General features: G+C 44.2%; 93 protein-coding genes, 1 pseudogene and 1 CRISPR repeat array (2 of these 95 running past the window's edge). Of the genes and pseudogenes, 38 read left to right on the forward strand and 56 right to left on the reverse strand.

The genetic code is table 11. From position 1 onward, the window contains the following. The 6 genes from A3CY_RS0104075 to recN form a co-directional block, all read right to left on the reverse strand. Window positions 1-1,526, reverse strand: partial view of a golvesin C-terminal-like domain-containing protein gene (locus A3CY_RS0104075; RefSeq protein ID WP_018336630.1) — the 5' end (the start) only. It extends 1,723 nt beyond the left edge of the window; only the first 1,526 of its 3,249 coding nucleotides appear in the window; it begins with the start codon at window positions 1,524-1,526; its stop codon lies beyond the left edge, outside the window. A gap of 267 nt (window positions 1,527-1,793) precedes the next feature. Then, window positions 1,794-3,623: an LTA synthase family protein gene (locus A3CY_RS0104080; RefSeq protein ID WP_240388120.1), complete on the reverse strand. Its 1,830-nt coding sequence runs from the start codon at window positions 3,621-3,623 to the stop codon at window positions 1,794-1,796. Window positions 3,624-3,661: 38 nt separating this feature from the next. Beyond that, window positions 3,662-5,197, reverse strand: coding sequence for a replicative DNA helicase (gene dnaB, locus A3CY_RS0104085; protein ID WP_018336632.1), 1,536 nt, complete (start codon window positions 5,195-5,197; stop codon window positions 3,662-3,664). Between the two features lie 19 nt (window positions 5,198-5,216). Continuing rightward, a complete protein-coding gene (locus A3CY_RS0104090; protein WP_018336633.1) occupies window positions 5,217-5,786 on the reverse strand; it encodes a 3'-5' exonuclease in 570 nt (189 codons plus the stop codon). A 65-nt stretch (window positions 5,787-5,851) separates the two neighbouring features. Beyond that, on the reverse strand, window positions 5,852-6,688 hold the full coding sequence (locus tag A3CY_RS0104095) for an enoyl-ACP reductase FabI (protein ID WP_018336634.1): 837 nt from the start codon (window positions 6,686-6,688) through the stop codon (window positions 5,852-5,854). Window positions 6,689-6,757: 69 nt separating this feature from the next. Then, window positions 6,758-8,416 carry a DNA repair protein RecN gene (recN, locus tag A3CY_RS0104100; protein ID WP_026207280.1) on the reverse strand — a complete coding sequence of 553 codons (1,659 nt, stop codon included), beginning with the start codon at window positions 8,414-8,416 and terminating at the stop codon, window positions 6,758-6,760. 119 nt (window positions 8,417-8,535) lie between these two features. Here recN and A3CY_RS0104105 point away from each other — a divergent pair, with 119 nt between their 5' ends. Continuing rightward, on the forward strand, window positions 8,536-9,483 hold the full coding sequence (locus A3CY_RS0104105) for a transcription antitermination protein NusB (protein WP_026207281.1): 948 nt from the start codon (window positions 8,536-8,538) through the stop codon (window positions 9,481-9,483). A gap of 134 nt (window positions 9,484-9,617) precedes the next feature. On the opposite strand, the gene A3CY_RS0104110 is transcribed toward A3CY_RS0104105, so the two are convergent. The 4 genes from A3CY_RS0104110 to A3CY_RS0104125 all read right to left on the reverse strand — a co-directional run bounded on the left by A3CY_RS0104110 (window position 9,618) and on the right by A3CY_RS0104125 (window position 14,627). Continuing rightward, on the reverse strand, window positions 9,618-10,181 hold the full coding sequence (locus tag A3CY_RS0104110) for an LOG family protein (protein ID WP_040371257.1): 564 nt from the start codon (window positions 10,179-10,181) through the stop codon (window positions 9,618-9,620). 95 nt (window positions 10,182-10,276) lie between these two features. Beyond that, window positions 10,277-12,235 carry a DNA topoisomerase (ATP-hydrolyzing) subunit B gene (gene gyrB, locus A3CY_RS0104115; RefSeq protein ID WP_026207283.1) on the reverse strand — a complete coding sequence of 653 codons (1,959 nt, stop codon included), beginning with the start codon at window positions 12,233-12,235 and terminating at the stop codon, window positions 10,277-10,279. Window positions 12,236-12,639: 404 nt separating this feature from the next. Beyond that, window positions 12,640-13,323: an SPRY domain-containing protein gene (locus tag A3CY_RS0104120; RefSeq protein WP_018336639.1), complete on the reverse strand. Its 684-nt coding sequence runs from the start codon at window positions 13,321-13,323 to the stop codon at window positions 12,640-12,642. A 104-nt stretch (window positions 13,324-13,427) separates the two neighbouring features. Continuing rightward, window positions 13,428-14,627, reverse strand: a complete 1,200-nt coding sequence (locus tag A3CY_RS0104125; protein ID WP_018336640.1) for an ATP-grasp domain-containing protein — start codon at window positions 14,625-14,627, stop codon at window positions 13,428-13,430. A gap of 326 nt (window positions 14,628-14,953) precedes the next feature. Between A3CY_RS0104125 and A3CY_RS0104135 the strand changes: the two genes are divergently transcribed. The 4 genes from A3CY_RS0104135 to A3CY_RS0104150 all read left to right on the forward strand — a co-directional run bounded on the left by A3CY_RS0104135 (window position 14,954) and on the right by A3CY_RS0104150 (window position 19,447). Beyond that, a complete protein-coding gene (locus tag A3CY_RS0104135) occupies window positions 14,954-16,264 on the forward strand; it encodes an anaerobic C4-dicarboxylate transporter family protein (protein WP_018336642.1) in 1,311 nt (436 codons plus the stop codon). Window positions 16,265-16,298: 34 nt separating this feature from the next. Continuing rightward, on the forward strand, window positions 16,299-17,360 hold the full coding sequence (ansB, locus tag A3CY_RS0104140; protein WP_018336643.1) for an L-asparaginase 2: 1,062 nt from the start codon (window positions 16,299-16,301) through the stop codon (window positions 17,358-17,360). Between the two features lie 79 nt (window positions 17,361-17,439). Beyond that, complete coding sequence (locus tag A3CY_RS0104145) at window positions 17,440-18,603, forward strand: porin (protein WP_026207284.1); 1,164 nt, start codon at window positions 17,440-17,442, stop codon at window positions 18,601-18,603. Between the two features lie 151 nt (window positions 18,604-18,754). Continuing rightward, window positions 18,755-19,447 (forward strand): OmpA family protein, encoded by a 693-nt coding sequence (locus A3CY_RS0104150; protein WP_018336645.1) that lies wholly within the window; start codon window positions 18,755-18,757, stop codon window positions 19,445-19,447. A 351-nt stretch (window positions 19,448-19,798) separates the two neighbouring features. Here the strand turns inward: A3CY_RS0104150 and A3CY_RS20190 are convergent, their stop codons facing one another. From A3CY_RS20190 to A3CY_RS0104215, 13 genes are all read right to left on the reverse strand, one after another. Then, on the reverse strand, window positions 19,799-20,572 hold the full coding sequence (locus A3CY_RS20190) for a nitrilase-related carbon-nitrogen hydrolase (RefSeq protein ID WP_155828174.1): 774 nt from the start codon (window positions 20,570-20,572) through the stop codon (window positions 19,799-19,801). A 30-nt stretch (window positions 20,573-20,602) separates the two neighbouring features. Further along, the gene (locus tag A3CY_RS0104160) at window positions 20,603-22,366 is read right to left on the reverse strand and encodes an aconitase family protein (protein ID WP_018336647.1); all 1,764 of its coding nucleotides are present in this window, start codon (window positions 22,364-22,366) and stop codon (window positions 20,603-20,605) included. 5 nt (window positions 22,367-22,371) lie between these two features. Beyond that, window positions 22,372-23,121, reverse strand: coding sequence for a copper homeostasis protein CutC (locus tag A3CY_RS0104165; protein WP_018336648.1), 750 nt, complete (start codon window positions 23,119-23,121; stop codon window positions 22,372-22,374). Between the two features lie 122 nt (window positions 23,122-23,243). After that, the gene (lipB, locus tag A3CY_RS0104170) at window positions 23,244-23,921 is read right to left on the reverse strand and encodes a lipoyl(octanoyl) transferase LipB (protein ID WP_018336649.1); all 678 of its coding nucleotides are present in this window, start codon (window positions 23,919-23,921) and stop codon (window positions 23,244-23,246) included. 50 nt (window positions 23,922-23,971) lie between these two features. Then, window positions 23,972-24,826, reverse strand: coding sequence for a lipoyl synthase (gene lipA, locus A3CY_RS0104175; RefSeq protein ID WP_026207287.1), 855 nt, complete (start codon window positions 24,824-24,826; stop codon window positions 23,972-23,974). Between the two features lie 180 nt (window positions 24,827-25,006). Beyond that, window positions 25,007-25,660 (reverse strand): endonuclease III, encoded by a 654-nt coding sequence (gene nth / locus A3CY_RS0104180; RefSeq protein ID WP_018336651.1) that lies wholly within the window; start codon window positions 25,658-25,660, stop codon window positions 25,007-25,009. Window positions 25,661-25,726: 66 nt separating this feature from the next. After that, window positions 25,727-26,590, reverse strand: coding sequence for an SDR family oxidoreductase (locus A3CY_RS0104185; protein WP_018336652.1), 864 nt, complete (start codon window positions 26,588-26,590; stop codon window positions 25,727-25,729). After that, a complete protein-coding gene (locus A3CY_RS0104190) occupies window positions 26,587-27,420 on the reverse strand; it encodes an SDR family NAD(P)-dependent oxidoreductase (RefSeq protein ID WP_018336653.1) in 834 nt (277 codons plus the stop codon). The genes A3CY_RS0104185 and A3CY_RS0104190 overlap by 4 nt, the downstream gene beginning before the upstream one ends. Window positions 27,421-27,443: 23 nt before the next feature. After that, window positions 27,444-28,655: an NADH:flavin oxidoreductase gene (locus tag A3CY_RS0104195; protein WP_018336654.1), complete on the reverse strand. Its 1,212-nt coding sequence runs from the start codon at window positions 28,653-28,655 to the stop codon at window positions 27,444-27,446. 27 nt (window positions 28,656-28,682) lie between these two features. Beyond that, complete coding sequence (locus A3CY_RS0104200; RefSeq protein ID WP_018336655.1) at window positions 28,683-29,444, reverse strand: DUF1295 domain-containing protein; 762 nt, start codon at window positions 29,442-29,444, stop codon at window positions 28,683-28,685. Window positions 29,445-29,648: 204 nt separating this feature from the next. Next, window positions 29,649-30,401 (reverse strand): CDGSH iron-sulfur domain-containing protein, encoded by a 753-nt coding sequence (locus A3CY_RS0104205; protein WP_018336656.1) that lies wholly within the window; start codon window positions 30,399-30,401, stop codon window positions 29,649-29,651. A 77-nt stretch (window positions 30,402-30,478) separates the two neighbouring features. Then, complete coding sequence (locus A3CY_RS0104210) at window positions 30,479-31,249, reverse strand: YaaA family protein (protein ID WP_018336657.1); 771 nt, start codon at window positions 31,247-31,249, stop codon at window positions 30,479-30,481. 5 nt (window positions 31,250-31,254) lie between these two features. Further along, window positions 31,255-31,470, reverse strand: coding sequence for a heavy-metal-associated domain-containing protein (locus A3CY_RS0104215; RefSeq protein WP_018336658.1), 216 nt, complete (start codon window positions 31,468-31,470; stop codon window positions 31,255-31,257). A 356-nt stretch (window positions 31,471-31,826) separates the two neighbouring features. On the opposite strand from A3CY_RS0104215, the gene A3CY_RS0104220 reads away from it, so the two are divergent. Next, window positions 31,827-32,387, forward strand: a complete 561-nt coding sequence (locus A3CY_RS0104220) for a hypothetical protein (protein WP_018336659.1) — start codon at window positions 31,827-31,829, stop codon at window positions 32,385-32,387. Here the strand turns inward: A3CY_RS0104220 and A3CY_RS0104225 are convergent. Further along, window positions 32,382-34,052, reverse strand: coding sequence for a putative transporter (locus A3CY_RS0104225; protein WP_018336660.1), 1,671 nt, complete (start codon window positions 34,050-34,052; stop codon window positions 32,382-32,384). The two genes, A3CY_RS0104220 and A3CY_RS0104225, sit on opposite strands and share 6 nt — an antisense overlap. Window positions 34,053-34,116: 64 nt before the next feature. Between A3CY_RS0104225 and A3CY_RS20195 the strand changes: the two genes are divergently transcribed. Continuing rightward, on the forward strand, window positions 34,117-34,692 hold the full coding sequence (locus tag A3CY_RS20195; protein WP_018336661.1) for an RNA polymerase sigma-70 factor: 576 nt from the start codon (window positions 34,117-34,119) through the stop codon (window positions 34,690-34,692). Between the two features lie 127 nt (window positions 34,693-34,819). Continuing rightward, a complete protein-coding gene (locus A3CY_RS0104235) occupies window positions 34,820-36,274 on the forward strand; it encodes an amino acid permease (RefSeq protein WP_018336662.1) in 1,455 nt (484 codons plus the stop codon). 74 nt (window positions 36,275-36,348) lie between these two features. On the opposite strand, the gene A3CY_RS0104240 is transcribed toward A3CY_RS0104235, so the two are convergent. The 5 genes from A3CY_RS0104240 to A3CY_RS0104260 all read right to left on the reverse strand — a co-directional run bounded on the left by A3CY_RS0104240 (window position 36,349) and on the right by A3CY_RS0104260 (window position 43,621). Next, a complete protein-coding gene (locus A3CY_RS0104240; protein ID WP_018336663.1) occupies window positions 36,349-36,714 on the reverse strand; it encodes a hypothetical protein in 366 nt (121 codons plus the stop codon). Between the two features lie 332 nt (window positions 36,715-37,046). Beyond that, complete coding sequence (gene cas3 / locus A3CY_RS0104245) at window positions 37,047-39,608, reverse strand: CRISPR-associated helicase Cas3' (RefSeq protein WP_169503550.1); 2,562 nt, start codon at window positions 39,606-39,608, stop codon at window positions 37,047-37,049. A gap of 82 nt (window positions 39,609-39,690) precedes the next feature. Beyond that, window positions 39,691-40,485, reverse strand: coding sequence for a hypothetical protein (locus A3CY_RS0104250; RefSeq protein WP_018336665.1), 795 nt, complete (start codon window positions 40,483-40,485; stop codon window positions 39,691-39,693). Between the two features lie 7 nt (window positions 40,486-40,492). Further along, entirely contained in the window at window positions 40,493-41,812 is a 1,320-nt protein-coding gene (locus A3CY_RS21860; protein ID WP_018336666.1) for a type I CRISPR-associated protein Cas7, read from the reverse strand. A gap of 12 nt (window positions 41,813-41,824) precedes the next feature. Continuing rightward, entirely contained in the window at window positions 41,825-43,621 is a 1,797-nt protein-coding gene (locus tag A3CY_RS0104260) for a hypothetical protein (protein ID WP_155828175.1), read from the reverse strand. A 794-nt stretch (window positions 43,622-44,415) separates the two neighbouring features. On the opposite strand from A3CY_RS0104260, the gene A3CY_RS0104270 reads away from it, so the two are divergent. From A3CY_RS0104270 to A3CY_RS20205, 8 genes are all read left to right on the forward strand, one after another. Further along, window positions 44,416-45,645, forward strand: a complete 1,230-nt coding sequence (locus A3CY_RS0104270; RefSeq protein WP_169503552.1) for a FecR family protein — start codon at window positions 44,416-44,418, stop codon at window positions 45,643-45,645. A gap of 140 nt (window positions 45,646-45,785) precedes the next feature. Next, window positions 45,786-49,280, forward strand: coding sequence for a TonB-dependent receptor (locus A3CY_RS0104275; RefSeq protein ID WP_018336670.1), 3,495 nt, complete (start codon window positions 45,786-45,788; stop codon window positions 49,278-49,280). A 3-nt stretch (window positions 49,281-49,283) separates the two neighbouring features. Continuing rightward, complete coding sequence (locus A3CY_RS0104280; protein ID WP_018336671.1) at window positions 49,284-50,864, forward strand: RagB/SusD family nutrient uptake outer membrane protein; 1,581 nt, start codon at window positions 49,284-49,286, stop codon at window positions 50,862-50,864. 28 nt (window positions 50,865-50,892) lie between these two features. Further along, a complete protein-coding gene (locus A3CY_RS0104285) occupies window positions 50,893-51,525 on the forward strand; it encodes a hypothetical protein (protein WP_018336672.1) in 633 nt (210 codons plus the stop codon). A gap of 11 nt (window positions 51,526-51,536) precedes the next feature. Further along, window positions 51,537-51,971 carry a hypothetical protein gene (locus A3CY_RS0104290; RefSeq protein ID WP_018336673.1) on the forward strand — a complete coding sequence of 145 codons (435 nt, stop codon included), beginning with the start codon at window positions 51,537-51,539 and terminating at the stop codon, window positions 51,969-51,971. A gap of 279 nt (window positions 51,972-52,250) precedes the next feature. Continuing rightward, a complete protein-coding gene (locus A3CY_RS0104295; protein ID WP_018336674.1) occupies window positions 52,251-52,880 on the forward strand; it encodes a DUF6266 family protein in 630 nt (209 codons plus the stop codon). Then, window positions 52,877-53,575, forward strand: coding sequence for a hypothetical protein (locus tag A3CY_RS0104300; RefSeq protein ID WP_018336675.1), 699 nt, complete (start codon window positions 52,877-52,879; stop codon window positions 53,573-53,575). Before A3CY_RS0104295 ends, A3CY_RS0104300 begins: the two co-directional genes overlap by 4 nt. Before the next feature lie 37 nt (window positions 53,576-53,612). Continuing rightward, the gene (locus A3CY_RS20205; protein ID WP_018336676.1) at window positions 53,613-53,897 is read left to right on the forward strand and encodes a helix-turn-helix domain-containing protein; all 285 of its coding nucleotides are present in this window, start codon (window positions 53,613-53,615) and stop codon (window positions 53,895-53,897) included. A gap of 174 nt (window positions 53,898-54,071) precedes the next feature. On the opposite strand, the gene A3CY_RS0104310 is transcribed toward A3CY_RS20205, so the two are convergent. Genes A3CY_RS0104310 through A3CY_RS0104330 form a run of 5 tightly spaced genes read right to left on the reverse strand, consistent with a single transcriptional unit; the run spans window position 54,072 to window position 56,219 of the window. Further along, a complete protein-coding gene (locus A3CY_RS0104310) occupies window positions 54,072-54,365 on the reverse strand; it encodes a hypothetical protein (RefSeq protein ID WP_026207293.1) in 294 nt (97 codons plus the stop codon). Further along, window positions 54,358-54,522 (reverse strand): nucleotidyl transferase AbiEii/AbiGii toxin family protein, encoded by a 165-nt coding sequence (locus A3CY_RS23240; RefSeq protein ID WP_231932385.1) that lies wholly within the window; start codon window positions 54,520-54,522, stop codon window positions 54,358-54,360. The genes A3CY_RS0104310 and A3CY_RS23240 overlap by 8 nt, the downstream gene beginning before the upstream one ends. Further along, window positions 54,503-55,015, reverse strand: coding sequence for a HigA family addiction module antitoxin (locus A3CY_RS0104320; protein ID WP_018336677.1), 513 nt, complete (start codon window positions 55,013-55,015; stop codon window positions 54,503-54,505). The genes A3CY_RS23240 and A3CY_RS0104320 overlap by 20 nt, the downstream gene beginning before the upstream one ends. Before the next feature lie 60 nt (window positions 55,016-55,075). After that, window positions 55,076-55,459 (reverse strand): DUF3037 domain-containing protein, encoded by a 384-nt coding sequence (locus A3CY_RS0104325; protein WP_018336678.1) that lies wholly within the window; start codon window positions 55,457-55,459, stop codon window positions 55,076-55,078. Continuing rightward, window positions 55,437-56,219, reverse strand: coding sequence for a HipA family kinase (locus A3CY_RS0104330; protein ID WP_018336679.1), 783 nt, complete (start codon window positions 56,217-56,219; stop codon window positions 55,437-55,439). The genes A3CY_RS0104325 and A3CY_RS0104330 overlap by 23 nt, the downstream gene beginning before the upstream one ends. A 134-nt stretch (window positions 56,220-56,353) precedes the next feature. Between A3CY_RS0104330 and A3CY_RS0104335 the strand changes: the two genes are divergently transcribed. The 5 genes from A3CY_RS0104335 to A3CY_RS22850 are packed head-to-tail and all read left to right on the forward strand — an operon-like array spanning window position 56,354 to window position 58,428. Then, a complete protein-coding gene (locus A3CY_RS0104335; RefSeq protein WP_040371258.1) occupies window positions 56,354-56,638 on the forward strand; it encodes a helix-turn-helix domain-containing protein in 285 nt (94 codons plus the stop codon). Further along, window positions 56,635-57,006: a 3TM-type holin gene (locus tag A3CY_RS0104340; protein ID WP_018336681.1), complete on the forward strand. Its 372-nt coding sequence runs from the start codon at window positions 56,635-56,637 to the stop codon at window positions 57,004-57,006. The genes A3CY_RS0104335 and A3CY_RS0104340 overlap by 4 nt, the downstream gene beginning before the upstream one ends. 2 nt (window positions 57,007-57,008) lie before the next feature. Then, window positions 57,009-57,599 (forward strand): N-acetylmuramoyl-L-alanine amidase, encoded by a 591-nt coding sequence (locus A3CY_RS20210; RefSeq protein ID WP_018336682.1) that lies wholly within the window; start codon window positions 57,009-57,011, stop codon window positions 57,597-57,599. A 12-nt stretch (window positions 57,600-57,611) separates the two neighbouring features. Then, window positions 57,612-58,250 carry a DUF6266 family protein gene (locus A3CY_RS0104350; protein ID WP_018336683.1) on the forward strand — a complete coding sequence of 213 codons (639 nt, stop codon included), beginning with the start codon at window positions 57,612-57,614 and terminating at the stop codon, window positions 58,248-58,250. A gap of 13 nt (window positions 58,251-58,263) precedes the next feature. After that, window positions 58,264-58,428 carry a hypothetical protein gene (locus A3CY_RS22850; protein WP_155828177.1) on the forward strand — a complete coding sequence of 55 codons (165 nt, stop codon included), beginning with the start codon at window positions 58,264-58,266 and terminating at the stop codon, window positions 58,426-58,428. Between the two features lie 379 nt (window positions 58,429-58,807). Continuing rightward, window positions 58,808-59,298: a CRISPR direct-repeat array (repeat unit 30 nt; unit sequence GTAATAGAACAAAGGTGGTTGAATTGAAAT). A gap of 65 nt (window positions 59,299-59,363) precedes the next feature. Here A3CY_RS22850 and A3CY_RS21865 read toward each other — a convergent pair. Then, window positions 59,364-60,146: a DUF1573 domain-containing protein gene (locus A3CY_RS21865; protein WP_018336686.1), complete on the reverse strand. Its 783-nt coding sequence runs from the start codon at window positions 60,144-60,146 to the stop codon at window positions 59,364-59,366. A 238-nt stretch (window positions 60,147-60,384) separates the two neighbouring features. On the opposite strand from A3CY_RS21865, the gene A3CY_RS0104375 reads away from it, so the two are divergent. The 14 genes and pseudogenes from A3CY_RS0104375 (at window position 60,385) to A3CY_RS23250 (ending at window position 78,397) form a co-directional block, all read left to right on the forward strand. Beyond that, on the forward strand, window positions 60,385-61,767 hold the full coding sequence (locus A3CY_RS0104375) for a leucine-rich repeat domain-containing protein (RefSeq protein WP_018336688.1): 1,383 nt from the start codon (window positions 60,385-60,387) through the stop codon (window positions 61,765-61,767). A gap of 7 nt (window positions 61,768-61,774) precedes the next feature. Then, the gene (gene dcuC, locus A3CY_RS0104380) at window positions 61,775-63,148 is read left to right on the forward strand and encodes a C4-dicarboxylate transporter DcuC (protein WP_018336689.1); all 1,374 of its coding nucleotides are present in this window, start codon (window positions 61,775-61,777) and stop codon (window positions 63,146-63,148) included. A 3-nt stretch (window positions 63,149-63,151) separates the two neighbouring features. Beyond that, complete coding sequence (gene iadA / locus A3CY_RS0104385; protein WP_018336690.1) at window positions 63,152-64,303, forward strand: beta-aspartyl-peptidase; 1,152 nt, start codon at window positions 63,152-63,154, stop codon at window positions 64,301-64,303. A gap of 14 nt (window positions 64,304-64,317) precedes the next feature. Then, a complete protein-coding gene (locus A3CY_RS0104390; RefSeq protein WP_018336691.1) occupies window positions 64,318-65,664 on the forward strand; it encodes a porin in 1,347 nt (448 codons plus the stop codon). Between the two features lie 21 nt (window positions 65,665-65,685). Then, window positions 65,686-67,218, forward strand: coding sequence for a M14 family metallopeptidase (locus A3CY_RS0104395; RefSeq protein ID WP_018336692.1), 1,533 nt, complete (start codon window positions 65,686-65,688; stop codon window positions 67,216-67,218). Window positions 67,219-67,233: 15 nt separating this feature from the next. Continuing rightward, window positions 67,234-68,457 carry a porin family protein gene (locus A3CY_RS0104400; protein ID WP_026207296.1) on the forward strand — a complete coding sequence of 408 codons (1,224 nt, stop codon included), beginning with the start codon at window positions 67,234-67,236 and terminating at the stop codon, window positions 68,455-68,457. Window positions 68,458-68,475: 18 nt separating this feature from the next. Then, window positions 68,476-69,372 carry a hypothetical protein gene (locus A3CY_RS20220; protein ID WP_018336694.1) on the forward strand — a complete coding sequence of 299 codons (897 nt, stop codon included), beginning with the start codon at window positions 68,476-68,478 and terminating at the stop codon, window positions 69,370-69,372. A gap of 216 nt (window positions 69,373-69,588) precedes the next feature. Then, a complete protein-coding gene (locus A3CY_RS0104410) occupies window positions 69,589-71,022 on the forward strand; it encodes a hypothetical protein (RefSeq protein WP_155828178.1) in 1,434 nt (477 codons plus the stop codon). Window positions 71,023-71,289: 267 nt separating this feature from the next. Continuing rightward, a complete protein-coding gene (nadB, locus tag A3CY_RS0104415) occupies window positions 71,290-72,852 on the forward strand; it encodes an L-aspartate oxidase (RefSeq protein ID WP_040371457.1) in 1,563 nt (520 codons plus the stop codon). Between the two features lie 47 nt (window positions 72,853-72,899). Continuing rightward, on the forward strand, window positions 72,900-73,736 hold the full coding sequence (gene nadC, locus A3CY_RS0104420) for a carboxylating nicotinate-nucleotide diphosphorylase (RefSeq protein ID WP_018336697.1): 837 nt from the start codon (window positions 72,900-72,902) through the stop codon (window positions 73,734-73,736). Window positions 73,737-73,798: 62 nt separating this feature from the next. Further along, complete coding sequence (gene nadA / locus A3CY_RS0104425; RefSeq protein WP_018336698.1) at window positions 73,799-74,725, forward strand: quinolinate synthase NadA; 927 nt, start codon at window positions 73,799-73,801, stop codon at window positions 74,723-74,725. An 81-nt stretch (window positions 74,726-74,806) separates the two neighbouring features. Continuing rightward, window positions 74,807-77,257, forward strand: coding sequence for a phenylalanine--tRNA ligase subunit beta (gene pheT / locus A3CY_RS0104430; protein WP_018336699.1), 2,451 nt, complete (start codon window positions 74,807-74,809; stop codon window positions 77,255-77,257). 99 nt (window positions 77,258-77,356) lie between these two features. Then, window positions 77,357-77,857 (forward strand): annotated as a pseudogene (locus A3CY_RS23245) (septation protein IspZ); the annotation flags it as partial. After that, window positions 77,852-78,397, forward strand: a complete 546-nt coding sequence (locus A3CY_RS23250; protein WP_051082702.1) for an NUDIX hydrolase — start codon at window positions 77,852-77,854, stop codon at window positions 78,395-78,397. The pseudogene A3CY_RS23245 and the gene A3CY_RS23250, both read left to right, overlap by 6 nt. A 67-nt stretch (window positions 78,398-78,464) precedes the next feature. Here A3CY_RS23250 and A3CY_RS0104440 read toward each other — a convergent pair whose 3' ends face one another. The 8 genes from A3CY_RS0104440 to A3CY_RS0104475 all read right to left on the reverse strand — a co-directional run bounded on the left by A3CY_RS0104440 (window position 78,465) and on the right by A3CY_RS0104475 (window position 89,972). Beyond that, a complete protein-coding gene (locus tag A3CY_RS0104440) occupies window positions 78,465-79,772 on the reverse strand; it encodes a hypothetical protein (protein ID WP_155828179.1) in 1,308 nt (435 codons plus the stop codon). Window positions 79,773-79,800: 28 nt separating this feature from the next. Beyond that, window positions 79,801-80,004, reverse strand: a complete 204-nt coding sequence (locus tag A3CY_RS0104445) for a hypothetical protein (protein WP_040371260.1) — start codon at window positions 80,002-80,004, stop codon at window positions 79,801-79,803. A gap of 16 nt (window positions 80,005-80,020) precedes the next feature. Then, on the reverse strand, window positions 80,021-81,406 hold the full coding sequence (locus A3CY_RS0104450; protein WP_018336703.1) for a RagB/SusD family nutrient uptake outer membrane protein: 1,386 nt from the start codon (window positions 81,404-81,406) through the stop codon (window positions 80,021-80,023). 15 nt (window positions 81,407-81,421) lie between these two features. Then, entirely contained in the window at window positions 81,422-84,808 is a 3,387-nt protein-coding gene (locus A3CY_RS0104455; RefSeq protein WP_155828180.1) for a SusC/RagA family TonB-linked outer membrane protein, read from the reverse strand. Between the two features lie 322 nt (window positions 84,809-85,130). Further along, on the reverse strand, window positions 85,131-85,352 hold the full coding sequence (locus A3CY_RS0104460) for a DUF2795 domain-containing protein (protein WP_009135471.1): 222 nt from the start codon (window positions 85,350-85,352) through the stop codon (window positions 85,131-85,133). A 163-nt stretch (window positions 85,353-85,515) separates the two neighbouring features. After that, on the reverse strand, window positions 85,516-87,303 hold the full coding sequence (locus tag A3CY_RS0104465; RefSeq protein WP_018336705.1) for a chloride channel protein: 1,788 nt from the start codon (window positions 87,301-87,303) through the stop codon (window positions 85,516-85,518). A 24-nt stretch (window positions 87,304-87,327) separates the two neighbouring features. Beyond that, window positions 87,328-88,440: a DUF4831 family protein gene (locus A3CY_RS0104470; protein ID WP_026207299.1), complete on the reverse strand. Its 1,113-nt coding sequence runs from the start codon at window positions 88,438-88,440 to the stop codon at window positions 87,328-87,330. 11 nt (window positions 88,441-88,451) lie between these two features. Further along, complete coding sequence (locus tag A3CY_RS0104475; RefSeq protein WP_026207300.1) at window positions 88,452-89,972, reverse strand: bifunctional ADP-dependent NAD(P)H-hydrate dehydratase/NAD(P)H-hydrate epimerase; 1,521 nt, start codon at window positions 89,970-89,972, stop codon at window positions 88,452-88,454. Window positions 89,973-90,102: 130 nt separating this feature from the next. On the opposite strand from A3CY_RS0104475, the gene A3CY_RS0104480 reads away from it, so the two are divergent. Next, complete coding sequence (locus tag A3CY_RS0104480) at window positions 90,103-91,662, forward strand: peptide MFS transporter (protein ID WP_018336708.1); 1,560 nt, start codon at window positions 90,103-90,105, stop codon at window positions 91,660-91,662. A gap of 210 nt (window positions 91,663-91,872) precedes the next feature. Here the strand turns inward: A3CY_RS0104480 and A3CY_RS0104490 are convergent, their stop codons facing one another. The 3 genes from A3CY_RS0104490 to proS all read right to left on the reverse strand — a co-directional run bounded on the left by A3CY_RS0104490 (window position 91,873) and on the right by proS (window position 95,630). Next, on the reverse strand, window positions 91,873-92,751 hold the full coding sequence (locus A3CY_RS0104490) for a DUF3078 domain-containing protein (RefSeq protein WP_018336709.1): 879 nt from the start codon (window positions 92,749-92,751) through the stop codon (window positions 91,873-91,875). 161 nt (window positions 92,752-92,912) lie between these two features. After that, window positions 92,913-94,136 (reverse strand): peptidase T, encoded by a 1,224-nt coding sequence (gene pepT, locus A3CY_RS0104495; protein WP_018336710.1) that lies wholly within the window; start codon window positions 94,134-94,136, stop codon window positions 92,913-92,915. 18 nt (window positions 94,137-94,154) lie between these two features. After that, a complete protein-coding gene (proS, locus tag A3CY_RS0104500) occupies window positions 94,155-95,630 on the reverse strand; it encodes a proline--tRNA ligase (RefSeq protein WP_018336711.1) in 1,476 nt (491 codons plus the stop codon). Window positions 95,631-95,888: 258 nt separating this feature from the next. Here proS and A3CY_RS0104505 point away from each other — a divergent pair, with 258 nt between their 5' ends. Together A3CY_RS0104505 and A3CY_RS0104515 are read left to right on the forward strand one after the other, a co-directional pair. After that, a complete protein-coding gene (locus A3CY_RS0104505; protein WP_018336712.1) occupies window positions 95,889-97,070 on the forward strand; it encodes a hypothetical protein in 1,182 nt (393 codons plus the stop codon). Window positions 97,071-97,093: 23 nt separating this feature from the next. After that, window positions 97,094-98,596, forward strand: coding sequence for an OmpP1/FadL family transporter (locus A3CY_RS0104515; RefSeq protein WP_018336713.1), 1,503 nt, complete (start codon window positions 97,094-97,096; stop codon window positions 98,594-98,596). A 68-nt stretch (window positions 98,597-98,664) separates the two neighbouring features. Here the strand turns inward: A3CY_RS0104515 and A3CY_RS0104520 are convergent, their stop codons facing one another. The 10 genes from A3CY_RS0104520 to A3CY_RS0104570 all read right to left on the reverse strand — a co-directional run. After that, the gene (locus A3CY_RS0104520; protein WP_018336714.1) at window positions 98,665-100,218 is read right to left on the reverse strand and encodes a PKD-like family lipoprotein; all 1,554 of its coding nucleotides are present in this window, start codon (window positions 100,216-100,218) and stop codon (window positions 98,665-98,667) included. Between the two features lie 23 nt (window positions 100,219-100,241). Continuing rightward, window positions 100,242-100,925, reverse strand: a complete 684-nt coding sequence (locus A3CY_RS21870) for a DUF4843 domain-containing protein (protein ID WP_018336715.1) — start codon at window positions 100,923-100,925, stop codon at window positions 100,242-100,244. 19 nt (window positions 100,926-100,944) lie between these two features. Further along, the gene (locus tag A3CY_RS0104530; protein WP_018336716.1) at window positions 100,945-102,378 is read right to left on the reverse strand and encodes a RagB/SusD family nutrient uptake outer membrane protein; all 1,434 of its coding nucleotides are present in this window, start codon (window positions 102,376-102,378) and stop codon (window positions 100,945-100,947) included. Window positions 102,379-102,395: 17 nt separating this feature from the next. After that, window positions 102,396-105,764 carry a SusC/RagA family TonB-linked outer membrane protein gene (locus tag A3CY_RS0104535; protein WP_081619425.1) on the reverse strand — a complete coding sequence of 1,123 codons (3,369 nt, stop codon included), beginning with the start codon at window positions 105,762-105,764 and terminating at the stop codon, window positions 102,396-102,398. A gap of 78 nt (window positions 105,765-105,842) precedes the next feature. Further along, window positions 105,843-108,422 (reverse strand): zinc-dependent metalloprotease, encoded by a 2,580-nt coding sequence (locus tag A3CY_RS0104540; RefSeq protein ID WP_018336718.1) that lies wholly within the window; start codon window positions 108,420-108,422, stop codon window positions 105,843-105,845. A 15-nt stretch (window positions 108,423-108,437) separates the two neighbouring features. Continuing rightward, a complete protein-coding gene (locus tag A3CY_RS0104545; protein WP_018336719.1) occupies window positions 108,438-111,065 on the reverse strand; it encodes a zinc-dependent metalloprotease in 2,628 nt (875 codons plus the stop codon). Between the two features lie 56 nt (window positions 111,066-111,121). Continuing rightward, entirely contained in the window at window positions 111,122-112,285 is a 1,164-nt protein-coding gene (locus A3CY_RS0104550) for a FecR family protein (RefSeq protein ID WP_018336720.1), read from the reverse strand. 96 nt (window positions 112,286-112,381) lie between these two features. Continuing rightward, window positions 112,382-112,945 (reverse strand): RNA polymerase sigma factor, encoded by a 564-nt coding sequence (locus A3CY_RS0104555; protein WP_026207305.1) that lies wholly within the window; start codon window positions 112,943-112,945, stop codon window positions 112,382-112,384. Window positions 112,946-113,126: 181 nt separating this feature from the next. Further along, a complete protein-coding gene (locus tag A3CY_RS0104565) occupies window positions 113,127-113,738 on the reverse strand; it encodes a porin family protein (RefSeq protein ID WP_018336722.1) in 612 nt (203 codons plus the stop codon). A 90-nt stretch (window positions 113,739-113,828) separates the two neighbouring features. Beyond that, a protein-coding gene (locus A3CY_RS0104570; protein ID WP_018336723.1) for a S41 family peptidase crosses the window boundary here: on the reverse strand, window positions 113,829-115,343 show its 3' portion. 75 nt of this gene lie beyond the right edge of the window; 1,515 of the gene's 1,590 nt are visible here — the last part of the coding sequence; its start codon lies off the right edge, out of view; it ends in the stop codon at window positions 113,829-113,831.

The raw sequence follows: 115,343 nt of genomic DNA on the forward strand, positions 1-115,343 counted from the left end.
ACCACCACCGACCGCTTCACGTAATCACCCATGCACAACGACAAACCGGTTAACGCCTGCAAATTACGGAAAGTCACCTCGTCCTGTCCCTCCTCCGGTACACCTTGCGATAACACAACCTGCCCAGCGGGATTCTTCACACGCAACGTGTAATCCGTGAAATTCGTTTCCCTCGACGGCTGCAAGGCTACCGGTGCCACTGCCGCCGGATACCACAACACCTCCGGGATAAGCAGCGTGTAATCCCCCGACACGAACGCAGAATGCTTCCCGTACCGCTCTAACAAACTAAAATAACGCCCGGCAGAGAAATAACGCTCGGGAGAGAAATAATCCTCGTCATCAATATTCACCTGGAAAATATTTTCATCGATGTCCCCGCCGTACTCCATCTCCAACACCACGCTATCCCCAGGAGCCAACGCCCGCTCGATGATTACCACCTGTCGGTCCCGCTGAAAAGACATTTCCCGTCCCTCGGATTCCAGCCGACAGATGTCCAACCCGGGATTCAAGAACAGAATCAACCGTTCCATGCTTTCCTTTTTCCGGTTCTGCACGGTCATCCGGCTCACTGCCGAGAAACTATCACCACCGGGCATGTACGTGATCTCGTGCGCCGTGATTCTTGCCTTGGGACTCGTTTCGTACCGCTGGAAGGCTTTCCGGTACGCCACCCGGTTGTCCCGCCGGGTCTGGAAACGATCGACATAAACATATCCTGTCACCACAGCCAACGCCAGCAACAGACCTCCCGTCGCCGGGTAAAACACTTTCCCTCCCGCCGCATTAGGCAATCGCTTCGTGAAGGGAATCGACAGGCACAGCAATCCCACTCCCAACAGCAAGAACGTTCCCCGCTGCAACAGACAGGCTCCGGAATCCATAAACCCCGCTATCGAGGAAAAGGCTTCCGGCAACAAGCTTCCCCGGAAATCCAGCATCCCGTGCAGAGGTATTGTCAGGTACACGTACGACACGCAAAGGAATCCCGCCAACACGAGCCAACTCACGAAAGGATGTCGCAACATCCGATTCACCAATAACGATAGCCCCGCCACGAAAGTGAATGTCGGCAACACATCTCTCAAAAAGAAAGACAGGTACACCCCCGGGTTCACCGGCGAATCCGGGATAAATACATTAATTAACAGACAAAACACTATGAAAACAACATCCGCAATTAAAAAAGGGAATGCTATCCCCGCTAACTCCGCACCGAAAATCTGGCTGTTACCCAGCGACCGGACGGAGAGCACCTCCCGGCTATCCGCTTTAACCCGTGCCCTAGCCCTATCGCAAACCAAGAAGACCAAGAGCAGGGACTGGAATAAATTCAAGAAATAGACCGCTCTCACTGGAATCGAGGAAGCAAACACGATGTTGCGCCACTCCTCCTTGTGAATATCCCAGGGAACTAAATACGCCAGAGTGTACCCCAGTACACCCGCAATAAAAAGGCGAAACAACCAGTTTCTCCTAACCAGCTTACTCTCGTAAGTGAAAATAGTTTTCCATTTTTCCATTAGTACACATTTTATAGTGTATAAATTTACAAAAAATGTTGCCGAAATGCAAGAAAAACCACAAAAACTCACATTACATTTTGCTTTATTAACACTGAGGATGTGTCACTCAACATCCTCGGATCTACAAAGTCTTTAAAGTTCGTAAAATAGTAAGGTCTAAACATAACAAAATTATAGATAATTATATTGATAAACAATAAATTGTACGATATTTGACTTTATAAACTTTCAGAACCGAAGGTTCGACTTTACGGAGTTCATGAACTAGGAGGTGTGTTTTGACACATCTCCCCGTTCCTTGAAATCCTGGTCGATGGTTTGCAAATAAGCCTTCAACAATTCTCCATCCCGGGGGGTCGTGTTCGTTCCTATACTCTTTTTGGTTTTCAAGTCAAAAATATAGGCGCCGTTGCTTGTCACCACGGCGGCGGCATTAGAAAAAGCATAGAAGGCGAAAGGCACGGCAGTCGGGTCGAGCAGGTTTTTGCTGTAATGGTAAGCCGAGGCGTCCATTCCCAATTGTGCCAACATCGTAGCTACCATATCGGTTTGGGAGCCTAAAGTATTGACCACGGAATCCCGCACGCTCATCGCTCCCCCGGTAAAGATCATCGGAATGCGGTAAGCCTCCGGCAAATGAGGTTGCAGGTTCCCCACGTGGCGTGTCCCGTGATCGGCAATCAACACGAACAACGTGTTATCCCAAATCCCGGACTTTTTGCATTTCTCGAAAAACTCTCCCAGGCATTGGTCGGTATAGGCTATAGCGTTTTTCAACTTCGAACCGTTATCATCTCCCGGGATCTTTGTTTCCATGGGAACCTCAAAAGGCTCGTGGCTGCTCATCGTGAACGCCATATACATAAAAGGAGTATTCGCCACACGCAAATCTTCATACAGGCGATCCAGCATATAGCCATCATGCACACCCCATTTGAAACGATTTTCAATTGCCTCACCAGAAAAATCATCCTCGGTCACGTTGCTCTGAAAACTCATCGTCACGTAGGAACGGAATCCCCCGAAGTTCAAATCCCCGGCATAATAGAATCGGGTTGTATAACCGTTAGCCTCGAAATCCAAGGGGAAACGGGGATGCAGATAAGTTTTATTCGGGTACTTCAGCATAGACACTTGCGGGTGAGCCGGGAAACCACTGATAACACCCAATATTCCCCGGTCGGAACGATTTCCCGTGGCATATATATTCGAGAAGAAAATACCTTCCTTCGCGATAGACTGCAAATTAGGCATGGCATCCCAAGCGTTCAACGTAAAGGTTTCCAATAAAAGCACCACCACGTTGGGCTTGTTCGTTTTCAAAACCATGGGGAATGTACCCGTTTCCGTGTACACGCTGTCGACCAATTGTTTCGCTTGCTCCTTCGGCATAAAAACGAAGTCGCTTTTTATCTTATTGACATGAGTCACCTCGTACAGGAAATTCCAAACCGGATTGACTGCTGCCTGGTTGGCATACATATTTTTGTTATTGAAGAACACGAAACTCACGTTCATCGGAGCCACATTGAAACCTCCCCTGACGGGAATAATCATCAACCCGCCCAGAAGAATGTAAATCACGCTCCGCCAGGCTGCCTCTTGCACGGGCTTTAAGGATTTTGCCACCCAACGACGGTAGAAGCTATAAAATACTGCAACTATCACGGCACAAAGCAATACCAACAAAAGAATTAGTCCCGTGGGGGTCGATGCCATCGCTTCTCCCGGTGTCTTCAAATAGAACAGCGGGGTGGCATCCATATGGTATCCCCAATTCTTGAACAATTCCAAATCACCCACCATGATCAAGCTGGATACCGCCAAAAGTATCCATGTCAACCATGAATATACACGTTTCAACCATTTGAACGGTAAGAATACCCCTATCGCCATGATCACGCAAGCCAGTATCATCACGTAGCCACCGAACGAAAGATCCATGCGTATCCCCTTCGAGAACAACATCACGTAATCATACCCGGTGAGAGTCGCCGTATCCTTGTACTGGTAAATCAAAAAGATCACCTTTGCCACAATCGAGAACACAAGCCAAAACACGTAATACTTCAATAAAAATAACAACCTGCCCATAATAATTGAAAATTGAAAATAAAAAGACAATCGCTAAATCAGAACGGCGCAGTATTGCTATTGCTTCCACTCTCGAAACTCTTTCCCCCGTCTTGGAAACCCGAATCAAGGGCAGGAACCTGCGCAGATGCGTCCTCGTTCATCCGAGAACCAAAAGTAACGGTCTTCACTGTCGGACTCCCGAAAGGAGAAACATCTTCCAGATCACAGAACTGAGCCAACTCGTTACGGAAGCGCAATTGAATCTCTCCCACGGCACCATTACGATGCTTGGCGATAATAATATCGGCGATCCCTTTCAAGCTGTTTCCCATACTGTCCTCCATGATCCCGTAACGCTCGGGACGATGGATAAAAAGTACCATATCGGCGTCCTGCTCGATGGCACCCGACTCACGCAAGTCGGAAAGCATCGGCTTCTTGGCATCACCGGTACGTTGTTCCACTCCGCGGTTCAACTGCGACAAAGCTATCACGGGAATATTCAATTCTTTGGCGATAATTTTCAACTGCCGGGAAATCATACTTACCTCCTGTTCCCGGTTTCCCCTCATATCGGCACCCGCGGTCATCAACTGCAAGTAGTCGATAATCAACACCTTGATCCCGTACCTCTGTTGCAGGCGGCGACATTTTGCCCGCAACTCGAAAATCGAGAGTGCCGGGGTATCATCCACGTATATCGGAGCTTTAATCAAAGCCTTGATCTTCGAATGCAACTGTTGCCATTCGTCCTCGGACAACTTACCGTTACGAATTTTCTCTGATCCCAACTCGGTTTCACTGGCAATCAAACGATTGACCAACTGCACCGAAGACATCTCCAAAGAGAACAAAGCAATAGGCTGGTTATGATTTACCGCCATATTCCGGGTCATGGACAACACGAAAGCCGTCTTACCCATGGAAGGACGGGCGGCTATAATCACCAGGTCAGAAGGCTGCCAACCGGAAGTTACTTCATCCAACGCCGTGAAGCCGGAAGGCACACCGCTCAATCCGTCCGCCCGTTTTCCGGCAATCTCGATTCCTTTGATCGCTTCATCGATCAAGGCGTTGATGGCAGTCGTTTCCTTTTTGATATTCCCTTCCGCGATCTCGAATACCTGCTTCTGTGCCATATCCACGAGGTCAGCAACGTCCGTGGCGTCATCATAGGCTTTATTCTGAATATCCGTACATACCCGGATCAGCTCCCGCTGGATATATTTCTGCACGATGATGCGGGCATGAAATTCGATATGGGCTGCAGAAGCCACTTTGGAAGTCAGCTGCGCCAGGTAATAATACCCGCCAATCGATTCCAGCTCGCCCAATCGCTTCATCTCCTCGCTCACGGTCAGAATATCCACCGGTTCGTTGTTCAACGACAAATTCTGGATACCCCGGTATATCTTCTGGTGCGCCTCTTTGTAGAAACATTCGGGCTTCAGGAAGTCGCTCACGGTAATAAAAGCATCCTTTTCCAGCATCAGTGACCCCAGTATCGCTTCCTCTAAATCAACCGCTTGCGGCGGCATTTTCCCATAATCCGATTGTAATGATTGATAATTATATTCCGGTTTTTTAGCCATATGTCTTTTTTTATTTTTCTCACATCACCTTGAGTTCTTTCAACTTCCAGAAACATCGTGCGGTAGCCCTCACGTCAGCCAAAGCATCATGGGCGTTTTCGAATCCCTCCCCGAACAACACCTCGTGCAACTCGGACAACTTCGGGGACTTGAAACCCTGCTTCCCCGGTAATTTACAATAGTTCGTGGACGATTTCATCGTGCAATATTTCGGTTTCAAGAACATAGAACTCATGATACGCTTACGCTCGAACTCAGCCCCCACGATACACTCGTCAAAACTGATGTTGTGCCCGATCAAAGCAAATGCCTCATCTATTTTGTCTGAAAAAACTTCCAGAACAGACAACAAATCCTTGCCCTCGGCTTGTGCCTTTGCAGTCGTAATCCCGTGTACCCGGGACGCTTCCGCCGGAATCAAAAAACCTTCCGGCTTCACTATATCACTCCGTTCTTCAATAATATTCCCTTTCTCATCACACATAATCCACGCCAACTGCACCATACGAGGCCAATTATCTAAGTCGGTAATGGGAGCATTCCACCGTTGTGGAAGTCCCGTCGTCTCCGTGTCAAAAAATAAAAACATCTTTTCGATCTATGATTTAAGATTTATGATTTGCGATTCTGGTTCATAGATCGCAAATCTGAAAATTATTTCGAGTTATCGTTCTCAAAACTCTTGTTGTACTGGTGCATCGCCCGGTAACTCATACCCATACTGGAAAATCCCCCGTCGTGGAAAAGATTCTGCATGGTAACCTTACGGGTAAGGTCGGAAAACAAGGTGATACAATAGTTTGCACACTCGTCGGCATCGGCATTTCCCAACGGGGACATACGTTCGGCGAAATCGATCAGGGAATCAAAACCCTTGATACCGCTTCCCGCCGTGGTCATCGTGGGCGATTGCGAGATTGTGTTCACGCGCACCCGTTTCTCCCGCCCGTAAATATACCCGAAACTACGGGCAATAGACTCCAACATCGCTTTGGCATCCGCCATATCATTATACTCGAACATCGTCCGCTGCGCCGCCACGTAAGAAAGCGCTACCACGGACCCCCACTCGTTCATGGCATCTAGCTTCTTCGCCGTCTGCAATACCTTGTGGAACGACACCGCTGAAATATCCAACGTCTTCTGCAAAAAGTCGTAATCTAAATTATCATAAGGACGTTTCTTTCTCACGTTCAAAGACATTGCCACGGAGTGCAGGATAAAATCAATCTTTCCTCCCAACAAATCCATCGACTTTTGGAACAATTGTTCCAAATCCTCTTCACTTGTAGCATCTGCCGGAATCAAAGGAACATTATTCTTTTCTGCAAACTCCTTCACGTTTCCCATACGAATAGACAATTCCGTGTTCGTCAAAACAATTTGCGCCCCCTCTTCCAAACATTTCTCCGCTACTTTCCAAGCAATAGACATCTCGTTCAACGCCCCGAAAATAATTCCTCTTTTCCCTTTCAATAAATTGTAACTCATAGAATATTAAATTAAAATTACGTGATCTTCTTCCGATCACTCGATGTAAATCTTCAAATCAAAGAACCCTTAGAATTGATCTCGCAGTAACCGGGCATTCTCTAAAGCCGCTTCGCTCACGACGCTGCCACTAATCATCCCAGCGATCTCAACCACTCGTTCCTCCTCTGTTAAACGGCGAATACGCGAAATAGTTCCCGCGTGGTCGTCCTCTTTATATACCTTAAAATGGCTATCCCCGGCTGCCGCAATCTGTGGCAAGTGCGAGATACTGATGACCTGCATACGGGTAGCCATCTCCTTCATCATCGCCGCCATCCGGTGAGCGATCTCTCCGGACACCCCCGTGTCTATCTCATCAAAGATAATGACGGGCAATTGCTTCGTGCGGGACAGAATGTACTTCAACGATAACATCAAACGAGAAATCTCTCCGCCGGAAGCCACTTTCGACAACTCTCCCGGTTCCTGGTTTTTATTCGCCGAAAACAGGAAAGTCACCTCGTCCTTACCCGTCGAGGTAAAGTGGTCTAAAGGAACGATCTCCACTTTGAACAAAGCGTGTTTTATACCTAACCCGACCAACAACCCTCTCATCTCTTCCCTCAATTTCCCTTCCGAATCCACCCGGGCGGCATGAATCTTTTGAGCTGACGCCTCCATTTCCACTTCCAGTGCGGCAATCCGTTTCTCCAACTCTTCAATACGTGCCGAGAAGGATTGTATCCCCTTCAACTTCTCCCGCAAGGCATCTTTCAAGGCTATTAAATCTTCTGTCCGTTCCATTTTGTGCTTGTGTAGAAGATCATACATCACACCCAGCCTGCCGTTGATAGCATCCACCCGGGACGGATTGTACTCCACTCGCTCGGCTATCCGTTCTGCCTCATCCGCGATATCCTCCAACTCGATAATCACGGAATGTAATCGCTGGTCGTAATCAGTAGCCTCCTTCACAACATCCTCCAACGCGGCTATTTTATTCCTCACCCCTTTCAGCAATTGAATGACAGGAGCATCCGCCTCCGTCAACACGTAACCCACCTCCGAGAAAGCACCTTTTATCGCCTCGGCGTTATTCAACACGGACAACTCGTCTTCCAATTCCTGTTGCTCCCCCGCCCTTAAATTCGCCTCGTCCAACTGGTTAAACTGGTATTTCAAGTAATCCTCCTCCTGCTCGGCTTCCCGTGCCTGCTGCCGCACCTGTCCCAATTCCGCCAGTAAAGCCTGGCGGGCAGAATACTTCACCCTGTATTCTTTCAGCAAAGACCGGTTGCCACAAAACGCATCCAAAATCTCCAACTGGTATTCCGGCTGCCCGATCAACAAGGACTGGTGTTGTGAATGCACGTCAATCAAAAAACTCCCGAACTCCTTCAATATTTTATTACTCACGGGTGTATCATTGATGAACGAACGGGATTTGCCGTCTGCCGCCAACTCCCGACGCACGACGACCTCATCGTCATAATCGAGATCATTATCCGCAAACCACTGCTGCAAATGATACCCCACTACATTATACGTGATCTCCACCACACATTTCCGCTCCCGATCCATAATAGCAGAAGTATCTCCCCGCTGTCCCAAAGTCAACCCGATAGCTCCCAGCAAAATGGATTTTCCCGCCCCGGTTTCTCCGGTAATAATCGTAAACCCTTTCTCTAACTCCAGATCAGTCTTATCAATCAGAGCGTAATTCACTATATGTATATGTTGTATCATATTTCGTCCCTTTACTGCATAATTCGTGCGAAAGTAAGGAATAATTTTCAATTTTCAATTTTCAATTTTCAATTAAATTCGTACTTTTGTGCCCAGATATAACAATAGTTCTTTATAAAATGACAAGCAGAAGATTAATTAGAATTAAAGTTTTACAGCTTTTATATTCTTACACGAAGAAAGAGGGAGTGACCATCACAGAGGTAGAACGGGATTTGTTCAAGAGTATTACAAAGAGCACCGACTTGTATTACCACGTGTTCCTTCTGATAACAGAGATTCAACGCTACGCGTTTCTGAAAATAGATGCCGCCCGCAATCGGAAGCTTGCTTCACACCAGGATTTAAACCCGAACACCCGGTTTATTGACAACCCGGTTATCAACCAGATCGCCGAGAACCGGAAATTCAAAACATACGTTTCCACTAACCTCGTTTCATTAAACGAGTGTCAAGATGTGGTTACTTCCCTGCATAACAAACTGGTAGAAACCGATTTCTTCAACCAGTACATGAACAAACCGACCGTTACTTATGAAGACCATAAGCAACTCGTGTTAGACATGATCTCGGAATTGATCGCCGTGGATGACGATTTCGACCAAGCGATGGAAGAAAAGAACATTTTCTGGAACGACGATTTCGAGCTGGTACTAAGCATCGTCTACAAGACGGTTAAATACATGAAAGAAAGTTATTCAGAAAATACAGTTTTTTTCATTACCCTGTATAACGAAGATGAAGACCTGGAATTTGCCAAAACACTATTCCGGAAATCTATTCTTGACATGAAGGAAAACCTGGAAATCATCGACCAATTCACCATGAACTGGGAACTGGATCGCATCTCCGAAATGGATAAATTGATCATGGATGCCGCTATCAGCGAACTAAGATATTTCCCTTCCATCCCGATCAAAGTAACTCTGGATGAATACATTGAAATATCTAAAACCTATTGTTCCCCCAAAAGTAGTAGCTTCATCAATGGCGTTCTTGATAAGATAGTACCTATGCTCCAGGAAAAGAACGAAATCAAAAAGATTGGTAGAGGATTAATGGAATAAATAAAGGGTGGCTTTCGTCACCCTTTACATTCTAAACTAAACTAACCAAACTTTTGTATCACTACAATAGTCAACTCATACGCTATATTAGCTCTGTAAATATAGTCCATAATTATTAAAAAAACAACTTTTTCCTAATATTTGCTTGAAAATTCTTTCGCCCTGTATTTTTTAATATAACTCACAGCTTCTCCAACATCATTCACGACTGTATACAATCCATCGTAAGCACTTGATACAAAGCCTTCTTTTCGGATATTATTTATAAAAAGGAAAAAGTACTCGTAGAAATCATTCGTGTTGACAAAAACAATAGGTTTGTTGTGAATCCCTAGTTGCTTGAGAGTGATCACCTCCGTGATTTCTTCCAGAGTGCCCCATCCGCCAGGCAAAGCGACAAACGCATCCGCCTTTTCCCGCATCAAATTTTTCCGCTCCTTCATGTCGGGAGTCACGATCAATTCTGTTATTCCCTGAGCCGACACGCCCCGGTCGACGATACACTGCGGGATAATCCCCGTCACCTTTCCCCCGTCTTTCTTCACGGCATCCGAAACTTCCCGCATCAACCCGCAATTGGTACCTCCATACAACAATTCCCAACCGTTCTTCACGATCTCTTCTCCCAACTCGGCAGCAGCCTCGAAATACACGTTCTCCATTTTCTCGGAAGAAGCACAAAAAACACAGATTTTCATAAAACTACATATTGAAATCAGATAATAAAATTACAGGTTGCAAGGACTGTCACGACCCCGTAACCTGTCAACCTGCAACCTGTAATATAGATGCCTTAGGCGTCTATATTCGCGTACGTGGCATTCTGCTCGATAAATTGTCTACGAGGCGGCACATCATCTCCCATAAGCATAGAGAAGATACGATCTGCTTCCGCGGCATTCTCGATCGTTACCTGACGCAAGATACGTCCGTCAGGCGACATGGTGGTATCCCACAATTGTTCCGCTGTCATTTCACCCAAACCTTTGTATCGCTGAATATGCAAACTGCTTTCTTTTCCGGCACCCATCTCCTGTATCAACTGCAAGCGTTGTTCGTCCGTCCAGCAATAACGCTGTTCTTTTCCTTTCTTCACGGAGAAAAGAGGCGGAGTGGCAATGTACAGGTAACCGTTTTCGATAACAGGTTTCATGTAACGGAAGAACAACGTCATAATCAACGTGGCGATATGCGCCCCGTCGACGTCGGCATCCGCCATAATCACGATCTTGTGGTAACGCAATTTTTCGAGATTCACGGCTTTACTATCCTCTGCCGTACCGATCGTGATACCCAACGCCTGGAATATGATCTTGATCTCGTCACTTTCCCATACGCGGTGAGCCAGCGCTTTCTCCACGTTCAGGATTTTACCGCGTAAAGGCAGAATAGCCTGAAATTTACGGTCACGTCCTTGTTTTGCAGTACCCCCTGCCGAATCTCCCTCCACGAGAAATATCTCGCAATTCTCTGGGTTATTATCTGAACAGTCCGCCAGTTTACCGGGAAGCCCCGAACCGGAAAGTACAGTCTTTCTCTGTACTAATTCACGGGCTTTACGAGCTGCATGACGAGCCTGAGCCGCCAGAATCACCTTGTCGACAATCGCACGGGCATCTTTCGGGTGCTCTTCCAAGTAATTGGCTAAAGCGGTACCCACGGCTTGCGCCACGGCAGTACCCACTTCCGTGTTACCCAACTTCGTCTTCGTCTGACCCTCGAATTGCGGTTCAGCCACCTTCACGGAAATGATAGCCGTCAAACCTTCACGGAAGTCATCCCCGTTAATATCAAATTTCAACTTGCTCAACGCACCGGAATTATCAGCATACGTCTTCAATGTCTGCATTATTCCCCGGCGGAATCCGGCGAGGTGCGTACCTCCCTCCATCGTGTTGATATTATTCACGTAAGAGAACACGTTTTCCTTGAACTCCGTATTGTAATGCATCGCCACTTCGATCGGGATACCGTTTTTCTCGGTCGTGATATGAATCGTTTCGTCTATCAACTTCTCCCGGTTGGCATCCAAGTATTCCACGAACTCGCTCAACCCTCTCTCGGAATAGAAAACCTCGGATTTAAACTCGTTCGTATCCGGGTCGATCGTTCGCCTGTCCGTCAAGGACAAACGGATACCCCGGTTCAGATAAGCCAGCTCCCGCAAACGGGCTGCCAATATATCATATTTATATTCCGTCACGTAAAAAATCGAATCATCCGGTTTGAACTCGATCGTTGTACCGGTACGGTCTGTTTCCCCGATAATCCGGACATCTGCCAAGGGAGCACCTTTGCTATACTCCTGGAACCAAATCTTCCCTTCCCGGTAAATGGTGGCAGTCAATTTAATGGAAAGCGCATTCACGCAGGATACACCCACTCCATGCAATCCCCCGGAAACTTTGTAAGAACCCTTATCAAATTTACCTCCCGCGTGCAAAATAGTCATAACCACCTCGAGTGCCGAACGATTCTCTTTCTGGTTCATTCCTGTCGGAATACCACGACCATCGTCACTCACGGAAACAGAATTATCCTCGTTAATCGTTACGTCTATATTATGACAATAACCGACTAACGCCTCGTCTATCGAGTTGTCAACAACCTCGTACACCAAATGGTGCAATCCTTTCGTGTTCACATCACCAATATACATGGACGGACGCATACGCACAGCTTCCAACCCCTCCAACACCTGAATACTGTCTGCCGAGTACTCGTTATTCGTCGGCTCTAATTCTTCATTCATATTCTGCTCTAATTCTTCACTCATATTTAATCCTTTTCTATATTTTCAAATATCTCTAAATCCCTCTCCATCAAGCTTTATTGTGTATTTTCACAAAACATACAAATATAAGTAAAATATGCCGGAATATCGAACTTTCAGACAGATATTTTTCTTGAGAAAATCGGCAACTTCACTCGTGTCACCTCCCTGCCAGACAACCACCTCCTCATGGTTTCCCTACCACATGAACGAATCATGAACGCAACACGAACGAATCATGGACGCCGGAGAGTGTTCATGATTCGTTCGTGACTCGAGAATGCATGGTTCGTGTCATAGAGTAACGACAGCGCACAGGTGAAGCAAGGAACAGGGTTGTACTAGGGCGGTCGATACGTTATAGTCCGGGATTCACTTGGTTTTTATCCCTGCCGACTTATATTATCCGGTAAATTCTTAAAATACTGTTCCAAACGCACGAACTGGTCTTTTATCATCGAGAAATCCATACCTTCCACTTTTTTCCTGTACATAGAAAAGAGTTCCAGCGTTTTACGCTTATCCTTCGTCTTGATATAATGGAGGCAAATCCCGTGCAGGATACGTTCCCCCGTCCACACGGACAACGCTGGGCAGCCGGACACGTTGTGTATATCCAACACCTTTTCCAACTTCTCGTAATCATTCATTTCCTTGAAAAAAGACAGCCCCACACTCTCGAACTCCACGATCCATTTCTGCACGATGGAATCAATCTTCGCTATTTTCATCTCGAACCACGGTTTATCCTCCAACGGGATACCCAGGTATTTATACGCCCAACCCACGTCGAGGACTCCGCAAGTCGGCATACATTCCGTTTCCATCGTCGCCTTGTGAAATAAATGGCTCACTCTCTTGCTCGTGACAAAATACTCCGTCCGCAATGATACATGATCGTCACCCCAATCCGTGAAACGCAGATTGCACTCGTTCTTCCATTCCCAGTCCTCGTGAACAAACGAGTTCTTTGACCTCAAGAAACGGTAACCGTGCTTTTCCATGGTAGGAAGGATATCTTCTATAAAAATTTCCTTGATACCTTCGATCTTTATTTTCATGTGCATACGCAACCCCCTATTTATTGCCAGATCCGTAATTCATTATCAAGTACAAAGAGAATAAAATTTTCTTTATTTTACCACATAAAAGTTCATAAAGTTTACAAAGTTTATTTTTTCTCTACTTGCAACTCCGCCACGAAACGACTATTCTCGTCCACCGGAGTCAAATGAATATACCCAGAAACTATCGCCCCGTCGTGCCTCTCTAGCGGAAACATTTGACGCTGTTCTTCCACCGAACTCGAAATATCACCCGGTTTGGCAGAAAATCGAACCCGGAAATGTCCCTCGGCACTTTCTGCCAAATGACGCTGCAATTGCAAGGCGACAATACCCATATTATATCGCAAATTAATTTCCACGCAAGGTTGTATCTTATATTGCCCCACGCCATCCCGGTAAATCATCATATCCACACCCAGAAAACCCGTGTATTTTCCCCTGTACCGGTCGAGCAAGGCTTCCATCAAAACATCCCGTACCCGATCCAGCATCTCCCCGCTCACGTAAGCCGTGATTTTCTCCCGCAAAGCATCTTCGGACGTAACGATATTACCCTCGTACTCTCCCCTCTTGCTTGTCTTGAACACGGAAAGCCCCAGGTAACGCAACCGGAAATCGGCATCCATCTCGAATTCCATGGCGAAATCAATCACCCGGTCCAAGCGTTTCTCCACCATCACGTATTCCTGTTTATGCAATATTCCCGATAATATCTCCCCCTCCTTCTTCATCAACACACCCCGGGGCACGAATAAAATTCCCTTCCCGGAAGACGACCACGGGGCTTTAACCACGACATCCTCCCCGTCAGCAATCTCCCTAATTGCCGATAAAGAACGACATACCCGGGGCACGATTTCGGCTTCTATCCCCGGTAATTGCCGACAGATAAATTCCAGACATTCAGCAGCCCTCAGCCTGCTGTACAACTCTCGCCTCTCGTTACTCCACTCTGCCATGACACTTTGGCGAAACAACTCCGCGCAACGACTTTTCAATTCCCCAAACAGATTATGCATCCGAGGACTCCATCCCCACGGCTTTATCGCACGAAAAGACTGCAAACACGCTTTCTCCCAAAGTATCGGCTTACTCGTCAACCCAAAGACCTCCCGCCTCTCTTCCAGAAAATCGGCTTTCGGCAACCGGGGTACCAGAACGTAATCCCCTTCCCCCGCCAAGTATGCCATTAGAAAAGCAAGATTATCCGCCATCAACGTGATATTTGCCTTTGGGGTATAACCATTCGTGCCGTTAGCGACAGAAATCTCATTATCCGGATTAAACAGGTACAAATCTTGCATACATCTCAAAATTTACAACAAAAATAACACTTTCACCGAATCTCTCAAACCTTCGTCCCCAAAAGCCGACAAACTATTGGCAAAAACGAGAAAGAAATAATCCTTTTTCAACAAATATTCAAAATTTGGCACACAAATTGTCATTCTGTTAATTGTAACTTTTAGCCATGAAAGCTGCCTTTCTTGGTTATAAGTTAACAACGATTGATCCCATCATAATAATTTTGTTAGCAGGAAAACGAAACCTTCTTGTTAAGGAAAACGTAAGAAAAAGCGTGTTGAAATTAAAATAATTGCATTATTAAACATTAAAATAAAGAAAAGAGATGATTTTACAATTAGCTTTCGTTTTAACAGCAATCATCATCGGAGCGCGTCTAGGAGGTGTCGGATTGGGAGTTATGGGCGGAATCGGGCTGGGGATTTTGACATTCGTGTTCGGGCTACAACCAACAGCCCCTCCCATTGATGTAATGCTCATGATCGTGGCGGTAATATCAGCCGCTGCCGCCATGCAGGCAGCAGGAGGACTTGATTTGATGGTCAAGGTTGCCGAACGCTTGCTCCGGAAGAACCCGGCACACGTGACTATTTTAAGCCCGCTGGTAACTTACGTGTTTACTTTCATCGCCGGAACCGGACACGTGGCTTACTCCGTGCTCCCTGTGATTGCCGAGGTTGCCACAGAAACGAAGATCAGACCGGAACGTCCGCTAGGAATCGCCGTTATCGCTTCACAGCAAGCCATCACGGCAAGTCCCATATCGGCTGCAACGGTAGCTTTACTCGGGTTGCTCGCTGGTTTTGACATCACCTTATTCGATATTCTGAAAATCACCATCCCCGCCACACTCATCGGTGTGCTCGTGGGTGCCTTCTTTTCCATGAAAGTCGGCAAAGAACTGGTGGACGACCCGGAATACCAAAAACGTTTGAAAGAAGGCGTATTCAACGACAAGAAATACGAATTAAAAGACGTTACCAACAAGAAAAAGGCAAGCCTTTCCGTCTTCGTGTTCATTATCGCTACCGTATTTATTGTACTTTTCGGTTCATTCGACAGTATGCGTCCTTCCTTCTTGATCGACGGAAAACAAGTTTTACTAGATATGCCGGCAATTATCGAGATTCTGATGTTATCCGCCGCCGCACTTATATTACTGGTAACCCGCACGGACGGGTTGAAAGCCGCTCAAGGCTCAGTCTTTGGCGCTGGCATGCAAGCCGTCGTGGCAATCTTCGGTATTGCCTGGATGGGTGACACCTTCCTGCAAGGCAACATGGGAGAACTGAAAGCTTCGATCGAACAAGTCGTTACACAAATGCCTTGGTTATTCGGAATCGCTTTGTTCGTCATGTCTATATTATTGTATAGCCAAGCGGCAACGGTTCGCGCCCTCATGCCTTTGGGAATAGCGTTAGGCATATCACCCTATATGTTGATAGCCATGTTTCCCGCAGTAAACGGGTATTTCTTCATCCCGAACTACCCAACCGTGGTAGCCGCTATCAACTTTGACCGAACGGGAACCACGCGTATCGGGAAATACGTGCTGAACCACTCGTTCATGATGCCCGGACTCATCGCCACGATTGTCTCCGTCGGGCTTGGATTGCTTTTTATTCAGATTTTCTAATAAGTCTATTTATAGTAAATTAAAATTACAAGTTATGAAAATGTTTAGAAATTTAAGTTTGCTGGTAGCCTTGGTGCTATTCTCTGTTGCAACAACATTTGCACAGAAGTTGCCTAACATTCACATTTTGGCAACGGGAGGTACAATCGCCGGAACCGGAACATCATCCACTCAAACCAACTACACCGCCGGACAGGTGGCTATCGGGACATTGCTTTCTGCAGTTCCGGAAATACAGAAAATAGCTAATGTGACCGGGGAACAAATCGTGAAGATCGGTTCCCAGGACATGACCGACGACGTGTGGTTGACTCTTGCCAAGACAATCAACAAATTATTGGAAAGAAAAGACATTGACGGCATCGTAATCACTCACGGAACCGACACGATGGAAGAAACCGCTTATTTCTTGAATCTGGTGGTGAAAAGTAACAAACCGGTTGTACTGGTTGGTGCCATGCGCCCCTCTACCGCTCTTAGTGCAGACGGTCCGTTGAACCTGTACAACGCTGTTGTTGTTGCCGGAGCAAAGGAATCCATGGGTAAAGGCGTGTTGGTTGCCATGAACGGTACCATCCTTGGCGCTCACAGCGTGTTGAAGATGAACACCATTGACGTTCAAACTTTCCAGGCACCGAACTCCGGAGCACTCGGTTACATCTACAACGGTAAAGTATTTTACAACCAAACCCCGTTGAAGAAACACACCAGCCAATCCGTATTTGACGTAACAAATTTGAACTCTCTCCCGAAAGTTGGAATCGTATACAGCTATTCTAACATGGAAGGTGACGTTGTAAAAATGATGGCAAACAGCGGTTACAAAGGGATCATCCACGCCGGTTTGGGTAACGGTAATATCCATAAAAACGTATTCCCGGAATTAATCAGCGCACGTAACAAAGGTATTCTTATCGTTCGTTCAACCCGTGTTCCGACAGGTCCTACCACACTTGACGCAGAGGTAGACGATAACCAATACAAATTCATCGCCTCGCAGGAATTGAATCCTCAAAAATCCAGAATATTGTTAATGTTAGCGTTGACAAAAACTAGCGACTGGAAACAAATCCAACAATACTTCAACGAATATTAATTAGAAATAATAATATCCATATTTTCTAACCACAAAAGGCTAGATTCAGGGAATTATATTTTCTAACAAACAAAGTATGATGAAAAAGTTAGCATTATTAATAGTAGTTATGGGATTCGGGGTGAGCGCATTCGCCCAAAGTTCGCCCAAAGAAAAAACACTTTTCGAGCGAGTAGCTAATATCGAGAAAAAGATCGACTGGTTCAATTTCTACCTGAATATGCAGGGATCCTTCGACGCTAGTTTCAACTACGACGGTGTACACGGGTTAAGCGAGGCAGCTTTCAAGATGCGTCAATTCCGTATCGAGGCAAAAGGAAACATCACCCCTTGGTTATCTTATCGTTGGAGACAACGTTTGAACCGTGGCAACAACGGCGGTAACAACATTGACAATATGCCGACCTCTATCGACATCGCCGGTATTGGGGTCAAATTAGACGACCATTTCTCTTTCTTTGCAGGAAAACAATGTGCCGCTTACGGGGGTATCGAATTTGACTTGAACCCGATCGAAATATACGAGTATAGCGATATGATTGAGAACATGAGTAATTTCATGACCGGTTTGAACATTGCTTACCAAATTGACAATAACCACCAGTTACAATTCCAAATTTTGGATAGCCGTAACGGTTCTCTGGAAGAAACTTACGGAAAAAACATTGAAAATGGCAGAGCCCCGTTACTTTACACGCTTAACTGGAACGGTAGCCTGTTCGACGGTTTCTACAAAACCCGTTGGTCTGCATCCGTTATGGCTGAAGCAAAAGACAAACAAATGTATTACTACGCATTAGGTAATGATTTTACCTTCTCTAAAAAAGTAAATGCATTCGTGGACTTCATGTATTCTGACGAAGATATTGACCGGAAAGGTATCATGACCGGTATCGTGAAACAGCAAGATGACCATAATGTATTCAACGCGAAATACATGTCTTTGGTTGCTAAAGTAAACTATCGTTTCATGCCGAGATGGAATGTATTCATGAAAGGTATGTACGAAACGGCATCTATCTTCAAAGCCACAGATAACGTAGAAAAAGGTAAATACCGTACCTCATACGGTTACTTGGCAGGAGTAGAATTCTACCCGATGGAAGATTCTAACTTACATTTCTTCTGTACTTTCGTGGGACGTAGTTACAACTTTACCGATCGTGCAAAAGTACTCGGTCAAAACAACCACAGCACTCAAAGAGTAGAAGTCGGATTTATCTATCAATTGCCGATGTTCTAATTCTTGAACCGACATAAAAAAAGTCGGACATGTAAATTATGTCCGACTTTTTTTATGTCGGTTTGTCTAATTCATTTTGAAATCGTTAAAATGGTATTATTTTTGCGGAAGAATTACACGAGATAAACCAACGTTTCAAATTAAAAACAATATGAAAAGAACTAATCTATTCACTATTTTAGTATTAAGCGGAAGTATTATCCTCTCCGGATGCGCTTCCATGAGTAACACTGGAAAAGGTGCAGCTATCGGTGCAGGAGGCGGTGCAGCTTTAGGAGCAGGGATCGGAGCCTTAGTCGGCAAAGGTAAAGGTGCAGCTATCGGTGCTGCCATCGGCGGAGCCGTGGGTGCGGGTACCGGAGCTCTTATCGGCAAAAAAATGGATAAACAAAAGAAAGAACTGGAAGCCATCGAAGGCGCAAAAGTAGAAACGGTGACCGACGCAAACGATTTGCAGGCAATCAAGGTAACCTTCGACAATGGTATCCTTTTCGCGACCAATTCCAGCCAATTAAGCAATGCTTCCCGGGATGCCTTGACAAAGTTCGCCAATTCATTAAAGAACTCCCCCGACACGGACGTCACTATCTACGGACACACGGATAACACCGGAACCCGTGAAGTAAACGAGAGAGTATCTAAACAACGTGCGGATGCCGTGGCAAACTTCCTCGTGGGTAATGGCATCGCCCGTGCACGTATCACGACAGAGGGACTCGCTTTCGATCAACCCGTGGCAGACAATAGTACCGCTGAAGGGCGTGCTCAGAACCGTCGTGTAGAAATATACATCACGGCGAATGCCAACATGATTAAACAGGCTGAAGCAGGAACATTGCAATAAATCAACTAACAACTAAAAGATAAAAACTACAAGTTAGAAAAGTCCCGTGGACTATTCTTCAACTTGTAGTTTTTATCTTTTAGTTTTATCCTCAGCAAAAGTTTCAAGTTACAGGTTATATTAGCCTTCAATAAGTTGCTGGTTAACACACCTACCGTTTCACGGACAGGGCGAAAGCGTTCGACAACGATAAGGTATCCATGTATAATTCACATCCTAAGGATGCAAATATATATACTAACAATCAATTATTTGTGACTAAATGAATATATAGAAACAAACAAATCGTTTAAAATTAGTCCCAAATACTCAGATTGTAATTAATCGCACAACAAATCATGAAATATCAACTTACGACTCCGATTTCCGAAACAAAACCACCCGGATTTCATCCTTCCCTTCTTCACAACAGGCAAGCCATTCCCCGGTAGGGGCAACTACACCCGAATCCCCGGCATAATACAACCCGTTCGGGTCATACCCGGCACAATTCACCCCCACCACGTGCGCCTTATTTTCTGTCGCCCTTTCCCGTAGCAATTTCTGCCAATCTTCCCGGCGGGAAGCAGGCCAGTTCGCCACGTACACAGCCACGTCGTATCCCGCCTTGTTGCGGCTCCATTCCGGGAACCGCAAATCATAACAAATATAAGTAGCAACCTTGAATCCCTTGCAGTCAAAAACAAGTTGCCCTTCTCCCGGTGAAAAAGCCCCTTTCTTGAAACAATTGTGTTTATCGTAATATAAGCATTTCCCGTCCGGGTATGCCACAATCAGACGGTTGAAATACAGCCCGTCCTTCTCGTATATTGTAGAACCCATAACCACCGTATTCTTGCTGGCAGCCCATTCTTTCAACTTTACACGTATATCCTCGTAACGGGCAGCAATCTCCGCCTTCTTATCCCCGCTTCCTTTTTTCATCTCGCACCCCGAGGCAAATAATTCCGGGAACACGATCAAGTCCGCCGCCTCGCATTTCTCCACTCTATCGCCGAACGCCTTCAAATTCCCATCCACATCACCCCACTGCAAATGTGCTTGAATAAGGGCAACCCTTAAATAGGATTGCCCTCTTCTTTCTGTTCCGGCGTACCCGGAAACAGCAAAAAACAACACACACATAAAAATCGTCAATTTTCGCATATCTTTAAATCATGAGAAGGTCTTCACCAATCCACCCTTCTCGATCATCTCGGTAAATTCTTTATCTACAGGGGGAAGCGGATACTCCCTATCGTTCAAATAAACCACCCCGCTCTTCCAGTCAAACGTCAATTGTTCCCCGGAAGTATAAGCGTCCGCAATTGCCCAATCTACCAGTATTTGCAAACCATGATTGATCGCCATTCGATAGAAATCGTGATTCACCGATTTAGCTATAATCAACTTCACCCCGACCGCAACCAATCCCGTCGCCGCATGCTTCACAAGTTGCCCGCAACCAAAATTCTCCCCGGCAATAATAATATCCCCCGGTTTCACGTCAGTGGCAAAGTTCTTGTCCAACCCGGCAAACAAATACGGTTTGATCTCCTCCACCTGTTCGAGGGTCAAACGGTACATCAGTTTCTCGGCAAAGATCTGGTTACTTGAAATATTGTCTATATCCGAGTAATTCCAAACCTCGTTTACCTTACGGTAATCATACTCCTCAAGAATTACCGGCTCAACCGGTTTCACCTCATATTTATAGTGAGCTCCGTCAAAATGTATCACCGTAGTCAATTCCCCCCGTAAGGCGGTCATGGCGATCGTCGCCGGAGAAGCAATGTATTTCTCTACCCCCGCGTGGGAACTTTCCCCGATATATCGGCTATTCGCCGTTGAAATCAAGCGACTATTTCCCGCCGATGCCACGTGTCCCACCCCAAGGCACGGACCACAGCTAGACCCGAGCACCATGGCTCCCGACTGCGCTATCTTGTCTATAATACCTTCCTCCACAGCCTTCAAGTAAATATTCCTGGAAGCAGGAACCACGAACAACTGAAAGCCGTCGGCAATTCGTTTTCCGTCAAGAATCATCGACACTAACCTCAAATCCTCCAAACGTCCGGAAGCACAAGCCCCGATCAGTCCTTGCTGTATTTTCAAACCCTCCATCTCGTCCACGCTCCGGATTTCTCCTTTGCGGGTATCGAACACCAACGGGAATACTCTCGCCAAATCAATCTCGATAAAACGTTCATACACGGCATCCCCATCCGCCCAGACACCTCTCACAGCCGGCTCGTTAAAATAATCGGCAAGCCTGTCATCCGGTGGGAAAGCGGCACTCACTACCCCCATTTCGGTTGACATATTGGCAATAGTCATACGGTCATCTATCGTCAATGACTCCACTCCTTCTCCATGATATTCTATTGCCAGACCATTCACATCCAGTTCCCCAAGCACACCTTTTATCCATAATGCCAAATCTTTAGCCAACACACCTTCCGGCAAACGGTTTTTCAGAACGACCTTGATCGTTCCCGGCACACGGAACCACATCTGTCCTGTTTTCCACAGTACGGCTGTTTCCGTCTTGTTGATCCCTAAGGCAAAGGTGTTAAAAGCCCCGGCAGTCGCCGTATGGGAATCACTCCCGACAACGAGCATCCCCGGTCGCACCAATTCCGACAATATTTGGTGGCTTATCCCGCTGTCACAATCGTAAAAATGCTCTATCCCCTGTTCCTCCACGAAATCCCGAATCGAATTATACTCGAATGACAACTCGTGTACCAATCCGGAAACTTTTCCATCCAACACGATAACGACTTGTGACGGTTTATGCACCCTCGTCCCGCGGATACGCTCAAAAAGGAATCTCACCCTTGCCGAATTGTCATGACTCATCACGTAATCCGGTTCCCGAACCACGATACTCCCTTTTTTCGCGTTTAATATTTTCTCAACAAATGTACGTTCCATCAACCTTATATATTTTTGATTTTCTTCACCACCGCCTCAATCTTTTCCACGTCGCTATAATACTGTTCGTATTCCGGCAATCCCGGAACTCCACCCATGAACACGTCCGGGTTACGATATTCCATCCGGCTATCCCGGCTACTCTTTCCACTCAAATGTACAGCATCTACCCCGGCATCCAATAACATAGGTGTATTCGCCGCACTTACTCCGCTTCCTGCCATTATCCGAATCCTCCCGGCGGCTCGCTCAACCAGAGTCTTGATCTCCTCCAAACCTTCCGACACCGTGTTGCGTCCGCCCGAAGTCAGTATCCGGAAGCATCCTGCCCGAATCACATTCTCCAAAGCTTCGCCCAGATCCCGGGTCATATCTATCGCCCGGTGAAAAGTCACCTTCAATGGTGCAGCCAACTCCACCAATTCCCGAGTACGTTTCACGTCCACAGTACCATCTGCATTCAAGATTCCCAACACGATCCCGTCCGCACCACTCTCTTTCACGTGCCGGATTTCCTCTTTCATCAGTTCAAACTCTTGATCGGAATATAGAAAGTCCCCCCCTCTCGGTCGGATCATCACGTAAAGCTCTATCGACACCAACTCCCGAACCATACGAATCAACCCGGCAGACGGCGTGGTTCCCCCGTCATACATCGCCGCGCACAACTCCACCCGGTTTGCCCCTGCCGCTTGGGCATTCAAGCATGACTCCAGTGAAAACGTGCAAACTTCAACCTCTATATTTTTTTTCATTCCAGTACAATCTTCTAGTGCAAAAACTGTTTCGTAATACGAATATAAAGAAATAATCGACAAACTACAAATAAAAATTCATCTTCGATAAGTTACGAACTACAAACGAGCCACTTACGCATTCATTTTTCCAGCTCCATCCCGAGCACCTCCGCAAAATACCGCTTCACCACTTCTTTCACTTTCTCCATCGGCACCTCATGTCCCAATTCTTTAGCGATAGACGTCACTCCTTTGTCCACGAAACCACACGGATTGATATAATTAAAGTAATTCAAATCCGTGTTCACGTTCAACGCAAAACCGTGCATGGTCACGTAGCGCGAGCACTTGATACCAATAGCACATATTTTCCGTGCCCGAGGCGTACCCGTGTCTATCCATACTCCCGTGGCTCCCGCCAACCGTTCTCCCCGGATACCGTACTCCCCTATGGTACGAATCACAATTTCTTCCAAACACTCCACGTAGTCTTTCACCCCCACGCCAAAGTTCGCCATGTCCACGATTGGGTACACGACTAACTGTCCCGGTCCGTGATAGGTGATGTCCCCACCCCGGTTCACTTTCACGAACTCGGCGTGTGCAGCCTGCAATTGTATAGCGTTAATCAGCATATTCGCTTCATTACCACTTTTCCCCAGCGTGTACACGTGATTATGTTCCACGAACAACAAATAATTCTCGGTTTCCTCCCCTTTCAATTTCTCGGCAATCACTCGCTCGTGCAACTCTTCCTGTCGCTTCCACACGGGCATATAACTCGCCGTACCCAAATCAAAAAACTTCGTTTTTTTCATAATATCAACAACTTGTAACCTGCGAACTTGCAACTTCACCGCACGGGAACCTACCTCACGTGTTTCTCCGCATGATAACTCGACCGCACAAGCGGACCGCTCTCCACGTGGCGGAACCCCTTCTCTAACCCGATACGCCCGTATTCCTCGAAGGTTTCCGGGGTCACGTACTCTTTCACCTCAAGATTCTCGGATGTCGGTTGCAAGTATTGCCCGATGGTCATCACCTTACATCCCACGGCACGCAAATCATCCATGGTCTGCAATATATCTTCCCGAGTTTCTCCCAACCCGAGCATGATGCCCGACTTTGAAATAACCTCCGATTCGCTCACCTGCCGGATTACTTCCAGCGAAATATCATACTTTGCCCGGCTCCGCACGCTATCGGATAACCGCCGCACCGTTTCCAGGTTATGTGATATGACTTCCGGACGTGCATCGATCACCTGTTGCACCAGCTCACGCCGTCCTTGAAAATCAGGTATCAATACCTCCATCGTCGTACTCGGGTTCTCCCGCTTCACAGCCTCGATCACCCGTACCCAATGGGCGGCGCCCAGATCGTCCAGATCGTCACGATCTACCGAGGTGATTACCGCATGCTTCAACCCTAGCAACTTTACCGAATTTGCTATGTGTTCCGGTTCCAACGGGTCTAACGGGGCGGGACGTCCCGTCGTCACATTACAAAATTTACACGCCCGGGTACACACGTTACCCGCAATCATGAACGTTGCCGTGCCGGCTCCCCAGCATTCTCCCTGATTCGGACACATACCACTGGTACATATCGTGTGCAAGTTATATCCCCGCACTATATTCGCTACCTCCGTGGACAACTGTCCCATGGGTAGCTTAATCTTCAACCATTCCGGTTTTCGTCTATTATTACAACAAGCCATACTGCTTTTTTTTAATTAAAACGCAAATATACCGTTTTTTTTCTCCTCCTTACGCAACCTTTTGACTTTTCCTGCATCTATTGGATGTGACTAAGTAATAAAAATGGGTTATAAAGAAAGTGGACTCACGAAGTAGTTCCAATTTTAGGGTTAGTAGTAAATAGTGGAAAAGGGCTGTTCTCACGAACAGCCCTTTTTAATTAGTTTATCGTTGTACCTGCACCATGCCGCAATTCCACATTCCTCGCATTTCGGTTTGCGAGCCACGCACACGTACCGACCGTGCAATATCAACCAATGATGTGCCCTCGATAACCATTCCGAGGGAATATTTGCCACAAGCTGTTTCTCTGTTTCCAAAGGAGTTTTTGCCCCTGTCACCAAACCAATACGGTCTGCTACCCGGAACACGTGCGTATCCACGGGCATCGCCGGACGTCCGAAAGCCACCGCCTCCATCACGTTCGCGGTCTTTCTTCCCACACCCGGCAAGGTCTGCAATAACTCGAAATCCGACGGAACCTCTCCCCCGAACTCGTTCATCAGTTTTTTAGCCATCGCCGATAAATGTTTTGATTTATTATTCGGGTAGGAAATCGAACGTATCAACTCAAAAATCTCCTCCACCGTCGCCTCCGCCATAGCTTCAGCAGTCGGGAAACGCTCGAACAAAGCCGGGGTAACCATATTCACCCGTTTATCCGTACACTGAGCTGAAAGAATTACAGCCACCAGTAATTGAAAAGGGTCACTATAATGTAACTCCGTATCGGCAACAGGCATCTTTTCCCGAAACCACGCCAACACTCCGTCATACCTTTCTTTTAATTTCATACTTCAATTGTTCCTAGTTTCAAGTCCGCAAGTTACAAGTTATTTTTACAACACGCAAAACTAAAATCAATCCGTTTCTCCCCACGGGCGACACAACTTTTCCTGCACAAAATGGAGTGTTTCCTCCCACAATGCCCGACAAGCGGCAACATCTCGGGTTTCAGCAGGTAGCTTCACGGGATGTCCTCGCCGGAAAAGACCACCCGTCACGTGAGCGTAACGATCAGTCGTGGCGAGCATGATAGCGGAAGAGGCTCCGCGGGCAGGCGACTTCACAAACGGACGAAACAATAAATCGGTCAACGGGTCGAACCAGCGTCCCATGGTAAGCATTCCCGTGTTCACCACGCCAGGGTCAACGGCATTTACAGTGATCGTGCGCCCATGCAAACGCCTAGCCAACTCAGTTGTAAACATAAGAACGGCAAGTTTAGAATCAGGATACACCCGAAAACGATGAAAATGCTCCGGATCCGGAACTAAGAAATGAGTCCCCACGTGCCCCATGAAAGTGGTGATAGAAGTAGTATTGATAATACGCGACTCTGTATCATAACCCATGAAAGGAAGCAACGAATTGGTAAGCAACCATGTTCCCACGTAATTCACCCCGACAGCAGACTCCAAACCATCCTCCGTCAAGGAAAACTCGCCCGGCATAACCCCGGCGTTATTCACCAATACGGCTATATTCTTCCTCGCCATCTCCCCAGCGAACGCCTGAATCGAAGCAAACGACGCCAAGTCCAAGCGAAGCAATTCCACCCGCCTGTTACCACTCACGCGGGCAATCTCGTCCCGCACGGGAAGTGATTTCACGGTATCGCGACAAGCCATCACCACGGGCATTCCCGCACGAGCCACCGCTAATGCGATCGCCCGTCCCATTCCACCGTTGGCTCCAGTGACTACTACCCAACCTTTTTTCATGCTCCTTTAATCATTCTTATAACTTTATGCATCATCCACCGAATCACACCGAAAGGCAAAAGTACCAATATTCCCAGCATAAAATAATTAAATACACCGGGAATCACCCTCGCCCTCCGGTGGAACATTGCCCGCAGCCCGCGACGAGCCAAAGCACGGGGAGTCATCATTACCCCAAGATTCAAAGCTAACCGTTGCAAGTGTTTCGGGAGATCGTACAAATCTGTTGCCACCGCACCGGGACACACCGCCGTAACACTCACCCCGTGATCGAGCATCTCCAAACGGAATGCCCGCGAGAAACTTTTAAGAAAGGCCTTCGTGGAAGCATACAGAGAAATAAAAGGATACGGGAACCAAGCAGAAATGGAAGACATATTAAGAATATACCCCCTCCCCTTGTATTTCATATCCTCTCCGAAATAGCGACAGAGCAATGTCGGCGTTGTCACGTGAAGCGTCAACATCAATTCTATACGGTCGGCAGGGACATCCACCACCTGATCAAAGCGGAACACTCCCGCATTATTCACCAGCACATCTACCACCATTCCCCGCTCACGACAAAACTCGTGCAAACGCTTCGCCGCATCCGGCACGGCAAGATCCATGCAAACCGGATAAGTCTGCACGCCATACGCCACCGCGAACTCTTCCGCCGCCTGCCGGAGCGGTACCTCCTCGTTACTCACCATCACCACGTCGTACCCCCGCTCGCACAATTGCCGGGCGTACTCCCTCCCTATCCCGGAACTAGCCCCGGTCACGACAGCCGTGAGGGTTTGCTTTTGGCAAGTTACTGGTTGCCGGTTACAAACGTTTTCTTTCATATGACTCTTTAAACTTTTAGTTTTTATCTTTTAGCCTTCTCTATTTCCCTCGCCACCGCCTTCGGCAAATCCTTCACGTGCCGATGACACGCCATCTCGCGGGAATACATCCTAGCGATACAATAATTAACGTGCTCGCAAGCATTGCGGGCATTCTCCTCACGTGCCATCCGATTCACAAAATCCGGTTCGTTCAACAAGGCGCGCGCCATGGAAACAAACTCGAATCCGGCATCCAACACCCGGTCTATCGTTTCCCGGGCAATCAAACCGCCGACAAAGACAAGCGGCAAACGCAACGCTTCCCGGAACTTCACCGCATCATCGTAAAAATAAGCTTCCTTGAAAGGAACCGTCGGAATCATAAAACGTCCCGCCAAACGTACCCCCCAACGTAGCCACGCCTGATTCATGTAATGTGTCATCGAACGAATAGGCATCGCTCCCCTCATCACGTACATCGGAGCCCGGCTAACAAACCCGCCACTAAGAATAAGCGCATGGGCTCCCGCTTTTTCCAATGCCTTTGCAACCTCTATACATTCCGGCACCTCCATTCCGCCCCGAAAACCGTCACGAGTATTCACCTTCACGAGCACCGCCATATCGTCACCCGCGGCAGTCATCACCTCATCCATCACGATACGCGCAAACCGCATCCGGTTCTGTAACGAACCACCGTACTCGTCATGACGATGATTCGTGTAGGGCGAAAGGAACTGGCTGATTAGATACCCGTGTCCGGCATGTACCTCCACGGCATCGAATCCCGCCTCCCGGGCAAGACGCACGGCATTCCCGTACTCCCGTGCTACCTCAACAATCTCATCTCGCTTCATTCCCCTAACCAAAGTAGGCGAATAAATATTGAACCCGCTGGAAGCAGAAATAGGTGTACAACCACATATAGAACGATGGGACATATTGCCACAATGCCCTATCTGAATAGAGGCAGCGGCTCCCTCGGCATGAATATCGTCGGTGATACGGCGCAATCCGGGTACAATCTCCCGGCGTAACCACAACTGGTGGGGAAACGATAACCCGCTTCTCGTCACTGCCGCATACGCCAAGGTGGTCATCCCGATTCCCCCGCGGGCAACCGACACGTGATAATCGTGTAACATATCCGACGGTGCATTTCCCGGGCACATTCCCTCGAACGCTGCCGCCCGGATTGTCCGGTTGCGTAAAGTCAAGGGACCAATATTATAAGGTATAAACAAACTACTCATATTCAATCTTTAAGTCAAAATTTAAAACTAATAAATAAACGGTATCACCCGTTTCAAACGCAACACACGTACCTCATCACCAAACTCATCGAGATAACGATGATAGATCGTATTCGCCCGCGGCACGAGGTTGGCAAATGTCCAAACGGCAAATACCGTGCCGGAAAGCGACCAAGTAAGTATAGCAAATCCCGTCCATTCCACGATCTCGCCAAAATAATTTGCCGAAGTCACGTAACGAAACATGCCCCCGCGCGGCAGGTAATGGGCAGTATCCCCGGGACGCCGCAAATGGCGGATAATATGATCGGATTGCAAATTAATCAACATCCCCCCAAAGAAGACGACAGTACCGACAATGAATTGCGGTGTGGCAAACCATTCCGGGGTGTACAAATCCGCGGGAGAGAAATAAAATATCCATCCACCCTGCATACAAGCATTCAACACGTTAAATGTGATACCCATGAGCACGATTCCCAGCGGCATCCTCCCCTTGCCCTTCAACAGGAAAGGAAAAACAAACGAACGCTGGAAATAATGTATCTGAAAAAAAAGAAAAAACACCAACGGCACAGCATCGAAACGGCGGTCCGAAAAATACCAGTAAAGCAACATCGCAATAAAAACCGGACTCTCCATGAGCACCCATCCCAGCCGATTATCAAGTGGGCGCCCCCACTTCGCGTCAAAGAACATACCGTACCCTGCTTTCACGTGATAAAGAGCCACAAACACCACAACCGCGATCGCAGTCATCACGATCAGGAAAATATGAAATCCTTCCATAACTTCTTTATTAATTTCTGACAAAACTAATAAAAGAATTTAGAATTTAGAACGGAAAACTTCAATAATTCACACTCTCTTTAATTTCTCTGAAAAACATTTCCCACTCTTGGAACAATACTCCAATAAAGGCAATACCCCTCCTACGCGGACAAAAACACCGCGTTATCCGATATAATACACCTGTCCCGGTCAATGCCCCTCTTACCGCTTGATCTCCCCGTGTGGTCCCGGCAGACCGTCCCGGAAGCGGATACTGGCATGAGTACCGTCGCAGAAAGGTTTATTGGAAGAAGCACCGCAACGGCAAAGAGTGACCCGGTTGCGAAGCTCGTATTTCACGCCCTCCGTATCATCAATAGGAATAGCTCCCCGAACGAACAAAGGTCCGCTGCAACGTTCCTGCGGGTCTTCCAGCAGAACGAGCGAGGGAGTCAACTTGTTCTCGATAAACTCGCCCTTCTCCTTGTCCCATGCCTTCAATCTCCCGGCAGGGCAATAATTCGCTTCCCGTACGGTAAGTTCCCGTGCTTCCTGGTCGTCGGACTCCTCGACAAGATTCCACACCTTACCATAAGCGTCACAGAAACGGGCGAAAGCACAATATTTCTCGTTATCAGTCAATTCCAGCTCGGGACCGTCAAACACATCGGCATTGTCAAGCAATGGTATATTGTCAGCTGTCAACGAGGGATTCCAGTTCGTCTTCAAGTGACTGCCATCGCAGAACGGGGCGTTTGCCGAAGCGCCGCAACGACAGAGAGCCACGGGATCCTCCTCTATTTCAAACTCAATACCATCACGATACGACCACGAGGCTCCTTCCTCGTTTTGCACGATAAACTGTTGTTTCATCGGTGGACGACCATAGACAAGATAAGGTCCTTTCCGGTCTACCACGATAGAATACTTATTATCATTCACGGGAGTTCCCGGTTCTATTTTACGTTCTTTCATGGTTTATTAGATTTATAACATGTAAGATATACCACAAAAAGAACGGTTTTGTTTCAGAAAAGAGAAAGAAAAAAACGTTATTTCTTCACCCGTGTAAAGAAATAATGTTCCTCGTCGGAAAGCTCCGGGTTGAACGTGAAACCATCCCACCGGAAAGACTTCAACTCCTCGGGATCCTCCACCCGGTTAAGCAGGATATAACGGGTCATAATCCCCCGTGCCACCTTGGCATAGGTACGGATCGTTTCGTACTTGCCGTCACGCCATTCTTGAAATTCCGGCGTGATAACCCGTACTTTTTCCCGAATAACCTTCATTTGCAAGGCTCCTTGTATATCGAGGCTGGCAAGATTTACCAAAATACCCCCGGCAGAGTGAACGGAATCCAATAATGGAGCTGTCAACTTAGGAACCCAATAATCATAAAGGTCACCCCCGTCTCCCCCGTTCAATTTCACGGCAAAAGCAATACGATACGCTTGTATGAGGTCTAACGGTCGTACCAACCCATAAAGGGTCGATATTACACGAAGGTGATCCTGGGCATATTTAAAATCATCGACAGAAAACGAAGCGGGATCAATAGCCTTGAAGACGCTCCCGTTATACGCCAGCAACGCTTGTTTACGCGGGTTGGACAAGCTGCCGAACCGCTGGTAACGTTCGTAATTCTCACGTGCCAGCTTATCGCTTATCTTCAACATTTTCTCTAAATCAGACGCCGAGAAACGACGCATCCGCTCAGCGAGGTATTCCGCCTCCGTGGCATACTCGGGCGTAGTGCCCGGTATTTCTTTCTCCACCATGGACATATCCATGGTTTTTGCCGGTGATAAAATAATTAACATGCTCTCTAATGTATTTCTTCAATTTTAAACCCCGCTCCCTCGAACGCCTTGCACACGGAACGCGTATCGCCCGTCTGTAACGTCACGGTCAACACCTTGTCGGGATGTTGTAAATCAACAGACCAATCCTTAACATCCCTCGTGCTGTTCAAAAACGGGGTGACTTTTGATACGCAACCATTGCATTTCAAATTTGTCCTAAATCGAAATTTCTTTTCCATGTCTACTTGTTTTAAAGGTCTTCATTATACGGTCACTTCTATTTGACATTCCTACTTCTTCAAATTTATATGTTTACGAATAAATACACGTCAATGTTTCAAACAACAAGTTCATAACTTGTTATACCACCAAATACTATACCAATGATAACTTTTTTTTGACATTATCACGGGATTACAATAAAAACTTTTCCGTTTCCCGTGTCCGCCAACCACTAACGAGGACAAAATCGTGTTTCTAAAATTTCCATGCAACAAAAAAATACAATTCGTTGGTTTTTATAAAATATTCGCGTAACTTACTTCCCGGCTGTGAACTCAATTGTTCAAGAAGGTTAAATATAAAACACACAATGATGGAAAGAAAAGATATAACACTGCACGTCGCTCCGGAGGCACTCATGGCTCTCGCTTTAATACTGGAAATGAAGCTCGACGAATGGGAAGAAGACCCGCAAAAGGAATTATACCTGCTTATGCCCGACCTTATCGATGAATTCAAATACACCATAGACGAAATGTCGAAACAAGGGACACTCGCCAGCAAAATATTCGGGAAGAACCGGGAAATCCACCCGACAAAGATCACCTTTTCCAGCGAGAACGGTCAGCACGTGTTCTACCCGGCAAAAGACCTGCCCGTCGTGGACGGCTGGCACATCTTGTTTATAGGTTCAAATGTCAAAATCGGGGTGAAAGGACAAAAACTGACACCAATACGCATAAAACAAGGAAAACTCGTGCCGCAAGATACCGACATGAATGACGTCTACAAGACATTGCTTATCGGGGCAGGCTTCACCTACTACAAGATAAAAGATGACCTACTGGACATCACGGGCAAAGGCTCCCAACCAATCACGGGATGTTCCATCGAATGGGGAAAAAGTGATTTTTACGATCAGACAAATTTATAGAAACAACATCAAAATCACCTGCGCCAAAATTACCCGGACGAACATCGTCAACGGGTAGACCGTTGCATACGCCACGGAAGGCGAATCGTTATCCACGGTAGTGTTGACATAATTCAAAGCCATGGGATTGGACATACTCCCGCACAACATACCCGCTACCGAGCCGAAATCTATTTTCATCCACTTGATAGCAACTGCAGCCACGATTACCACGGGTACCACCGTGATCGCGAAACCGAGCGCCACCCACAACGCACCCTCCGGACGAAAAACCGTCTCGAAAAAATGCGTCCCGGCATCCAGACCGAGGCACGCCAAGTACATCGAGAGCCCGAGAGCCCGCAACATCAAGTTAGCGCTGATCGTGGTATAAGTAATCATATGTATCCGGGGACCAAAGGCTCCAACAAGAATACCCATTACAATAGGACCACCCGCCAATCCAAGCTTCACCGGGAAACTAATCCCGGGAATAACCAAAGGTATCGAACCCAGCAATAAGCCCAACACCATACCGATAAATACCGCCACGAGATTCGGCTCGTCAAGGTCTTTCACTGCATCGCCGACCGCTTCTCCTACTCGGGCTATCGCGGCTTCCTCTCCAACCACGTTCAGACGGTCGCCCAACTGCAACACCAGATCCGGCGTTGGCAAAAGCACGATACCCGCACGATAGATACGGGTCACGTTAATGCCGAACTCGTTTCTCAAACGCAACGCCCCCAAACGCTTCCCGTTAATATCGGGGCGGGTAATCACAATACGGTGTGACACGAGCTGATTATCCACCTTATTCCAGTCAATATCTTCTTGGTTCCAATCCGTACTATCCCTCTCCCCGATCATCATCGACAACGCATCGACATCCCCTTCCGTGGTAATTACCAACAAACGGTCGTCCACCTGTACCACCGTGTCTGAAGCGGGAATAACCACCTTTCCATCCCGCCACAAACGAGAAATCACAAACTTCTTCGACGACAAGCGGGCAATCTCCTTGATGGTCTTACCCGTCACGCCGGGATTGCTCACGTTTATTCCCACCACGATTGTCTTCTTGCGCTTATCCTCACCTGTCTTCTTGAAGAATATCCTCGAGGCAAAAAGCTTACGCACGAAAATCACCGCCAAAATCACCCCGACCACTCCTAACGGGTAAGCCACGGCACATCCCAATGCCAGATCGGCAGCAGAAATTGTCGGATCGCCCATTTGCTTCAACGTCTGCTGCGCCGCACCCAACGCCGGGGTATTCGTCACTGCTCCACTAAGAATACCCATCATATCGGGCAACGACACCCCCGTAGTCCAATGAAATCCCAAGGTCATCACCACCCCGAGAAACACCACGACCATCGCCAGCATATTCAACTTCAACCCGCCCTTCCCTAACGAGGAAAAGAAACCGGGTCCCACCTGCAACCCGAGGGCGTACACGAAAATAATCAACCCGAAACTCTCGGCATAATTCAACATCTGGGGGTCAATAGTAAGACCGAAATGACCTGCCATTATACCGGCAAAGAACACGAAGGTCACTCCCAACGACACTCCCCATATACTGATTTTCCCCAAAGCCAACCCTACTGCCGAAACCAGCGATACCACAATGACCGCCTGAATGACAGAGTGTTCTACAAATAAACTATTTAACCATTCCATATATTGAACTTTGAGTGCCAAAATTAATAAAATTTCCTACCTTTGCAACAATCAAAGTTGGATTATGGAACACGGGAAAAACAAAGAATTAACGTGCAACGAGTTTGAAAGCATCTTCAAACAGCACTTCACTGCACTCTGTACCCATGCCATGACTTTCGTGAACGATCTGGATACTTCCAAGGACATCGCTCACGATGTATTCCTCAGCGTATGGAACAACCGGGAAAGAATAGACTTCTCCCGTCCCATTCTACCCTATCTTTTCAGCCTCACCCGCAACCGGGCTATCAACTACTTGACACACCGGAAAGTAGAAGATACCCACGTGCAACAGGAACTTGTCGAAGAACCCACGTACACTTTACCTTCTCCTGACAACCGGGAAGAATTGCTTCGCCTTATCATGGAGCGGATAGACCAGCTTCCCGAACGTTGCTCGCAAGTCATGAAACTATGTTTCATTGAATGTAAAAAGTATAAAGAAATAGCGGATGAACTCAACATTTCCGTCAATACCGTCAAGACACACGTCACCACTGGATTGAAAATACTACGTGAAGAATTTCCCCCTTCCCTGTTTCTCCTCCTCATCATGGGTGGCAATACTTTACCCGAGGAACTACATCCGAGCATTTAGTACTGGTAACCAAAATATTAGAAATTTACCTAACAAATATTCCCCTTTTTACGTTATAACAGATCGATACGATTTGTTACAAACAAAAAAGAGGAAATTACTACATCTTATTTAAAATTATTTCGTTATGACTAAACCAACTAAACACATCACGACAACTCAACTCGCATTGATGACGGCAGCCGCTGTCATTAGCTTGCGGGGACTCCCCATGATGGCACAAGAGGAACTCACCATGTTCTTTTATATCTTCTTCGCGACATTCCTGTTCCTCATTCCCGCCGCCCTTGTCGGTGCGGAACTAGGTAGTGCCTTCGCAGCCAAAGGAGGAGGAGTCTACACGTGGGTGAAGGAAGCATTCAACCAACGCATGGGCTTCGCCGCCATCTTCCTGCAATGGATACAGAACGTCGTCTGGTATCCCACCGTACTCGGTTTCGCTGCCGCCTCCATCGCTTACATGATAGGCAAACCGGATTTGGCACAAAACGGAATGTTCGTCGGGTTATTTTCTATCGTCATGTACTGGTTCGCCACGTGGGTAACCCTCAAGGGAACTTCCACCGTGTCGAAGATCACCAGCCAAGGATTCCTTCTCGGAACCGTGTTACCCGGTATTGTCATTATTATCATGGCAATCATCTGGATCGTTAGTGACAATCCGATCGCCCTGGAACACGTGCCCGCATCCGTTTCGGAAGTTGTCAAAATCGACGCAGCACAACACGTGCACCCCCGCCTGTTTCCCCATATCACGGGAATGAGTGACATCGCCTTTCTAGCTGGGATATTACTCCTTTTTGCCGGGGTTGAAGTACATGCCGTACACGCCCAAGAATTACAGACCCCCCAAAAACAATTCCCCAAGGCAATGTTCCTCGCCGCACTTATATCCTTCGGAATATTTACCCTCGGGGCTCTAGCTGTGTCTATCGTCACACCTTACGACCAAATAAACTTACAATCGGGGTTATTTGTTACTTTCCAACAACTATTCGACCACTATCACATCGGTTGGGTTACCAACATAATGGGACTTCTCGTCGCTTTCGGGGCGCTGGCTGGAGTCATGTCATGGATTTCCGGTCCCAGTCGTGGTCTGCTTTGGACGGCAAACGACGGGCAACTCCCCGACTTTCTGAAGAAAACAAATAAAAACGGTATTCAGATCAACATCCTCATCATACAAGGTTGCATCGTCACGGTATTATCGTCCCTCTACATGGTCATGGACGACGTCAGTGTGGCATTCTTCCTGTTAAGCGCCCTCACGATAGGCTTGTACTTACTCATGTACATGATGATGTACGCCTCCGGAATTAAACTGAGGTACACCCAACCCGATCTTCCCCGAAGCTATCGGGTACCGGGAGGCAACATGGGTATGTGGCTGATAGCGGGCATAGGATTCCTTGCCGTGCTATTCTCCTTCGCTGTCACCTTCTTCCCGCCGTCCCAACTCCCCGTCGGCAGTCCGGCAATGTACACCGGGTTAGTTGTCGTCGGAACCGTGGTATTCTTCTCCATACCGTTCATCATCAGTATCTCGATGGAAAAGAAACGTCAACGCCGTGGTCACTAACCGCACATAATACCCCAAGCGATAAGTCCAGTACTTATCGCTCTTTTTATAACATCCTTGAACACCCGACCTTTTTACAATATCGGAAGATCTTCCGGGTCTATCTTTTCAAGAATGTCAAATTCCGTGTAAAAAGTCTTTGCCACGGCTTTCCGATGAGACGTCGTTTCCTTTGACAATAAATACGTGATCTTCCCCTGCGCATCGATCGTGTATCCTTCCACGTAAGCATACCTCACCTCCTCGGGAATCCGAGTTCTTCCATGCTCATCCGGGGTAACCCTCCTGAATCCAGGCGTAATAATCCGGATTCTTTCATTCACGTCAAATCTTTTGTTGGCATCAATATACTGCCGTCTCAAAACACTTTGTTGCTCCCGAGCGTCTATAATAATATCCTCAAGAGTCTTCATCTGAGACAAATAATCCTCTTTGTTCATGCTAATTTTAGAAATAAAAAAACATACCTTAATACATCATCACTATTTTACAAATATATCTATAAAATTGATAAACACCATAATTTTCCATAAAAAATGATGCACTCAGATTCAACCATCTTGTACAATTATTAGCGTCCATGGAATGCCCCCCCCCGACACAACACGGTATTTCAATTCAACCACCTTTGTTCTATTCGTCTATTCGTCCCTATTAATCAAGCGCTCCACATACGGCACCCTCATGGATATCGGTGAGTTATTTCAATTCTACTTAATCCTATTTATTTCTGTAAACCAATATATTTCAAACAAATCGAACCTCATTTCTCTTATAAGGTTTCATTCAATCCTAAGCAATAATCATACATAGATAAGTCTTTTAAACAACCAATCCCGTTAAACAAATAATCTTTCTTGTCTGACTCTTCTAATTTTTCCCGTATCGCAGATGTATTATATAACGGTATAATAAACTTAGACATAATACCTTTCAATAATTCGGTATTTCTTCTTCTTCTGGTGATATTTTTTTTCTTTCTTTCCACCACGGATTTATAAAGTTCCCAAACTCCTCTCCCTTCTATTCTATCCATATCACCGGAAAGGCAATTGTTATCCTTCAAAAACTCAAGTTCACTCTCCGCAAAACATCCGCTCCTCTGTCCTTCACTATCTAACAATGGTAACGAGATCGGAATAAAAACAGAAATTGTATCATTATCTATTAATTTAAAATCCGCATCAATTTTCTCAAAATTTAATAGTTCAATCTCTGACATATAAGAGCGAAAACCCACGGTGAACGTTTGCTTCAACTTTGCATTTATATCATTTATAACCTGTCGATACAGATATTCAAAATCATGTTCCCTCAACACCTTTTCAAGCCGTTCGAGATCCCCGTATATTGATTTACAGATTTTACATCTGGGATCTTCTCTATACACATCTTCCGGTTTATCCAATTGAAATAAATACAATATTCCTGTTGCTTTCAACATATTCCTATTAATTCTTCCCGCAAACTGAATATCACTGTCTACCAGTGAAATATTTTTAAATCCAATATCCATATCAATATCGATACCAGCTTCTATAACCTGAGTTGTTATCAGCAATATATTTTCATTTGCATGATTTGGATCTGAAATATACTTCAACACTTCCCGCCTTCTTGTTTCCAGTATTGTTCCTGATAAAATAAAGACTTTTTTAAATACCACAGACTTACTTATATAATTGCAAAATTTCGTTGCAGACTTTTTCGTTATAAACTCCACCGCAGCATGTACCCGACCATGCTCTTTCTCATATTCACTAGATCGCTTCAATACTTCGTCTGCTAGATCCTTATGTGTTATTACACTATATTTCTTCAATAACGAAAGATCAAAACGAACCCGATTACAAAAATTTGGATTTAAGAAATAATTCTCTTTTGCGTTATCAATCAAGTTCACAAAATCCATCTTATTACTTATTGAAATTCCATCGATCTTTGGCAATGTTGCAGACATTAATATAAACCTTATATTAAATGTTTTAGCAAACTTATTGATAAAAAAAGTCAATTTATCCCACTCCGACGGAGTATAGTACTGCAACTCATCTATTATTACGACAGAATTTGCTAAGCGATGAAACAGGTAATTCTCTTTTCTCTGACATGTTTTTATAATATCAAAAAATTTCACATGCGATAACAGGCAAAACGGATAACTAACAAACAAATTATCTATATCATTTTTTTCTTCTTCCTCGTCGCTCTCGTGGTATCCGCTTTTGGAATGTTCTGCTAAAATCTCATTATTAGACAATCCTAACGTTTCTTGCAAGCCCTGCTGTATCTGCGTGCTTAAAGTTGTAAAAGGGAATATATAAAACACCTTTGTAATATCTATCTGATAAATCATCAGCAATTTTATTAACATGATAACTGACAAATTTGTCTTTCCCCCGGCTGTCGGTACTTCTATATAAAATATTCTTTGGTCCTTAAATTTCGTTATCCCGGCTAGAACTTCCGCACCCAATCGCTGACGCAAAATATTCAAATTTGTATTAGATGTTTCTTGCAAATTCTGAATAGGATAATTCAAAAAATAAGAATGACGTTTCCACAATTCTGCATTATAAGGCTTTAACTTTATAAAATTTTCAAACAATTTACTTCTAAGCGAAGCGTCAATTATTCCAAAATCACTTTCATCATAACAATCTTCAAGCCCGTTCATAAAATGATTGGTTGCATAATAATCTGCTGCCGTCAACAAAGAATAATTTAGTTTCACCAACTGCCATACATAAAAATAATCCTCTTTATGAATTCGATTGAAGGCATTTAAATAGCAACCTTGCATTTTTTCGATATTAATATCGACAGCTAAATTACACTCTCGCAGATAACGACACAATTCATCAATAAAAAACTCTAAATCTGGAAGAAAATCAGTATTAACAGATTGCAAACCTTTTGCATGATGCCTACCTATCGATTGAGCGAAAAGCAATATCACTCCATATAAAATGTTATTTTTCTTATCATCATCCGGAATGAAAGAATCGGCTTCTTTAAAACTATGTCCAATAAAAATATACGAACCAAGCAAAGCATGATGATGAGTCAGCTTATCGTCATTCGCTCGAAAATTCTGATTTCCCATTCGGACAACCTGAAAATTTTCATTGATCTTACCATGATCGTGAAACATTATAGCTTTGACAAACAACCTCTTCAAAAAAACAGCATAATCGCAATCCGTGACAAACAGACAGATCATTTCATCTATAATAGTATCCAGTTTATTGACTTCGATTAACACACAAAGATACTTTCCCGTCAGATCAATATGCTCTTCCAACAACTCTTTCGTTTGCTTGTTCGCTCTCATATGGGCGAAATACTTATCACATTGAGGCAACACATCTGAAAGAGGGGCAAGCCTCGATACGATTTCCCTTGTTGCAGGCAACTTAAAACAATTGGACATACTTTATAATACGATTTGTTAACTCTATCTTAAAAATATTACTTATTTCCATTGATAGCTCCAAGATACAATCCGTGTAAACAAAATCCTCAAGCTTATACTGATAAGAATTACCCCTTTTTTCAAAACCAACCGGCAATTTTTCAAAACAAGAAAATCCGGATGCTCTTTCGTCACGATTCTTTATTCCACTCAACGTAAGTTTGGAAAGATTGATAATAGAAGACAACCTGCCGGTTACACTCCCAGGCAATTCTCTCGCATAAGAATACTCACACACTTCCTCCTTGTTCCACCATAGAGTATACTCGTTCTTACCCAGATACGGGATGTACTCTGCGTAACAGTTTGTTATATAGTGATACAATTTTTCTTGCAAAACATCATCTATCGAATTATCAATCAATACATAACATCGATAAGCCGGCTTTATTATAACCTGCTCATTCAATACCCAATTACAAGGAACACCTCTCTGAGTATTAGCATAACCCACCGAATTATTATACTTGATCGAAGCCTTTGGAAAGATACCTCTCTCATGGAAACCTTCAATTGGCTCTATTCCAACTTTCAAATTGAGAAGTTTCTTGTAATACTCCGGCACTTTTCCAACCCCATCAAAACCTTTCAAGCCCAATATAGCCCCAATGATTCCCAATAAAGCCGGCTTATGCAACATATTAAATGTCATACATAAATCCAATTGAGAGTTTGAAAAAGGCTTCCTTAAAAAACCGAAATCAGCATAAATATCAAATGATATCAATTTATCCATTACTACCCTATTTCCCTGTATTACTCTCAAATAACTCTAATTCTTCCAAGGAGAATCCGCTATTATCAATCCCCTTTAATTCAGTATACAAGCTATTATAATACACGCATACCTTGTCTATTTGCTCCTTCATATGCTTTCGATTCAGTAATTCAGCCACGTTGGATAAGTCTACAACAACCTTTTTTTCCCGACTCACAGAAATCAGTTCCGTAAAATTAGGAATAACCTGCTTACTACCTTCTTTTAGTTCCACCCAAATCAGTACTTCATTCTCTAACCCAGCTTTCGAGGTCGAATCATAGAACGTAGCTCCACAACGTAACGACTCTTTCAACTTTTCAATGTCACTTTGGAATATTCCCGGTATCGGCTGCACTCCCTCCAAATTCTTTACAATATTCAAACTATCGTCCAAATTCTTTGGGTTAATCGAAAAATTGTGAACATAATGAGCCTCCATCGTTTTCGATGCACTACCGATTGTCGTCATTTCCGCTTCCTTATTGTTCGACTTATCATTACGTACGGGAGATTTTATCTGCTCCGTGTACGAAAGATTCTGCACTCCCCCCTCGTAGAAGAAACGATCAACCCCCGAGCACACCTGAACAGGTCCATGAATAGAAACATTTGCATTTCCAGCAAATGTAACCCCGAACAAACGTACATCCAAGCAATTCAAGAGATTATACAGTACTTTGATCTTATCATATTTTCCGAAAAAATAGATATCTAAATCCTCTATCGCACTTTCCATCACGGAATCCTCTAGATTCAACATTACCGCCTCGCCATTTTTAGATACATAAAAATATCCTGGCTCATCAAAAACGGAACTTTCAACCTCTTCAATTTTACATTCCAGTGCCTCTGTTGCCATCCGGCTAAATTCAGCAGCATATGCCGGTTTCTCGTCTAACTCCTTATAGTACTTGCTTAATGCAGATGGCTTTAACGAAGGTAACTTTCCTTCTGCCTTTTCTCCATCATAGTAAAATAACATCATCTTATTTCCTGTATGTTTTTTACTATTTCTTTCCATCGCTCCAAACAAATTCTCGTACAATTCACGTAACGACATGGGAATATATTGTCCTTGTCCGTTCTCTACAATTTTATAACGAGTAAAATACAAAATTTTATCTTCCGGATAATTTTTATACCAGAAATACCTGTTCGTGTATTTCAAAGCTTTATCCGTCGCATAAACAATACCACTAGGTAAAGTTCTGGGCATTTTCGTGAAATCCGCATTATAATTGGCATTTACAGCCTTAACGATAGCGGCACCGTAAACTCTTTTTGTAAATTTACTTGTATCCATTATACTTATGTATTAATTATAAATCATATTTTTAGAAAAATATCCGGCAAGGAAATAGCTTTTCAGGTTATTGAAATTTGTCGAAGCCATGTAACCACAAATCTCACTAAATGCCTTATTGAACTTCTTATTTGAAAAAGCAATCTTATAGGCATATTTCGTGCAATCATTCTTCACATTCTGAATAATAGAATTAAAGTTATTTAATTGCATATAAGGCAACAACAGCGAATGAGTCTTATTTTTTGATTCATTTTGACTTACCAAATAATAAACGACCTGCCCCAATGCAAAGGCATACTCCACGTCGTGTCCCTCTTCCAAGTGACGATTCTCCTCGTTCAATAACCCTTGAAAGCCCTTTATTAAATCTTTTGTTGTCTGAACCATAGAAAACGTATCTGATTCCTGATTAAAATTATTATTCATCTTGTCAAAGTATTTATTGAGGTTGAAATAAATGTTCAACAATTTCTTTATCTTCTCCTCTTTTTGTTGATCCGTAACCCTATATTTATAGTCCTTCAGGACATCTTGTATGTTCGAGTTTATAATATCCCGAAACATATCTTTAGTGATTGCCTCTCTTTTGGATTTATAGATGTACTCGTAAAAAGCTCTTCGATAAGAAGTCAACAAACGATACATATTATTTGTCTTGCAATATTTTATATCAAGCTCTCCCCAATAATTTTCATGCCAGCCACCCTTTTCATCCTGTTTTACAAGACAATTATCAAAAATCTCTCCAACTATTATTTTCTGAAAGTCAAAGACCGTTTTAATTTTAATCACATGACTTGTATCTGTCTTAAAAACAGGTTCAATATAATAGTCTAATCTATAAAGAAAAGAAGGAACATACTCGAAATCTTTTATACCAAGTTTCTTATTTTCAATCTGAGCATACAACAAATAATAGTTACCTAAATCATCTCCCTTGAATGAATCCTTCCCATTCTCATATAGTCGTTCAAAAATATCATTAAAAGACAACTTACCTTTTCCTTCATGAACAATACTGACAACATCATGATTCAACTCTTTTCTATCAATAAAAATAGGCAATGGCTTAGGAAAAATATCCTTAGCCTTCAATTTCTTCATAAACGACTTCACAACCGCTTGTTCCTCGTTTGAAATTTTATACCATTCATTTGACATCCCGGTTATATGCGATAAAAACGGCTTCCTGTCCGTATCGAATCCCAATAACTCACTACATTGCTTGAAATCATCTGTACCAATACCCAAAAAATTATTATAACATGATTTATAACGCTCTAGCGATTCATCAAGAAAGATATATACCCAATCATATAATTTTATACTATTCCCGTCATTTACTTTATCCGCATTAAAAGCAGCTACCCTTTCCTGGAATACGACAAGATCATGCCAGAATCGATTCAAGTCCTGCAAATACTCTTTAAAGAAGAGCATTTTTTCAGACATAATATCTTCTTTAGGGGTTATGTATTGATATGCTTTACGAAAGAAATTCTCCCAAATAGAATTCCAAGCTTGATCTTCGATTCTTGCTTTGTATCGACTTGCATCAATAATAGCACAATAAGGAGAAGAAGATTTATTCAACTTCACCGGAGCGTCAAACCGTTCGTTCGCCGCAGCAAAACCCTCTACATAAGGCAATCTCTCAAAACACTTTTCAAAATGCTCTGAATCTTGAATAAACTGATTCAATTCTGATTTTTTCTGATACTGACCTATCTTTATTTCAAACTTTCCCAGCTCAACATATTTCACCCACACATAAATTCCCTCTTCTTTTATCTCCTGATTTTTCATCCCATCCTCTTGCAGAAAACGCTCGAAATTAATTATCTCTTCTACCATACCATACCGTTTTTACCTGTCCAAACAGCTTTCATATCCAGAAACGCCAATCAAATATACCTACACACGTTTAGATATTCACAAATATGTAAAATTTAAATGAATAAAACAAGCCCAAAAAGACATTTCTTATCGCTATAATTAACATGAATACACTAAAACAAGTATTATTATCAAAATCAGAATAAACTATTTCAATTTTTGTCGAATTTGATTTATAAAATTCCCAACTAATCCCTGTATTTCTAAATAGGAATCTTCATTGAAATAACTTTCCACATTTTCAATTACCCTCTATAATAAAGACTATTGTAGAAGCAAAAAAATAAACAATATAAATTGTAATAGACCTGCCGCAAGACAAATCCATTACAACATTCCCCTATCAAAGCATTAATTGGGGAAAAACAGTAATTTTAGGAACAGATAATTGAGAAAAACAGTATTATCTGTTCCAATTTTTACTATTCTTCTAATAAATAGAATATACAGATAATCCAATATTGAAATAATTTATTACATTTGTGCAACAATTCGAATTTGTTAAGAGGGCGAACGGGAAAACTAACGGGAACTACGCCCTCTTTTTTTATTGCGATAAATATAATGAAAATAAGCATATTATGCAACAATTTAGTTTCCCGAGGTTGGATTCGATAAAAAAATTTCAAAAAAAGTTCATTTTTACCTCACCCATTTCCGGGGTGAACTTGTGTTTATAATGTTACAGATGAAAAAAGATGAATATGGATGAAAAACACGACAAGATTGAGTTTATCCTTTCCCATTTAAGGGAGCCGGAGAGGTTGATGGACGAGGAGTTCGTGGATTGGCTGCTTGAGGAGAAGAATAAACAATTGTTCGAGGAAGTGATACTGAATCGGGAAGCGTTTTTACGGAAAGAACATGGCTGGCAGATCGTGACGAGCGAGGAATGGGAGAAGTTTTGGCGGAAGGTACAAGAGAAGAACAAGACCTTGCAAAAGAATCAACGAGCGATACGGCAACATCGGATCGGGAGGAGAGCGTGGATGTCCGTGGCGGCTTGCGCGGGTGTGCTGTTGAGCGTGGCGGGAGGATTAATGCTAAGGCAACATTTTGCGAAACAGGAAACGGTAGAGGTGGTTGAGGAAGTGTACAAGGGAAAACGGGGTGCCATATTGACAACCGCATCGGGAAAAGTTTACGACCTGACTCAAACGCAGATTCACTTACAAACACCCCAAGGAACCCAAGTCGTGAACGACTCTCTGAATATGCTTGCTTATCAAATAAATAATACGGCAAGTCCCAAAAACCAACAAGCACAAAGCCAGCCGATCATAAAACCTGCCTACAACACGGTACAAACCCCGGCAGGAGCAGACTACTGCGTGACACTGACGGATGGGACACGGATATGGTTGAATTGCGAGTCGACATTACGCTTTCCCGAGCAATTCGAGGAAGGGAAACCTAGGGAGGTACATCTTGAAGGAGAAGGATTTTTCCAAGTTGAGCATGCCGAAGGATGGGCTTTCGTGGTACACACTAAAGGGATGAAAGTACAGGTGACGGGAACACGCTTTAATGTAAAATCCTACCCTACCGAAGACATCGTGCACACCACGCTGGTAAAAGGTTCCGTCTGGGCTTACGCCGATAACACGAAAGTGCTGTTGAAACCTTCGGAGCAATTCCGCCTGGACAGGACAACCGGAGAAACTTCTGTTCTGAAAGTGGACACGGATTTGTACACGGGATGGATTAACGGGATGTTTGTCTTCCGCAACCAACGCATGGAGGACGTGATGAACGACTTGGTTCGCTGGTACAAAGTAACCGTCTTTTACACCAATCCCGAGGCAAAAGAAATACGGATATCCGCTAATTTAAATAAATATGAGAATATCGACGACCTATTAGAAATTATCAACGAGAGCGGGAAAGTGCTTGCTGTCCGGAAAGCAAACACGATTACCATTCAGACCAGATAATAAAAAAAGGATCGGGTCCTGCGCCAACAATTCCCGGTCCTAAATATTAATTAGTCATTAATTAACGTTACAAAGTTATGGAAAAAAGATGGAAAAACGTATTTCCCTCTGGGGGAAATACGCGAAAAATGATTAGATGTATGAAACTGACATTGCTATTACTCACGTGTTTCGTGCTACAAACCTTTGCCGGGGCGAATGCACAAATCGTAACGATCAAGAAACAAAACGCCACGTTGGAAGAGGTCATTTGGGAACTCAAGCAACAGACAAGTTTCTCCTTTATGTACAACGACGTGGATATCGCATCGATAAAAGGCATCACGTTGAATGAAACCAAAGCTAACGTTGAAGAGATTCTACGAAAATGTTTGAAAAACACGAATCTCGAATACGTCGTTTTAAACAATGCAATTGTTATCAAACTCAAGGCGAACACGCAAGACGAGAAAAAATCCATCACTTTAAAAGGTTGGGTTTACGATAAGAAAAAAGAACCGATGCCGGGAGTTACCGTCAAATTAGCCAATACCAGCGTGGGAACGGCAACCAACAACAAAGGTTGGTTTTCACTACAACTCCCCGTAACCAACGGAACTTTAGAGTTTTCTTTCGTGGGTTTCAAAACACAGTCCATCAATTTCACAGAAAAAACAGATACCCTTCGTATCACGTTGGAAGAAGATGTTCAAACACTGGACGAAACCGTCGTAGTTGCTTATGGAACGACAACCCGACGCAAAGCGACAGGTGCTATCTCGACCGTAAAAGCAGAAGAACTTCGCGGAATACCTTCCGTAAGCATCGAAACTTTATTACAAGGACGCGTGGCTGGAATGGATGTCACGCAAATGTCCGGCGCTCCCGGTGGCGGCGGCACGGCAGTCACCATTCGCGGGTACAATTCATTGGACGTGGAACAGGGACGACGTTTTTCCAATCCGTTATGGGTGGTTGATGGAGTGCCCTTGAATTCTTTCACCTCTCCCATCACGGGCACCAATCTTTTATCAGACTTAAATCCGGATATGATAGAGTCTATCCAAGTATTAAAGGATGCTTCCTCTGCGGCAATCTATGGATCCCGCGCGGCAAATGGAGTCATTATCGTGACCACGAAAAAAGGAAAGAAAAATCAAGACGCCACTTTCACCGTGAACGCCTCCCAAACTTGGAGTATCCTTCCCGAATTACCGACCATAACGACAGGACGGGCAGAACGTTTATTTCGACTGCGTTCTTTCAGAGAGCGGTTCTGTGCTTATATCGATCCGGAAACCAACAGGTATAAATACCCGACCACACTTCGAGAACAATATGATAACTGGGACCGAGGGGCAATGCTCGATGGAAATTTCGAGCCTATCCCTTTTAATAATAATACAAACAACGGCAATATGTTTCAAGATAGTTTGAATGTATTCTACAATAACTCAACTAACTACTTCCCGATTTATTACGAGAAAGGCAAAGTCACGAACGCAAACATTCAAACCTACGGCGGCTCGGAAAGAATAACTTATGGTATCGGTTTAGGATACTACAACGAAGAAGGTATTTTCAGGGGTACCGGTTTTAACCGGGTGGATCTAAATTCTTCCATGAACGTAACTCCGGTAAACCGTTTGAATGTAGATTTACGCCTAAATGCATCCTTATCTAATCGTAAACGAGGAACGAAATCAGAAGGATTAGGATCTGCACCTGCCATCGAAACAGTCCCAGGTGACCCGTATAAATTATCTTCATTATTCCCGGGAGAAGGTTCCGTGGCATGGAATTCCGTACTGGATGCTTACAAGGGAACCAAAGAAAAAAACAGGGCAATCCGTTTACGTTCCAATTTCAAGTTAGGATATGAACCCATAGAAGGATTAAATATATCTACATCATTATCGGCAGACTATTCCATCGACCGCCGAAACTATTTCCAACCCTCCTATTTAAGTGAATCCGGATACTCCAAAAGTATCGGGGAAACAGGTATCAACCTGATGGTATTGAATGAAAACATTCTTTCGTTCAACCGCACCCTGAAAGAAGACCACACGATCGGTTTCGTTGCCGGACTTTCATACCAGTACGATCAAGTAGAATACAACGGAGGTAGCGCCGAGAACTCTCCCTGCGATAAAATATATTACGCCCCTTCCGGGATGCCCGAAATTGGGAAAGAAGTCTACGATTTCGGGGGTGGTTACAAATATGAAGAAGTTATCGCCTTCCAGCATTATCAATCGGATATGCAGGAAAAAAGCCTGTTGTCTTATTTTGCTCGATTAGAATACAGTTTCAAAGAACGGTATTTACTCTCATTAAGTTTCCGACGTGACGGGAGCTCTACTTTCGGGGAAAACAATCGCTGGGGAACATTCCCTTCCGTGGCAGCCGGTTGGACGTTTTCAGAGGAACCCTTCATCAAGGAAAAATTAGGCTGGCTCTCTTTCGGGAAAATCCGGGCAAGTTGGGGACGTTCCGGCATGCACTTCAGTTCCAATTACCTGGCATTAGGCATTATGAACGTGGGAGCCACTTCTTACCGGGGTAACCCGACCATCAATCCCAAGTGGGACGACGGACTGTATAATCATGAACTTTCGTGGGAGGAAACCGACCAATATGATTTCGGATTGGACTTGGATTTCTTTGATTACCGCCTGACGTTTACTGCGGATTATTATTACCGCTACACGGATAAATTACTTGCACGAATCACCCTACCCGGCGATCATAACGGTTATGAACAACAATGGCGAAATGCAGCGGCAATTTCCAACGAAGGAATAGAACTGATGGTCAAATACGAAATTTTCCGGGAACCGGATTTGTACTGGAAAATTTCCGTGAACGGGGCAAAAAACTGGAATCGTTTCGAAAAATCGTATGACGGAAAAGATTTTGGTGGCAGGGTTATAGGTAAATCCCTGAATGGTATTTATGCCAAAAAAACAGACGGTTTTATTAATTCCCAAGATGAAATGAAAGTATATTATAATCAACAGGGAGTAAGTTTCTATTTATCAGCGAACAATTATAGCAAAAACACTTTTTATAAACCCGGGGATTACAAATTTGTCGATTTAAATGGAGATTCCCAAGTTGATTCTGAAGATGAGGTTTACATAGGAAGCGCTTTACCGGAAATCAGCGGAGGTATCGTGAATGAATTCCGCTGGAAAAATTTTGATCTGAATATGTTACTCACCTACACGATAGGACGACACATGGTTAATCCTCTCGTCAAAAGATGTCTTTCTACCTTTTCAAATTATCAAGCATTGGTTGTCGATTTGGACAAAATCAGCTTCTGGGAAAAGCCGAACGATAACCCTGATTACCCAAGATTCCAATACGATCAAACAGTCGGTTTATGGTCAACCGTCGATCGGGATGTTGAAAAGGTCAACTATATGAAATTGCGGACCCTGACTTTGGGATATAGTTTCCCCAAAAAGTGGAGTAAAAAAGTAGGGATGGAAGAGTTAAGAATATTTGTAAGCGGCGAAAATCTGTTGACATGGACCAATTACTCGGGAATGGATCCGGAAACAGTAGACATCACGTCAGGGGAAGACTGGCAGATAAATTATCCTTTAGCCAGAAAATACACGCTGGGTTTAACTTTAAAATTTTAAACAATGAGAAACTATTATATTCTGTTAGCAATTCTAACTTACGTTCAGTTTTGCGCTTGCGAGGATACATTAAGAATGATTCCTGAAAATTCTGTCACCTTCGAGAACGCTTTCGAGAATGAACGGGAAATTGAAATCGGGGTGCTTACCGTGGAAAGATATGCCCGGAAATATTTGGGAATGACCGATATTCAATACCCAGCATTATATGGAGCCTACTCGAATTATCATACTCCATTGGATGCGGCTCTTTTGCGAGAAAATGATGCGGCATTATATACGATACAATGGAATCACATATACGAAGTAATAGCAATGGCAAATGTTCCGTTACCGTATATTGATAAAGTGGAAATGCCGCAAGAACGCCGGAATTTTTATAAAGGGCAAATCTTTTTCACGAAAGCATTAGCTTACTTCGAGTTAGGGCGACGCTGGGGACGCTGCCCGATCATTCGGGATGAAGTAAAATTCCAACCCGTTGAATTTTCATCTTGGGTAAAAGTCATCGACTATGCCATTGAATTAACGCGAAAGGCGATCAAATCGCTCCCGGAATACCCGGATTTAAAAGATTGCAACGGGAATGCCATCACATATAAATCCGTTCCCTGCAAAGGGGCGGCACAAGCCTTGTTAGCCCATTTATGCGCATGGAAAGCAGGATGCAAATACATGGCAGCTCCCGAAGAGGCAACTTACGATGAACAGGCATTGTGGTCTGCTGTCGATTCCGCCTGCACGGCATTAATCAACTCCCCCGTTTACGAATTGGCGAAAACCCCGGAAGAGGTATGTACAAGCACGTTAGTCGGGGGCGACCAGGAAAGTATCTATGAAAATGTATTACGCGGATTCTGGGAAGAAATGGAAAACGAAGACCCTTTCTCTATAACTAATCGCATATTTTGTTTCGGGCGATTTTTCCAAAGCTGGCCGGTAGTAACAAACACGGGAGAAGGAGATATCCAAAACATGAAATACAGAATATTAAATACTTCCGTACGCGAAATGTACCCTACCCGGACCGTGGGCGACCAAACGGTAACCGACCTGCGACGGGATGCCTACTTCTACGATTTCGAACGCATGGAAGCCGAAGACACGGACATCACGGGAGGATACGCTTACCCGTGGAAATGGCGATTGGCAAGGGTCGGCACATCCGGCTGGGATATAGGAGAATTTTCTAATTTTGACCAGAACCGTATCTGGTTCCGATTAGCCGATATTATCCTATTACGAGCCGAATGCCGAGCTCGATTAGGCAATCAAAGTGGAGCCATTGCCGATTTAAATCGTATCCGGGAACGCGCAAACGCGGAACTTTACAACTCATCCGAATATGACGGGAATCTACGCTATGCCATCTACAAGGAACGGGAAAAAGAGTTATTGATGGAAGGTTGGCGCTGGTACGACATCATCCGGAACGGGTATTACAAAACAGAACTGTATGGCGGATTCCGGAATGTATCGGCACAGGATATTATCGATGGCGTATTCTTTAACGGAGTTGACGATATCGAATTCGAGAATAATCCATTAGCACGCCAAAACACGTATTGGTTAAAAAGAATATAAAAATTTAGGACCTAAAATTCATAATAAAATGAGAACGTTATTATATATATCAATATGTATTTGTGTACTACCGCTCTTCACGGGTTGTGACACGAAACAAGATTGGATTGACACGGGAGTATCTTCACCGTATCATGATTGCAGCATCATGGAATACCTGCGAGGTGACAAATATAACTGGGAACTGACTGTGGCAATGATCGAACGGGCAGGTTTGACAGCCCTATTCGAGGGAAATGAGCCGGAATACAAGGAAATCACCTTTTTCGCCCCGCCGAGTTATTCCGTGTTACGCTACCTATGGGATAATGATATGGAAAACGTGAGTGAACTTACTCCCGAATTTTGCCGGGAGATGATTCTGAAACACGTGGTCAAAGGAAAAATGCTAAAGTCCGCGATTGCTTACCGTAACCCGGATTATATCATCACGGATAGCAAACAAGACGGTGGAACGGAATTAACCTGCATCAGTGGAAACCGTTTGATCGCCTACGTGGACAAATCCCCTTATGGCGGAGTACCTGATGTCGGTCCGGAAACCATGTACTTGTATTCCTTCTCGGCTTATACCCATGTGCCTTTGGCAACTCCGGACATACAACCGCTGAATGGGGTCGTTCATGCTTTGAATTATAATTATATATTAGGAAAAATTTAAACCCTAAAGCTATGAAAAGATTAATCATATTGCTCGTCATTGGAACACTGACATGGTTTACCAACGGGTGCCAGGATATAACTGTCGGATACTTGTTGACAAAGAGTGCAAATTATAACCCCGATACACTGGTGATAAAAAGTAAAAATTCATTAGATGTAGCCGGTGAAGATTACCTCCGGGCAAAATGGGGACAACCTTGGGTAAGTACCCCTATTGAAGGAGTGGAAGGAACGGCTCAAATTATCGTATCGATCAAGAATATCACTTCCACCTCGGGAGATCCCGATAAATTATGGGAAGTACTTGAAGTTCGCGGTGACGGTACATTTGAGATTCCCCTACAGCATGATGTCCCGGTAGGACGCTACGTAATTTCCCTGAATTTCAAAAACGAGGGTTACTCGAAAGACGTAAACGATTGTTTCACCATCATCGTGAAATAAATCATTGTAGTGTGTATGTGGCTCAGATAGGCACTTGTAGAAGTGCCTATCCCCTACACCGATTCTACAAAAATAAACCTTGTTTTCCCGGCGTTTGACAAGGAATGTTAAGCCTATAAATTCAATATAAACTCAATATAGAATCGCTTAACATTCAAACGAGAACAAGTTTATAAGATTTGTTTATTGAATGGATTTCATCTCTATAGACTGAATAAGGTTGGTGCAAACTTTCCCGTTCAGTCAAAAAGAGTATTGTTTAATTTAATCTCTAAAATTATGGCAGACATCGATTCTGATTTCGTGAAAGCCTTATCCGGCAAGGTCGGAGGGGTTTCCATCGTGGAACGATACGGCAAAAAATTTGCCCGGCTGCTCCCCGTCATTTACCATGATGCACAAAGCGAGGAACAGTTGCATCAACGGGGAAAATTGCAAGCCGTCATCGCCCTCTACCAACGAGTGAAGGACTCGCCCCTCCCACTGGTCTGGCGAACCGCCGCGATCGGGTTACCCCGTTCGGGTTACAACCTGTTCGTGAAGCGAAACATTCATGCGTTTCGGGGAGATGGTTTCGTGAGGGACTACTCGCAATTACATTTTAGCGAGGGGACGTTACAACAAGCAGAGAATCTGACCCTGACAAGCGCATCCGACAGCAATTTCACCTTGTGTTGGACGTGCAACCCGGAAACCGCCTCTTCCTCACACACCGACCGATTAATCCTTATCCTGGTAGAAGAAGACGCCACATTTTTCCCCCATGTTATTGAAACACCCGCTTGCAGGGCTGACGAATCCTTCACCTTCCGGCTTCCCGACGGGGTATCGCTTCCCTCCCACCTGTATTGCTTTTTCAGCAACAAGGACTTTCACCAATTTTCAAACGACAAATATTTTCAACTATGATGAACACCAAAATCATTAAAAGGTATGTCACAGAACTGAGCAAAGCCCGGGTGAAGCTCTCCGACGATCCGCTTCATCCCGTTACGTTCAATCGTGCTGATAGTTTCCCGGATTACCAGCTTTATCTTCTTGGGCTGGAAATAGAACTGTTGCCCCTTGCCGTGGAGATCGTCCTCAACCGAAAACACACCGTCCACTGGCGCAAGCTGGTGTACAACTATTCCTTGCTCCTGGAAAATTTATTCCGGGGAAAAGGAGCTTGCGGCATTCACCGTCACTTGTCGATAACAAAAGGAAACGAAGTCGTATCCTTGCAGGATTTGTCAAACGACCACCGGGAATACATCAACCGGTTTCTCACCTTGCAACGAGAGTCTTTTGAACGAACTAAGGCAAGCCTGCTCGGAACTACTTCTTTCTGTCCTTCCGATTTCACGCTTGAAGGCACCGAGATCGACTTGAACGAGTTAATCAATTTCCTCTGGCATTCTGGTGCGGTGAAAGGCATCACCCCCGGAGTCACGAAGAAAGCATTCGCCATATACTTCTCGGCTATGATGAACCGGAAGTGCGCCAATAATTTCGAGGACAGGATACACCAATCCCTCGGGCGTTACAACCCGCTTAAATACGTGGATAAACTGCGGGAACAGTACCTCGATTACGCGGAGGAACGAGAACAAAGAAAGAAATAACGACACCCCTTTTCACTAACCACAAAACTACAACATTATGGAAAAACAGATTAACATCGAGTACCAACTCCATGTATTACTGGAGTGTAACCACACGTTATTGAACCAAGTGGAAGTACTGCTCAACCGGGTGGAACAACAAACGATAGCCCCGGCTGCCGAATGGTTGGACGGCAACGATGTCTGCCGCATCCTGAAAATATGCCCCCGAACGTTACAAGTTTATTGTAACAAAAATATCCTCCCCTTCCGGCGTTTAGGAGGCAAAATATTTTTCAGCAGAACGGACATTGAAGCAACGTTAGAGGCGAAGAAATTTTAACGAGGATACGTGCTAAAACTGGTCCATAAGGTCTATAAGGTCCGTAGGGGTGAACATGATAAAAAAAGGGGGCATTGTCAATTAAATCATTGTATTATAATATTTAGTGACTTTACGGACTTTTCGACCTTATGGACCCATGGGTGTGTTTTGACACACACTCACACGAAAACCTTATTTTTCCACATATCCATCAGCAATCTCAATAAGGTCAAGTTTTATATCATCCCAATTTTTACCAAGCAAACATATAGGATCAGGAAATTCATCCGCAACACTAAAATCAGTGAACAATCGCAACAACTCTTTTGGCTCATGTTCCCACGGATACCTTTTCTCATGAAAAGCAAACATTTCAGATAATGCCAATCTATCAAGCAAAAAATGTAAATCCCAAAAATCCTTTTTCCGCCCACCACGGGACACTACATTCATTTTCATCGCAACAATATCACTTACACTAGCCATGCGTATATTGTATATCTTCTGAAATACGATGACCAAACCGCAAACTGAGATTAGTTCCACCGACTAAACGGAACGGGTTAAACAATTCTTCCGCCATCAACATATCAAGAATTTCCTTCAAATATGGTTTTACCGTTTCATAATGTAATGCTGTCATTAGAATGTTTCGTTTTAGTAATCCTATAATAATTACTCGATTTATAACTTTCAAGTTCCGTAACGTCTATATTATAGAAACGTGCTATTTCTTTCTTCTCTGCTTCATTTCCTCGTTCTAAAACCCTTTGTATTACAGTTTTTTTGTATCTACCCCAGTCTATCGAATCAAAATCGATGTCCCAAAACAAAGATTTCCGGATATTGGGAATTCCAGATACGGATTGACTTAATTCCTTATTCTTAAATTCTATCACCAAATAATACGCCTGAAGGGCATACAAGAATCCTTCTTCGTATCCCAATGCTTGTTCTATCTTAAGAGATAATTCAATTGTCAGTTGCCGCCGTCCGTTAATTATGGCATTAAGAGTCTGACTATGAACACCAATAGAAGCAGCAAAAGAACGCTGGCTAAGATTTTTCTTTTTTAAATCTCGGCTAATGATCTTTCCCGGATGAATTCCTTTTAATATGTCAATTTTATGTGCCATAATTCTTTTTACAAAGATACGAAAATGCAAACAAATTTGTTTGCATTTTTATAACAAAAATCACAACACTAATTCCCGAAACAGTTTCTCGAACGTCATGTCAAGGTCGGCAGAGAAACCGGGATGAGGACGTGAGGTCTGGATAGAAGTACTTCGGACGGCGGTAAGCCAGCGAAAACGCTCGGGAATTTCAAATTCGGCAATAGGACCGCCCTCTTTCACGCCGGAACAGATACGATCGAAAATACGCAGATTATTTTCTATCACCTCAACCTCCACCTCAGGGAAAAGCGTTTTCAACTTATCCCCGTGCAGGACGTATTTCGCCTTGAGGTATTTTTTCCGTTTGGAAAACAAAATAATACCCACGTTCACAAATTCTTCCCGTTCCACCCGGGGCACTACCCGGATAACCGCATATTCATACAAGTATTTCTCTGGCATGTTGAGCTTCTTTTATAAATATTTCCGAATGTGCTACCCGTTCCGTCAGGAAACGCACGTAAGTATCCCTGATCTCCGACGGCAATACGCCGAAATCTTCCCAATTCAACCATTCGTCGGGAATCAAATGAACGATTTCACGTATTTTTTCCGGCGAGAGCAAGGCTTTCAACCCGGCATCCACTTCCGCCAACCGGCTCGCCCGGTGCAGCAGGACATGATCTTTTACCTGCTCGAAAGGACTCAAGGCGTGTTTTTCCCAATTTACCCAAGAGTAATGAAAATAAAGCGATGAACCGTGGTCTATCAACCAAAGTTCCTTGTGCCACATCAGCAAATTGGTATTCCGTATGGTACGGTCAATATTCGTGAGCAAGGCATCCAACCAAACGATTTTCGACGCCAATTCGGGATCAATTATATTCACCGTGGGATCGAATCCCAACGCCCCGGACAAGAAATGCAGCCCTAGGTTCAGCCCCCGGCTCGCTTTCAGCAAATCCTGAATCTCCTCGTCACCTTCCGCCTGCCCGAACGCCTCGTCCAGTTGGAGGAACACGATCTCGGGCACCCTCAATCCCAACGCACGAGCTACCTCACCCCCGATCAGTTCCGCGATCAAGGCTTTCGCCCCGTGTCCCGAACCCCGGAATTTCACCACGTATTTGAATTCATCGTCCGCTTCCGCCAAAGCCGGCAAAGAGCCGCCTTCACGCAAGGGCATGATGTACCTCGTAACATTTGCAGTCCGTAACTCCATATCGTTCCTTTATTTAAGCAGAAACAAAGATATAAATAAACGACAACTTTACCGAAGATTTCACACGAAATACTCTATTAACTTTTTTTGTTTAAGCAGTAATATTGTATGTACAAATTAAAAAACAAGAAGATATGGAAGAAAAAAGTATGACAGAGGAGAACATGAGGCTGTTGTTGAAAAACAACCGAACGTTGATCGACAAGGTCAACCTGTTGCTGGAAAAACTGGAACATTACACTTCCGCCCCTTCCACCGAATGGCTGGATTCCGGGGAGGTATGCCGTTTCTTGAAAATCAGTTCCCGTACCTTGAGCAATTATTGCGACAAATTGCTGCTCACGGGATACAGGCTGGGAGGCAAACTCCTGTTCCGCCGGTCGGAAATCGAGGAAAAACTAAAATCACAGAGCCTATGAAGCCGGTAGTCGATTTCGTCCATTCCATCGGGGAGGTGGTTAATAAACTAACCTTGCCCTCCCGCCAGAAAAAGCAACTCGAATCGGAGTTAAGCCAAATGATCTACACGCTCGAGGAACGCATCGCTTCCGAGCAAGCCGTAGTCCTGCGAGAAGAAGCCCGGGGCAACTGGTTGCAACGTTCGTGGCGTCCCCTGGTCATGCTGACATTTGCCTTTATCATCCTGATCGGGATATTTACCGACCTCCCGTTATTGGCTGACACTTCCCGTTTTTGGGATTTGCTGGAAATCGGGTTAGGTGGATACTTGATCGGTCGTAGCGGCGAGAAGATCGCCGGACATATATTTCACCCTAAAAAGAATTAATCATGACTCTCTTTGAACATACATTGCAAGGAAACGAAATCACCCGCCTGGCTTGCAGCAAAAACACGCAACCCCTCATCCATCCGGACACGATCGTCATTCACGCCACCGGGGGCAGCAGCGCAGAATCATCCGCCCGCTACCTGGCAAACAAAGCCACTCCCGTGTCGGCACACCTCGTGATCGGCAGGCGCGGGGAGATATACCAACTCGTACCGTTTAACGTGATCGCCTGGCACGCCGGGAAAAGCACGCATAAAGGTCGCACCAACCTGAACCGTTATTCTATCGGGATTGAATTGGATAATGCCGGAAAACTTCACCGGAGAGGATTCCAATTCTTCACGGAATTCGGGAAAGAGATCATGCCCTCGGAGGTCTACACGGACTACCGGGAATCCAAGCTCTCGTTCTGGCATACTTACACGGAGCCACAACTGAACACTCTCGTCAAAATATGCCGCCTGCTGGTTGCCCGTTATCCCGTACAATATTTCCTGCGCCATTCAGATATAACTTCTCGCAAAATAGATCCGGGGCTGGCTTTTCCTTTCGAGGCTGTTCGGAAACAAATTTTCATGTCTAACCTTTAATATTTTAAACCTATGGCTATTTTTGACCCTTTCATTTTCAAAAACCTGCGTAAATCACTAGGGAACATCACCCTGTGCAAGTACAACGACGTCAACGTGATGAAAACCAAAATCACACAACGTCACGATCCCGGAACTCCTGCCGTGCTCGCCCAGCGTGCCCGCATGAGGGAAGCCGGGAAACTCTCCCAAGCCTTTGCCCCTGCCCTGCAAAAAGGTTTCGTGAAGCATCGGTTGAAAAACCGCTTCAATGCCTTTACGAGCGAGAACATGGCAGCCCTGGAAGTAGACGAGGCGTACCAGGTAACCATTCATCACGAACAATTGAAGTGTTCTGCCGGGATTTTGGTTACCCCCAAGGTGCAAGCCACGTTGAATACCGAAAGTGGAAAGATCATTTTCGAACAACAGGAACAGACACAAGGTGCTTTCTGTCTTCCCACGGACACCGTTTTTGCCGTGATCTACGAACCATTATGCAGAACCGTGGAAATAGTTCCTTTGCGTGACCGTGGAGAAAGCGGCTCGACCTCTTTTACCTTACCGGGAGATTGGGACGCAGAAAAAGTCCACATCTACTGCTTTGCCACCAACAAGAATGGCAGCATCGCCTCGAACACGCTGTATTTACCGTTAAATCCATCACTTTAAACAACATTGAAAAATGAATACCATGTATTTCTTTATCGGCACGTTATCCACGATGAGCCTCAACTCACTTCTTAGCCAGCTTTCCGACACGCTTTTCACGAATTTGATTAGTTTGTTGGGAGGAGTATTAAGCGCCATGGCAGTGGCTTGGTTGAGAAGAAGGTGGGAAAGGGAGTGAGTTTATCCTCGGGAAGGGCTTTTAGGTTAGCCCTTTCTTTTATTTGTTTCTAAAATAAACTATATTTGCTGTATCGTGGAAAGGAAGATTGAGGTAACAAGCAGAATGTAGTTTGTTGTTAGAGGAGGTGTTCTTTGAAATGTTGGAAAATGAATATATGGAGTCGACCTTATTTTTTGAAGGGAATTTGTTGGATATTTTTATTGTTTCGGGTAAGTTTTGAGATGCTTACAATTTGATATTTAGATACATTCAATAAGTCGTCGAAGTACCGGGAAAATCTTATTATTGGGGGTCGACGCAAATCATGGTAGGATTTTGGAAAAATTAAGATGGTAAGATAGTGATTTATATGCTACTATATTTTTCATTTTAACGGGTAATAGAACAAAGGTGGTTGAATTGAAATTAATATACTCTGTCCTTTTCAATTATAGTTAAATCAGTAATAGAACAAAGGTGGTTGAATTGAAATGAGTCAGTCCAAGTAGTGACTCCATTCCCTAGTCCACGTAATAGAACAAAGGTGGTTGAATTGAAATTTTTGGAATAAAATGTATTATAACATACATTCATGGTAATAGAACAAAGGTGGTTGAATTGAAATAAAGTTGATATTGAGCGCACGTTCTGGAAAATATCCGTAATAGAACAAAGGTGGTTGAATTGAAATAGGCTCCTTCCGATGAAAATATGCTAGCTTCAAACGGTAATAGAACAAAGGTGGTTGAATTGAAATTTTTGGTGTTCGTTCTCCTGATGCTCGTCTTCAACGGTAATAGAACAAAGGTGGTTGAATTGAAATTTCGTTCCCGGTCGCCATTTTCCCAACGGTTATGGGTAATAGAACAAAGGTGGTTGAATTGAAAATAGTATTGTCGCACTAGGTGGTTCATGAAGAAGAACTTTAATCGCACAAAATAATCGAATCCTACCTACTCCCGCACTTCGCCTTTGATGATGAATTGAATGACAGACTGGCGGGGATCATTACAATAAAGAGTGATTTGTTTGCGTTGCTTGCCAACTCTTCCAGCGGAGTGGAAAACGACATCAAGCTGGGTAGCTTTTCCGGGAAGGATCACTCGTTGTCCGGGGACGACGGCAGTACAACCGCAGGTGGTTTCAATTTTGCGGATGAGGAGGTTTGTGCCGCCCGTATTTCTGATAGGGACAACGATAGGTACTTCTTCCCCTTCTTTGATGATACCGAAATCGTATTCCAAAGAATCGACTTCTACCCGAGGGGTTTTTGCCTTCTCCTTTTCGCTCCATTCGTTGAAATTTTCTTTCACTTCCGACTCAACAACAAGACCGTAAGAGTAATCGGCATTCCCGTCAACCATAAAACGGAACGCATTATAATATTCTCCTAGAAGCAACTCGTTCTCCGGCTGAAAGGTTACAATCAAGGTATCGATTTTGCCGGGAGCGATGCTATACCCGCCCAAGCGCCATTCCTGAACAGTCCCTCCTATTTTCCGACAAGTCAATTCGGGATAATTACCCAATCCTTCCAACCGGATGGCTTTATCCTTGGGATTATATACCATGACCGTATCCGTGTATTCCCGTCCGATATAAGTAGTCGTCCACGTGATATTCTCTTTATTGAACAACAGATCGCCCGCGGGATAGATAAATCCTTCCGGAACTTTATTCCCGGAGCAAGCACAAACCCCAAAAGACAATATATAAATCCAACAAAAATTCTTCATGATATATCATAATTCGTTTCCGAAATTCAAAGCTACTATTAAAATTTTAATTTTGTTCGGCATCCCAAATATTTTACGGAGAAAATGTATTTTTGCCTCGAAAACAACATAATTAATTGAAGAAAAGTGATAATTAATGGTTTCGTTAGTGGATTTTTTACCGTTCTGTTTATCCTTCCAAGATAAATTTGTTGCAGTAAAATGAAGCAAAATCTTTAATTATAAATTTTAATCCACTATGAAAACAAAGAATTTATTCGTTGCACTAATTTCGACGCTGTTCGCCTTCCAAGCGTGCACGACGGACGACGTGTCATTGGTAGAAACGGGACCCGTGGACGGGAGCAATCTCTATTCCATCAAGGACGACGCATTCGGGGAATACTTGAAATACCTCAAGATTAACGGGGTTTATTCTCAAGTATCCAACGAGAACGGGAATGCTGTCATCTCTTACGTGATCGACACGGTAGAATCTCAAAATTACACGGGAGAAATAAACCTGAACAAAAGCGGTACTTTTACGTCCAAACTGGAAACTGCCGGATTGGTAACCGCCAAAGAGAAGATTGCCAACCTGGACGGCATTCAATATTTCCCGGGAACCACCTCATTAATTTTGACTTCAAACGAACTGACATCTATTGATTTACGCCAATTAGTAAATTTGACCTCGTTGAACCTGAATAACAACTGGATCGGTTCGTTGGACTTATCACAAAACACGAAACTGAAAACACTTCTGTATAACGCCAGTGGTAGTGCATCAGCACCGGAAAATAGCAAACTCGTAAACATTGATCTTACTCACAACCTTGATTTGGACACGATCTCTATGACAAATCACGAGTTGGAAAGCATCGACCTATCGCAGAACACGAAATTGAAAGGAGTAAACTTCAAAGGCAACAGCAACACACTGTATGTTCCGCAGGAAGTTTACGACCGCTTGAATACTACGACCGGACTGCAAGTGGAAAGTCCCGTAGATCCGGGAGATAATATGTTCGTCATACCCGATAAAGCCCTTGGAGAATATTTAAATTACAGGTTAAACGGAACAGATATTATTGTCGAGGATGGGAGTACCTACAAAATAGATAAAACCAAAGCAGCAAATTACACGGGAGCATTAAACCTTTCAAAAAATGGAGATATTCCGATGGAATTACAAGAAGCAGGATTAAGTACTGCCAAAGAAAAATTGACGAATTTAGATGGCATTCAATTCTTTACCGGAATTACATCTTTGAAATTGATAACAAACGAAATTACGGAAATCGATGTATCGGCACTCATCAATCTAACTGTATTAGACTTGAATAACAATAAAATCAGTTCATTGGATGTTACTAAAAATACGAAATTAACAGAACTGAATTGCAAAGCAAGCTCCAAAGCAACAGACGCACAAAAACTAACATCCATCGATTTAAGTAAAAACACAGAATTGACAGCTATTAATTTTGAAAACAATCTATTCACAACAATAGACCTGACGGCAAATACAAAATTAACTAGCATTAATTTCTTGAAAAACAAAAATACGATAACTATTCCTGCTGATTTATACGACCAAATCGAAACTGCCGGAGGAGATTTAAAAGGCGTTACTAAATAATTTTATCATGATATACATAGGAGCACTTATATCCATTCAATTCATTGCCCTGACTGCCTACTGGCTGTTCAAGAAGTATCACGCGCAGGCGGTGTTGCTTTTCAGCGGTTTGGCGATGTTGACTTTGGCTTTATTGCTGGGGTTCGATATTCCCGAACTGAAGAATGCCACTGGACTGAAAGAATTTGACTTGTTCAAAGTGATACAGGAGATTTTCAGCGAGAAGGGTGCGGGCGTGGGATTGATGATTATGACCATCGGAGGATTCGTGGCGTACATGAAGCATATCAAGGCAAGCGATGCCCTGGTATATGTTTCCATGCAACCGCTGTCCATCTTCCGGAAGTACCCCTATCTCGCCGCATCACTGGTGATACCGATCGGGCAATTGCTGTTTATCTGTACCCCCTCGGCAACAGGATTGGGACTACTGCTGGTAGCTTCCATTTACCCGGTTCTCGTGAGCCTGGGTGTCAGCAAACTGTCTGCCGTATCGGTCATCTCGGCGTGCACCGTATTCGACATGGGACCTGCCTCGGCAAATACCGCCCGGGCTTCGGAACTCGTGGGGATGAATAACGTGATGTACTTTATCGAGCACCAGATGCCGCTGACGATCCCCATGACAATACTGCTTATGGTGGTATATTATTTCAGCAACCGCTATTACGACAAGAAAGACGCTTTGCACAAGCAACAGGAAGAATCCAAGCAGGAAGATTTCAAAGTGGACGTACCCTTGATTTACGCCATTCTTCCGGTATTGCCGTTAATCCTCCTGATCGTATTCTCGAAATACATCCAATTGTTCAATTTCTCGGTAGAACTTGACACGACGACAGCGATGTTCATGTCATTCTTCATCGCGATCATTTTCGAATTGATACGCCAGAGAAATCTCAAGAATGTATTTGCTTCCATCAAAACCTTCTGGGACGGGATGGGCAAAGTATTTGCCAGCGTGATCACGTTGATCGTGGCTGCCGAAGTCTTCTCCAGAGGACTAATCAGCCTCGGCTTTATCGATTCGCTGGTGATGTTCTCGCAACACATCGGCTTCTCGGGTGCAGGGATAGCCATCCTGATGACATTGCTTATCTTCGCGGCGTCCATGCTGATGGGAAGCGGGAACGCATCGTTCTTTTCGTTCGGACCGCTGGTACCCTCCATCGCGACCAAAGTGGGATTGGACGGGGTAAACATGATATTACCGATGCAACTTGCTTCCAGCATGGGACGGGCGGCATCACCTATCGCCGGGGTTATCATTGCCATATCGGAAATCGCCGGGGTATCGTCCTTCGACCTTGCCCGCCGGAACCTGATTCCGTTATCGGTCACGATGATAGCCATGCTGGCATATCACTTCTTTATCGGTTAAAGTATGAATATTACAATAATAAGAAACGCGAATATATATGCCCCGGAAAAACTGGGGATGAAAGATCTTCTCGTGTGTAACGGGAAAATACTCATAGTGGATGAGAAGATCGAGTTGACGAGTGTAAAGCACTCGGAGATCGATGCCGGGGGCATGATCGTGACCCCCGGTTTCATCGATCAACATATGCACATTATCGGCGCAGGCGGCAAAAGCGGTTATTTTTCCATTACCCCGGAAGTACAACCGAGCGAACTGATCCGCTGTGGCACGACCACGGTGGTCGGGTTGTTGGGAACCGACGGGATCACGAAAGAATTGACCACGCTGTACGCCAAATGCAAATCACTGGAACAATACGGCATCGGGGCATATATGCTCACGAGTTATTTCGCCGTACCCCCGAAAACGATTATGAAGAGCGTGACCGAGGATATGTTATTTATCGACAAGATCATCGGTTGCAAGGTTGCCATCAGTGACGAACGTTGCTCCTTCCCGGGCAAGGAAGACCTGTTGCACCTCATCAACCAGGTACACTTGGGCGGTCTGACTTCCGGTAAAGGCGGAGTTTTACACATCCACCTCGGGGCGTTGCCTTCCCGGATGCAACTCTTGTTGGAAATCGCACGGGAATATCCTACCCTCATCAAACATATCTCCCCTACCCACGTGGGCAGAACGGCTGCCTTATTCGAGGAAGCCATCAAGTTTGCCATCCTGGGAGGCATGATCGACATCACGACGGGAGGAACGAAATACGACGAACCTTACAAGATTTTGTTATACGGGTTGGAAAAAGGAGTACCTATCGACCGGATGACATTCAGCAGCGACGGTAATGCCGGCATGAGCAAGAAAGACCCGGCGACGGGAGAACTCGTGTTCTACAAAGCCCCGTTACACCTGAACCTGCAACAAGTACAAAAACTGGTAAAGGAGGGCGGGCTACCGTTGGAAGACGCCCTGCGTCCCGTGACAACGAATCCGGCTAAGAACATGACCTTACGCACGAAAGGACGTATCGCCCCGGACTGCGATGCCGATTTCTGCTTATTCGACGACGAACTGAACCTGCAAAGCGTGATCGTGGGTGGTGTGGAATGGATGCGCCGGGGACAGTTGGTAAAGGTGGGAAATTTTGAAACACTTTAACTTGAAACGAAAAGATGAAAAAATATAAGTTCATATTTATGCTGTTCATGCTGGGGTTATGTTTTCCGGTTCTCTCCCAAGAGGTAGAAACGGACGACGATGACTCGGAAGCCGTAACGGCAGATTCCGATGCAGCTAAAATCATCGTGAATAAATACCGCCTGGGTGACGGGATCACTTTCTCCGCACCGGACGGCGGGTACAATATCAACCTGCGGGGATTTATCCAGACCACGTTTGAAACCCGGAAATACGAGGGGGACGATCAATTCTATTCCCGTTTCCGCATGAGGCGGTTACGCCTTCGCCTGTCAGGTGATGCCTGGGGCGGTAAAATAGGTTACCGTTTACAGACCGACTTCGCGCAAGCCAACGGCGGCGACGGCGAATTGAGCGGAATGTTGCTGGATGCTTTTATTTCCTATAAACCCGTGAAAGGATTGACCTTGACTTTCGGTCAGAAATCAACCCCGACCGACAACCGGGAACTGGGCATGACCTCAAACACGTTACAGTTAGTAGATCGCAGTAAACTATCTTCCTATTTCGGTTCTATCCGGGAAGTGGGTATTTTCGTGGACGGTTCCTTCCGTGTAGGACACACGGGATACATACGCCCCTCGGTCACCATCACGGACGGGGACGGCAGTGCCACCTTTACCCGCCGCCACGGGGGATTCAAATACGGTGCCCGTGTCAACTATCTGCCCTTCGGGTTATTCCGTGCTTACGGGGAAAGCCGGGGCGGGGATATGGCAAGGGAAGTCACCCCGAAACTCTCTATCGGTACGGCTTTCAGTTACAATGTCGGGATCAGTGACCGGAGGGGACGGGAAAGCGGTTCCATCCTCTACCTGAACGACGAGAACAAGGAAGCATTGCCGGATTACATCAAATTCGTGGCAGACTTCCACTTCAAATACATGGGATTCTCCGTGCTGGGGGAATACGTGAAAACCTGGGCACACGTGCCAAGTGAAATCACGCAGCGGGTCAGAAACGACGGGACGACCTCGACAGACTTCAGCGGCGACATGAAAAAATACGTAAAGGCTCGTATGATGCTGGGTTCCGGGTACAATATCCAAGCCGGATATATGTTCCCCAACCGCCTCTCCATCGATGCCCGTTACACGCATTTCGACCCGGCAAAAGATTCGTTCCTGCATAACGAACTTTATTTCAACCGGAATAACTTTTATGAAATCGGCGTCGGCAAATACCTGACGAAATCATACGCCGTGAAGGTACAAGCCTCCGTCGTATTCGTGGATGCCGAACCGGGCAGTAAAAACGTGAACAGCGTGGTGACCGAGGGGAACGAAACCCTTTTCCAAGCCATGATTCAATTCTCATTCTAATAACCGCAAAAGATGAATACGATGATAAGATATTTATTGACATTATTGATTCTCGTGCAAGTCGGCTCGCTTTGGGCACAACAGCCTGCCAAGGTTGCCAAAAAGTATTTCCCTGACCCCGAGATGGATATTCAGACGCCGTGGTTCCAGAAAGGAAGAAAGTTCACGACTTACAACGAGATGATGGCATACATCCGCCAGCTCGTGAGCCAACACCCCGACAAAGCAACTTTGAATTTTATCGGCAAGACACAAGAGGGCAAAGAGATTCCTGCCGTAACGATAGCCGGTAAGACCAGAAACACGAAAATGAGAGTACTGTTTCTCGGACGGGTACACGGCGACGAACCGGGTAGTACCGAGAGTATGCTCTACACGATGGAACGCCTGTTGAACGACCCGGACTTGGCTTACTTGTTGCAACGCCTGGAAATCACGATTATCCCGATGGTTAACATCGACGGGGGCAATCGTCTGGAACGGGCTACCGCCAACACGTTAGACCTGAACCGGGATCAAAGCAAACTCGAAACACCGGAAGCCGTGGTTCTACGGACATTCTACAACAATTACAGTCCGCAAGTCGTGATCGATTTCCACGAGTTCCAGCCCCTGCGTGCCGACTACACGCTAATCAGCACGGATAACATCACCAATTCGTTCGACGCCATGTTCCTGTACACGGGTAACCTGAATGTACCGCAAGAATTGCGTGACCTTACCGCCAAGAAATTTGTAGGAAATGCCCGCGAGGCACTTGACCACAACGGACTGCGCCACCACGATTATTTCACCACCTCGAAGAAATTCGGCGAAGTGATCTTCAACGTGGGCGGTATCAATCCCCGTTCAACAGCAAACGCCTTCTCCCTAGGCAATTCTGTTGCCATATTAATGGAATTGCGAGGAGTCAAAATCGGTAAGACGTCCTTGAAACGCAGAGTGTACACCGCCTTCACGCTGGCAGAGTCTTACTTGAAAACGGCATACGACAACTTCGACGAGGTGATGAGCACCACAGCACAGGCAGCCCGCACGAAAAATGACATCGTGGTTACCAGCAAAGCCAAGACCGTGGACGACTATGTACTTCCGTTTATCAGCATGAACACGAACAAAATCGTGGAACTGGAAGTAAATGCCAACTTGTCGTTGGAATCCACTCCTACCCTCACCCGGAAACGTCCGGCAGCTTATTATATTTCGTCTTCACACCCGGAGATTGCCAATAAACTCAAACAACTGGGAGTAACGGTAGAAACGTTGACCGCCCCCGTTACCGTCGAAGTGGAAGCCTACACGGTAGACTCGCACAAGGCAGAATACACGCTATTCGAGAAATTTTACCCCGTGAAGGTGAAAACAAGTGTTACCGCCAAACAAGTAACCTTCCCTGTCGGCTCGTTCGTGGTTCCCATGAACCAGAAGAACGGCAACGTGGCAGCCTCGGTTCTCGAACCGGAAGCCCCGAACGGTTTTATCAACTATCGGGTTTACGAAACAAAGCAAGGAGAGGAATTACCGGTCTACCGGAAAATGAACAGTGAAAAATAAGGGAATAACAGCAATATGAAAACATTATTTATAACTATCATAACGTTATTATCAGTGACCGCAGCAGTTGCACAGGATAATAAGAACACAGCCAAATTTGAATTGGGCAAAGGATTGGACATCAATTTGAATAACGGCGAGTACAATTTTAACCTGAACGGGTTTATTCAGGTCTACGGGGCTTACCGCAATGAAAAAGACGGCGAGGACGAATCGGTCTTCGGCGTGAAGAATGCCTTCTTCGGGTTCAAGGGAGGTGCTTTGTACAACAAGTTTACCTTTATGTTGGAATTGAATTTCGCGGATTCCAACCCGCTGATGGATGCCTGGGCGGCTTACAATTTGAAGGACTATCTGACGATCAGCGCCGGACAGAAACAAACCTTCACGAACAACCGGGAGATGATGATGCACGAGAAGGGATTGAGCATGGCAGAACGAAGCATCGTGAGCCAATATTTTTCAGGCACGGGACGTGAACTCGGGCTTTTCTTCGAGAGCAGGTTCCATATCGGGAAAGTAGGTCTGAAACCTTCTATCGCGATCACCACGGGCGACGGCAGAAACTCGTTCGGTTCCAGCTCTATCGACGTGGACATGGGCGGTTTAAAATACGGGGGACGTTTAGATGTACTCCCCTTGGGTGAATTCAAATCGGGCAACGACGCCGTGGGTGCAGACTTCGCACGGGAAGCAACCCCGAAACTGTTGATCGGGGGAGCCATGAGCTACAATGACGGGGCAAGCAACAGTGTAGGAGAAGGACACGGGGATTTTATCCTCTACGACAAGGACGGGAACACGCAACTCCCGGCACTCCGCAAGATCGCTGCCGATTTGTTATTCAAATGGCAAGGTTTGAGCGTGATGGCTGAATACGTGAATACTTCGGGAACCGACCTGAAAGGCATTTATACCAAATCGACAGGTGATCTTCCTCTCCAACCGGAAGAGATAGCCAATTACCTAAGCATCGGCAACGGGTACAACGTGCAAGTGGGTTACATTCTGAAAAACGGTTGGGCTTTCGATGCGCGTTATAGCAAAGTAAAACCGGAATTCAAGGAAACCGCAAAATCCGTGTTCCTTGAAACCGACGAATACGCCGTGAGCGTTGCCAAATATTTCATTGACAACCGCCTGATGTGCCAAGGTTCTTTCACTTACCTGAAAAACCCGAACCTGAAGAAGGCAAACGAGAAATTGAGCGCGGAGCTGTCATTACAAATCATATTTTAATCTGAAACAAGACGTGCCATGAATTTAAAAATATCCATATTACTTCTACTTTTCGGTTTCACCCTCGCCAGTTGCGAGTGGAAAAGCGATGAGGACGATCCCGTACTGAATCAATTGGGTACGGGACACGGGATAGTGACTTACACGGGGTACACCCCGTTAAAGGACAAGCCGATAGACATTCACTTCTATATCCCGGAAGGGGACATCAAGAAAATGCCCATCGTGTTTATCCTGCCGGGCACAACCCGAAATGCCAATGACTATCTGGCAGCCTGGATGAAACATTTTGACGACCGGAAAGTGATTGCACTGGCGTTGGAATTTCCTTCCGCTTACTATTCCACAAGTGAATATATCGAGGGAAATATGTTCAAGAATAACAAAGCCCTTCCGGAAGAACAATGGTCTTACTCCGTGATCGAGGCTATTTTCGACTACGTGAAAGAAGAAACCGACAACCAGTCCACGCTGTACAGTATGTTCGGTCACTCTGCCGGGGCACAATTCGTGCATCGCTTTGTCACCTTCAAACAAAACACGCGTCTGGACAAAGCCATCGCAGCAAATTCCGGCTGGTACACCGTGCCCGACACGCAAATTGAATACCCCTACGGGTTGAAGAATTCCGGTTTTTCGGACAAGCCAACCCTGACACATTTGTTCAGTTCCAACCTGATCGTGGCTCTAGGGGATAAGGATACCGACCCGAACGACAGTTCCCTGCGTCACACCCCGGAAGCTGACGCACAAGGATTATATCGTTATGCCCGAGGTGAATATTATTACATCCAAAGCCAACAAACCAGTCAAACCAATTCGATGATTTTCAACTGGAAAAAAGTAATCGTGAAAGGTGTGGCACACGATTTCGAGGCAATGATGGTGGAAACAGCAGACTATTTGAGTCTGTAAAATTTATAAATTTGTAAGGTTCACAAGTTCTTATAGCACAGTGAAACACCCCAAAAAACAACCGTTACTTTATTAACTTCACGAACCTTACAAATTTTATAAACTTATTGCTATTTTATAATTCACAAGCAAATGCTATATTTGCAGTGAATGAAAAACACCAGGCAACATACCATATCTTACCTATACTCACGGTATTCCATACCCGTGGTTTTCATGTTTATACTCCTATTGGGCGTTTCCCCGGCGGGCAGGCTATCCGCACAAACGGACAATAGCAACACTGAAAAAAACGATACGATACCTCCCGACAAGAACCGGTATATTTATTTGAAGAAACGGTTACAACTTGATTTCGACATTACCTTGCAACCGCAGCAACAAACTTATTTCGGACCACTGTTGCAAATCAATTCAAACGAGAACGAGTATTACAACCTGTTTCTGGATTACCGGAAAGGGGAATTGCAACAATTGATAGTATATTCCCGACAAAATTTAAGAAAGTTGACGATCCCCCCTTCTGCCTTAAATCCGGGACAAGCGGGATTAAAAGTAAAACTCACCTTGTTCCAACAGCAAAAAGAATTTACGATTCAAATCGGTGATACACTATACACGATCAGCAACCTCGGGTTTGATCCCAAGGCGGGATACAAATTCGCCTTCGTTGCCGATAAAGAGAAAGTGCTCGCCCCAGATGGCAAACCGGCATTACAGATCAGTAATATCCACTTTATAGAAACCACGAACACGCAACTTTCCAAGACGTTCTGGTATTGGTTTATTTTTATCCTTATCGTGGATTTACTCGTGTTCGGCGGTGTACAATTGCGTAAAAAACTCCTGCGCCGCAAACAATCAGCCTCCGCTTCACAACTGGAAAGCGAGATCACGATCACCAATAACGAATCTTCGGTTTATGTGCCACAGACCGTAAATGCCATTTACCTGTTCGGAGGCTTTCACATCTACGACACCGTGGGGAATAATATCACGAAGAAATTCACGCCTTTACTGAAAGAGCTTTTCCTGTTATTGTTGGTACATACCCCGGAAAAAGGCATTACTTCCGAACGGTTGAAAGAATTGTTATGGTTCGACAAGACCGAACAAAGTGCCAAGAACAACCGGGCGGTGAATATCGGCAAATTACGTAGCCTGTTGGATACCCTCGGCGAAAACGAGGTCAGCAACAAGACCGGAAGCTGGATTCTCAACCTTAACCTGGAACAAATCTACGTGGATTATTACGATTATCTCTCGCTGGCAGCAAAAGGCAAGCTAACTACCCGGGAAGACATTCTGAAATTATTGCAGCTATCCAAACAAGGCAGCTTCCTGTATGACACGGATTACGAGTGGTTAGACCGTTACAAATCGACCGTATCGGATTACATTATCGATACTCTGGCAAGCTACACGGAAACCTCCGTGAACATCCAGACAGAACCCGATCTGGCATTACAGATTGCCGACTCCATTTCCCTTTGCGACCAACTCAACGAGTACGCCCTCCAACTACGGGTAAACGCATACGGCGCTCTCGGGAAACACTCCCTCGCCAAAAAAAGCTACGAGAAGTTCACGAAAGAATATTTCAACGCTTACGGGGAAAAATTTTCCAAATCGTTTACCGACATCCGCTAAGGAACTTTATACCTATTCCCGGAGTAATCCCAAAGTAATACTACCTCACGGCACTTTCAAAACCGTTACAAGGCACTTATATCACCGTTGGCAGAGAGCGATGTAAGTGTCCTGTTTCCGGCTTAAAACTGTCAAAAGGTAGTATTACTTTGGGATTACCTTGGGATCTCGATAAGAAAAGTCATTTTTCAAGCATTTAGCTTGCGGCTTTTTATTGGTTTAGACAAAAAATATTACTACTTTCGCACCAATTTACATGACAAAAAAATGCGTAGTTACGATTATATTATTGTCGGAAGTGGTTTAGCGGGTCTTTACACCGCCTATCGTGCGTCAGCCTACGGAAAAGTAGCCTTACTGACTAAATCCAATATCAGGGAGAGTAACTCTTATTTCGCCCAGGGTGGAATAGCCGCGGTTACCGGGGAAGATGATGCGCCATCGTTTCACTTTCAAGATACAATCACGGCAGGAAGAGGTTTGTGCGACTATCCTGCCGTTCATGTTTTAGTTAACGAAGGTCCCGTACGCATACAAGAGTTGATTAACGACGGTATGCACTTCGACACGGAGAACGGGGAACTAGCCCTCGGTCTGGAAGGAGGACACCACCAAAAGCGGATATTACACGCCGGAGGGGATGCCACCGGAAGGATGATTACTAATTTCGTGATCGACAAAGTGGAACATTGCCCCTCGGTAGAAGTTTTCGACAATCATGCCGTCATTGCCCTGTTGCAAGACGAGTACGGGTGTTACGGCGTCAGATGCTGGGATTTCAACGAGAACCGGGAAGAGATATTCACGGGACACAACGTGTTCCTTACCTCCGGGGGAACTTCCGCTATATACAAGCGCACGACAAATCCCCACACGACGATCGGCGACGGACTGGCACTCACGTTCGAGGCTGGATGCGAAATCGTGGATATGGAATTTATCCAATTCCATCCCTCTGCGATCTACACCCCCACGGGAGAGGCTTACCTGGTGAGCGAAGCGGTACGAGGTGAAGGCGCCCACCTGTTGAACCAACAGGGCGAACGCTTTATGCTGGGGAAACATGAATTAGCAGAACTGGCTCCGCGAGATATCGTGGCTCAGTCCATCTTCCGCCAGATGAAAGAAAACAACCAGGATTACGTGTATCTATCCTTGAAACACCTCGATCCGGCAAAAATAAAGAAACGTTTCCCGAATATATTCGAGAAATGTGCAGAATTGGGTATCGACATGACTGACCGCATACCCGTCGCTCCTGCCGCCCACTACACCGTGGGAGGTGTCAAGACCGATCTGAACGGACGGACGAACATCCCTCACCTTTACGTGTGCGGAGAACTCGCCTCTTCCGGGATTATGGGCGCTAATAGACTGGCATCCAACTCCCTCATCGAATGCCTCGTGTTCGGCAAACGGGCGGTGGAAGATTCCATCCGAAACAGGCGGGAAGCTTCAATTCCGGAGATCACGCCCCAATTCCGGTTAGATGCCCGTAAACTTGATGCTTACCTGAATCTCAAAACAGAAGTCGCCGACATCATGACCATGGAAGCCGGGATTATCCGTACAGAGCAAGGTTTGCAAGAAGGTCTGAATCGTTTGGAGAAACTGAAAGCAAAAGAGAATTTTGAAGAAAACGAATATTACTCGCTGGTCAGCAAAAACCTGCTCACCGTGGCAGAACTGATTATTCGCTCTGCCCTATTCCGCAAGGAGAGCCGAGGCGGACACTTCCGTTCCGACTACCCGAACACGGAAGATGTTTTTGTATGCCACATCATCCAGCAAAAGGAAAAGGAGATCAGGACAATACCGGTGGACAATTGAAAATGAATTAATTTACGATTAATCTAAAATCAATAAATCTAAAATACATGTACGACTCGCTAATTGAAAGACTAATCGACCTCGCCATTGAAGAGGATATTGCAACGGGAGATATTACTACCAACGCGATCATCCCGGTACAGGCAAAAGCAGTTGCCGAAATGAAGGCAAAAGCAGACGGTGTTATTTCCGGATTGGAAATCGCTAAACGAGTATTCGAGAAATTTGAAAAAGACATCGTGTGGACTCCCTTGGTTGCAGACGGTACCGCCGTGAAAAAAGGCGATATTATCCTACGCGTAGAGGCAAGCTATCGTACATTGTTATTGGGCGAACGGTTATCCTTGAATATCCTGCAACGGATGTCGGGTATTGCCACGGAAACCGCCCGTTACATGAAAGAATTGGCAGGAACACGTACTCGTCTTCTGGATACTCGCAAAACTGCACCGGGATTAAGAGTTCTGGATAAAATGGCTGTACATCACGGGGGCGGTTCCAACCACCGGATGGGGTTGTACGACATGATTATGTTGAAAGACAACCATATCAAGATTGCCGGGGGAATACCGAATGCCGTGAAAGAAGTACGAGCCAATCTTCCGCTCAGCATCAAACTGGAAGTGGAAACGACCACGCTGGAGGAAGTACAACAAGCTCTGGATGCCGGAGCCGATATTATCATGCTCGACAACATGAGTAACGAAACTATGGCAGAAGCCGTGAAACTTATCGCGGGCAGAGCCAAAACCGAAGCATCGGGCAACATGAGCATTCCCCGCCTGAAAGGCGTTGCCGCCACCGGAGTGGACTATATCAGCGTGGGAGCCTTGACACACTCGGTGACCGCGATGGATATCAGTATGAATATCAAAATGAACTAAAAGATAAAATCTTTAAATCTAAAATTAATACATTATCTTTGGGGTTTTGAAAATACAAGGTTATGACACAGACGGAAATTGTTGATAGGATACAACAACTAAAGAAAGAAAAGAACGCTATTATTCTGGCGCATTATTATACTCGCCCGGAGGTGCAGGACGTTGCCGATTACTTGGGTGATTCTTTGGGATTATCCCGTATGGCGGGAGAAACGGACGCTGACATTATCGTCTTTTGCGGGGTGCATTTTATGGCGGAAACCGCCTCAATCATTTCCCCGAACAAAAAGGTGCTGATCCCGGCAGAGGGAGCCGGTTGTTCCCTGGCGGAAGGCGTCAGCGGATACGATTTGCGGGAATGGAAGAAAGCGAATCCGGACGGTCTTATCGTCAGCTACGTGAACACGACTGCCGAGGTGAAAGCATATACGGATTATTGTTGTACCTCGTCCAATGCCTTGAAAGTAGTACAAAGCCTGCCGAAAGATAAAAAAATCCTTTTCGTTCCGGACAAGAATCTCGGGGCGTATATACAAAAAGTGACCGGACGAGAAATGGAAATCTGGAACGGCAACTGCTGTGTGCATGAACGGATTGACGCTCAAATGGTACTGGATAAACTGGAACAATACCCGGATGCCGATGTTTTGATACACCCGGAATCCAGTTGCTCGCACGATGACCGTATTCTGAACCACCCGAGAGCATTCATGTATTCCACGGCGGGAATCATCAAACACGCCAAGGAATCACCGAAACAACAATTTATCATTGCTACCGAACTGGAAACCATCCATAAGTTGCAAGCGGATAACCCCACGAAAGAGTTTATCCCCATCCATCCCACCACGATCTGCGGGCAGATGAAAAAAGTAACTCTTGAAAAAGTCCTCGACGCCCTTGAGAAAGAGCAATACGAAGTTCACCTTCCCGAGGATTTAAGACAAAAGGCATGGTTACCGATTCAAAGAATGCTCGAGATCAATTGAAAATGGAGAATTGAAAAAGAAAAAGCGAGGACTCGTGAGTGGAAATCTAAAATCAAAAATCATTAAATCTAAAATCAAAATATGAACGTATCACTGAACTGGTTGAAAGACTATCTGAAAATAGACCAAAGCACTGAAGAGATTTGCAAAATACTGACAAGTATCGGACTTGAAGTTGGCGGTTACGAGGAGTTTGAGGCAGTGAAAGGAGGATTGAAAGGATTGGTTATAGGTAAGGTTTTGACCTGTGAAGCACATCCCGACTCAGACCACTTGCACGTGACGACCGTAGACTTGGGAACGGGAGAGCCGGAACAGATCGTGTGCGGCGCACCGAATGTTGCTGCCGGACAAAAAGTAGTGGTAGCTACTGTCGGTACAACCCTTTACAAAGGTGATGAGGAGTTCGTGATAAAGAAATCAAAAATCAGAGGAGTAGCCTCCAACGGGATGATCTGCGCGGAGGATGAGATCGGTATCGGCGAGTCACATGACGGAATCATGGTATTGCCGGAAGATACTGTCGTCGGAATGCCTGCCGCCGATTATTTCAAAGTTTACCGGGATACCATTATCGAGGTAGATATTACCCCGAACCGGATCGACGGGGCTTCTCATCTTGGTGTGGCTAGAGATTTGGCAGCTTACCTGCAACAGACACAAGATATACATTACACGCTTCCTTCCGTGGAAGGATTCAAACCGGACAGCACGGATGCCAAAATATCCGTACGCTTGGAAAGACCGGAAGCCTGCCGCCGATATGCAGGCATTTGCATTGAAGGCGTTCAAGTAAAACCCTCCCCGAAATGGCTGCAAAACCGCATGAAAGCTATCGGACTGCACCCGATCAGCAATATCGTGGACGTGACAAACTATATTCTATTCGGGTTGGGACAACCTTTACACGCTTTTGACAAAGACAAGGTGAAAGGAAACGAAGTTATCGTCAAGAGTGTTGCCAAAGGAACGAAATTCACCACGCTGGACGGCGTGGAAAGAGAATTGCACGAGGACGACCTGATGATCTGCAATAGCGAGGCTCCCATGTGTATTGCCGGAGTATTCGGCGGATTGGAAAGCGGCATTTCGGAAACCACAACGAACGTATTCCTGGAAAGTGCTTGCTTCGACCCGGTATTTGTTCGTAAAACAGCCCGCCGCCACGGATTGAGCACCGATGCGTCTTTCCGTTACGAACGGGGAACAGACCCGAATATCGTGATTTATGCCTTAAAATTGGCAGCAATGATGATTAAAGAAGTGGCAGGGGGAAAGATCACCTCCGACACAATCGATATTTACCCGGAACCCGTGCAGGATTTCGAGGTTGCCGTGAAGTTCGATCATATCGACCGGCTTATCGGCAAGAAAATCGACCACTCCGCCATCAAGAATATCCTTCGTTCTCTAGAGATGAAGATCATGAAAGAAGACGAAGAGGGTATGTTATTACACGTTCCCCCCTACCGCGTGGACGTGAAACGGGAAGCGGACGTGATCGAAGACATCCTTCGCATTTACGGGTTCAATAACGTGGAAGTACCCAACAGCGTGAAGTCCACGTTAAGTTATAGCGAAAAACCGGATGATTACCAATTGAAAAACATCATCTCCGATTTGCTTGCCGCCAACGGATTCAGCGAAGTGATGAATAACTCGCTGACGAAAGCCAGTTATTTCGAGGAACTCAACTCGTTCGACCCGACCAAGACAGTCATGTTGTTCAACCCGCTTAGCGCGGACTTAGGTGCTATGCGCCAATCCCTGCTGTTCAGCGGTCTGGAAAACATCGCTTACAATATCAACCGGAAAAATCATAACCTGAAATTGTTCGAGTTCGGGAAAGCGTACACCTTCCACAAAAAAGAAGGTACCGACGACCCACAAAAACAATACAAAGAAGAAAATATGCTCTCTCTTTTCATCACGGGAAGCAAAAATGTTACTACCTGGAATGCAAAAGAAGTAAAGACGGATTTCTTCTATCTGAAAGCATATTGCGAAATGATTCTGAACAGGCTCGGACTTCAACCCGACAACCTGAAAATAGAAACAAGCGATAAAGACATATTCCGGGAAGGACTAACTTACAAGATGGGAGATAAACACATCGTTTCCATGGGTATCGTGAGCAAAGCTCCCTTGAAGAGAACCGATGTAAACCAGGAAGTTTACTACGCTGAATTCTCGTGGGAGAATATATTGAAGGCGATTAAAAATCAAACCGTCACCTTCGTTCCGCTATCCAAATTCCCTTCCGTGAAACGTGACCTTGCCCTCCTGTTGGATAAGAAAGTAACGTTCAAGGAAATCAAAGAAACAGCTTTCCGCACGGAGAAATCCTTGCTGAAATCCGTCACGCTATTTGACGTTTACGAGGGAGAAAAACTAGGTGCGGATAAAAAATCCTACGCCGTAAGTTTCACCCTGCTTGACGAGGAAAAGACGCTCACCGACAAACAGATCGACAAGATCATGAACAAATTGATGGGCGCCTATAAACACCTTTTCAATGCAGAAATCAGATAGTTACAAGTTAGCAGGTTACAAGTTACAGGTCAATGCCTCTAACTTGTAACCAGCAACTCCCTATCATTTTCAATTTTCAATTCTCAATTTTCAATTGTTATGCGTTCCCTTCTCCCCTCTTTCATCCTGATTATCCTGTATTTTATTGCCGAAGAGTTTTTCGGCGCAAAGATTGGTTTGATTGCCGTTATCGTGCTGGGTATCGGAGAATTCACCTACTCGTGGATAAAAGAAAAAAGGGTGAATAAAATGACTCTCGCTAATACCCTGTTCTTCATCGCACTTGGGGTGATTACCGTGTTGTTGGAAGGGACATCTTTTGAAAGGATACAACAAACCATCGTGGAAGCCGCCATGTGTGTGCTGTTAGGTATTTTCGCCTTCACGAAAGCCGACATGACGAAGACGCTGCCCGAAGCCTACCGGAAGACCATGCAAATCACAGCAGAACACCAACAAGCCATGCGTAGAATGCTGAAGTTGTTATTCTATCTGCTCGTAATCCACACGGCTGTTGCTTTCGCGTCTGCCTTCCTGTGTAACGATGAAGTACACGCTTTTATTGAAGGACCGTTATTATACATTTTGATTGCCTTGTTCTTCCTCACCTTCTTTGTCAAAAACCGGTTACTTGCCAAAGCGGCACGTGACGATGAATGGGTACCCGTGGTCAACGAGAAAGGGGAAGTGGTAGGAAAAGCTACCCGCCGTAGCGTACACTCCGGCTCCATGTTGCTCCACCCGGTAGTCCATCTCCATATCATGAATAAGCAAGGAGATATTTACCTGCAAAAACGAAGCATGAAAAAAGACCTCCTGCCGGGGAAGTGGGATACGGCTGTCGGGGGACACGTCGGTTTCGGCGAGAAAATAGAGGATGCTTTAAAAAGGGAAACACAAGAAGAATTGGGTATCACCAAATTTAAAGCCCGTTTTCTCGGTTCTTACGTGTGGGAAAGTTCACGGGAACGGGAACTCGTGTTCTCCTTCCTTTGCACGGCACACGACGCCATTGACATCCACAACGAGGAAGTCGACGAGGGACGCTTTTGGAGTCGCAAAGAGATTGAAGCCCCTGCCAATGCTTCCATTTTTACACCCAACTTTTTGCATGAGTATCAACGACTATTGAAGAAATAGTCTTATTCAAAATCGAGGATAATGTTCTGCTACAAACATTATCCTCGATCTATAAAGGAAAATTGTGCTAATCTACCTTCGTGAATTTGAAAGAGAGCGTAAATTTGCCCTTCATCGGATAATTCTTGTCAAAGTTCACGTCACCCGAATAAAAAGGATCGCTATAATAGGCATAAGTTTCTTGCAGGAAATCGGTAGGAATATACTGTACAATCCTCAGTTCAAGAATATCCCCATCCCCGAGTATTCGAAAATCGACCTCCGCCGGGGAATAATTCTGATTTGTTGGGGAGAAACTTAAATTCACTTTACTGAAATTCGTACGCAACACGGAACGAAGTAATTTCCATTCTCTCATCTCATCCGGCAAATAAATCTGTTCATTCACGATCTCTCCGACAGTAATTTCCGCTCCATCACAAAGATAGTTTTTCAGATCCCCAGTCAACTGTCCCGTCCGGATAAAGTTCTTTCCTCCGGAAGTTTCAAATACCAGAATATCGGAAGACGAGTTCTCCGGCAGATGTTTAACCCCTTCCGTATCCCCTGCTATTGTCGCCGTGCTTTTCACGTATTCCATACTGGAAAACTCTTCAAACTTCCAGGAACCGACCAGATCTTCAAATCCGATAGGACCGTTTATAGTAACATACGCCCGGTTGTTCGTGGTCGAAATCATAAAATTATCCGTTTCCACTAACCGCAGGACAATCTTATCCTTCCCTTCTTCTTTTTTCAGGAATTTCAGTTTCACCCGTGCCATATAATCATCCTTCTGGTACAAGAACTGTTGTGTTCCTCCCTCAATTTCAAAATGAGTACCCAACACGGCTGTCGAAGCCGGATCGATCTCAAAAGGAATCGTAATATCATAGGGAGGAGTGGTGTACTCTTTACTCCCGATGTCCAATCGGGCGGCAACTTCCATCTCCCGATACAAATTGTATTCCGTGGGAAAAAAAGAAGTTGTAAAAGCACTCTTCTTTTCTATCGGAATCACGGTTTGCTTGTATACTCCGAACTCGTAGCCTTCTACTCTATTCAAGACTAAACAAATTTCTCGTCCTTCGACCATATTGTTGAGCGGAGTTATCACGACTACCGCAGTATCCAACCCTGCCTTTACAATAAACTCATGGGCGGAAATGGCATAATCCTCACCTTCTTCACCCGTCCCGGTTACATCAAAAGTCACGGTAAGATCTTCCGTTGCCGGTTCGGACAAACGGACTTCAACGTTCAATGCCTCCATGGCAGGCAACACGTAATAAGCTCTTCTGAAAGAAATATCCGGTACTTTCGCATCGTCATCCGAACAACCAATAAATCCGACAAAAGACACAATGAGCATCCAAATAACTAATATTTTTCGCATGACTCTTTCTTTTATTTATAAATTACTATTATTCAGAAGCTCTTTCAGCGAGAGCCTCGTCAAAAGCTTTCTGTTCGGCATCAAGAATATCTTGTTCCTCGTAAGTCAACCTGGGAGTAGGAATCACAATTTCACTATCTATAATTTCCTCGATACGAGGAGTTAACTCCTTGCTATTGTCACAACTCGATAAGCCTAGTAACAAAAAACAACACCATAAAATGTATTTCATAATTCTTATTTTTAGACTATTCATAACCTTCATTCTGTACTAAATTCGGGTTGACCCGTAAATCCTGCTTCCACAAGGGGAAGGTATACAAGTATTTCTTTGTTTCATACTTAATACCTTTATACCCAACCCAAAACTCGGGACGCCCGTTACGCTTCAATTCAAACCAACGATCGTATTCCATGTAAAGTTCCTTCCGGCGTTCGTTCAATATAGACGCCATCAACGGGGTCAAGTTTTTTCCCTCCGCATCGACCTTGATCATAGCCGACGGATCAACAGGAGGCAACGTATTCATTGCCAACGGAACGTAATCTTTAATCCTTTTCTCCCGCAATTTATTCAAATATAATAAAGCATTTTCCTCGTCGGACAAATGGGCATATCCCTCTGCCAACATCAAACACATCTCCGCCCCGCGAATACACATATTCAGACGTTTTTTGTTCAAAAATGTCTTGTCGAAAGAAATCGCGTAACGTATATCCCGCTCCTTTTCTTTGAATAAGCCGGCAAATTCAAGGCTCACCGGACGCCTGCGGGTATCCGTGGCATATCGGGTATTGAATGCCGTACTAATCATACCTTGCCCGTAAGAAACAACGATCATATTACCCGGTTTCGTTTCAAAGGGAGGTTTAGACTGTATCATGGCTTCGTATGCCTCACCCTCTATTAACGGGTACTTTTCCAACAACTCTTTGGCAACGGCTATCGTTTTTTCCCAATTCTGAATCCAGAAATAAGTCCTCGCCAGATAGGCTTTCGCCACATCAATGGTCAAGATATACTCGTCATCTGTAAGGTTCAACGCTATCGCCTTCTCCAAATTGTCAATAATGAAATCCGCTGTAACCTGAATATTTCCCCTTCCGGGCTTCGCTTCCATATCAAAATGATCCACGATGGGAATTCCCATGATTTCGTTTGCCCGTTGTTTATCGTACGGTTCGCATAACTCCCGCATCATATTATAATACAAGATTCCCCGCAAGGTATAAGCCACAGCTGTGATTTTCTTGCCTAGTTCCGACTCCTTATCCTCCATATTGTCCAGCACGATATTCACATCCTTCACCACTTGGAATAGATTATTAAACCGGTATATCGCCGAAGCAATATATGAACCCACGTAGGTCGGTGTATAGGAACTCGTCGTTTTCATCAGACTAGCATTCAGGTTATCTGAAAAACATTCAAAACGCAGTACGTCATTGAAATTCCCAAGTATTTTATCCGAGGTCGCCGTCTCGATATTATTCAGATGCGTGTAGATCAGCGTGGCATAGTCCTCCGTGGTTTCCGGCAACACCTGCCCGTATGTTTTTACTTCCAAGTAATCGTCACAAGAGGTACAATACCCGGAAACAAACAATAAAATGTAATATATATACCTTTTCATAGTCCTCCATTTTTATCAAAATCCAAGATTAATTCCAAACGCCACGGAACGAGTGATCGGATAAGTCGTACCCGGAGTCTCCGGATCGATCCCCGAGTAATTAGTAAACGTGAAGAAGTTGCTCATCATCAACGAGAAGTTCAAAGAAGATACTCCCAACTGGTCCAACCACTTCCGAGGCAAGCTATAATTTAAAGTAATATCCCGTATGCGGAGGAAAGAAACATCCTCCAGGAAACTTCCGATAGTAATCGATGACAAGACAGGATTGTATTGATCCAAATACAGCTTCTCCCCGAACGCATCGACAATTCTCGGATATTTTGCATCCGTATGGGTCTTTGTCCAACGATTGATCATTTCCCGTCTTACATTCAAATGATTACGATATAGATCACTATATACTGTCTGTGGTTTTTCCTTCGCTTCAGACGAATAAGAAACCTTTTCATAACTCGCTGGAGAAGTTATTCGGTTATCTACTTTTGCCCCGAAAGAATACGATCCCCCGACCGTAAGCGACAAAGTCCGGTAAGAGAACCGAAAATTAAACCCTCCTGCAACAGGTGCAATAGAAGTGCCTAAATAATAACGGTAATTAACTAGAGTTTTTAAATCAAAAGCCTTCTCTATCTTGGCATCAAGACGCATATAATAAGTATAAACCCCGTCGTACGGGTCGATACCCATTTCTTTACCCCCGAAAATAGCTTCCAGCGGATACCCGACATATTTTCCCTCGCTAATCGTTCCGTTAGGAGAAGAATATTTCGATAGCACATTTCGATTCCATGCTATATTACCGGAAAAATGCCACTTAAAATCACGGGTATTGATAATCTTCACGCCAAGAGTTGCCTCCACCCCTTTATTCTCTATTTCGGATGAATTATAGCTTTGAGTGTTAAACCCGGTAGAGGAAACCACCCGAACCCGAGAGATAACATCGGAACTTCTCCGCCAATACCCTTCGACCAATCCCGTGATACGCTCATCGAATAAACCAAATTCCAATGCCACTTTCATATCTCTGGTTTTCTCCCAACGCAACTTAGGATTGGGAGCCGTTTGAATAGACCCGGTAGCATGATTGTGCCAGTACTTCGCACCATCCTTTATCACAAGATATTTCAAAATGCCCGGAACGACATTTCCCGTGTAACCGGTAGCCACCCGAAGGGTCAAACGATTCAACACGGGTTTCAGCGACTGCATAAAAGGTTCACTGTCGGCGTGCCAAGCTGCCCCTAAAGACCAAGTAGGATTGAATTGTTCGTCACTACCGAAATTATTCGATCCATCCATACGAAATGAGGTGTTCAGTATATAACGTTCCAGATAAGTATATTCCGCCGACGCATAAAAAGAAGCATACGTACTTTCCGAACGACTCATCCCCGATAAGTTATCAATCAATGTCGTGTACCAAGTACCACCGAAATCCTCCGGGTAAGGATTCTCGGGCATACTCGTGTTCCCCGTTTTCTCGTCATATCCATAACGCTTGACAGCTACACGTTTGCTCTTGGAACCGCGAAGTTCCGCCCCTAGCAACACGTTCAGGTAATGGCGATCCGAGTAAGAATCCGAGTACGAGAACTGTCCCCTGGCATTATATTGCTCCCCGTCAGCTGACGATTGAGTTATAGAACCGTATAAATTCTGCGTTTTCTTATTATAATCAAAAGCAAGCCGATCCACGAAAGCGGCATAAGACTCACGTCCCAGAATATTTTCTTCTTTATTATTCGTGTAACCGTAAGAAACTAACCCGGAAAATGACAACTGTTTCATAATTTGAAAATCCAAACTAAATTGCCCCGATGCCGAAAACTTTTTCCCCTCGCTGGAAGTTTTCTCCATTTCCCGCAAAATATTAAACCCTGCCGTGGGTAAATTTTCCAGAGAAACCGTACCTTCATTTATTGCCGTCAGGTTGAAATAGGTCATGTCCGGACGAAAACTTCCGTCCTCGTTATAAGGTCGCTCGTAGGGATTGGCAAAATAAGCGTACTTGAACGGGTCTACATTCATACTCGGACTTTTAGAGATCAAATTGGATATTCTTACACCTATCCCTAATTTCATCCGCTTGGACGGATTCGTTGAAACCCGAAGATTCATCGAGTAACGATCATAACCGCTCTCCTTCAACAATCCCTCCTGGCTCGCATACCCCAGGGAAGCGTAATAGGTAGATGTCGGATTTCCACCCGAGAAAGAAAGATTATGCGTCATATTAAAAGAATTTCTGAATATAACGTCAAACCAATCCGTCGAATGGGAAGCTAAATCTTGGATATACGCATCTTGCTCACTCTTCGTCATCGCCTCAAAACCATCATCCGTCCACAGAGCCCCGTTACGCCCGAGTTTGTTCGCCCGTAACATTCCCACAATACCGACTACCGGGTATTGTGTTTCATTGTTTGCATACTTTTCTGCCGCAAACTCATCCCACAATTCCTGTTCCCACGCCAATTTTTCGGAAGCATTCATCAACCCGGCATCACGCTGAGGTTTCAGTCCGATACCAAAATGTGCGGAGTAACTCGTACGCATCTTACCGGGCTGTCCCTGCTTGGAATTAATCACGACAACCCCTCCGGCAGCACGGGAACCATAGATTGCCGTTGCGGCAGCATCCTTTAAAATCGTGATACTCTCGATGTCATTCGGATTAATCCCTGCCACACCATTGACAAATATTTCATTGAAATTCTCGGATTTTATCTGAGACAGATCAAATTTAGGCAGTTCATCCTGCAAGGGCACACCGTCCACTATCCACAGGGGTTCGGCACTCCCGGTTATCGTGTTCGTACCCCGAATCCGAATCTTTGAAGATTCTCCGGGACGTCCCATATTGGTAACCACAACACCAGCAACCAAGCCCTGTAACAGATTATCCACCGATACCGGAATCCTGTTCTCTAAAGCATCGCTTTTTATCACGGCTATCGACCCTGCTGCCCTGCGTTTGGTGGTTGTTCCGTACCCCGTGATAACCACCTCGTCCAACTCGCCGATTTTCTCTTCCATAACCACGTGAAGCTCTTTCTTGAAATCCTTTACCACGATCTCCTGCTTCTCCATACCTATAAAAGAAAAGATCAAAATGACTTCCTTTTGTTCTGGGAGGTCAATGACAAAATGTCCTTTAATATCGGTTACGCCTCCCAGCTTTGTTCCCTTAATCAACACGGTAACGCCCGGCAGAGGTTCTCCTTGAACATCTTTTACCGTACCTTGTAAGCGCACCTGTTTCACCTTCTCCTGTTGTGTCTGATAATCAAAAGACTCTCTCGATTTTTCTTCCGAAAACCCATCTAAACTCAGGGTTATCAACAAAAAAATCAACAAAGAGAGTCCCATTACCCTACATTTCAACTTCTTTTTCATAGATTTGTAGCGTTTAATTTGTTAAACATTATCGGAATGGCAGATAATTGTAGCTAGCTATCTGTCATTCTTTTTATTCACATTCCAATCACATTTTTCCTTATCTCAACTTCCATAGATACATTCACAATCTCCTACAAATATTCATTTTTACAAAATTCAACTTCAATATTTAATTGCCTGCAAATGTCAATATTATCCATGAAAACTACAATCCCCATATATTATGAAATAAAATATAAAATTCCCTATCTATGATGAATAAAAAAACGAACCACCCCTCACGAGGTGGTTCGTTTTTCTTACAACCGTCAAAAATCAATCAGTACTCATCCTCGTTAAAGAAGAAGTCATCTTTACTTGGATAGTCTGGCCAAATATCTTCAATACTCTCGAAAATCTCTTCATCATCCTCAATATCCTGAAGATTCTCAATAACTTCCATAGGTGCCCCTGAACGAATGGCGTAGTCTATCAACTCATCTTTTGATGCAGGCCAAGGTGCATCTTCCAATTTTGAGGCAAGTTCCAGTGTCCAATACATAGTTATATCGTTTATATAGTTTTTTCTATTTTGCCGCGAATATATACTTTATTTCTAATAATACAACCTCTTTATAATATAGAAGGAATTATTTAGAAACATTACAAGTAACATATCCTCCATCCTAATAACGGGAATGTGGCTAAATAGTTACATTCGCCCCTTATTCATCATCCGAGAAATGGATAAGCACCTTACGATAAGTATTGAATATCTTTGCTTTAGAAACGAATCCCAAGTACTGGTGATCTTGCAGGACGGGTAAATTCCATGCCCCGGAATCCTCGAACTTTTTCATCACCACCTCCATCGAATCATTTATATCGATAACCACGGAAGGAGTCGTCATGAAATCCCTCACGTAGGTCTTGGAATACATATCCTGATTGAACATCACCTTACGAATATCATCTAATAACACGATCCCCAACAATTGTTGCCGCTCGTTTAACACCGGAAACAAATTACGGCTAGATTTAGAAACCACCTTCACCAAATCGCCCAGCGTGGCATCTACCCCTATCGTCTTGAAATCCGTTTCCACCACTTTGTTCAATTTCATTAAAGTCAATACCGCCTTATCCTTGTTATGCGTCAGCAAATCGCCCTGTATAGCCAACCGACGGGCATAAATGGAATAAGGTTCCATCCCTTGGCTCGTCAAATAAGAAATGACGGAAGTCAACATCAAAGGTAGGAACAAAGCATATCCCCCCGAGATCTCCGCTATCAGGAACATTGCCGTCAAAGGAGCCTTCATCACCCCTGACATTGTGCCCGCCATACCCGCCAGCACGAAATGACTCGGTTCCACGTGACGTATTCCACTCAAGTTAATCAACATGGCTACCAAAAAACCGGCAACGCCCCCGGTAAACAAACTCGGGGCAAACACACCACCGACACCACCACTACCGTTCGTCAATGCTGTTGCAATTACCTTCACGAAGATTAATCCGATCACGAAAAGAATCAGCATCCAAGTACTATCCCGAAACCCGAAGAAATACGTGTTATTCAACAATTTATCGGAATGTCCTGCCATCAAATCGTCCAAGGCTGTATAACCTTCCCCGTATAACGGAGGAAAAATAAAAATAACCACGCCCAACAAAGCCCCACCGATAGCTATCCGTTTCCAAATATTTTCCACCCGCCCGATCAACTGCTCTATCCGGATATTCATCCGCACGAAATACACGGACAACACTCCGGAAAAAACACCCAGTATCACGTAATACGGGAAATTAGCCATCACAAACTTATCGGTAATCTGATAGGAAAACACGAAACCGTCCCCCATCAGGAAGAAAGTCACCACGTATGAAGTGATCGCCGTAAACATAAGGGGTACCAGTGAAGCCATGGTCAAATCGAGCATCAGCACCTCCAACGTGAAAACAATCCCGGCGATAGGCGCCTTGAATATCCCGGCAATGGCACCTGCCGCACCACACCCGATCATCAATGTCATCACTTTATAGTTCATCCTGAACAACCGGGCAAGGTTCGACCCGATAGAAGCCCCTGTCAACACGATGGTTGCCTCCGTCCCGACCGAACCACCGAACCCGATAGTCAAGGTACTGGCAATCATCGACGAGTAATTGTTATGCGGTTTAATCATACTATTCCGCCGGGAAATAGCATACAGGACTTTAGTTACCCCGTGGCTGATTCCGTCCTTCACGAAAAACTTCACGAACAAAGTCGTGAGCAAAATACCAATAACCGGGTACACGAAGAAAAACAAGCTACCGCTATCCACCTGCATCCGTTCCGTAAAAAACATATGAGTAAAATGCACCATATTCTTCAACGTCACTCCCGCCAACCCAGTCACAACCCCCACCAGGATACTCAAGATCACTATAAATTGCTTCTCTTTGATGTTGCGCACACGCCACACCAAAAACTTCCCCAGTAATCCCTTTTCGTTAATTTCCGCCATAAACCGAATTGTAAATGCTTGAAGCTATTTCTTTACCACACCTTTCAACGAACCGTATTGCGGGTAAAATTCGATAGCTATGCCCTCGTTATTGACCACATCCAAGGGGAATTGCTTGATCACACCCAATTGCGGAATGATAGCCCGGACGGTCATCAAAGTTTCTTTCCCCTTCATCAGGCAAAGATCAGCAGTCACCGGCTCCCGGTAAAATATAGAAGGTATCGGACGGACGGATTCCTTTTGCGGTGTTTCCTGTTTCCGTATCAGAATATTTCGTAACTCAACGATATAAGGTTGGGCGGAAACATTATTCTTAGCAGTCACACCTTCCTCCCCGGAGAAACGGAATAAAACAACGGATTCATCCGCTTTCTCGGGCACGTACGTGAAAGTACGGGTAACCTCACGCCTTATCTTTTTTCCCATAAATAGACTCAAGTAATTCTGTTCCAATTCGTCCAACGCTTTCAACGCCTCGGCAGTAGCCATCCCTTTCGTCAAAAGTTCCAAGCGCTTTTTCCGGATGGCAAATATATCTTCCGTGATCTCACTCGCGTAATCTTTTTCTTCTTTCAGCACATGACGCTCGATCGGATCCCACACTTTGCGAATCTCCCCTTCTACTTCCATTTCCGTAAAATTGGAATCCAGCACCTCTTTTTTCGTGGAACGCAGCCCAAAACGAATATAATCAATATCGGCATTTGTGTCTTCCACCTCGCTCGTGTACGTAAGCTCTCGCTCCCGGCTCTCGTTGGTAGCTCCGCTTCCCAGCCCAGCGAGGAAACCTTCCGGGGTCACATTTATCAATATCGAATTGTACTCACCCGTGGCGTTCAGCGTGTACATGGCTTTCGTGTCCGGCAAAGCCTTCGGCACAAAACGAATATTTTTGATTGTCCACGCCTCGTCGGGGAGCATTATTTCTGGTTGTACCCCCAATTGTTCTTGGGCATACTTGCGGAAAGGTCCCGGTACAGACTCCACACATTCCATCGTCACCACAACATCATAACCGATCTTCGGCAAAGCATAATCCACTGACACAGGAGTAGTTAATTCTCTCTTCTTCTGTCCTAAAACCGCAAGGGATGCCAATCCCATCAACCCGATAATCAATAAAAGTCGTTTCATCTCGTTTATCACTACTTTGCAATATTATTACATGTTTCCATCTTTTTCCACACCAATCCCAGCTTATCCGCGATGTCACCTGCCCGGACTCCCCTCATTCCCTGTTCTTCTGCCGCCAAGTCACCAGCCTTGCCGTGGGCATAAACACCGATCATGGCGGCATCCAACGGTTCGTGTCCGCTTGCCAGCAAAGCGGCTATAATTCCGGTCAACACATCACCAGCCCCTCCTTTTGCCATTCCCGGGTTGCCTGTCATGTTAAAATAACAATTTCCCTCGGGAGAGGCAATCACCGTATGCGCACCTTTTAGTACAACATACACTTGATGCAGACCTGCAAAGGTGCTTAATTTATTTAATCTATCAAAATCATTTTCACTTTTTCCTGCTAATCTTTCAAATTCTCTCGGATGAGGCGTCAGGATGGCACCCCGGGGAAGCAACTCCAACAAATCGGCATTGGCAGCAATCAAGTTCAAGGCATCGGCATCCAGCACCATCTTTCCCTTCCACTTTTTCAAAAGCTGGCGCAACCCCAACCCTACCACGGGAGCCACACCCAAGCCCGGTCCCACGCCAATCGCTTGCACCCCGCACAGATCTTCCACCATCGAGAAACAATAGTCACTCTGGTCCACCTCCACCAACGCCTCGGGCACGACAAGATGAATCATCTGCTTCAACGAGCGAGGCACATGCACCGTCAACAAACCCGTGCCCGAGCGAATAGCCCCCTTCGCCGCCAACACCGCCGCTCCCGGCATCTCGGGAGAACCCGCTATTAATAAAGTATTCCCCAGCGTGCCCTTGTGCGAGAATTTACCGGGCACCAGCAACCGGGATGCCACTGCTTCCTCCGTCAAGTAATACCACGGGGATTCCCGTTCTCGCAAAATATCCGGGTGCAAACGAATATCCAGCACCTCCACCCGACCGACGTACTTGCCATTCTCCGGGAACATGAACGCCAACTTGGGAAACTGGAACGTGAACGTGCAATCAGCCTCCACAATCGCCCCGTCATTCTTGCCGTTATCCTCACCGAACAAGCCGGACGGGATATCTATCGCCGCCACCCTGTGGGGCAACTCGTTTACTTTCCGGATAATATCACCCAAGAATCCGGTTACCGGACGATTCAACCCCGCACCAAAAATCGCATCAATGATAACACAACCTTCATCCGGCGCAAAATCTTCCACTTTTTCTACCTCAATACAAGTACCCCCATCCAGGATAAAAAGCTCCCTGTTCACAGCACAATCGGGCGATAACTGCTTCCCTGGACATAAATCAAACACTTTGACTGTCAACTCCATTTCATTCAACAATCTCGCCACGGCGTACCCGTCACCCGCATTATTGCCAGTACCAGCCAAAATGTTAAAAATATGGCTATTTGAAAAAAAAATCAATAATTTTCGAGTTAATAAACTAGCCGCTCTTTCCATCAAATCCAATGACGTTACCGGCTCATTATCAATTGTGTACTTATCAAGTTCCGACACTTCGGATATCTTGAAAATTTTCATGCATTCATTCTTCATAGTATAGTTCAAACGTTTTCAGCGACTAAAGATAAAAAAATAAATTATATTTGCGTGCTGTTAGTGCGAATGAAATAATTTTAAATTAATCAATACAAATCAAAAACAAAAGTTTATGTTTAAAAATCATCCTAAAGGGTTGCTTACAGCCGCCCTAAGTAACATGGGAGAACGTTTCGGCTACTACATCATGAATGCCGTGTTAGTGTTGTTCCTGTGTTCTAAATTTGGTCTGAGTGAAGCTGCCAGTGGTACTATTTACTCTTTCTTTTACGCTGGTATATACATTTTAAGCCTTATCGGTGGTCTTATCGCAGACCGCACACAAAACTACAAAGGAACCATCAAGACCGGTCTTGTAGTTATGGCAGCAGGATACATTATTCTTTCTATTCCTATCCTCGCTACATCGGCAAACACGACTTGGTTGTTGACTCTTACTTGTTTTGCCTTGTTCCTTATTGCATTCGGTAACGGTTTGTTCAAAGGTAACTTACAGGCAATCGTGGGTCAAATGTATGATAATTATGAAACGGAGGCAGCCAAAGAAGGTCCGGAAGCTCTTAAACTTGCAAAAAGCAAAAGAGATTCAGGTTTCCAGATCTTTTATGTATTCATCAACGTAGGTGGTTTGATTGCCCCGTTCATTGCTCCTGTTTTACGCCAATGGTGGTTGGGTGTGAACGGCTTCTCTTACAATGCACAACTTCCGGCACTTTGCCACGAGTATATTAACAATGCTGCCGCTATGGCACCCGAAGCTCTTGCAAACTTGCAACAACTTATGACTGCCGCCGGGGGAACGATTACCGATTTGGCAACCTCTTGCTATCAATACCTGCAAATTTTCAATGAAGGTATTCACTATTCATTCATTGCATCTGTTGCAGCCATGCTTATCTCTCTTGTTATTTTCTTTGTTTCTCAAAAAACTTTCCCAAATCCGGCAAAGAAAGCTGCAACACAGAGCATAGACTATACCCCTGAGGAGAAAGCTGCTATGGCTAAAGAGATTAAACAGAGAATGTACGCATTATTTGCCGTTTTAGGTATCGTTATATTCTTCTGGTTCTCATTCCATCAGAACGGTATGTCCCTTTCATTCTTTGCACGTGATTTCGTAGATTCTTCAGCTGTTGCACCTGAAGTATGGCAAGCAATCAACCCCTTCTTCGTGATTGTCCTTACCCCCATAATCATGGCAATCTTTGGATTCCTTGCAAGACGCGGTAAAGAAATTTCAACTCCGAGAAAGATCGCAATTGGTATGTTCATTGCGGGAATGGCATTCTTGTTCCTTGCTATTTTCTCAATGATGAAAGGTTATCCTTCTGCTGACTCATTCAAATTACTTCCCATTGCAGAGCAAATGGCAAGTAAGGCACACTGGTGGGTTCTTATTGTTACCTACTTCTTCCTGACAGTCGCAGAGTTGTTCATCTCGCCTCTTGGATTATCATTTGTATCAAAAGTTGCTCCCAAGAGTATGCTTGGTTTATGTCAAGGTCTATGGTTAGCAGCGACCGCCCTCGGTAACCTTCTACTTTGGATTGGTCCTCTTATGTACAACGCATGGCCGATCTGGCAGTGCTGGATGGTATTCTTGATCGTATGCCTTGTATCCATGGGCGTTATGCTTGGTATGGTAAAATGGCTTGAAAGAGTTACAAAATAAGCAACAACTTCAATCATATAAAAAAGAGTTCGGGGTCCCCGAACTCTTTTTTTTGAAAACATAAACCCATATCGCATTCACGAGCGCATTTTTCTAGTAACAACCCGGCAAAGACTATCCGACCGGACATAAAAATAGGTTGTCGACCATTCATAGACCGACAACCTATCCTATTAAAAAATACGGGGTTTATAAGCTTCTATCTTGCAACTAAAAATGAATCTGCAACCCTACACCCAACACTTCTTTAAATTGCACTCTCGGTCCCGCAGACCCATCCTTTTGAGCAATCTTCACGTCATTATCGTACAATAAATTTGTAGATAGCGTTGTTGAAAACCATTTATTAATAGCCATATTCAATTGCACGTCCCAGCGGACATCAATATTCTGCGGATCTTCAAGGTAGTTGGAATACAATTCCAAACGAGAATAAATCGTCATATTTTGCAAAAACTCGTAATTTACTTCAGCTTTCAAGTTAGCACCGAACTCTGACAGTAAATGTTTTCCCTTGTCCACGCCGAAAGCACCTTCATCCGACAAACGTTTGTTCGCCACGATAGTTCCCCGCCATGAAGCAGGTGTAAAAGTTACGGAAAATATTTTATTTGGATTCCACGTGGCACCAACACCAATAACTAAATACCCGGGTGCCATGAATTTCGAAATAAAATCAGAATCCTCAATATTATAATCATATCCCTTGGCAAACTGCGTGTTAAAGTTCAACAAGGCACTCCAATACAATGATTTATACATTTGATAACCGTATGTAGAAGCAAAATAAATCTTATCGTTTGTCTTCCGGGCGCTTTTCCCGTCGTTCTTTGTCAAACCGTATCCTAACTCCAAACGATTTTGCCATAGTTGACGATCTCGCTTAAAATCGGCACTGTACGTTATCTGACTGTCAAATGCCATCGCAGACTCACCTCCGGCAGACCAACTGCTTAAACTCACTTGCGTCAATTTCAACCCGAAATATCCTGCTTTATTCCACGCCGTATCTCTCACCGGCTGCGCATCCAATTGCCCCCATCCCAACAGGAACAAGGCAATACATAAAAATCCTCTCATCATATACATTATTAATTTATCCAATTAACATTTAATTTCACAAAAGTAATCTTTTCCGATTAAACGTGAAACAATACCGATAGGTTATAAAAAAATGTCCCAAAGTTTAACTTGAGACATTATTTCTTTATCAACTCCGACTTTCAAACTCAGGATAGCGTTCTAACCAATTATATTTTAGCGGAAAACTCGGATATTTTCACGATCAATTTAACCGCTTTCTCCATGGATGAAACGGGTATATACTCGTAACGCCCATGAGAATTATGCGCTCCATTGGACAGGTTTGGCGTCGGTAGTCCCATAAAAGACAGTTTCGCCCCGTTGGTTCCACCCCGGATTGGCACGATCAAAGGTTTAATACCTAATTCCGCCATCGCTTGTTTGGCGATTTCCACGATATACCTTACCGGTTCGAGCCGTTCTTTCATGTTGGCGTACTGGTCTTTCATATCCAGCAATACCGGCAGGTCATATTTCCGGGTAAATTCCCGAACCCCATTTTCGATAACACCTTTCCGCCACTCGAAAGTTTCCTTGTCAAAATCGCGAATCAATATTTCAAGAACCGTTTCTTCTACCGTACCTTTTATCGAATAGATATGAAAAAATCCCTCGTAACCGGAAGTATACTCGGGAGCATCCTTCTTCGGAAGACCCGCCATAAACTCATTAGCGACCTTGATAGAATTCACCATCTTATTCTTGGCATAACCGGGATGGAAATTCCTCCCTTTGAATGTCAAACGGGCTAAAGCGGCATTAAAATTCTCGCACTCTAGTTCTCCGATCTCTCCTCCATCCAGCGTATAGGCAAACTTGGCCCCGAATTTCTTCAAGTCAAAATGGTCTACCCCCTCCCCGATTTCCTCGTCCGGAGTAAAGCAAACAGCGATTCTCCCGTGTTTGATTTCCGGATGCCGTATCAGGTATTCCATTGCCGTCAAAATCTCGGCAATACCGGCTTTATCATCTGCCCCGAGAAGCGTGTTTCCGTCGGTCACGATCAAGTCTGTCCCCACGTAATTCAACAATTCAGGAAAATCATCCGGGGATAACGTGAATCCTTTCTCTTTATTCAGAAGAACATCTACTCCCTTATAACTCTCTATAATTTGCGGCTTCACGTGTTTGCCCGTCATATCCGGACTGGTATCCATGTGGGCGATAAAACCGATGGAAGAACACTCCTTATCCGTATTCCCGGGGACGAAACCCATCACGTACCCGTAATCATCCACCGACACGTCCTGCATACCTATCGCCTGCATCTCTTCACAAAGAAGATAAGCAAACTCCAATTGTCCCGGCGTACTCGGAACCAACCCGGTTTCCCGATCCGACTCCGTGTGTATCTTCGCATACCTAAGAAAACGCTCAACTACTGGCAACATATATTAATTCTGTGATTATTAATAAGCTCTCGCTATCAACACCCTCCTGTGGGACGGTTTCCCGGTCACCATACATTTGCCTTCCTCCTCGGGCGCATCGAACGGAATACAACGAATGGTAGCTTTCGTTTCGTTCTTGATGAGTTCTTCCGTTTCCGGGGTTCCATCCCAGTGACACAAGAAGAAACCGCCCTTCGTGTCAAGCAACGTCTTGAATTCCTCGTAAGAATCCACTTTCGTTATCCTCTTGGAACGACGCTCCAAAGCCAATTTGTATATATTTTCTTGAATCTCATCCAACAATTGCTCGATATGCAATTCAATTCCTTCCAACGGCAAAGTTTCCTTCGTTAGAGTATCGCGACGAGCCACTTCAATTGTTCCATTCTCCAGATCACGTTCTCCCATGGCAAGGCGCACAGGAACACCTTTTAACTCGTAATCGGCAAACTTCCAACCCGGTTTTTGAGTATCCCGGTCATCGAATTGCACGGTAATTCCGGCTTTACGCAACTTCTCGATTACCCCGCTAATCGCTTGACGTATTCTTTCCAGTCCCTCCATGCTTTTGTAAATCGGCACGATTGCCACTTGTAGCGGAGCCAGTTTCGGGGGCAACACCAAACCGTTATCATCAGAATGCGACATGATCAATGCTCCCATCAAACGGGTAGAAACCCCCCATGACGTAGCCCACACGTACTCTTGTTTCCCCTCTTTCGTGGTATATTGCACATCAAATGCCTTGGCAAAATTCTGTCCCAAGAAATGAGAGGTACCCGCTTGTAGCGCCTTTCCGTCCTGCATCATCGCCTCGATGGTCAAAGTATCCAACGCCCCGGCAAAACGCTCGGTTTCACTCTTGTGTCCCATGATGACAGGCATCGCCATCCACTTCTCGGCAAACTCGGCATACACCCGGATCATCTTGTTCGCTTCCTCGATCGCCTCTTCCTTTGTAGCGTGAGCCGTGTGACCTTCCTGCCACAAGAACTCAGCCGTGCGCAAGAACATACGGGTACGCATCTCCCAGCGCATCACATTAGCCCATTGGTTACACAAGATCGGGAGATCACGATAAGACTGAATCCAATTCTTGTAAGTATTCCAAATAATCGTCTCGGAAGTCGGACGAATAATATATTCTTCTTCCAATTTGGCAGCCGGATCAACCACCACACCGCCTCCATTGGGATCATTTTTTAAACGATAATGAGTTACGACCGCACATTCCTTAGCGAATCCTTCCACGTGGTCAGCTTCTTTTGAAAAGAAAGACTTGGGAATCAACAAGGGGAAATAAGCATTGCAATGCCCGGTATCCTTGAACATCTGGTCTAACTGATGCTGCATCTTTTCCCATATGGCGTAACCGTAAGGCTTAATCACCATACATCCTCTTACCGCTGAATTCTCTGCTAATCCGGCTTTTACCACCAGATCATTGTACCATTGTGAATAATTCTCTTCTCTTGAAGTTAAAAACTTAGCCATCTCATTATTTTTTGATAAAACAAGTGCAAATTTACAACAAAAACTAGGATTTCCGATTTTTATTTTCTATTTTTATGAAGATAAAGATAAAATACCTGCCATCAAAATAAGTTACAAGCCACTGACGTACTGGTTTAGGACTTATTAGCATGAAAGTAGTAGAAATACAAAGAACGTGGTACACATTTTGTTATATTACAAGTAAACCAAAACACTCAGAATTTGTCATAGGATAAGAAAGGAAATAAATTTACAGCCATGAAGATAGCGTTATTCATCTCAGCATTAGCAGTCATATTCAGTGCCTGCTCTTCCTCGCAAAACTTTACAAGGGCGCAGGAAGACGATATTTACTATGTCCCCGGCAAGCGTTCTCTTTTTGTACAGGAAGTCAAAAAGAAAACTGGCGTGGACATCGTAGCGGACAGAACTTCATCTTCTCGAGAGAACACGGCAAACGATAAAACATACCCGAAGGAAAACGACAACAGCGTGAATCCCAAATCTCACGCCATAGGTATGGCTCGTTATGCCACGGAAAAGCAAGTACAGAAAGAAGAAGAACGGACAGGACAAACCGTTTCCAGAATCGCAATACCGGAAGGCGACGGGTACTGGCTCGGGGGATTCAAAGGTTCCGATAATGATCTGGAAGAATGCGTTCGCATCATGAATCGTTACCCGGAAGGCTTCGCTTATTTCGGTAACGGATACGAGATCGCTCAAAACCTCTCGTTCAGTCCGGACTGGAACGTGTTCACGTTAAACGGTCGTTACTGGTGGTTCCCGACAAACTCGAATATTTCATTATACAACGAACTGATTTTTGGAAACTACCCGAAATACGCTTGGACTATGATATGGAACGATCCCCGTTTCGATAGTTTCGCGTGGAGTAATCGTGTTTCCTTCGGTTGGGACCGTTGGGGATGGAGAGGTTCCTTCGGCTGGGGTAGCGGCTGGGGATACGACCCCTTCTGGAACAATTACGGATACTACGGTTTTTATGACCCCTGGGGATGGAATTCATGGGGACCGAATTACGGTTACTATCCGGGATGGGGTTATCCGCACTGGGGACATCGCCCCGGATGGGGACACCACGGACCAAATTGGGGACATCATCGTCCGGGTTGGGGTGGTTCGATAGAAAGACCGACAGCCTCGACTACTCGCTACGCTCCTAAAAAGCAATACACGAGCAATCGCAACGCCCGGTCGTACAGCACCTACTCCCGAACTTCAAGAAGTTCCAGTACCAGCAGAAACAGTAGTTTCGATCGTGGCAATTCAGGTTCTACCCACAACCCGTCATACAACTCCGGAAGTTATTCCAGAGGGAACAGTAGCGGTGGCTCATATGGCAGTAGTTCTTCTTCCCGTTCAAGCAGTGGCAGAAGCGGATCAGTTGAGCGTACTAACACGGGTAGCAGAAGATAATGTCTAAATTAATACTTTAGGATATGAAAATATTATATATACTGCCGGTTCTATTTCTCTTCACCTTGTCGGCTTCGGCACAAAGTGAAGAAGACGCCCTCAAATTCTCCAGAATACTCCCGTTCGGTTCTGCAAGAGTAACCGCCATGGGAGGGGCATTCACGGCTCTAGGCGGAGATTTAACCACTTTGTCAATGAACCCCGCGGGAATCGGGGTCTTTCGTAAATCGGAATTCAGTTTTACTCCCATGATGGACTTCGCCCATTCCAAAACCAAGGGAATCGACAACGAAAAGAATATGTTCATTCTAAGTAATGCAGGTCTGGTATTATCATTCAGCCCGAATAGCAAAACATTGAAGAACTTCAATATCGGTTTTAACTATTCAACACTGAATAATTTTAACCGGAACACATTTCAAGGCTATTACGAAACGAACGGCAACTCCTCGTTAGCCAACGTGTGGAAAGAAGAAGCCGACGGGAAATCCCCGAAACAGCTAAACGATTTCACCACAGGACTGGCTTATGATGCCTATATGCTTTATCTAAGCAAAGAAGACATCGAAAACGGGAATTACGATTACGAGAACCCCATCCGGGAAACCGACCAGTTACAACATTACAAATACACGAGGGAACGCGGATACCAGGGTGAATACGCCATATCGCTTGGAGGTAATCTCAGTGACAAATTCTATTTCGGGGCAACCCTCGGGATTCAGTCACTCCACTACAAATCATTCTCCGTCTACACGGAAGAAATTATTGGTGACAACATCACGAATAAGTTAGAAAAATTCAGTATGTACCAAGACTTCACGAGTAGCGGTACGGGATTAAACTTCAAAGCGGGATTCATATTCCGTCCTATCCCGGCAATCCGCATCGGTGCAGCCATCCATACCCCGACGTATTATAATATCGACGCTTTTGCCGAAAACAACGTATCTGCTTTATTCACGGAGAAACCCGTTGAAGATGCAAAGGTGGAACCCGGTTTCCAGTATGGCAACTCTGCATGGACAGAATACTCGTACAAACTAAAAACCCCATGGCGAGTGATGGCTGGTGTAGCAGTTGTACTCGGTCAACGGGCTATCATCAGTGGTGATTATGAGTACGTGGATTACACGGCGGCTAAATTCTCTGATGATGACGCCAAAAACGAATACCTAGAAACGAATAATGTAATCAAGAACATTTACAAAGCCACTCATAATTTCAGAGCTGGTGCCGAATACCGTTTCAGTAGCGTTTTCTGTATCCGAGGAGGATACGCCCTTTCCGCTTCCCCGTATACCAAAGGGGAAATGAACGAAGATAACGATATCCAAATATATTCCGGTGGTCTGGGAGTAAATCTCGGTTCATTTTACGCCGACGCCTCTTTCATGCACAAACAATCAGATCTCAAAGGGTTATTCTATTACTATGAATCCCCCAACGGTACGATCGAATCTCCGGAATTCAAAACGAAATTCTATAACAACGAATTCCGCTTGACACTAGGCTTAAGATTCTAATAAATAAACGTTATAAAAATAAGAGAGGCTACCCGAATACGAATAGCCTCTCTTTACAAACTGAAACTTTAAAAATTCGCAACACTCCCATATTTAAAATTCACCTCGAGTATTTCCCCAAAACCGGATATTTCTGTTACAAAAGACTTCTCATTCGCAACACTCCAGCTTTTAGACAAATCATAAAGTATTAATGAACCATTTTCCAAACCGATTCCCACCGTACTATTCGTTCGTCCCAACTTTCCATGATCCAACGACATGATTTTGTAATCAAACGCCTTATACAATTTCGGTTCCCCCAATCCTTTAGATTTACGTTCCACGTAGTAAAGAGAATTGGGTTCATTTTGTGCAGAATAAAGCACGTAAGATTTAATCATTCCCATGTAAGGATCGTTTAATATACAGAACTTACTATCTACACCCATATTAGCCGGACAAATAATATTCTCGTAAGTAATCGTAGCGGAAGGACTCGTACGCCCATTAAATTCAACAACAAACTCCAACGCCTCCAATCCTCCCGAAGGATTTTTCATGATACAGAAATAAGTATAATCTGTGTCCCAGGAATAAAAAGGTTTAATGAATTTAGATGTCACTATTTCGTATCCTTTCCAATCATTTACCCCATCCTTTGCGGGAAAAGAAAGTATATCTCCCGCCCGATCACCAAAATATTGAGTATTCCAATCATAATCGGTATTCACAACTAGAAAGCGACCGTTCTTCTTATCAAACAACATCGCCATTTTTGACTTATGCTGGCATAATGTCATTGATGAAACAATTAACTCTTCTCCCTCGAACTTCACGGGCAAATCACTAAAACGCCCCGTGTAGTAACCCTTACCATTCTTTCGCATGTAAAGTCGCCCGTCATCAGCTAATAAATAATCGACAAAACCGCAATATAAAGCATTTTTAAATCGTATGCCGGAAGGTATTTCATCGCCTATCCATTCTTGATTCAACGACACGGTTTTAGCCAAACTCTTACCATCCATGGAAAAACATTTGGACGGATCGGCATCCAAATACATCACCTCCCCCACAATATTTGTCTTTTCTGTAGACCAATATTCCAACACGCCAAGTGGACTTATCGCCTCGATTTCATCCATCACGTTCATATAAGGAGTATATATATATGACGGACTAGCAGGTTTCTCGTTCACCACATGTAAACGCACCTTTCCAACCTCCCTGTCCAACACGGTCCATGCTCGTTCAAAAGGTTCAAGCAACATAATAAAGAAGCTATACACATCAGCGTTATCAGCTGAATTACGTCTAATCATCAACGTTCCACTCGCTGTAGATTTCGATATATTGCATTCCCATTCCAATACCTTCTCTTGCGAAACAGATTTTCCGTCAATAAACCATTCGTACGATAAATCTTCCGGGTTGTCATATTCCACGTACGGAACAATACGCAAGGTCTGTCCTTGAACAACCTCATAAGGTTGATTTTCCTTAAAAGCGTGTTCATCTTCGTCATTTATCAGAAGAACAGGCTTTTTCAGTTCTTTATAATCTGTATTCGTGTCATCCTTGAAACATGAACAACATAACGTAAAGAACAACACGAAGATTAATAATATATTCTTTCTCATAACATCATTTTTACACGTTAAAACTAACCAATAACCGGTACCGTTACCACTCCTCCATTCTCGTCATAAAGAGGTTTTCCGAGAGATTCCAAATAATACTTGAATTGCCTAGCATAATACAACTTCTCACTGGCTTCCAATGCCCCGTAATCGCCAGCATAAATGTGATTCACGAATTCTGTTAACTTAACTTCCGACCACGTTCCCAAATAAGAGTCTACAACCTCTTGTGACCACCATTCAGGTTTATCGATCTTGTGAGTATACGTGATTTTAATCTCCAAAGAATCTCGGGTCGAAGCCTCAAAACTTGCGTTACTGATAAGCCGCAAACAAAGATCTACACTTTGCTCTTTCAACCGCTCACTATCAATAAGCATCACTCGAAGCGTATCTTGATAAAAATCAGCTCGAAACGGTTGTTCCAAAAGGACATCATATTCCCCAGCAACGGCAGTCGTTTTATCTGCTATAATCTCCCAAGCAACAGTCGCATTTTCCTCCAACTTCGCACCCACGTATTTCACCGGAATCAACACCTCGTGGCGATCACTTCCCTGACTATACATGAAAGAATAACTAAGCGTATTTTCCCCATAAGGAAATTGGATAAATCTCGAATCAGTAAAGAATGAAATCTCATCTTCCTGGCAAGAAGTCCCGTAAAACATGAGAAATACAATAACAATATAAATACAATTCTTCATAACATTCACGTTTAAATTATTAAATGGCACTTTCACTCGTGGGTTTGGGCAATACCAATTTCCCTTTCGCATCCACTTTCCCCTTAGAGGTATAGATTTTATTCAAGCGCTTGAACATAAAGAGTATTTGTCCTTCACTAATCAAATCTTTGCGAGCATCATTCACTAATTTATCCATCACCACACCAGCCGCTAAATCTACTTGCAAAGCTTTTCCACCTCGGGCTTTCCTTACCATGTTAAGCACCTGTACAGCATGCTCAACATCTTCAACATACAAATAACATTCGGCTGCAATATAACATATCTCACTCAAGCGGATGAGAGGAACGTATCCCGTGTACGCTTCTTTGCCCCGGTCTTCCATATATTTTACCACGATGTTATGATCAAGCAAATCCTCCCGCTTATCGTAATCATCGGCAGCTTCACCCGGGTCAAACAACGCGGGATCTTCCACGTAAAGCGTTGCCCGTTCGCCACTGGAATAATTGGCATATCCCTCAACCATCTTCGAATAGTTCAAGCAAAACAATACCCCATCCATCATTTTAGGATCAGAAGCGATATTATTTCCTTCCGTCAAACGCAATGTACCATTCTCTACCAAATGGACAATTTCCAGGGCTTGTTTCATTGCCAAATCATATTGTCCCGCATACAAGTAAACTCGGGCAAGCAAACCAGTCACTGCATAATAATTCAAACGGGTTCCGCGAAACGCATAAAACTTTCCCCAGTCAGGCATGGTTGACTTTGTCAAGCGCATTTCCGTATTCGTGATAAATGTCTTATTTCCTTGTAAAGTATCAAAAGTCGCTAACAAATCTTTACTCATTTTCAAATCCTTGACAATCTTCTCTAATACTTCATTCGTAGGTATTGCTGGATTGAATATCATAGGATATTGGGTCACGTAAGGTATGTAACTACCGGTCGCATCAAGGAGTGGAGCTTGCGCAAAAACCCTCAACATATCAAAATGTATAAAAGCTCGTAAAGCAAGAGCTTCTCCCATAAGTACATTCTTTTCCAACTGCCCGTTATCAAAAAATGTTGAATCCTGCTGTTCTATATGTTCTATCAAATTATTAGCTCGAGCTATTCCCCGGTAACCATTCTCCCAAATCGAACTACCAACCGACCTCACTTCCTTCGTATCATAATTAAAATCACGCATAGCGATAAATCCTTTATGCTCGTCAACATTGTCTGTCAATGTATAAACACCAGCCCAAGCATCCATGGCACCCCACGAAAGATGACGTCCGTAAAGTTCTGGCTCTCCTATATTATAATATATACCGTTTAGCACAGAATAGAAACCTTTCGTGTTCTTATACATTTCATCTTCGGCAATATCCGTTTCCGGCTCCACTTCCAACCAGGCATTACAGGAAGCCATCCCAAATGCTATCACCAATAATCCTATTTTTCTGAATATATTCTTCATAACTATCGTTTTAAAAATTAGAAGGATGCACTAAGGGTAAAATTAAACGCTCGGGCAAAAGGATACTGGGTTCCTTTCTCCATCTTGACTGTACTGATCGTGAACAAGTCTGAAGCATTCAATTGCAGTTTCAATCGACTTAATCGAATTTTTTCTACCAATTTTTTCGGGAATTCATACCCTAAAGAAATAGAAGACAACGACAACTTGTTATAATCCTGTACAAAACGAGAAGTCGGTAAAGTCGGTTCCTGCCAAGAATTCAAGCGTTTGAATTGTTTCACATCCCCAACTTCTTTCCAACGATCCCGCAACACCCGAACATCACAATTCCGGGTCAAATCAGCTCGTTCTATCTTATCCAACAAGGTATTATTATAAATTTCACCACCAAATTCATACATAAAATAAGCATCCAACGTGAAACCCAAGTAATACAAATTAAAACCGAAAGACCCGTTAAACATCGGTTCTGTATCTCCAATCACAACATTTTCACTTCCCAACCATCTATATCCAGTACTACCGTCTTGGTAACGATAATACTCCCTTCCGGTAGCAGGATCTATTCCTAAAGAATTCATCCCGTAAATAGAAGTCAACGAAGCACCCTCGTAATATTTCAACAAAGGTTTATCATTATTATAAGGATCATTCACGAAATGTTCATTCACTCGCTCATTATACGTTTGCATGGAATTGGATATTTTGGTCAAACAGTTCTCATTATGCACGGCATTTACGAACACGTATAATTGCAAATCCTTATTACTAATCAATTTACTCCTCACATTCAACTCAATACCTTTGTTTTCCACACAGCCGACATTTTCTTTATAGGAAGTGAATCCGGAAGAAGAAGGGATAAACATATCTGCTATCAAATCCTTCGTGTTCTTCTGGTAATAAATAAACTTAAGGTAAAAAGCCTCATGAAACAAAGATAATTCAGCACCAATATCAAATATCTCGGTTTTTTCCCATTCCAAATTAGGATTTCCCATGTAATCCAACTTAGCGGCATGCCCCGTGGTATACCAAGCATCCGTTTCGAAAAAGAATCTGTTTTGTGCCGTATAAGAAGGAAAATTTACTTTTCCCGTCATCCCGTAAGAACCGCGTATTTTCAATTGTTGCAACCAAGGCGTATGTTCCTTGAAAAACGAATAATTATGGATATTCACCCCCAATCCCCCGGAAGCAAAAGGAGCGTATTTCTTCTTTGTCCCGAACTGAGAACTACCATCCAACCTCATGGATACATCTGCTAAATATATATTATTATAAGAATAATTCAAGGTGAACAGAGCCCCAAACAAACGAACTTTATCGTATGCATTCGTCGGTTTTCCCCTCAACTCTTTAGCAAAATCAGGAGAAGAATACCCTCCTTCCGGAAAATCCACGTAATACAATCCTTTGTACTTTGAAATGGTCTCTTTTATATTTATTCCCGCTGCAAGATTGACATTATGCTTGTCAATTTGGTCGTTGTAATAAAGTAACCCGCTAAAATCATAACCGGAAGAAATACGTTCCGTGATACGTAGATCTCCCTTAATATCACGATTAAGGAAAAAAGTGGCTTCTGGATCTTGAAATTTTTCTGTTTCCTCTACTTTATAATTGAAGGCAATATTTGCTTTCAAATTTAACTTAGGAGTTATATACCAACGTACGTCAAAATTATCATAAAACTCTTTGTAATTCGATCTGTCAAAACTAGAAAGAGTTGCATCATAAACCGGATTACGATAGTTACCGCCTCCATGCCAATCTTTCATATCACTGGCCACCCGACCATTTTCATCAAGATAAGAATCATACGGATTCATTTTCACGATATCAGAATAATTCCCGTAAGGAGATTCCTGCGAATTCATGCCATCATAAGTAGCATTATTACGGAAATGGAATTTATCCATCTGATAAGAAAGCGTGAAACCGAATCCCATAGTTTCACGATAAGAATCTTTCATCACCCCATTATCACGGTCATACTTCAAATCCACCCCGTAACGCATATTTTTAACTCCACCTTCCAAATAAATATTATGCTTGTGACTTAATGAATTACGCAAGGGCAATGCCATCCAATCCGTATTGATTCCTTTCTCAATATTCTGTAACTTCAGGTTATATTTCTTCTGCAAATCTGAAAAACGAGTAGGATCATCACTTTCAAATAATCCGGCAGCAACCTCCGCTTCCAATTTCTGACGAGCATCCATCAAATTATAAAAAGAAAGGTCTGGCATACTCAATTTCAAATCGGCATTATAATTAACCACAAGTTCTCCCGGTTTCGGGGCTATCGTGGTGATAACAACCACTCCATTGGCAGCACGGCTTCCATACATAGCTGTTGCCGCAGCATCTTTCAATAGATTAATGCTCTCAATTCTGTTCACGTCAAGATCGTATATCTTTGTTACAGAAACCTCATAGCCATCCAAAATAAAAGTAGGTAAATTAGGATTACTATTCAAAGATGTTTCCGATATATCCGTTTTATCCAATTCCGTAATACCGATACCAGACTGCCCTCTCACATACATTTCGGGAAGTGCATTCGGATTGGAACCCATTGTCAAATTCTCCTTTATCCTAAACGAAGGATCAAACATCTGTATTCCTGCTATAATATTATTCGGTGACACTGTCTTCAATTGTTCTTTATCAATCGTGGTTACCGAACCAGTAAAAGATTTTTTCGAAATATTCGCGTACCCCGTCACAATCACTTCATCAACTTCCTGTGTATCCGGTTTCATCCGAATATTTAATTGCGTAAAATCATTTACCAAAACTTTTCCATCACGAATTATTTCGATTTCTTGGGTTTGCATACTGATAAAACTAAATACTAGTGTTACATTCTTAGCCTTCACGTAATCTAGTTTAAATTTTCCATCAGCATCCGAAGCTGTCCCATGAGTTGATCCTTTTATTAATATCGTCACTCCAGGCAAAGCCTCCCCTTGTTCATCCACAACTACTCCCTGTATACTCAATCGTTCCACCTCAACTTCTTTCTTCGGGTTCTCTTTCAACACAACAAGTTTATTTTGAAATTCATAAATCACATTTGTTTCTTTAAAACAAATATCCAATATTACCCGAAGTGACGCATTTTTTACATCCAAAGACACTTTAGGTAACGCCTCTATCAACTTATTATTATATAAGAAATCATAATCAGAATGGTTATCCAAATAATTAATAACCTCCTTTACTGGTGCTTTTTCAAATTTCACGGAAAACTGTCGCTCGTTTCCACTTTGAGCAAACAAGTTTCCTGAACCATATAAAACTACCAAATTAAAGAATAGAAATATCCATCCTATCCTACAATTTTGCAATATTCTATCACACAATTCTTTCATAATTCGTTATTAAGTTATAGTATAAATCTAGAAATATCCACCATGACAACAATATGTTGTCATGGTGGATATGTTTTATCAATCTAACAATTTACTAATAGAATCATACATAAAGCGATAATGCTTACGCACATTCGGAGAACCTGAATTCAAGCATTTCTCAACCAACACACGCATATCCTTCAAAATATCATAATACACGTGACGGGTTGACTGTATATTAAACACAGGCCAAGTTTTCAACTCCCCGTAATTTCCAGCCATAATGTCCTCGTTTTTATAACCGTCAATCAATCTCTCCTCACAAAGAGCTAATTCTTTTGCATCCGTAACGTCTACAATTTTCACATCATTATATAACATTTCTGCAAGAGCATTAGACGCACCACCGGAACTCTTGCCAGAACGATCAACCATCTGCGAACTCTTCATCATTGTTCTGAAGAAATAACTCTGGTAATACAATTCTTCCTCGGAAATTTCCTCTCCACGACGAGTTTTCTCGAACAATTTTCGATACAATTTATAGATATAATCCGTGTGAGTTATATACTCACCTTCTACCTGCTCGTACGCAAACAACTTGCCAGCCATCACATTAAGCAACAACATCACGTAATCCTTATGCATCTCCATATTTGAACGCATTAAAGGCATTTTAGTTTCCAAATCCGGACGATCCAACCAAGAGGGACGCAATAATTGTGTAAAAAACAAGTCAAGAGCCTCTTGTTGACGCTTTTTATCTATGAAGCGGTACATCGGAACGGGATCTCCGGCCTTCTTCTCGTAAGTGAAAATTCCATAACAATTCATCGCCACTTGAGTGATCATCTTCTTGTATTGGCGTTGCAACATCAAATAAATGGAACCACGAAAATCAAATTCGGGATCTTCTTCATCCGTAATCCATTTATCAAAATTCTGTACCATGAATTTCAAATTCTCCATCCCATACTTGAAAGCTTTTAAATCATCATTTCCCACGTCATTAGCTCCACAATCCGGACAATCTTTCGCATATTCATAACGATATTTAGGATCACCTACCTTCTCGGAAACCCATTTCTCAACAACCTTAAATTCCTCTTCTGGTGTATTTGCCCCGGGAATAGGTGCATACAAACATTTCACCACGTGATAATCATATTCTCCCACGCCCACCGGAGTAAGGCGAATCCCTTTTGAAACGGCATCCACGGGTGCAACCGTATTATAAGGAGCCAAATCAAGCAAAGAAGGAGAAGTACCATATTTTTGCGTGAAAGAAGCAGAACGCAATGAATCTATCGAGAAGGCAGCAGAAGAAGTCAGATTATATGTCATACCGAAACATTCTGTCCCCGCCAACCAAGCGAAATAATTCTTTATATCTTCCTTCAAACGATCATCTGAAAGATAACGTTTTCTCACTGACGGATCGGCATGTGCTGTATTAAGGAATACGTTATACGGGATATTCACCACATAATTATGCGTCACCAGTATATTGGTATTCAATATCTCTCCCGACCGTGGATCGGCATACGTACGAACCGTTATACCACTGGCAAGTGAAGGCACGTAACGTATGCAATTATAACTAAAATTATCTGGATCGAAAGAAGAATCACACCTCGGGTAATCCCTTACCTGAATGACATTTTTATACCCGATAGCGTCAAAAGTCTTATTCCACTCCAACAACCCTTCCGTGATTCCTGCACGTACAAGTGGACTTAACAAAGTATCCAAATAAAATACGATCGGTTTTTTAGGCTCTACTTTCTCACCTGCTCTAAAAGCGGACTCATTTTGCGGTTCCAACCTCCATCTTAAAGCATAATACACAGGAGCCAAAATCTCGCCATTCCCACGATAATTCCATTTTCCCAACACTTGTAAAGGCAAACGGTAATCTGCCAAACGAGGCTTCATCTGAACTTCAGGCAACAAAGCCAATGTACGAGTCACCACAGCAGTCGTGTAACGATTGTAAATATTCACTTTACTATTATACGTCAAACGACTCTGAACGGAAACATTATTCTCAAAAGCTTTCACATCCTCCAAAACGGATAAGTCGTCCACCAATCGATAATTAACACCTTTCAACATCAGTTTTGATTCAGAACGAGGATCAATCGCCGAAATCAAACGCTCACTGCCCGTGAAGAATTTAGTCATATCAAAAACAACTGCCGTGCTATCAGGCGAATAAGCCTTAATTTCAAACGATGCCATGATAGCCCCTGTGTTGCTTCTCTCTATAGCCCGGGCAATATTAATATCGCCTCCTCCGGCTATCGATTGATTTCTATCTCGACGCAATTGCACGTGTTTACCTATTTTACTGAAATACACGCGCAAAGGAATATAAGCGTTCTTCCCCACGTAACAATCCGTGTGGTCGCTTATCTCGGAAACGACTGAAGCCAACATCATATCTTTCTTCAGTAATTCTAAAGGCAATTCGACAAACAATTTTCCATCTACAAGGTGCAATGTCATCAATCCTTGCACCTGTTTCATCTTTTTGCCTTTCAAAAGTTTTTCATACTCCGATGCAGCTCTCTGCACAGAATTTCCTTCGATGTTTTTTTCCTTCCTCTTATCCGCTCCAGCCAAAGAAACCGAAAGACAGAGAAGCAAAACCATATACATTAATTTGTTCATCATATCTAATTCTTATTTCTATCGCAATAATCCGTCAATTCTATGCAACAACAATTGATAATGATCCCGTGTCGCTTTCGATCCGGTATTTTTCATCCGGTTTACTAACTCTCTTGCCTCCTTTATTTTCGCATAATACAAATGAAATCTTGGTGTTAAAGACTCTGCAACACCGCGGAAAAAACCGAATCCCATGTAATCCTCTTGGCTAATTGCCTCCAAAAAACGCTCAAATTTCATACTCTCGGCTACCATATTCGAGCATACTTCATCCTGTTCACGAATCCGTCTTTGCCAATCATATTCATTCCTATTCAACACGGGTAAATCATTTTCTACGCTAGACAAAGAAGTAATTCCTTGTGCATTTTTCTCTTTCTTCTCCAATCCCGATATCAAAAACATCATGTCAAGGTAAGCAATCTGATTGGATCTCTCTGCATCCGTCAAATCTTTACCCGCGCGAGTTGATGCAAAAACAGTGTTAAATGCATCTTGTTGATGTTCTTCAATAGTATAAGCATTTTTTTCCGGACTTACCAACTTCGTGAAAGAAGCTCTATCTGCCATCACCAAACTCAATATCATACGTTGCATTTTCACAGCCATATTTCCCATCAACGGCAACTCCTTAATCAATTTCGGGTTATTTAGCCATTCCAAGTCATTCAATTGTTCACACAGGAATTTTTGTGCTCTTCGTTGATAATCAGCTTCCACGAAACTATAAGCAGGACGAGGGTCTCCAGCGTAACGTTCATTCAAGTAAACTCCACCTTTCACATTGTACACGTGATAAAGATACATAAAGTATTGTTGTAAAATCTGCTTGTAAATCATTTCACGGAAAGACATATCCGGATCTTCATCAGCCACCCAATCATTCATATTCTCCATGAGATATTTCAAATTCTTCACCCCATACTCGGAAGCCTTCACCAAATCATCACCCAAATCTTCTGACTGTGCCGATGGATCCCAAACAGTAAATATCTGCTGTTTCCCGTAACGATAAACCGGGTCATCTGCTTTCTCTGCCACCCAACTATCCAGAATTTTCTTCTCATCCTCTATAGTTTTCGCCCCAGGAATAGGAGAATACAACCACTTTATAGCAAATAAATCTTGTAAACCAAGACGAGGAGGAGTCATGCTTACACCCCGTTCAGCATCACCGGGTTGTGCCACGTGATTGAAACGAGCGTAATCCATAATAGAATACGTAGTTCCGTATTTCTGGGTAAAAGAAGGAGAACGTAAAGAATCAACAGGAATGGCAGCAGAAGCACACATATTATGCATCAAAGAAAGACAATGCCCTACCTCGTGTGCAAGTACATATCGAATCGACTCATACATAATATCATCCGAAAAACGAGTGGTCCGTACCCTAGGGTCTGCAGGAGCTGTCTGTGTAAAACGCCACCGCGTAAGTAATTTTATTACATCATGATAAACCAAAACAGAAGCGTTCACGATTTCACCAGAGCGAGGATCTATCCACGAGGGGCCCATCGCATTCATGATACTGATCGGTTGATATCGCAAACAAGAATATTTCAAATTATCGGGATCAAACTCTGGGTCATTCTCCGGAAAATCTACCGCTTTCATCACGTTTTTCAAACCGATCTTTTCGAAAGCCTCATTCCACTGCTCCACTGCCTCATGAATCGGAGCTCTCCATTTTTCCGGGAAATCGCTATCCACATAAAAAACAATTTGTTTCTTCGGTTCCACCAACTCACCGCGTTTCCATCTCTCCATGTCAGAAGGCTCCACGTTCCAACGACGAGCATAATATTCAGGCATTGTTCCTCGATTATCGTTTCCACTAAATCTAGCTTTCCCCATAACAAACACATTCATGCGGGGATCTGCCAAACGAGGACGCATTGGCTTCTCGGGCAACAACAAAAAAGAACGGGTTACTAATGCAGTGAAAGCATTTTTATTCTCAACCTTCACAGGCATATTCCCGATCTGTCCCGAAACATCCACTTTATACGTCAAATAACTCTTCACGCTAAAATTATCCTCGAAAGACTTGACATCACCCAAGTGACTCATATCTTTTTGGAAAGAAACCGACCGACTAAATGGCTTTGTCGACATCCGACTATACGGGTCAAACGGATCTATATCCTCAATATGAGTCATAAAGAGAGAGGTCGCATCAAACACAACTGCCGTACTATCAGTATTATAAGCCTCAATCTTAAAAGTCTTGAAAACACTACCGATAGTTGATTTTTTCACGGCTTTGGCGATATCATCTTCACCTTCCGCTGCCGTGTAAAGTGAATTCACCATACAGAGATTCACGTTATTACCCATAAGTTCAAAATCAATATGCATCGGGTATTTCGACTTATACCCCAAAACGGAGTGTTCATTGTTACTGATCTCCGACACGGCAGAACCTAACAACATATCCCGTCCCATTAACGAAAGTGGAAACTCGAAATAAACCTTTGTATCGTCCACCTTGTGTAAGGTAACCAATCCCTTCTTTATTTCATGTTTCTTTCCTTGAAAAAGTTTGTCATAATCGCTAGTCTTTTTAGCAGCAACAACCTCTTTATCAACATTTTTCCGCTTATTTTTTCTATCGGGTGCAGACAATAATACCCCTGGAACTAGCATTGAACATGCTAGTAACATCAATTTTGAATTCATAAAATTTGATTAAAAATTTAAATTTATTTATTTTTCCTCACAAATACTTTTCGTCCCTCAATATCAAAACTTACATCAGAGATTTGTTCCAATAACATGGTTACCTCCTGCAACGTTCCGTGACGGGGGATCTTACCCGTCAAGCGATAATCTTCCGGATTAATCCCATCAAAAACAAATGTGACATCATACCACCGAGACAATGCTTTCATAATTGAAACAAGAGACTCATCCTTAAATGTAAATTTATTATTTAACCAAGCAATATAATTATTCACGTCAACAGACAATGTATCTATATTTCCTGAATAATTATCCACGTGAGACTGTAATCCCGGGCGCAAAACTACTCGTTGCCTCCCTGTAGAGACTTCCAACTTACCCTCTACTAATGTCGTGACAATAGCATTTTCCCTCTCATACCCGTTCACGTTAAAAGATGTTCCCAAAACTTTCATTCGGACCTCCCCACACTTAACGATAAATGGTTTTTTACCATTCTTCGCCACTTCAAAAAACGCTTCCCCAAGCACCTCTACACACCTCTCCTTTGAAGAAAATTTTACAGGATAACGCAAGCGGGAATCTGCATTTAATTTCACCTTCGTCCCGTCCGAAAGCACTATAGCATATTCCCCTCCCCGTGGCACGATCAATTCATTATATTGCTTGACATCCGCCTCTCCAATTTCTTTATATACCAATTCCCCATCACGATTCTCCAATTGGCTTGATTCTCCTATTTTTATATTTTGCATCTCACTCGAAATACCAATTACCTCTCCTGTAGCCAAAACCAAAGAAGCCTTGAAAGTTCCTGCTGGAATTATATTTGATGCGATAGGCTCAACCGATCGTTCATCCTGCTTCATTAATCCGAATAACACCCATCCCAAAATAAACATAATTGATGCCGCCGCAACAGATATTCTTAAAATAAAACGTTTCCGGACAGGAGAGTATACTCGTTTTGAAAACTTGGCAAACGCTTCTTTTTTGGGATAACGTTTCATATCCTCCAAACGCTTGTTCAAATATTCCCCGTTCGACAAATTATCACGTACCTCTCTCCATTCCGTACGTACGGAAAGTTTATCCAGCAACCGTTGTTCTCCGGCATCCAATTGCTCTCCTCTAGCTACTTTATGAAAAAGAGCCCGTAATATATCCATATTCTGTTCATCCATCACTTTTATATCTACTTTTGAAAATGTATCATATAAATGCTTAACCTCGTCATTTGGACGACAGGTTTATGCACTTTTTTTTGAACAATTTTCCAACTAACTGAAAAACAATGGAATAATACAATAAAAATCTTTCAATTTTTCTTTTAGATAAGAAAAACTCCGTTGTCTTTGTGTTTTCACAGTACTAACACTAACATCTAGAATCTCGGCTATCTCGCTCACTGAATGACCTTTCAAACTCAATCGCATAACTTCACGACGTTCTGCTGGCAATTCTTCAACACAACGATACAATTGCCGGACAACCTCCTCCATGACAATATCGGCAAGTAATTGTTCATCTGTTTTTTCCATCTCCTCTGCCACATATTGCAAAATTTGTTCCCGCTTATTTCTCGTCCTAATATACAATAAAGAATTAATATATACAGACTTATATAAATATGTAACAAATGCTTCAAACACGGGAAAAACATTATCTTGTTGCCACACCTTCACCAAAACATCCTGCACAATATCCTGTACCATCTCCGGATCATTCACATAACGATTAGCATAGGAACAAAGCGATTGATAGTATCGATCGTAAACGAACTCCCACCCCTTTTTTTCCTTCCTGTTAATACTCCCCATTATGTCATCCGAAAGATTTCTCATATTTTTTTCCTGTTTGTAAATCACAACCAGTACAAAACTACAATAACTTATCGAAAATAAAAAGTTTTTATTTGAAAGAGGATCATATCAGCCACAAAAAAAACTCTCCGAAACATAAAATTTCGGAGAGTTTCTTTTCTTTACCCAGCTTATTAGCCACCATATTCATTACTTTCCTCTATCAGAATTTCCACCCGGCAGACAACTGGAACACCCGGTTTTGATTATTCCCGCCAAAATGGTCTTTTTCAATCACGTTCGTCAACCCTAAATTATAGCGGGCAGACACGACCAATCCCATCGGAAGGTCATAAGACAATCCCATCCCGAAACTCAAATCAACTGTATTCAAATGCTTCATATCCGATTTCGTTTCCGTTCCCCCGGATTTCACTTTATGCTTGCCATTCAACGCAAAGCCTAATTGCGGACCAAGATCAACACTCAACCCCTCCCACACGTAAAACTTTGCCAAGACAGGAATATTCAGGTAATTCACTCGCATCCAATATTTCTCGCCATGATATTTCCCTTTATCACCTTGCCGGGAATAGATCAATTCAGTTTGTAAACCGAATAAATCATTAAACTTAAATTCGGCGAAAGCTCCCATCAAGAAACTCAATTTACTTTTATTGAGACCATCGCTAATACCAGCCACGTTGAAACCGAATTTCGGACCAAAATAAAATTCCGTACCGGTAATACCTTCGACTTTGCTCTTGAACGCAGTCTGAGCATGAACACTCCCTAACATGACCATAGCGATCACCACTAATAAAAACTTTTTCATTTCTTCTAAATTTTAGGTTTTTCAATTAAATCGTTCACGATGTACTAACATTACGTAACAACTCCAACAAAAAACAGACCAAAAAAACGGCTATTTTATAATTTTATCATACGTCCCGTCTTGCAGGCTCTTGATTGCCGCGTTCAATATTTTGTTCTCTTCATTGGAAATCTTATACAACTCGGTCATATTCCACAAATCGCGAGCGATCAACGATTTCACGAATAACTTAATTTCGGGAATAATAGGCGTCAATAATTTCTCGTCTTTCTTTACCCCCTGTTTCTCGCCTTTTTGCACGATCTCGTTCACCATGGCATCCGTCACCTGGAAATCCTTCTTGAACATTTCGAATTTCGGGTATTTCTTCTTTAGAACATCCCGATTTTTATCCACGTAATTCAAAGTAAATTCGTTGATAACACCTTTTGCCAACAGACGGTTGAAATAACTGTAATTCAAGTTCGTGTCGATCGGAACAAACACGTCAGGAATAATACCACCCCCGCCGTAAACCAAACGATGGTCTTTCTTCGTGTAATATTTCGTGGAATCTGTCAAGGCAATACTATCCGCATTCAACAATTCCCCGTTCGTGTAGCGTTCAAAAATTTCAGTCTGGTAATCCTTACCCTTGTAAGGCTTTTGAATACAACGACCGGAAGGAGTAAAATAATGAGATATCGTAAGGCGAATAGCCGACCGGTCTGCAAGCGGATACTGGCGTTGCACCAACCCCTTGCCAAAAGAACGCCGCCCAACGATCAGCCCGCGATCCCAATCCTGCACCGCTCCGGACAAAATCTCACTAGCCGAAGCCGAATTTCCGTCAATCAACACGACCACACGACCATCTTGAAATAAACCCGCGGGTGTAGAATACTCTTCAGCTCTCCCGTAAGCAGGGCTATCCGTGTACACGATCAATTTCTGACCATCCAGCAAGTGGTCGGCAATCCCGATGGCAGCCCCCATGTAACCGCCGCCATTCCCCTGCAAGTCAATAATCAAATCCTTCATTCCCTCCGCCTGCAACTGCTTCACGGCTTTCTCGAACTCCTCCACCGTCGTGGCGGCAAAACGGGCTATCTTGATATACCCGATATTCTTGTCTATCATATATGCGGCATCGACACTGTAAATCGGTATCATATCCCGCACGATATTAAAATCGATCAACTCATTTCCCCTCTTCACCTTAACTTTCACCACGGTTCCCTTCTCCCCTTTCAAACGTTTCCTCACGTCCGTGTTACTGATACCGATCCCGGCAATATTCTCCCCGTCAACTTCCAATATCCGATCTCCGGCAAGCAATCCCACCTTCTCGGAAGGTCCTCCCGCTACCACGTCCACCACGGTCAACGTATCCCGAAGTACATTAAATTGTATTCCTATACCGAAAAATCCACCTTCCAAAGGTTCATTCGCCTCTTCCAACTCCTCCCGGGGTATATACACGGAATGCGGGTCTAGATCAGCCAGAACTTTCACGATAGCATCCTCCGTGACCTTTTTCAAATTAACCGAATCCACGTAATACCCGGCTATCAATTGCATTAATTGTTGATATTTGATAGATTGTTCTCGCACGGCTTGCATATC

Source organism: Butyricimonas synergistica DSM 23225 (genome assembly GCF_000379665.1).
Classification (GTDB): domain Bacteria; phylum Bacteroidota; class Bacteroidia; order Bacteroidales; family Marinifilaceae; genus Butyricimonas; species Butyricimonas synergistica.

Excerpts from the sequence above, each read along its gene's own strand:
- A3CY_RS0104080 (WP_240388120.1), bottom strand. The coding sequence starts at position 3,623 with ATGGGCAGGTTGTTATTTTTATTGAAGTATTACGTGTTTTGGCTTGTG.
- dnaB (WP_018336632.1), bottom strand. The coding sequence starts at position 5,197 with ATGGCTAAAAAACCGGAATATAATTATCAATCATTACAATCGGATTAT.
- A3CY_RS0104090 (WP_018336633.1), bottom strand. The coding sequence starts at position 5,786 with ATGTTTTTATTTTTTGACACGGAGACGACGGGACTTCCACAACGGTGG.
- A3CY_RS0104095 (WP_018336634.1), bottom strand. The coding sequence starts at position 6,688 with ATGAGTTACAATTTATTGAAAGGGAAAAGAGGAATTATTTTCGGGGCG.
- recN (WP_026207280.1), bottom strand. The coding sequence starts at position 8,416 with ATGATACAACATATACATATAGTGAATTACGCTCTGATTGATAAGACT.
- A3CY_RS0104105 (WP_026207281.1), top strand. The coding sequence starts at position 8,536 with ATGACAAGCAGAAGATTAATTAGAATTAAAGTTTTACAGCTTTTATAT.
- A3CY_RS0104110 (WP_040371257.1), bottom strand. The coding sequence starts at position 10,181 with ATGAAAATCTGTGTTTTTTGTGCTTCTTCCGAGAAAATGGAGAACGTG.
- gyrB (WP_026207283.1), bottom strand. The coding sequence starts at position 12,235 with ATGAATGAAGAATTAGAGCCGACGAATAACGAGTACTCGGCAGACAGT.
- A3CY_RS0104120 (WP_018336639.1), bottom strand. The coding sequence starts at position 13,323 with ATGCACATGAAAATAAAGATCGAAGGTATCAAGGAAATTTTTATAGAA.
- A3CY_RS0104125 (WP_018336640.1), bottom strand. The coding sequence starts at position 14,627 with ATGCAAGATTTGTACCTGTTTAATCCGGATAATGAGATTTCTGTCGCT.
- A3CY_RS0104135 (WP_018336642.1), top strand. The coding sequence starts at position 14,954 with ATGATTTTACAATTAGCTTTCGTTTTAACAGCAATCATCATCGGAGCG.
- ansB (WP_018336643.1), top strand. The coding sequence starts at position 16,299 with ATGAAAATGTTTAGAAATTTAAGTTTGCTGGTAGCCTTGGTGCTATTC.
- A3CY_RS0104145 (WP_026207284.1), top strand. The coding sequence starts at position 17,440 with ATGAAAAAGTTAGCATTATTAATAGTAGTTATGGGATTCGGGGTGAGC.
- A3CY_RS0104150 (WP_018336645.1), top strand. The coding sequence starts at position 18,755 with ATGAAAAGAACTAATCTATTCACTATTTTAGTATTAAGCGGAAGTATT.
- A3CY_RS20190 (WP_155828174.1), bottom strand. The coding sequence starts at position 20,572 with ATGTGTGTGTTGTTTTTTGCTGTTTCCGGGTACGCCGGAACAGAAAGA.
- A3CY_RS0104160 (WP_018336647.1), bottom strand. The coding sequence starts at position 22,366 with ATGGAACGTACATTTGTTGAGAAAATATTAAACGCGAAAAAAGGGAGT.
- A3CY_RS0104165 (WP_018336648.1), bottom strand. The coding sequence starts at position 23,121 with ATGAAAAAAAATATAGAGGTTGAAGTTTGCACGTTTTCACTGGAGTCA.
- lipB (WP_018336649.1), bottom strand. The coding sequence starts at position 23,921 with ATGAAAAAAACGAAGTTTTTTGATTTGGGTACGGCGAGTTATATGCCC.
- lipA (WP_026207287.1), bottom strand. The coding sequence starts at position 24,826 with ATGGCTTGTTGTAATAATAGACGAAAACCGGAATGGTTGAAGATTAAG.
- nth (WP_018336651.1), bottom strand. The coding sequence starts at position 25,660 with ATGAAATTAAAAGAAAGGTATGACGGAGTGTTGGCGTGGTTTCGGGAA.
- A3CY_RS0104185 (WP_018336652.1), bottom strand. The coding sequence starts at position 26,590 with ATGAAAAAAGGTTGGGTAGTAGTCACTGGAGCCAACGGTGGAATGGGA.
- A3CY_RS0104190 (WP_018336653.1), bottom strand. The coding sequence starts at position 27,420 with ATGAAAGAAAACGTTTGTAACCGGCAACCAGTAACTTGCCAAAAGCAA.
- A3CY_RS0104195 (WP_018336654.1), bottom strand. The coding sequence starts at position 28,655 with ATGAGTAGTTTGTTTATACCTTATAATATTGGTCCCTTGACTTTACGC.
- A3CY_RS0104200 (WP_018336655.1), bottom strand. The coding sequence starts at position 29,444 with ATGGAAGGATTTCATATTTTCCTGATCGTGATGACTGCGATCGCGGTT.
- A3CY_RS0104205 (WP_018336656.1), bottom strand. The coding sequence starts at position 30,401 with ATGAAAGAACGTAAAATAGAACCGGGAACTCCCGTGAATGATAATAAG.
- A3CY_RS0104210 (WP_018336657.1), bottom strand. The coding sequence starts at position 31,249 with ATGTTAATTATTTTATCACCGGCAAAAACCATGGATATGTCCATGGTG.
- A3CY_RS0104215 (WP_018336658.1), bottom strand. The coding sequence starts at position 31,470 with ATGGAAAAGAAATTTCGATTTAGGACAAATTTGAAATGCAATGGTTGC.
- A3CY_RS0104220 (WP_018336659.1), top strand. The coding sequence starts at position 31,827 with ATGGAAAGAAAAGATATAACACTGCACGTCGCTCCGGAGGCACTCATG.
- A3CY_RS0104225 (WP_018336660.1), bottom strand. The coding sequence starts at position 34,052 with ATGGAATGGTTAAATAGTTTATTTGTAGAACACTCTGTCATTCAGGCG.
- A3CY_RS20195 (WP_018336661.1), top strand. The coding sequence starts at position 34,117 with ATGGAACACGGGAAAAACAAAGAATTAACGTGCAACGAGTTTGAAAGC.
- A3CY_RS0104235 (WP_018336662.1), top strand. The coding sequence starts at position 34,820 with ATGACTAAACCAACTAAACACATCACGACAACTCAACTCGCATTGATG.
- A3CY_RS0104240 (WP_018336663.1), bottom strand. The coding sequence starts at position 36,714 with ATGAACAAAGAGGATTATTTGTCTCAGATGAAGACTCTTGAGGATATT.
- cas3 (WP_169503550.1), bottom strand. The coding sequence starts at position 39,608 with ATGAGAGCGAACAAGCAAACGAAAGAGTTGTTGGAAGAGCATATTGAT.
- A3CY_RS0104250 (WP_018336665.1), bottom strand. The coding sequence starts at position 40,485 with ATGGATAAATTGATATCATTTGATATTTATGCTGATTTCGGTTTTTTA.
- A3CY_RS21860 (WP_018336666.1), bottom strand. The coding sequence starts at position 41,812 with ATGGATACAAGTAAATTTACAAAAAGAGTTTACGGTGCCGCTATCGTT.
- A3CY_RS0104260 (WP_155828175.1), bottom strand. The coding sequence starts at position 43,621 with ATGAAAAATCAGGAGATAAAAGAAGAGGGAATTTATGTGTGGGTGAAA.
- A3CY_RS0104270 (WP_169503552.1), top strand. The coding sequence starts at position 44,416 with ATGGATGAAAAACACGACAAGATTGAGTTTATCCTTTCCCATTTAAGG.
- A3CY_RS0104275 (WP_018336670.1), top strand. The coding sequence starts at position 45,786 with ATGAAACTGACATTGCTATTACTCACGTGTTTCGTGCTACAAACCTTT.
- A3CY_RS0104280 (WP_018336671.1), top strand. The coding sequence starts at position 49,284 with ATGAGAAACTATTATATTCTGTTAGCAATTCTAACTTACGTTCAGTTT.
- A3CY_RS0104285 (WP_018336672.1), top strand. The coding sequence starts at position 50,893 with ATGAGAACGTTATTATATATATCAATATGTATTTGTGTACTACCGCTC.
- A3CY_RS0104290 (WP_018336673.1), top strand. The coding sequence starts at position 51,537 with ATGAAAAGATTAATCATATTGCTCGTCATTGGAACACTGACATGGTTT.
- A3CY_RS0104295 (WP_018336674.1), top strand. The coding sequence starts at position 52,251 with ATGGCAGACATCGATTCTGATTTCGTGAAAGCCTTATCCGGCAAGGTC.
- A3CY_RS0104300 (WP_018336675.1), top strand. The coding sequence starts at position 52,877 with ATGATGAACACCAAAATCATTAAAAGGTATGTCACAGAACTGAGCAAA.
- A3CY_RS20205 (WP_018336676.1), top strand. The coding sequence starts at position 53,613 with ATGGAAAAACAGATTAACATCGAGTACCAACTCCATGTATTACTGGAG.
- A3CY_RS0104310 (WP_026207293.1), bottom strand. The coding sequence starts at position 54,365 with ATGGCTAGTGTAAGTGATATTGTTGCGATGAAAATGAATGTAGTGTCC.
- A3CY_RS23240 (WP_231932385.1), bottom strand. The coding sequence starts at position 54,522 with ATGACAGCATTACATTATGAAACGGTAAAACCATATTTGAAGGAAATT.
- A3CY_RS0104320 (WP_018336677.1), bottom strand. The coding sequence starts at position 55,015 with ATGGCACATAAAATTGACATATTAAAAGGAATTCATCCGGGAAAGATC.
- A3CY_RS0104325 (WP_018336678.1), bottom strand. The coding sequence starts at position 55,459 with ATGCCAGAGAAATACTTGTATGAATATGCGGTTATCCGGGTAGTGCCC.
- A3CY_RS0104330 (WP_018336679.1), bottom strand. The coding sequence starts at position 56,219 with ATGGAGTTACGGACTGCAAATGTTACGAGGTACATCATGCCCTTGCGT.
- A3CY_RS0104335 (WP_040371258.1), top strand. The coding sequence starts at position 56,354 with ATGGAAGAAAAAAGTATGACAGAGGAGAACATGAGGCTGTTGTTGAAA.
- A3CY_RS0104340 (WP_018336681.1), top strand. The coding sequence starts at position 56,635 with ATGAAGCCGGTAGTCGATTTCGTCCATTCCATCGGGGAGGTGGTTAAT.
- A3CY_RS20210 (WP_018336682.1), top strand. The coding sequence starts at position 57,009 with ATGACTCTCTTTGAACATACATTGCAAGGAAACGAAATCACCCGCCTG.
- A3CY_RS0104350 (WP_018336683.1), top strand. The coding sequence starts at position 57,612 with ATGGCTATTTTTGACCCTTTCATTTTCAAAAACCTGCGTAAATCACTA.
- A3CY_RS22850 (WP_155828177.1), top strand. The coding sequence starts at position 58,264 with ATGAATACCATGTATTTCTTTATCGGCACGTTATCCACGATGAGCCTC.
- A3CY_RS21865 (WP_018336686.1), bottom strand. The coding sequence starts at position 60,146 with ATGAAGAATTTTTGTTGGATTTATATATTGTCTTTTGGGGTTTGTGCT.
- A3CY_RS0104375 (WP_018336688.1), top strand. The coding sequence starts at position 60,385 with ATGAAAACAAAGAATTTATTCGTTGCACTAATTTCGACGCTGTTCGCC.
- dcuC (WP_018336689.1), top strand. The coding sequence starts at position 61,775 with ATGATATACATAGGAGCACTTATATCCATTCAATTCATTGCCCTGACT.
- iadA (WP_018336690.1), top strand. The coding sequence starts at position 63,152 with ATGAATATTACAATAATAAGAAACGCGAATATATATGCCCCGGAAAAA.
- A3CY_RS0104390 (WP_018336691.1), top strand. The coding sequence starts at position 64,318 with ATGAAAAAATATAAGTTCATATTTATGCTGTTCATGCTGGGGTTATGT.
- A3CY_RS0104395 (WP_018336692.1), top strand. The coding sequence starts at position 65,686 with ATGATAAGATATTTATTGACATTATTGATTCTCGTGCAAGTCGGCTCG.
- A3CY_RS0104400 (WP_026207296.1), top strand. The coding sequence starts at position 67,234 with ATGAAAACATTATTTATAACTATCATAACGTTATTATCAGTGACCGCA.
- A3CY_RS20220 (WP_018336694.1), top strand. The coding sequence starts at position 68,476 with ATGAATTTAAAAATATCCATATTACTTCTACTTTTCGGTTTCACCCTC.
- A3CY_RS0104410 (WP_155828178.1), top strand. The coding sequence starts at position 69,589 with ATGTTTATACTCCTATTGGGCGTTTCCCCGGCGGGCAGGCTATCCGCA.
- nadB (WP_040371457.1), top strand. The coding sequence starts at position 71,290 with ATGCGTAGTTACGATTATATTATTGTCGGAAGTGGTTTAGCGGGTCTT.
- nadC (WP_018336697.1), top strand. The coding sequence starts at position 72,900 with ATGTACGACTCGCTAATTGAAAGACTAATCGACCTCGCCATTGAAGAG.
- nadA (WP_018336698.1), top strand. The coding sequence starts at position 73,799 with ATGACACAGACGGAAATTGTTGATAGGATACAACAACTAAAGAAAGAA.
- pheT (WP_018336699.1), top strand. The coding sequence starts at position 74,807 with ATGAACGTATCACTGAACTGGTTGAAAGACTATCTGAAAATAGACCAA.
- A3CY_RS0104440 (WP_155828179.1), bottom strand. The coding sequence starts at position 79,772 with ATGCGAAAAATATTAGTTATTTGGATGCTCATTGTGTCTTTTGTCGGA.
- A3CY_RS0104445 (WP_040371260.1), bottom strand. The coding sequence starts at position 80,004 with ATGAAATACATTTTATGGTGTTGTTTTTTGTTACTAGGCTTATCGAGT.
- A3CY_RS0104450 (WP_018336703.1), bottom strand. The coding sequence starts at position 81,406 with ATGAAAAGGTATATATATTACATTTTATTGTTTGTTTCCGGGTATTGT.
- A3CY_RS0104455 (WP_155828180.1), bottom strand. The coding sequence starts at position 84,808 with ATGAAAAAGAAGTTGAAATGTAGGGTAATGGGACTCTCTTTGTTGATT.
- A3CY_RS0104460 (WP_009135471.1), bottom strand. The coding sequence starts at position 85,352 with ATGTATTGGACACTGGAACTTGCCTCAAAATTGGAAGATGCACCTTGG.
- A3CY_RS0104465 (WP_018336705.1), bottom strand. The coding sequence starts at position 87,303 with ATGGCGGAAATTAACGAAAAGGGATTACTGGGGAAGTTTTTGGTGTGG.
- A3CY_RS0104470 (WP_026207299.1), bottom strand. The coding sequence starts at position 88,440 with ATGAAACGACTTTTATTGATTATCGGGTTGATGGGATTGGCATCCCTT.
- A3CY_RS0104475 (WP_026207300.1), bottom strand. The coding sequence starts at position 89,972 with ATGAAAATTTTCAAGATATCCGAAGTGTCGGAACTTGATAAGTACACA.
- A3CY_RS0104480 (WP_018336708.1), top strand. The coding sequence starts at position 90,103 with ATGTTTAAAAATCATCCTAAAGGGTTGCTTACAGCCGCCCTAAGTAAC.
- A3CY_RS0104490 (WP_018336709.1), bottom strand. The coding sequence starts at position 92,751 with ATGTATATGATGAGAGGATTTTTATGTATTGCCTTGTTCCTGTTGGGA.
- pepT (WP_018336710.1), bottom strand. The coding sequence starts at position 94,136 with ATGTTGCCAGTAGTTGAGCGTTTTCTTAGGTATGCGAAGATACACACG.
- proS (WP_018336711.1), bottom strand. The coding sequence starts at position 95,630 with ATGGCTAAGTTTTTAACTTCAAGAGAAGAGAATTATTCACAATGGTAC.
- A3CY_RS0104505 (WP_018336712.1), top strand. The coding sequence starts at position 95,889 with ATGAAGATAGCGTTATTCATCTCAGCATTAGCAGTCATATTCAGTGCC.
- A3CY_RS0104515 (WP_018336713.1), top strand. The coding sequence starts at position 97,094 with ATGAAAATATTATATATACTGCCGGTTCTATTTCTCTTCACCTTGTCG.
- A3CY_RS0104520 (WP_018336714.1), bottom strand. The coding sequence starts at position 100,218 with ATGAGAAAGAATATATTATTAATCTTCGTGTTGTTCTTTACGTTATGT.
- A3CY_RS21870 (WP_018336715.1), bottom strand. The coding sequence starts at position 100,925 with ATGAAGAATTGTATTTATATTGTTATTGTATTTCTCATGTTTTACGGG.
- A3CY_RS0104530 (WP_018336716.1), bottom strand. The coding sequence starts at position 102,378 with ATGAAGAATATATTCAGAAAAATAGGATTATTGGTGATAGCATTTGGG.
- A3CY_RS0104535 (WP_081619425.1), bottom strand. The coding sequence starts at position 105,764 with ATGAAAGAATTGTGTGATAGAATATTGCAAAATTGTAGGATAGGATGG.
- A3CY_RS0104540 (WP_018336718.1), bottom strand. The coding sequence starts at position 108,422 with ATGATGAACAAATTAATGTATATGGTTTTGCTTCTCTGTCTTTCGGTT.
- A3CY_RS0104545 (WP_018336719.1), bottom strand. The coding sequence starts at position 111,065 with ATGCTAGTTCCAGGGGTATTATTGTCTGCACCCGATAGAAAAAATAAG.
- A3CY_RS0104550 (WP_018336720.1), bottom strand. The coding sequence starts at position 112,285 with ATGGATGAACAGAATATGGATATATTACGGGCTCTTTTTCATAAAGTA.
- A3CY_RS0104555 (WP_026207305.1), bottom strand. The coding sequence starts at position 112,945 with ATGAGAAATCTTTCGGATGACATAATGGGGAGTATTAACAGGAAGGAA.
- A3CY_RS0104565 (WP_018336722.1), bottom strand. The coding sequence starts at position 113,738 with ATGAAAAAGTTTTTATTAGTGGTGATCGCTATGGTCATGTTAGGGAGT.